This is a genomic window from Thauera sp. (genome assembly GCF_034003485.1).
Classification (GTDB): domain Bacteria; phylum Pseudomonadota; class Gammaproteobacteria; order Burkholderiales; family Rhodocyclaceae; genus Thauera.
This window is the reverse complement of record NZ_JAVEYL010000015.1, coordinates 1-102,350: the sequence shown is the minus strand read 5'-3', so window position 1 is coordinate 102,350 and position 102,350 is coordinate 1. Positions and strand designations below refer to the sequence as shown.

Genomic DNA, 102,350 nt, shown 5'->3' with positions numbered 1-102,350 from the left:
ACCCGCCGCGGCCTGGCCGGCCACGCAGTTGCTCGAGGTCACGAACGGATAGGTGCCGTGGTCGATGTCGAGCAGCGTGCCCTGCGCGCCCTCGAACAGCAGCGAGCCGCCCGACTTGTTGATCGCGTACAGTTCGGCCGAGACGTCCGCCACCATCGGCAGCAGTTCTTCGGCGTCGGCCATGGCCTGGTCGAACACCGTCTGGAAATCCACCGCCTCGGCGCCGAAGTGCTCGGTGAGCACGAAATTGTGGTATTCGAGGTTGGCCTTGAGCTTGGCGGCGAAACGCTCGGGATCGAACAGGTCGTATACGCGCAACGCGCGGCGGGCGACCTTGTCCTCGTAGGTGGGGCCGATGCCCTTCCCGGTGGTACCGATCTTGTCTCCGGCCGACTTGGCCGCCTCGCGCGCACGGTCGAGCGCGGCGTGGTAGCCGAGGATCAGCGGGCAGCCCGGGCTGATGCGCAGTCGGTCGCGCACCTTGATGCCGCCCTCCTCCAGCGTGCGAATCTCGGAGAGCAGGTGATGCGCGTCGAGCACCACGCCGTTGCCGATGAAACAGGCCACGCCTTCACGCACGATGCCCGAGGGCACGAGGTTGAGCTTGTATTCGGTCTGACCGATCACCAGCGTGTGACCCGCGTTGTGGCCGCCCTGGAAGCGCACGACGCCCTTCGCATGGTCGGTCAGCCAGTCGACGATCTTGCCCTTGCCTTCGTCACCCCACTGGGTGCCGACGACGACGACGTTCTTTGCCATTTTCTTACTCTCCCTGTAACGGCACGACCGACCAGCGATCGCCCCGCTTCACCAGTTGCCGGTCGCAGCCGGCTTCGTTCCAAGTTCCGTCATGGCCGGGCAGTGCAGTGACGACGATCTCGCCACGCGCGCGCAGCAGTGCAACTTCTTCAGCCAGCGCCGCATCTTCGACCGCTGGTGCGAGCACCGCACCCGCCATGACGGTCGAAGCAGGCAGGCGCCATACCAGCTCGCGCAGGTCGAGGCTGAAGCCCACGGCCGGCCGGGCACGACCGAAGGCTTGGCCGACGCGGTCATACCGCCCGCCGAGGGCGAGCGCAGCCGGCGAATCGGCGCCGTAGGCGGCGAATACGACGCCGCTGTGATAGTGGTAGCCGCGCAAGTCGGCCAGGTCGAAGCTCACCGGCAGGTCGGCGAGCGCCACAGCCAACTGGCGCAGTTCGTCCAGCAACGCAGTGATCTCAGCGTCCTGCGGCAGGCGCTCGGCGGCCTCGTCGAGCACCTGCGGCCCACCGTAAAGTTCGGGTAGCGCGAGCAAGGCACTACGCGCCGGCTCGGCGACGTCGGCCAGCACGCGACGCAGCTCGGGCACATCCTTCGCCTGCAGCAGGCCGAAGAGCTCCTCCTCGCGCCCCGGCACCAGGCCGGCACGCGCAGCCAACGCATGGAAGATGCCGACATGGCCGATATCGATCCGCGAAGCCGGCACCTCGGCCAGGCGCAGCACCTCGGCGAGCAGGCGCAGGATCTCGACGTCGGCCTCGATGCCGGCATGGCCGTAGAGTTCGGCGCCGAGTTGCAAGGGCTCGCGGGTGGCGGTGAGCGTCGAAGGCAGGGTGTGAAGCACACTGCCGCAGTAGCACAAGCGCGAAACCCCCTGGCGATTGAGCAGATGGGCGTCGATGCGGGTGACCTGCGGCGTCATGTCGGCGCGCACCCCCATCGTGCGTCCCGAGAGCTGATCCACCAGTGTGAATGTGCGCAGTGCAAGGTCGCGACCAGCGCCGGTCGTCAGCGAGTCGAGATACTCGAGCAGTGGCGGCATCACCAACTGATAGCCGCGCACACGGAAGGCATCTAGCAGCCGGCGCCGGAGCGCTTCGAGCTGATGGGCATCGGACGGCAGCGCGTCCTGGATGTGATCGGGCAGTACCCAGCGCATGAGCAAGTCAGAGGAAAATGAAAAGCAGGATGACCCCGACCATCATGGAGGTCAGTCCGATGAAGCGGATCTGACCGTCAGCCATGCTGGCGAGGCGCAAAAAAGTTTCGCGCCAGGCCGCTGGCGCGATGAAGGGTAGCAGGCCTTCGATGATCAACATCAGTGCGAAGGCCGTGAGTAGCGAACTTCCCATGAAGGAGTCAGTTGCGCGGCGCGCCTGCGGAATCCTTCATGAAGCGGAAGAAGTCGGAACTCGGATCGACCACCATCACGTCATCCTTGCCCGAGAAGCTCGAGCGATAGGCCTCGAGGCTGCGGTAGAAGGAATAGAAGTCCGGGCTCTTGCCATAGGCGTCGGCGTAGATCGCGGTTGCTTTCGCGTCACCCTCACCCATGGCCTCCTGGGCCGAACGGTAAGCCTCGGCGATGATGACCTCGCGCTGGCGATCCGCGTCCGCGCGAATGCGCTCGGCCTCGGCAGCGCCCAGCGAGCGCAGTTCGTTCGCCACCCGCTTGCGCTCGGCTTCCATGCGTCGATAGACCGACTCCGACACTTCGTTGGGCAGATCGACGCGCTTGAGGCGTACGTCGACGATCTGTGCGCCGATGGTGCGGGCATCGCGGTCTGCACGCTCGCGCATCTGCTCCATGATGGCGTCGCGTTCACCGGACACCACGTCATGCATCGTGCGCCGGCCGAATTCCTCACGCAGACCGGCATTGACCGTCTGCGTCAGTCGGGTGCGCGCGCGCGCCTCGTCGCCGGCGACCGACTCGTAGTAAAGGCGCGGGTCGATGATGCGCCACTTCACGAAGTGGTCGACCAGGACGTTCTTCTTCTCGGACGTGATGAAACGCTCGGGCTCGGGCGTGTCCATGGTCAGGATGCGCTTTTCGAAGTAGCGGACGTTCTGGATGAAGGGCAGCTTGACGTTGAGGCCAGGTTCGGAGATGACCTCCTTGACCTCGCCAAGCTGGAACACGATCGCATACTGACGCTGATCGACAGTGAACAGCGACATCGAGGCAATCACGACGATCAGCAGCAGCGTGCCGCCAATCAGGGACATCTTGTCACGCATCAACGTTCTCCCCGCTCACGGCTTCTCATCAATTCCCGGTTCCGCGGGTCCAGCGACGGCATCGGCGCATTCGCACTCAAGCCGGCGGCGGACTGCGAATCGGGCGCAACCGCAGCGGATGCGGCCGATCTGTTTCCCGCCTGCTGCATCAGCTTGTCGAGCGGCAGCATCAGCAGATTGCCGTTGCCCGTCGAGTCGATCATCACCTTGGAGGTATTGGACATCACCTGCTGCATGGTCTCGATGTAGAGGCGCTCGCGTGTGACTTCGGGTGCCCGACTGTACTCGGCGAACACCTGGTTGAAGCGACTTGCCTCACCCTCCGAGTTGGCGACCACGCGGTCGCGGTAGGCGTTGGCCTCTTCGACCAGTCGCGAAGCGGTACCACGGGCGCGCGGCACGACGTCGTTGGCGTAGGCCTCGCCCTCATTCTTCTGCCGTTCGCGGTCCTGTCCAGCCTTCACCGCGTCGTCGAACGCCGCCTGTACCTGCTCGGGCGGCTGGGCATTCTGCATCGTCACACGGCTGATCTGGATGCCAGTCTCGTAACGGTCGAGGATTCGCTGCATCAACTCTTGCGCAGTGGCGGCAATCTCTTCACGGCCCTCGTACAGCACGAAGTCCATCCGGCTCTTGCCGACGATCTCGCGCATCGCGGTCTCGGCCGCCTGGCCGACCGACTCATCCGGGAACCGGTTGTTGAAGACGTAATTCTCCGGACTGTTGAGGATGTACTGCACCGCGAACTGGATGTTGATGATGTTCTCGTCGTCGGTAAGCATCAGCGACTCACGCAGGACCTTGTTGCGCTCGGCGCCGCGATAGCCGACTTCCACGGTCCGTACACCGGTCAGGTCGACGATCTCGTGGGACTCGATCGGTGCCGGCAGGCGCCAGCGCAGGCCCGGCTCGGTGGTCCCGATGAACTCGCCGAGGCGCAGCACCACACCGCGCTGGTTGGCGTCCACCGTGTAGAAGCCGCTCGCCAGCCAGACGACGATGACCAGCACCAGCAGCACGCCAATGCCCCCGCCGAACTGCTTGGACGAGAAACTGGGCAACTGCGGCGATCCGCCACCACCGCCGCCTCCGTTGCCGCGTCCGCCGCGCTTGCCACCGAACATGCCGGTCAGGCGCTGATTGAAATCACGCCAGACCTCCTCGAGGTCGGGAGGTCCCTGGTTGGCGCCGCGATTACGGTTGCCACGCGGATCATCGTTGCGGTTGTCGTCGCCGCGATTACCATCGCTGCGATTACCGTCGTTGGGGTCGCCATCGTTGCTGCCCTGGCCACCCCACCGTGGGTCATTGAGTGACATGAGAATGCCTGTTATCACGTTTGTTCTGGTCGTTCGTCCGTCGTACCGGCAGAGCGGTCCGCGTTGTCACCAAAGGTCTGCTGCGCCACTTCGGCGATTGCATCGCGAAGCAGGTCCAGACCTTCCCCCGTTCGGGCGCTCAAAAAAACGCGCCTGATCTTATCACAGTCGCCTCGCTCGACCGCCGCGGCGGCCAGGGTGAGGTCGATCTTGTTCCACACCAGGATCTGCGGCACGTCAGCCGCGCCGATCTCGGCAAGAACCTGGTTCACCGCTGCGATCTGGGCATCGCGGTCCTCGCTGGCCGAGTCCACTACATGAAGCAGCAGGTCGGCCTGCGCGGTCTCCTCTAGTGTCGCCTGGAAAGCCGCGACCAGCGCATGTGGCAGGTCGCGGATGAAGCCCACGGTGTCCGAGAGCACCACGCTTGCACCGCCCACGTAGAGACGGCGCGAGGTGGTGTCGAGCGTGGCGAAGAGTTGGTCGGCCGCATAGGCGCCCGCCTTCGTCAGCGCATTGAACAACGTCGACTTGCCCGCATTGGTGTAACCGACGAGAGAGACCGACAATACATCCCGACGTTCCCTTGCCCGGCGACGAACCTTGCGTTGCTTTTCGATCTGGGCCAGACGCATCTTGAGCATCTTGACCCGATTGCCAAGCAGGCGACGGTCGGTTTCGAGCTGCTTTTCGCCCGGACCACGCAGGCCGATGCCGCCCTTCTGGCGCTCGAGGTGGGTCCAGCCCCGCACCAGGCGGGTCGCCAGGTGCTCGAGCTGGGCGAGTTCCACCTGCAGCTTGCCTTCGTGGCTGCGCGCGCGCTGGGCAAAGATGTCGAGGATCAGCGCCGTGCGGTCGATCACCATGCACTGCAGTTCGCGCTCGAGGTTGCGCTGCTGGCCTGGCGACAGCGCGTGATTGAAGATCACGATATCGGCGCCATGCGCGCGCAAGGCCTCTCCGATCTCCTGAACCTTGCCGCTACCGGCAAAAAGTTTGGAGTCGGGCGCGGCACGCTTGCCATGCACGACGGCTTCGACGCTGGCGCCGGCACTGAGTGCAAGCAGCTTGAGCTCCGACAGGCGTTCGTCGATCGCACCCTGACCGAGGTCGAGCTGAACGAGAACTGCACGCTCTCCGGAGGCGGGGCGCTCAAACATGGGCGCCCCCGGTGACCGCCCCGCTCCAGCGCGTAACGTTGGTCAACGGCCTCAGGTGCTGCCCTCTTCCTGCTGGATGACGACAGGACGCGCAGGCACGACGGTCGAGATCGCGTGCTTGTAGACCATCTGCGTCACGGTGTTCTTGAGGAGCACGACGTACTGGTCGAAAGATTCCACCTGGCCCTGCAGCTTGATGCCATTGACCAGGTAGATCGACACGGGGATGTGTTCGCGACGCAGGGTGTTGAGGAAGGGGTCTTGTAGAAGTTGCCCTTTATTGCTCATTGATGAACCTCTTTATTTTGTGTTTATAAGAACGGTGTGGACTTTATTGGTGCACTGCGCAATGACAGTATGCAATGAAATCCGGGTGTGGAAACGGGTTCTCGGTCGTAAAAGTTTTCAGCTCCGCGCCGCGTACGGATTGTGCGTGGTGCGGAACTGGATGCGCAAGGGTGTTCCCTGGAGCTTGAACGCCTCCATGAAGCAGCGCTCGAGGTAACGCACGTACGACTGCGGGATGTCGTCCAGGGCGTTGCCGTGGATGACGATCACCGGCGGGTTCATGCCGCCCTGGTGGGCGTAGCGCATCTTAGGCCGTGCCATGCCGTGGCGTGGCGGCGCCTGGCGAACCACCGCCTGCTGCAGGGCGCGCGTCAGGCGGGGCGTGGCCAGATCGGCGGTGGCCGCGGCGTAAGCCGAGTCGACCGACTTCAGCAAGCCGTTGATGCCCTCGGCCTTCAGCGCCGAGATCTGGTGGAAACGCGCGAACGACAGGAAGGCCAGCTTGCGTGCGATGTCGCCCTTCAGCCGCTCGCGCCGATAGTCGTCGACTGCGTCCCACTTGTTGATACCCACCACCAGCGCCCGACCGGCCTCGAGGGCGAAGCCGGCGATGTGGGCATCCTGGTCGGAAATATCCTGCGCCGCGTCGAGCACCAGAACGACCACGTTGCATTCCTGGATCGCCTGCAGAGTCTTGATGACGGAAAACTTCTCGACCGCTTCGAAGACCTTGCCACGCCGACGCAGGCCGGCGGTGTCGATCAGCGTGTAGCGCCGTCCGGCGCGCTCGAAGGGGATCGCGATCGCGTCGCGCGTGGTGCCCGGCAGGTCGAAGGCGATCACGCGCTCTTCGCCAAGCAGGGTATTGACCAGCGTGGACTTGCCAACGTTCGGCCGGCCGACGATCGCCACGCGGGGACCTTCGTCCTCGCGCGCCTCCTTCTCCTCGTCGAGCGGGAACGGAGCGAGCACGATGTCGATGAGCTGCTTCACCCCGTCGCCATGCGCGGCGGAGACGGGCAGCGGGTCACCGAGGCCGAGCGCGTGGAAGTCTGCGGCAACCATCGCCCGATCCAGCCCCTCGGCCTTATTGACGACAAGATGCACCGGACGGCCCGCACGACGCAGGCGCGCGGCGATGTTCTCATCGTGCGGCGTGCGCCCGGCACGACCGTCGACCAGAAACAGCAGCACGTCGGCCTCGGCGATCGCCTGTTCGGCCTGGCGCGCCATCTCGTGCATGATGCCGTCCTTGGCCACCGGGTCGAAGCCGGCGGTATCGACGACGAGATAGTCGCGATCGCCCCCGCGACCGATACCGTAATGGCGGTCGCGCGTGAGGCCGGGCTGGTCGGCGACGAGGGCGTCGCGCGTGCGCGTCAGGCGGTTGAACAGGGTCGATTTGCCGACGTTGGGCCGGCCAACCAGAACGATGGTGGGTTTCACTTGCTGATGTGCCTCAGCGCACTTCGTACGCGGTAATGTCGCCGTCCATGTCCTGGACGACGAAGCCCCGTCCGAACGGGACAGGGTCGGCAGCGATTGCCTCGCTGCCTGCGCGGTCACGGGCGGCAAACGCGCCGGTTTCGCGGTTAAGGAGATGGACGTAGCCCTCGACGTCGCCGACCACGACGTGGTCGCCCACGATCAGCGGACGCGACACCTGACGACGGGCGAGCGCGTCCTGCTTCCACACGCTCGCGCCGCTGTAGGCGTCGAGCGCCTGCACTGCGTCACGGTCGTCGGTGATCATGGCGAAGCGCGCGTCACGGTCCATGCCCACGCTGCTGGAAAAATCTCTCGCCCAGATGGCGTTGCCGTTGGAGGTATCGAAGCAGGCGGCACGGCCCTGATAGGCCACCGCACACACCTCGCGCCGGCCGACGACTGGCGCGCCGGCGATATCGGCCACGCGCTCGAGTTCGGTAGACCCGCGCGGCACGGCGACGTTCAGTTCTGTGATCGCGCCCCCGTTCGCGAGGTTGATCACGGCCAGCTTGCCGCCGGGGAATCCGGCCAGCACCACGGGCCCTTCGATGACCACACTGGCGAAACTGCGCAGGGCCAGCGGGGGGTTGTTGCGCTGATACACCCAGCGCCGGCTGCCGTCGCGCGCATCGAGCGCGATCAGCCGATTGTCGGAGGCACGCACGATCACGAATTCGAGGCTGACCGCCGGCGGTGCGAGCACTTCCGCACCCACCTCGGCACGCCAGCGTTCGCTGCCGGTCGCGGCATCGAGAGCAATCACCGCGCCGTCGGTGGCGGCAACCACTGCCAGTCGGCCGTCAGTGCCAACACCTGCCGAAAGGTCGGTGTCGGTATCGGTGCGCCACACCTGGCGCCCGCCTTCGAAGCGGGCGACTTCGCCGTCATGACCGGCCGCGTAAACGGCGTCACTCCACACCGCCGGCTGGAAGCGATATGGGCCGGCGTCGCCGATGTTGGCGCGCCAGGCGCTGGCGAGCTGGGCCGACGGCGTGAAATCCACCAGCTTTGCAGGTTTGGCCGCGGAACTGGAGAACGGATTCAACGACGAGCACGCCGACGTCAGCAACACGGCGGCGACGAGCGCAACGAGGCGCAGCGAGTACGGTTTCATCGATCAGGCTCCGAGGGATTCGAGTTTCACGCGCACAACCTCGCGCAGGGTGACGGCTTCCTCGCCTTCGGCGCTGAGGCTGTCGATCGCCGCCTGCCAGGCCGCGCGCGCCTCTGCCTTCTTGCCCTGCGCGGCGAGCACATCGCCGCGCAGATCGTCGAAACGCGCCTTGTAGGAGGCAGTGGGCGCAGCCTGCAGGCGCGCCAGCGCGGCATCGTGTTCGCCTTGCTGCAGCAGCACGGCCGCCAGGCGCAGACGCGCGAGATCACGCAGCGCGGCATCCTTGCCCTTGTCGGCCGCCCACTCGAGCTGCGCGCGGGCATTGGCGAGGTCGCCAGTCTCGAACTGCAGCGCAGCCGACAGCAGCGCGCCGAGCTGGGCGCTGACGCTGCCGGCGTGTTCGCCGATCAGCCGGCCCGCCGCGTCGCGCGCCTTCTGCGCGTCCTGCTGCTCGGCGGCCTGCTGCACCGCGTAGTACAGCACGCCGGCCTCGCCCGCGTTGCGATTCTGGTACCAGCCCCAAGCCTGCCAGCCCACCGAGGCGAGCGCTGCCACCACCGCCAGGGTGACGACGAGGTTGCCGTACTGGGCCCACCACGCCTTGAGTTCGGATATCTGTTCCTGCTCTTCGAGATCGTAGACCGCCATCATCAAGCCTCTAGTTCGGGTTGTTCGGAATACAGCACACCGGCCATCGCCTCGGGCAGCGCATCGAGCGTGACGCGCTGCTGGGCGCCACCGGCACGCAACGGCTTGAGGCCGACCTCACCGGCCGCGGCCTCGTCCTCGCCGATCACGATCGCCACCGGCGCCTCGCTGGCGTCCGCCTTTTTCATCTGCGACTTGAAGCTGCCGCCGCCACAATGCATCAGCACCGCGAAGCCGTGCTCGCGCAGCGACTCGGCCGCACGCATGCCCAGGCGCTGGGCGGCTTCGCCCACGCTCACCACGTAGGCATCCGGCGTGGAACGCTCGGCCTCGCCACCGCACTCCTTCCACAGCAGCAGCAGGCGCTCGATGCCGATCGCAAAACCTGCGGCCGGCTGCGGCTTGCCGCCGAGCTGCTCGAACAGGCCGTCGTAGCGCCCACCGGCGCAGATCGTGCCCTGCGCGCCCAGCCGCGTGGTGACCCACTCGAACACCGTGCGGTTGTAGTAGTCCAGGCCACGCACCAGGCGATGGTTGATGCGATACGGAATGCCGGCATCCTTGAGGAAGACCTGCACCGCATGGAAGTGCGCCTTCGACTCCTCGCCGAGGTAGTCCGCCAGCTTGGGCGCCGCGTCGACGATCGCCTGCAACTCGGGGTTCTTGGTGTCGAGGATGCGCAGCGGGTTGGTGTGCAGCCGGCGCTTGCCGTCCTCGTCGAGCTTGTCCTGATGCTGCTCGAGGTAGGCGATCAGCGCGGCGCGGTGCTCGCCACGCTCCTCGGGCGAGCCGAGCGAGTTGATCTCGAGCGCGACGTCTTCCAGGCCGAGGTCCTCCCACAGGCGCGCACACATCAGGATCAACTCGGCATCGGTATCAGCGCCGGCAAAGCCGAGGGCCTCGACGCCGATCTGGTGGAACTGGCGGTAGCGGCCCTTCTGCGGGCGCTCGTGGCGGAACATCGGGCCGTAGTAATACAGCCGCTGCGGTCCGCCGGACGGGATCAGGCTGTGCTGGATCGCCGCGCGCACGCACGACGCCGTGCCTTCCGGGCGCAGCGTGAGGTGCTCGCCGTTCAAGGCGTCCTCGAAGGAATACATCTCCTTCTCGACGATGTCGGTGACCTCGCCGATCGCGCGCTTGAACAGCGGCGTCGGCTCGACCAGCGGCATGCGGATCGGGCGGTAGCCGTAGCTCTGCAGCCAGTCGCGCACGATGTCTTCGAAGTACTCCCAGGTTTCGGCGTCGGCGGGCAGGATGTCGTTCATCCCGCGCACGGCCTGCAAGGTCTGGCTCATGTGTGTCTTGTCTTTGCGTTGTTGCGTCGATGCGCTGTTGTCATGGTCGGTCACGCAGGCTGGCAGGCCTCAGCCGCCCTTCTTGACGTACCTGGTGGCGACGTAGTTGTCCACGAGCGCCTTGAACTCGGCGGCGATGTTGTCGCCACGCAGGGTGACGACCTTCTCGCCGTCGACAAACACCGGCGCCGCCGGGGTCTCGCCGGTGCCCGGCAGCGAGATGCCGATGTTGGCGTGCTTGCTCTCGCCCGGGCCATTGACCACGCAGCCCATCACCGCGAGCGTCATGTTCTCGACGCCGTCGTAATGCTCGCGCCACACCGGCATCTGCGCGCGCACGTACTCCTGGATGCCGGAGGCGAGTTCCTGGAAGAAGGTGCTGGTGGTGCGCCCGCAGCCCGGGCAGGCGGTGACCATCGGCGTAAACGCGCGCAGGCCCATGGTCTGCAGGATCTCCTGCGCGACCACGACCTCCTGCGTGCGGCTACCGCCCGGCTCGGGGGTGAGCGAGATGCGGATGGTGTCGCCGATGCCTTCCTGCAGCAGCACGGCGAGCGCGGCGGTGGAGCCGACGATGCCCTTGCTGCCCATGCCGGCCTCGGTGAGACCCAGGTGCAGCGCGTAATCGCTGCGGCGCGCGAGGTCGCGATACACCGCGATCAGGTCCTGCACGCTCGAGACCTTGGCCGAGAGGATGATGCGGTCGCGCCCGAGGCCGTATTCCTCGGCCTTGGCGGCGGACTCGAGCGCGGACACGACCAGCGCCTCGCGCATCACCGCGCCGGCGTCGCGCGGATCGGAACGCTTGGCGTTGGCATCCATGATGCGCGCCAGCACCGCCTGGTCGAGGCTGCCCCAGTTGACGCCGATTCGCACCGGCTTGTCGAAACGACAGGCGAGTTCGACGATTGCGGCGAACTGCGGATCGCGCTTGGCGCCCGCACCGACGTTACCCGGGTTGATGCGCAGCTTGGCGAGCGCCTCGGCGCAGGCGGGGAAGTCGGTGAGCAGCTTGTGGCCGTTGTAGTGGAAGTCGCCGACCAGCGGCACGTCCATGTTGAGCGCCAGCAGGCGGTCGCGGATCTTCGGCACCGCAGCCGCCGCGGCCTCGTTGTTCACCGTGATGCGCACGATCTCGGAGCCGGCGCGCGCCAGCTCGGCGACCTGCATCGCGGTGCCGAGCACGTCGGCGGTGTCGGTGTTGGTCATCGACTGCACGACGACCGGCGCTTCACCGCCGATCTTCACCTTGCCAACGAGAACCTGGCGGGTGCGGTGGCGGGCGAGCGGAAAGGCGTCGATCGGGGAGGCGTCGTGTTGCAGGGTCATGGATTCTTTCATCAGCGAAGCGTCAGGCGGGCAACGGAGCCGCGGACGTGGGCGGCGAGATCGACCAGCTTGCCGTCCTGTTCGAGGGTGACGTTTGCCGCGTTGCCGACCACCAGCGTAAAGGGCGCCGTACCCTGCACGCTACGGGTGCTCCCTGCACGGTTGGTACCGGAGTAAAGGATGGTGCCGCTCGCGTCGCGCACCTCGACCCAGGAGTCGGCACCGAAGCGAAAGCTCAATTGCCCAGATCCGGCCGGACTTGCCGCCGGCGCATCAGGCGCACCGGGCGAAGCCGCCTCGGCCACGGACACCGGCGATGCCGCAGCGGTGTCGGCAGCAGGCGGGGCTGCGGCTTCATCTGCGGGCGCGATGTCGGTTGCGGTGTCGGTTGCGGTGTCGGTTGCGGTGTCGGGCACGGCCGTTCTGGCCTCCTCGCTTGCCACCGCATCGCCTGACGGCACCGGACCCGGCGCGCCCTCCGCCGGCTCGACGACAAGCGGCTGCGGCGGCGTCAGAGGGATGGCGGACTGCGGCTCGATCGTCTGGGAAGGCGCCGGAGCAAAGGCCGGCGCCGGCTCCAAAACGGTCTCTGCGGAAGGCGAAGTCCCGGTCCGGAACCAGTCGAAATACCAGCCCACTGCCAGCAGGACCATCAACACCAGAACGACGAGGCCCGCCGGAAAACTTCCGCGCCGGCGGCTACCACCCGCCGGCAGGTCACCATCGGCATTGCGGATCGGCGACAGGTCGGGCGACCCCTCCCCAGCCAGACGCTGCACAGCGTCAAGGAGCGGCGCCGCATCGAGCCCGACATAGCGCGCGTAGTTGCGCATGAACCCGCGCAGGAAAGCCATACCCGGAAGGGCATCGAAATCGTCGCGCTCGAGCGCATCGACCTGGCGGGGACTCAGCTTGAGCGCAAAGGCGACTTCATGCACCGATTCGCCACGCGCCTCGCGGGCACGGCGCAACTGCGCGCCCGGCGACGACGGCGCTGCAGCCACGCCAGCAAGGTTTTCGGACGACATGCTGCTCACTCGAAATTCCCTTCATTGAACAATTTGAATTCCTCCGACTCGACGAACCGGGACTGCAACTGCGAAGCGTAGCTCGCCTCGGCATCATGGTTGCCCAGACGGCGCTCGGCCCGCAGCCCCAGCCACACCGAGGCTGCACTCGAATTGTGTTGCTGGTGCAGGCGGATAAGGTGGTTGCGGGCCTGGTCATAGCGACCGTTCCGATAGGCGATGTCGGCGAGCTGGTAAAGGGCCTGCCCGTTGGCAGAGTCGGCCTGCACCGCGCGCAGGAATTGCACCTCGGCCGCCGCATCGTCCTTGAGTCGTAGATAGCACAAGCCCGCATTGGTCAGCGGGCGGCTTGGATAGCGGTAATAAGGGTTGCGTGCGGCAAGCGCAAGCCTGTCCAGGCCCTGCTGTTCCTGGCCCTGGGTGCACAGGAACCAGCCATAGCTGTTGTTGAAGTCGGGATCGCCCGGCGCCTCACGCAGCGCACGCTCGAAATTTTCGCGCGCAGCGGCGTTCTCCTCGATCAGCATGAACGCCAGCGCCAACAGATGGTAGGCCGGCGCGTAGTTGGGGCTGTCGTTGAGCGCGATCTTGGCCTCGTCCAGCGCGACGTCGTAGCGACCGACCTCGAAATAGGCCATGCCCAGGTCCACATGCACACGCGCACGCGAATCGGCGGGCGTCGCCGGCGTGATGTCGGACATCGGCCGGCTGACCGTGGTCGATGCGCCGGACGTGCTCGCCGGGTTGGTCGCGCAGCCGGCAAGCACGGCCGCGGCTGCGAGCGTGACCAAGGTCAGTTTCAGCTTCATGAGCGTTTCTCCGTGACCCGGCGCAGATGCACGGTGCGGCGGGTCTTGTCCTGGACCTGACCTGCGAGCTGGCCGCAGGCCGCATCGACATCGTCGCCGCGCGTCTTGCGCGTGGTGGTGACGATGCCGGCGTCAATCAGGATACCGGCAAAACGGCGGATGCGTTCTGCCGGGGAACGCAGGAAGCCGGAATTCGGGAACGGGTTGAAGGGAATGAGGTTGAACTTGCACGGCGTGTCGCGCACCAGCGCGACGAGCTCGCGCGCATGGGCGTCGCTGTCGTTCACCCCGTCGAGCATGACGTACTCGAAGGTCACGAAATCGCGCGGCGCACGCTCGAGATAACGCCGGCAGGCGGCCATCAGCTCGGCGAGCGGATACTTCTGGTTGATCGGCACCAGGCGGTCGCGCAGGGTGTCGTTGGAGGCATGCAGCGACACCGCAAGCGCCACCGGGCACTCGTCGCGCAGGCGATCCATCGCCGGCACGATGCCCGAGGTCGACACCGTGACGCGACGGCGCGACAAGCCGTAGGCGTGATCGTCGAGCATCAGGCGCAGCGCGGTGACCACGTTGTCGAAATTCGCGAGCGGCTCACCCATGCCCATCATCACCACGTTGCTGATGATGCGGCCATTGTCCTTTTCGCCGGCCTCGAGGTCCTGCGCTTCATCGCGGGCCGCGCCCAGCAGTTTGTTGGCCAGCCACAGTTGACCGATGATCTCCGCCGCACTCAGGTTGCGGTTGAAGCCCTGCTTGCCGGTCGAGCAGAACGCGCAGTCGAGGGCGCAGCCCGCCTGCGAGGACACGCACAAGGTGCCGCGGTTGGTTTCAGGGATGAACACGGTCTCGACCGCGTTGGCGTTGCCCACGTCGAGCAGCCACTTGCGCGTGCCGTCGGCCGAGATCGAGTCGCGCACCGGCACCGGCGGGCGGATCACGGCGAGTTCCTTCAGCTTGGCGCGCAGGGACTTGGCGACGTCGGTCATCGCGTCGAAGTCGTCGCAGCCCTCGTGATGCATCCAGCGCATCACCTGGCGGGCGCGGAACGGCTTCTCGCCCAGCCCGGCGAACCAGGCGACGAGGCCGTCGACGTCGAAGTCGAGCAGATTGACCGGATTGCTTGTGCTCATGCCTGAAACTTCACTCATCCAAAGCGGAGATCCGTGCTGAAAACGGATCGACCGTAATGCAAACGGCCCGACCACGCCGCGCGCGGTGCGCGAGCACCGCGAAGCGTGCGCGACGGGCCGCTGGAACGGACCGCTCAGCGCGAATAAACGTTCATGCCCGGGAAGAAGAAGGCGATTTCCACGGCAGCGGTTTCGGCGGCGTCGGAGCCGTGCACAGCGTTGGCGTCGATCGACTCGGCGAAGTCGGCGCGGATGGTGCCCTTGTCGGCCTTCTTCGGGTCGGTGGCGCCCATCAGCTCACGGTTCTTGGCGATGGCGTTCTCGCCTTCCAGGCACTGGATCATCACCGGGCCGGAGGTCATGAACGACACGAGGTCCTTGAAGAAGGGACGCTCCTTGTGCACGGCGTAGAACTCGCCGGCTTCACGCTCGGACAGGTGCGCCATCCTGGCGGCGATGACCTTGAGGCCGGCGCCTTCGAAGCGGGCGTAGATCTGGCCGATCACGTTCTTGGCGACGGCGTCGGGCTTGATGATGGACAGGGTGCGTTCGATTGCCATGGATAACTCCGGGACTGCGCTTGTGCAAAGCGTAAGGTTAGGAAAAAAGCGCGAAATTTTAACAGGTTTCGCGTGCCCCCGACGCGCTCGCAGCGGGCGCGAATGTAAGCCTGCGCAAGCAGCGAGGCCCAAAAGACAATCCCCGCCCGGCGTTGCCGCCTTGCGGGGATTGCATCGATGCGGCTGGCGCAGCCGCGCCATGCGGCCTGCCCCAGCGCTTACATCATGCCCAGCGCCCTCGGCAGGAAGGTCGAGATGCTCGGGATGTAGGTGATCAGCATCAGGAACACCAGCATCGTGTACAGCCACGGCATCACCGCCTTGCTCATCTCGGTGAGGCCCGCCTTGGTGATGCCGCTCGCAACGAACAGGTTCAGGCCCACCGGCGGCGTGATCATGCCGATCTCCATGTTCACCACGATCATCACGCCGAAGTGGATCGGATCGATGCCGAGCGCCACAGCCACCGGGAACAGGATCGGCGCCAGGATCAGGATGATCGACGACGGCTCCATCAGCGCGCCGGCTACCAGCAGCAGGATGTTCACCACGATCAGGAAGCCGATCGGACCCATGCCGCTGGCCACGATGGCGTCCGCCATGCGCTGCGGGATCTGCTCGCTGGTGAGGATGAAGGAGAACAGCACCGCGCTGGCGATGATGAACAGCAGCATCGCGCTCATGTTGGCCGAATCCAGCAGCACACGCGGGATCTGCTTGAAGGTCAGGTCCTTGTACACGAACACCGCGATGAAGAACGCATACACCGCGCTCATCGCCGCTGCCTCGGTCGGCGTAAACATGCCCGAGTAGATGCCGCCCATCACCACCACGATCAGCATCAGGCCCCAGAACGCCTTGCGGAAAGCCTTAATGCGCTCGGTCCAGCTCACCGTCGGCAGCGTCGGGTAGTTGTTCTTGCGCGCCACGTACCAGGTGCACAAGCCCAGCATGAAGGCCAGCAGCAGGCCCGGAATGACGCCCGCCATGAACAGCGCGCCGACCGAGGAGTTGGTCGTGACCGAGTACATCACCATGACGATCGAGGGCGGGATCAGGATGCCCAGGCCGCCGGCCGAGGCCACCACGCCGGCGCCAAAGCGCAGCGGATAACCCTGCTTGACCATCGCCGGGATCAGGATGGAGCCGATCGCCACCACCGTCGCCGGGCTCGAGCCCGACACCGCGGCGAACAGCGCGCACGCCAGCACCGCCGACATGCCCAGGCCGCCGCGCAGGTGGCCGACCATGGAGGTGGCGAAGTTGATCATGCGTCGCGCCACCCCGCCGTGGGTCAGGAAGTTGCCGGCGAGGATGAAGAACGGGATCGCCATGATCTCGAACTTCTCGATGCCGGTGAACATCTTGAGCGCCACCGACTCGAGCGGCACGTCGGTGAAGATGAACATGAAGCTCAGCACCGTGAGGCCGAGCGCCACGCCTACCGGCATGCCGATCGCCATCAGGACGACGAGCAGACCGAAGATTGCAATCGTGTTGGTCATGATGTCGTCCCTCTCACTTGCCCGAGCCCGAACGCTTCGCGTCGGCCTCGCGGCGGGCATGTTCGATGTCTTCCGCGATCGAGAAGGCTTCGCCCTCGAGCAGCACGTTCTCGTCGTCTTCCTCGTCGAGGCCTTCGACGTGACCGTGATCGTGGGTGGGCAGCTCGCCGGTGCGCCTGAAGCTCACCATGACCTGCAGGAAGCGGTAGCACATCAGGAAGGAACCGAGCGGCACAGCGGAATACACGATCCAGGTCGGCCATTCGAGGTCAGGCGTGGTCGGGCCTTCGTAAAAGTCGCCGACGTCGCCACCGAAGAGCGTCAGCGTCTCGTAGGCCATGCCGTTCTCCCACACGAACAAGGCGCCGAAGATGCCGATGAGGCCAGTAAAGAGCACGCCACACAGCAGGCCGATCTGGATCAGCGCCGCACGCGAGGTGCCAGAGAGCTTGTTGATCAGGATGTCGACACCGACGTGGATGCCGGTGCGCACACCATAGGCAGCGCCGAACTTTGCCATCCACACGAAGAGGATGATGCAGAACTCCTGCGCCCAGCCGACGTTCATGTCGAGCAGCCAGTCCTGCAGTACGGGAATCTCGTAGCCGGACAGGTAGCGATGCACCACCGAGATGAAGATCACCACCGTCGCCACGGCCATCAGGCTCGCGATGATGATCTCCTCGAGGCGGTCGAGAAGCTTGTTCATGATTGTTTTCCCCCGAAAAAACGCCCGTCGGCTCTGCGTGGCCTGACGGGCGCTGCTGGGTATCGAGACGGGTGGCTTACAGCTTGGCGGGATCGAAACCGGTTTCCTTGTAGATCGACTGGATCAGCTCTGCGCCGATGCGTGATTCCATCTTCTTGTGCACCGGCATGAAGGCCTTCTTGAAGGCAGCCTTTTCCTCGGCGGTCGGTTCGTAGATCTCGGTCTTGCCCGACGCGCGCACGCCCGCGAGCGCCTTGTCGTTCTCTTCCTTGGCGATCTGGTTGGCGTAGACGGTGGACTCGACCATGGCCTTGTCGAGCTGGGTGCGCACTTCAGCCGGCAGGCCGTCCCAGAACTTCTTGTTGGTGATGACCGCGTAGCCGAGGTAGCCGTGTTCGGTCAGGGTCATGTGCTTCTGCACTTCATGCATCTTCTGGGTGAAGAGGTTGGAGTGCGGGTTCTCGGTGCCATCGACCACGCCGGTCTGCAGCGCCTGGTACACCTCGGAGAAGGCCATCACCTGCGGCAGCGACTTGACCTCGCGCATCTGCTCTTCGAGCACCTTGGACGACTGGATGCGCATCTTCTTGCCGCGCAGGTCCTCGGGCTTCTTGATCGGCGAATTGGCCGAGAACGACTTGAAGCCGTTGTCCCAGAAGGCCAGACCGCGGATACCCTTGGGCTCGAGCTTGGCGAGCAGTTGCTGGCCGACCGGGCCCTGGGTGATCTTGTTCAGCGCCTCATAGCCGTCGAAGATGTAGGGCAGATCGAAGACTTCGAATTCGCGCACGCCGAGCGGACCGAACTTTGCCAGGGAGGGGGCAAGCAACTGGACGGCGCCGAGTTGCAGCGCTTCCATCTCTTCCTTGTCCTTGTAAAGCGTGCTGTTCGCGTAAACCTCGACCTTGACCGCACCGTTGGTGTATTGCTCCGCCAGTTGCTTGAACTTCTCTGCGGCCTTGCCCTTGGGCGTGTCCTGGGCCACGACGTGGCTGAACTTGATCACGATCGGGTCCGCAGCAACCGCTGCAGCAGACAGGCCTACGGCAACCAGACCAACCAGAAGCGCACGAATCTTCATGAGAACATCTCCTCCGAGAGAACAGCATCAAGGCGTTGTTTTGTCGCCCGGACAGCGCCGGACTGGGCTGCGACACCGCGATAAGTTTCGTTGTGTCGCAGATCAGTATCCTTTGGGTGGAGACACGCTGCTATTGTGGATGTCCGCATCCGTGACATCCACAAGCGTGCGGTGCGCTCCATCGTCCCCGGCGGATGTCTCCACATCATGAACCAGGCCGAAATACCTTCGCTGCCACCCTCGCCGCGCATGAGCCGCAGGCGCTGGATCCAGCACCTGCCCTACCTGAGCCTGGCACTCTTCCTTGCCGCCATCGCGGCCCTGGTGTGGCTGACGCGCGAGTACGACGCCGACGAGCAGCGCACCACCCTGATCAACGATGTGCTGTGGATGGAGCAGAACCTGCGTTTTCACCTGGACCGCAACGAGATCCATCTGCAGGAGATCGGGCGCGAACTGTTTGCGGGCCGCCCACTCACCCCCGAAACCGAAGCCCGTCTCGCCAGCTTGCTGAACCAGGAACGCGGACTGGTGCAGATCCTGTGGCTGTCGGCCGAAGGCGGCGTGCTCGGCGCGATGCCACCCCGCGCCGCCACGACGGCCTCCGCGCCCGCAGACGCTCCCGCCACCGTCAGCGCAGCCACCTTCCAGCTCGCGCGCAGCGTCGGGCGCCCGGTGTACGGGCCGACCTACGCGGTCATGGGCAACCGCCACCATTTCGAGGTGCACGTGCCGATCTGGTCCGAGGACACCCCGCCCGGCGTCGTCGTGGGGGTGTATTCGCTGAGCGACCTCGTGGTGCGCGAACTGCCGTGGTGGTTCTCCGAGCGCTACCGCGTGGCCGTCCTCGACGGCGACGGGCACGAGCTCGCCGCCAAGTCCAAGGTCGCGCCGGTGTCTTCGAAGCTCGCCTATTCCATGCCGTTCGATCCTCCCGGTCATGGGCTGACGCTGCAGATCACCGCCTACAAGTCCGACACGCGCTGGATCCCGGTGCTGCTGGGCGCCTCGATCGTTCTGCTGGCCGGCATCATCGTGTGGAGCGTGATGCAGTTGCGCCGCCAGCTCGCTCGCCGCCAGCAGGCCGAGATCGCGTTGCGTGCCGAATCGGCGTTTCGCAAGGCGATGGAAGACTCGATGCTCACCGGCATGCGCGCACGCGACCTCGAAGGGCGGCTCACCTACGTCAACTCCGCGTTCTGCCGGATGACTGGCTTCGAGACGGATGAGCTCATCGGCCTCAAGCCCCCGATGCCCTACTGGGACCCCGACCACCTGGACGAGACCTTCGAGGTCCACCGCCAGATCATGTCCGGCGGCAGCGCGCCCGAAGGCACCGAAGTGCACCTGCGCCGCAAGAATGGAGAGGCGCTCGACGCCCTGGTGTTCGAAGCGCCGCTGATCGACGCCCGCGGCCAGCATGCCGGCTGGATGGGCTCCGTGCTCGACATCACCGAGCAGAAGCGGGCACGGGAGCAGGCCCGGCAGCAGGAAGAACGCCTGCAGCAGAGCTCGCGCCTGATCACCATGGGCGAGATGGCGTCCACCCTGGCCCACGAACTCAACCAGCCGCTGGCCGCGATCGCCAGCTACAACTCGGGCTGCATGAACCGCCTGCAGGACGAGCGGCCGATCGATCGCGGCGAGCTGCTCGACATCCACGAGCGCATCGCCCGCCAGGCCCGACGCGCCGGCGAGATCATCAGACGCGTGCATGATTTCGTGCGCCGCTCCGAACCCAAGCGCGAGCCGCTCGAGCTCAACGCGGTGATCCGAGATGCGATTGGCCTGATCGAGGCGGACGCACGCAAGCGCCAGATGGACATACGCGTCAAGCTCACCGATCCGATGCCGCAGATCGAGGCTGATGCGGTGATGATCGAGCAGATCGTGGTGAATCTGGTACGCAACGCAATGGATGCGATGCGCGACCTGCCCCCCTCCACGCGTGTCGTCGAAGTGCGCTCTGCACGTGAAGGCCGCTTCGCCACCGTGTCGATTTCCGACCGCGGCGCGGGCATCCCGGCCGAGATCGCAGCACGTCTGTTCGAGCCCTTCTTCACCACAAAGCCCGAAGGCATGGGCATGGGCCTGAACATCTGCCGCTCGATCGCCGAGCTCCACCATGGCCGTCTGGGCTTCGAAGTCAGAGCGGGCGGCGGTACCATCTTCACCCTGTCGCTTCCGCTGGACTCCCCCGCATGAACCCTGCCTGCACCCATATCGTCGACGACGACGAAGCCATCCGCGACGCGCTCGAGTGGCTATTCAAGACGCGCGGCGTGAGCTGCCGCACGTGGCCATCGGGCGAGCGCTTCCTCGACGTCTGGCAGCCCGACTGGCGCGGCTGCATCGTGCTCGACATCCGCATGCAGGGCATGAGCGGCCTGGAATGCTTCGACACCCTGCTCGCGCGCGGCTGCCAGCTGCCGGTGATCTTCATCACCGGCCACGGCGACGTGCCGATGGCGGTCTCGGCGCTCAAGAAGGGCGCCTTCCATTTCATCGAGAAACCCTTCAACGACCACGACCTGGTCGATCTGGTGGAAAAGGCGCTTGCCGCCGACCACGATCGCCAGCGTGTCGCCGCCAGCCGCGAAACAATCGAGGCCCGGCTCGCCACGCTCACCCAGCGCGAGCGCGAGGTGATGGAGTTGATCCTGGAGGGCAAGTACAACAAGGTGATCGCCGACGAGCTGTCGATCTCGATGCGCACGGTCGAGGCGCACCGCTCACGCATCTTCGACAAGATGGACGTGCGCTCGGCGGTCGAACTGGCCCAGCTGCTGACCGTACTGCGCACCTGAGGCGGCAGGCCGCGCGCTGTCAGTCGCCGCCCTCGCCCACCCCATGCAGCCAGCGCGGCAGCACGCCGTCTTCATGGGGTGGGCAGGCAAATGCCACACTCACCCCGATCCCGCCGACCCAGGCCGGCTCGCCATCCACCCACAACACCGGCAGCCGGTCGCGCAACCAGGCCGGAATCCCGGCCTCCTGGCACAGCTTGCGAAACGCGCGCCGCGGCCGGGCAGCGTCCAGACGCAGACGCATGCCGGGTGTGCGCAGCCCGAGCCGAACTTCGGTCGCAGCGTCGAGCGCCGTACGGCTCAATCCGGCGCCCGTCGCAGCGTCGAAACACACCCGTGCACCGCCCCAGGCCAGCACCGCTTCGCCGCACCAGCGCTGCCCGACGGGCACCGCCGCTGCCGCGGGTTCCAGCCACACATCATCCCGATAGGCGCAGCACGCCCACTCGCCCAGGGCCAGGCGCAGGGGATGATCCATGGGACACGCGCGCAACTGGCGCAGCGCTTCGTCGAGCTTCGCACGAGACGGCGCCGGCGCTGCACGCCGCTGCAGCAGCCAGCGCATCAGGTTGGCCTGGCGCGCGGGGCTGAGCGCGAGCAGCCCGCGCCGGCTCAGGACCGCGCCCCCGCACGCCGCGGCATCACCGGCGGCAAGCTCGCCGAGCAGATCGTCAGCATCGGCAAAGTGCGCCGCCGCGCGCGCGAGCGCTGGCACCGCAGCGGGAAACAGCAGCTCGGCCACCGGCAGCAGGCGGTGGCGGATCGCGTTGCGGGTGAAATGGAGCGCGGCGTTGCTCTCGTCCTCGACCCAATCGAGCCGCGCGCGCCGCGCCCAGTCCTCGATGTGCGCACGACGTAGCTCGAGCAGCGGCCGCAGGCGGCCCGGCCGAACACCCGAGGCCGCGCTCGCCACCCGCATCGCCGCTGCGCCGCGCACACCGGTACCCCGCAAGAGGCGGAACAGCAGGGTTTCGGCCTGGTCGTCCTGATGGTGGCCGAACGCCAGCCAGTCACAGGCCACCGTGTCGAGCGCCGCGTGACGCGCCGCGCGCGCGGCCGCCTCGACACCGTCCGGGTGAAGGCGATCAACCTCGACATGGAAAACCTGCAACGGAACGCCGGCCCGGGCGCAGCGCGCCGCACAGGCCTCGGCCCAGTCGCCGGCATGCGGACTCAGGCCGTGATGAACGTGCGCGGCAGACAGGCGATAACCGAAGCGCGGCTGCAGGCGATGCAGCACCTCGAACAGCACGACCGAGTCGACACCCCCCGACAACGCGCAGCACAGGCGCATGTCGGCCACGACGCCCGCCGCAGCCAGTACGACGGCAATCCGCTCGATCAGTTCGTCAGGGTGTCTCATGCGCGGCGCGCTCCGGGGCGGGAACTCGCATCGCCCTTACGCCGCGCGGGCGGACTCGGCCAACCCGCAGTGGCGTCCGCGTCAGGCCGCCTTTTCCTTGTAGCGCCCGTAGCTCATCAGCTTCTCGTAGCGCTGGGCGACGAGCTCGGACGGCGTCAGCACCTCGAGCTCGCGCAGGGCGTCGGCCAGCGCACGCTTGAGCGACGCCGCCATCGCGCGATAGTCACGGTGCGCGCCGCCGATCGGCTCGTTCACGACCTTGTCGATGAGGTTGAGCGACTTCAGCCGCGTCGCGGTGATGCCCATGGTCTCGGCGGCATCGGCCGCCTTCTCCGCGCTCTTCCACAGGATGGACGCGCACCCCTCGGGCGAGATCACCGAGTAGGTGGAGTACTGCAGCATCAGCACCTGGTCGGCCACCGCGATCGCGAGCGCGCCACCCGAGCCGCCTTCGCCGATGATGGTGCTGATGATCGGGGTCCTGAGCTCGGCCATCAGGTAGATGCTGTGACCGATTGCCTCGGACTGGCCGCGCTCTTCGGCGCCGATGCCGGGGTAGGCGCCCGGGGTGTCGACGAAGGTGAACACCGGCAGCGCGAACTTCTCGGCCAGCTTCATCAGCCGCATCGCCTTGCGATAGCCCTCGGGACGCGGCATGCCGAAGTTGCGTACGATCTTTTCCTTGGTGTCACGCCCCTTCTGGTGGCCGATGACGACGCAGGCCTGGCCATTGAAGCGCGCCAACCCACCGACGATGGCCTTGTCGTCGGCGTAGTTGCGGTCGCCGTGCAGTTCCTGGAAGTCGGTGAAGATCAGGCTTGCGTAGTCGAGCGTGTAGGGACGCTGGGGATGGCGCGCCACATGGGCAATCTGCCAGGGGCTGAGCTTGGCGTAAAGATCCTTGGTGAGCGACTGGCTCTTGGCCTCCAGCCGCTTGATCTCGTCGGAGATGTCGACCGCTGGATCGTCCTGCACGAAACGCAACTGGTCGATTTTTTCCTCGAGTTCGGAGATCGCCGTTTCGAAATCAAGAAAGGTGGTTTTCATCCCGGCCTGTCCAAGTCAAAAAATGTCCGCCATTGTAACGCCAGCGCGGCAGCGGCGCGCGCCGCATGTGCTGCACTGCCGCAGCGACGGCCCCGCAATGACAACGGGGCAGCGCCTTGCGGCGACCGCCCCGTGTCCACGAAACCCCGCCGCAGCGGGGGGTGCTTCAGTCGTTGTTCGCGAAACCCAGCAGGTGCAGCAGGCTGGTGAAGAGGTTGAAGATCGCCACGAACAGCGACACCGTGGCCATGATGTAGTTGGTCTCACCGCCGTGGATGATGTTGCTGGTCTCGAACAGGATGAGGCCAGACATCAGCAGCACGAAGGCGGCCGACACGGTCAGCGACAGCGCAGGGATCTCGAAGAAGATCGCGCCCAGGCCGGCCAGGAAGGCGACGAGGATACCGACGATCAGGAAACCGCCCATGAAGGAGAAGTCCTTCTTGGTCGTCACCGCGTAAGCCGACAGGCCGAGGAAGATCGCCGCGGTGCCTGCCATCGCCTGCATCACGATGCTGGCGCCGTTGGGCAGCGACAGATACGCGGAGATGATCGGCCCGAGCGTGAAGCCCATGAAGCCGGTAAGCGCGAACACGAACACGACGCCCAGACTGCTGTTGCGGAACTTGCTGGTTGCGAACAACAGGCCGAAGTAGCCGAGCAGCGTCACGATGATGCCCAGGCGCGGCGCGCCCATCGCCATCGACAGGCCGGCGGTCAGCGCCGAGAACGCCAGCGTCAGCGACAGCAGCATGTAGGTGTTGCGGATGACCTTGTTGGTCGATAGCACCGACGGTTCGGTGCGGGTCATGGTGGCGAAACGGTTTTCCATGTTCGGATATCCTCCAGTGGGGAATCGATGATTTGTTTTTAGAGCCGCCGCGCATCCCTGCGCGGCGTGGCCCGCTACCTGCAACAGCAGAAGCGCTCGTCAGGCCGACTGCAGGTCAGACTCAGGCCGGTACGACCGCAAGCGAGGCTGCCGTTGCGCGCACTGGACGCTGGTGGCGGCGAACCCGTTGTGCGAGAACACGTGCGACGCGGTCGGCCGCCTCATCGACAGCGGCACGCACCTCGAGTTGGTTGATCGCGAAAACCACGTCAGGCAGGTTGCGCAGCCGCAACTGCACCACACAACGCTTGTCGGTGCCACCCTTGGGGCCATTGACGTCCGCTACCTTCACACGCGCCCATTGGATATGGTCGCGGAAGCGACCAATCGCAAAACGCATCCGGCGAGCCACATACTCACGCAGCGCCGGGGGGGCTTCCACACCATCGCAATGCAGATCGATACGCATGTTCAGTCTCCTTCTGATGTTGGACAGGCACCGTCGAGCCCTCTGCCTCGACGCATACTACCTCTCAGACTGTTCGATAAAATCTCAGTTCCACAGAATTTATATCCTGTTTTTCCGAACAGTCAGCAGCTTCGCCCAAGGGATCCACCGTCATGCTCAACTACAAGCAGCTTCACCATTTCTGGACGGTCGCACGTGCCGGTGGGATCGTGCGCGGCGCGGAACGTTCCGGGCTGGCCCCCCAGACGCTCTCGGGCCAGATCGCCACGCTGGAAACCGATCTCGGCGTAAGCCTCTTCAAGCGCCAGGGGCGCGGCCTGGTCCTGACCGAAACCGGGCGCATGGTGCTGGACTACGCCGAGGAGATCTTTCGCCTGGGCAGCGAACTGGAAGCCGCACTGCAAAGCCGCGCGACCGGACGCGCGGTGCCGTTCCGGGTCGGCATCGCCGACGTCGTGCCCAAGGCCATCGCCTGGCTGCTGCTGGCACCGTCCATGGACCTTCCCGAGCCGATGCGGATCGTTTGCCGCGAGGGCAAGTTCGACGCCCTGCTCGGCGAACTGGCAATCCACAAGCTGGACGTGGTGCTCGCCGACAGCCCGCTTCCGCCGAACATGGATGTGCGCGGCTTCAGCCACGCGCTGGGAGAATCAACGATCGGCTTCTATGTGACGCCGACACTCGCCGGGACACTGCAGGGCGCCTTTCCCGCCAACCTGGACGGCGCTCCGCTGCTGCTCCCCGGCGTCGAAGCCAGCGTGCGCGGTCCCTTGCTGCGCTGGATCGAAGCGGCCGGCATGCGCCCGCGCATCGTCGGCGAATTCGACGACAGCGCGCTCATGCGTGCCTTCGCCGAAGCGGGCGCCGGCATCTTTCCGAGCGCATCGATGGTGGGCGAACAGCTGTGCAGGCAGGCGGGGATGGTCCACCTGGGCAACGCCGATGGCGTGACCGAAACCTACTACGCAATCTCGGTCGAGCGCAGGCTCACACACCCCGCGGTGCGCGCGATCAGCGAGGCCGCGACCGCAAAGCAGAAATTCGTGTGATTTGATTTTCGGCCACGGCCAATCCAGAATCGCGGGCCGAACGGTGACGGAAAACCACCGGCACATGCGGGCGGCGCATCCAACGCCGCCCCGAAGGGCAAGGAACGCAGAAGATGCGTTGTGAAACTTGATGGTGCCGGGAGGGGGACTCGAACCCCCACACCTTGCGGCGGCGGATTTTGAATCCGCTGCGTCTACCGATTCCGCCATCCCGGCACGAGCAGCGCATTATCCACGATCAGGCCACGACCCAGCAAGCTGCAACCACCCCCGACTTTGCTCCACCCGGATACGATGCCCCTCACCCTCAACGATTTCGACTACACACTACCGGCCGAACTCATCGCCCAGGCGCCACTGCCCGAGCGCAGCGCCAGCCGGCTTCTGGTCGTCACCCCTGACGCCGGCACTGCACCCGTGATGGCGGACGCCGTGTTCACCGGCCTGCCCGATCTCGTGCAGCCGGGGGATCTATTGGTCTTCAACGACACACGCGTCATCCACGCCCGCCTGCACGGCGTCAAGGACAGTGGCGGCCAGGTCGAGGTGCTTATCGAACGGGCGGTCGGCCCGCACGAGGCGCTCGCCCAGGTGCGCGCGAGCAAGTCTCCGAGATCAGGCGCCCGACTGCGCCTGGCAGACGCCTTCGACGTCGAGGTATTGGGCCGTGTTGGCGAGTTCTTCCACCTGCGTTTTCCGGCTGGCGAGGACCTGCTCGCGCTGCTCGAGCGTCACGGCAAGCTGCCGCTGCCGCCCTACATCCAGCGCGCCGCAGGCGAAGCCGACGAATCCCGTTACCAGACGGTCTACGCCCGCGAACTGGGCTCGGTGGCCGCGCCCACCGCGGGCCTGCACTTCGACCAGGCCCTGCTCGACCGTCTGGCCGAACGCGGCGCGAAATGCGCCTGGCTCACGCTGCACGTTGGCGCCGGCACCTTCCAGCCGGTGCGGGTGGACGACCTCGGTGAGCACCAGATGCACCGCGAGCGCTACGTCATCCCGCAGGAGACTGTGGACGCCATCGCCGCAGCCCGCGCCGCAGGTGGCCGCGTGATCGCAGTCGGCACCACCAGCATGCGGGCGCTCGAGGCCGCAGCGCAGGACGGCCCGCTCGAGGCCGGCAGCGGCGAAACCGAGATCTTCATCCTGCCCGGCTTCCACTTCCAGGTCGTGGATGCGCTGATCACCAACTTCCACCTGCCCAGATCCACGCTGATGATGCTGGTCTCCGCCTTCGCCGGCATGGACACGATCCGCCGCACCTACGCCCACGCCGTCGAACAGCGCTACCGCTTCTTCAGTTATGGCGACGCAATGTTCATCACCCGCAAGAACGACGCCGAAAACGACAAGCCAAACGATGCAATTTGAACTCCTCACCACCGACGGCGGTGCCCGCCGCGGTCGCCTGACCCTCGCCCACGGCGCGGTCGAAACCCCGGTTTTCATGCCGGTCGGCACCTACGGCACGGTCAAGGCGATGACGCCGGCGATGCTCGCCGACATCGGCGCGCAGATCTGCCTCGGCAACACTTTCCACCTTTGGCTGCGCCCCGGTCTGGACATCATCGCCGCCCACCAGGGCCTGCATCGCTTCATGGCTTGGGACAAGCCCATCCTCACCGACTCGGGCGGCTTCCAGGTGTTCAGCCTGGGCGCGCTGCGCAAGATCACCGAGGAAGGCGTCAAGTTCGCCAGCCCGATCGACGGCGCGAAGCTTTTCCTGACGCCCGAGATCTCGATGCAGATCCAGACCGTGCTGAATTCGGACATCGTGATGATCTTCGACGAATGCACGCCCTACCCCGCCACCCGCGACGAGGCCGCCAAGTCGATGCGCCTGTCGCAGCGCTGGGCCAAGCGCTCGCGCGAAGAGTTCGATCGGCTGGAGAACAGGAACGCGCTCTTCGGCATCGTCCAGGGCGGGATGTACGAGGACTTGCGCGACGAGTCACAGGCCGCGCTGGAGGAGATCGGCTTCCACGGCTTCGCCATCGGCGGCCTGTCGGTCGGCGAACCCAAGGAAGACATGGCGCGCATCCTCGCCCACACCGCGCCGCGGCTGCCGCAGGCCAAGCCGCGCTACCTCATGGGCGTAGGCACGCCGGAGGACATCGTCGAGGGCGTCGCCGCCGGCATCGACATGTTCGACTGCGTGATGCCCACGCGCAACGCCCGCAACGGCTGGCTATTCACCCGCTACGGCGACATCAAGATCAAGAACGCGGTGCACAAGGCCGACACCCGGCCGCTCGATGCGTCCTGTGACTGCTACACCTGCCGTAACTTCAGCCGTGCCTACTTGCACCATCTGCACCGCACCGGCGAAATCCTCGCCAGCATGCTCAACACGGTGCACAACCTGCGCTACTACCAGACCCTGACGTCCGAGCTGCGCGAGGCCATCGCCACCGGCACCTTCGCAGCCTACGTACAGCGCTTCCGCAGCGAGCGTGCCACCGGCACGAACTGAACCCACCGCCCTCGGCGGCGTCTCACCCAGCCGGGCATACCCCCGGCTACTGCTATAATCGAACGCTTTTTTCGCTAACCCGGAGTTACCAACGTGCTGATTTCCAATGCCTACGCCCAAGCAGCGGGCTCTTCCGACCCCACTGGCGGCCTGATGGGCCTGTTGCCCTTGATCCTGATGTTCGTGGTGCTGTGGTTCCTGATGATCCGCCCGCAGATGAAGCGTGCCAAGGAACACAAGGCCATGGTGGAAGCGCTGGCCAAGGGTGACGAAGTGGTGACGGGTGGCGGCATCGCCGGCCGCGTGACCGACGTCGGCGACAGCTTCGTTCAGGTCGAAGTCGCCCCCAACACCGTGGTCGCCGTGCAGAAGCAGGCCGTGGCCACCGTGCTGCCCAAGGGCACGTTGAAGGCACTGTAATCTCCGCAGTACCCCGCGGTACCCCCTACGCAGCACACTGGCGGCCTGTCCGCCAGTGTGCTGCGGGTTCGCTGCAGTCCGCCCTGACTCCGTCTCGTTCCGCCCGCAACTTCGCGGCTCGCAGTCAGCGCCCAGGCTTGCAGCAGGCTTTGCTCCATCCACTTTCCCGCCGACGATGAATCGCTACCCTCTCTGGAAGAACATCCTGATCGGCCTCGTGCTGCTCTGGGGACTGATCTACACCCTGCCCAATTTCTACGGCGAGGTGCCGGCGGTGCAGGTATCCAGCGCCAAGGCCACGCTCAAGCTCGACGCCGCCGCCGCGACCGACCGTATCGCCAGCGCACTCAAGGCCGCCGGCATCGAGAACACCGGCATCTTCTCCGACGCGACCAGCGTACGTGCCCGCTTCGCGGACACCGATACGCAGTTGCGCGCGAAGGACGCGATCGAGCAGGCCTTCAACCCGGATGCGTCTGACCCGTCCTACGTGGTGGCGCTCAACCTGCTGTCGGCGTCACCGAGCTGGCTGACCGCGATCCAGGCCCTGCCGATGTATCTCGGCCTCGACCTCCGTGGCGGCGTGCACTTCCTGCTCGAAGTCGACATGCCGGGCGCACTCACCAAGCGCCTGGACTCCACCACCGGCGACCTGCGCACCCTGATGCGCGACAAGAGTGTCCGCCACGCCGGCATCACCCGCGAAGGCAATACCGTGGTGATCCGCTTCCGCGACGAGGAGCAGCGTGAAGCCGGCCGCCGCGCCATCCAGGACAGTACCGCCGACCTTCAACTCGCCGATCGCAACGACGCTGCCGACGACTTCAAGCTGATCGCCACGCTCACCGCGCAGGCGCAGCAGACGATGCGCGACTTCGCGATCAAGCAGAACATCACCACCCTGCACAACCGCATCAACGAGCTCGGCGTCGCCGAGCCGGTGATCCAGCAGCAGGGCGCCGAACGCATCGTCGTGCAGTTGCCCGGCGTGCAGGACGTGGCCAAGGCCAAGGACATCCTCGGCCGTACCGCGACCCTGGAAGTGCGCATGGTGGACGACACCCCGGGCGCGATCGAGCAGGCGCTCGCCGGCAGCGTGCCCTTCGGCACCGAGCTCTACACCGAGCGCGGCGGCTCGCCGCTGCTCGTGCAAAAGCAGGTCGTGCTCACCGGCGACCGCCTCACCGACGCTCAGCCCGGCTTCGACGGGCAGACCAACGAGCCCGCGGTGCACCTCACGCTGGACGCCGCCGGCGCGCGCATATTCCGCGACGTCACGCGCGAGAGCGTCGGCAAGCGCATGGCCATCCTGCTGTTCGAGAAGGGCAAGGGCGAGGTCGTCACCGCACCGGTCATCCGCAGCGAAATCGGCGGCGGTCGCGTGCAGATCTCCGGCAGCATGAGCACGGTCGAGGCCAATGACGTCGCGCTGCTGCTGCGCGCCGGTTCGCTGGCCGCGCCGATGGAGATCATCGAGGAACGCACCGTCGGACCCAGCCTGGGCGCAGAAAACATCCAGAAGGGCTTCAACTCGACGCTGTGGGGCTTCCTCGCGATCGTCGTGTTCATGTGCGCGTACTACATGCTGTTCGGCCTGGTGTCGTCGATCGCGCTAGCCGCCAACCTGCTGCTGCTTGTGGCGCTGCTGTCGCTGCTGCAGGCGACGCTGACCCTGCCCGGCATCGCTGCGATGGCGCTGACCCTGGGCATGGCGATCGACGCCAATGTGCTGATCAACGAGCGCATCCGCGAGGAACTACGCAACGGCGCGAGCCCGCAGGCGGCAATCTCTGCCGGCTACGACCGTGCCTGGGACACCATCCTCGACTCCAACATCACGACGCTGATCGCCGGCATTGCCTTGCTGGTGTTCGGCTCCGGTCCGGTGCGCGGCTTCGCTGTGGTGCACTGCCTGGGCATCCTGACCTCGATGTTCAGCGCGATCCTGGTGTCGCGGATGCTGGTGAACTTCCTCTATGGCCGTCGTCGCAAGGTCGAAAGCCTGTCGATCGGCCAGGTGTGGAAGCCGGAAGGCAAGTAAGCGGACGAACGCACAGGAAACACGATCATGGAATTCTTCCGCATCAAGAAAGACATCCCCTTCATGCGCCACTCGCTGGTGTTCAACGTCATCTCGTTGATCACCTTCCTGCTGGCGGTGTTCTTCCTCACGACTCGCGGCCTTCACCTATCGGTCGAGTTCACCGGGGGCACCCTGGTCGAGGTCAGCTACGCGGAGGCGCCACAGCTCGAAAGGGTCCGCGAGGCGCTGGCAAGCAGTGGCTACCCGGACGCGCAGGTGCAGAATTTCGGTAGCGCACGCGACCTACTGATTCGCCTGCCCAACCGCGAAGACCTGGATACGTCGAGCGTGTCCGAAACGGTCATGAAAACGCTGCAGGAGGTCGGCGGCGCGGCACCCGAACTGCGGCGGGTAGAGTTCGTCGGCCCACAGGTGGGCAAGGAGCTCGCAACGGATGGCGCGATGGCGCTGCTGCTGGTGATCGTGGGCATCATGGTCTACTTGGCGATGCGCTTCGAGTGGCGCTTCGCAGTGTCGGCGATCATCGCCAACCTGCACGATGTGATCATCATCCTGGGCTTCTTCGCCTTCTTCCAGTGGGAATTCTCGCTGCCGGTGCTGGCGGCGGTGCTGGCGGTGCTGGGTTATTCGGTCAACGAGTCGGTGGTCGTGTTCGACCGCGTGCGCGAGACCTTCAGGAAGAAGCGCCACATGACGACGCCGCAGGTGCTGGACCACGCGATCACACGCACGATCTCGCGCACCGTGATCACCCACGGCAGCACGCAGGTAATGGTGCTGTCGATGCTGATCTTCGGCGGCGAGACGCTGTACTACTTCTCACTGGCGCTGACGATCGGCATCTGCTTCGGCATCTACTCGTCAGTGCTGGTGGCAAGCCCGCTGGTGATGTGGCTGGGCGTGTCGCGCGAGCAGTTCGTCAAGCCCAAGAAGGAGAAGGAAGAAGCGGTGGTCTGAGACCGCGGGCTTCCGGATCTGAAAAAGGCGCCGCTACGGCGCCTTTTTTCTTGTCCGCAGAAATCAGCTTCCCGGCAGTTCGCTCGTCCCCGCGACCTGATCGCAGCCGCGCAAGCCTCAGGCCGCGCGAAATCTCAAACTGCAAACACCTGCTTCACCCTGAGCGTTTCGCCACGCTCGGCAAGGCCGATCAGGCGGTCGATGTTGGGATGCTTGCCGGGGTTGCTGCGGGCGTCCTCGGTGTGCTCCGCGTAAAGCTCCAGGCCCTTCTTCGCCGCCTCGGGACTGATCGCGCCGTAAAGCTGGGCGAGGTGGTTATAGACAGAGAGCGAGCCCGCCTGGCCGGGCTTGTTCTCGATGGTGGCGACGACCACGTCGGCGGCGTCGATCAGGTTCAGCGCGGCGAGATGGGAGATGCCGGGCAGGGTTTTCAGGTTGTCGGCGAATGCCATGGGGGCTCCTTGTCGTGACGGCGCCACCGCGAGGGTGGCGCCGGGATCGTGCGAAACACGGGTTGCGCAGCAAGGGCCGGCTTGCGGGGCCGGCCCGGTCGGATAGGGATCAGATGCGGCGCGCGAGTTCAGCGGCCTTGCCGACGTAGCTCGCCGGCGTCATCGCCAGCAGGTGGTCGCGCGCCTCGGCGGGGATGGCCAGCGTGCGCACGAAGTCCTGCAGCGCCTCGCGGGTGATGCCCTTGCCGCGGGTCATCGCCTTCAACTGCTCGTAGGGGTTCTCGATGCCGTAGCGGCGCATCACCGTCTGCACCGGTTCGGCGAGCACCTCCCAGCAGTCGTCGAGGTCGGCCGCCAGGCGGGCGGGCTCGGCCTCGAGCTTGCCCAGGCCGCGCAGGCAGCTGTCGAGCGCGAGCACGGTGTGGCCGAAGCCCACGCCCATGTTGCGCAGCACGGTGGAGTCGGTGAGGTCGCGCTGCATGCGCGAGATCGGCAGCTTCTCGGAGAAGTGCTTGAGCACCGCGTTGGCGAGGCCGAAGTTGCCCTCGGCGTTTTCGAAGTCGATCGGGTTGACCTTGTGCGGCATGGTCGAGGAGCCGACCTCGCCTTCCTTCAACTTCTGCTTGAAGTAGCCGAGCGAGATGTACATCCAGATGTCGCGGCAGGCGTCGATCAACATGGTGTTGGCGCGCGCGATGGCGTCGAAGAGCTCGGCCATGGCGTCGTGCGGCTCGATCTGGATGGTGTATTCGTTGAAGGTGAGGCCGAGCGATTCGATGAAGCGGCGGTTGAACCCTTCCCAGTCGAACGCGGGCCAGGCCGACAGGTGGGCGTTGTAGTTGCCCACCGCACCGTTGAACTTGGCGCACATCGCGACGCCGGCGATGCTGGCGCGCACGCGCATCAGGCGCGCGGCGATGTTGGCCATCTCCTTGCCGAGCGTGGTCGGGCTGGCAGGCTGGCCGTGGGTGCGCGACAGCATCGGCAGGTCGGCGAGCGCGTGCGCCAGTTCACGGAAGCGCGCGATCACCGCGTCGAGCGCCGGCAGCAGCACGCGGTCGCGGCCTTCGGCCAGCATCAGCGCGTGCGAGGTGTTGTTGATGTCTTCCGAGGTGCACGCGAAGTGGATGAACTCGGACACCTTCATCACCTCGGCGTTGTGGCCGAGGCGCTTCTTGAGCCAGTACTCCATCGCCTTGACGTCGTGGTTGGTGATGGCTTCGATCGCCTTCACCGCCTCGCCGTCATCGGTGGAGAACTGCGCCACCACCGCATCGAGTTCGGCCACGGTGGCCGCCGAGAACGGGGCGATCTCCGCGAGCGCGGGCTCGGCGGCGAGCGCCTTCAGCCATTCGACCTCGACGCGCACGCGGTTGCGGATCAGCCCGTGCTCCGAGAAGTGCGCGCGCAGCCCGGCGACCTTGCCGTGGTAACGGCCATCGAGCGGAGACAGGGCGGTGAGCGGGGACGGTGCGGCGTTCGACATGGCGTGGGCTTCCGGAAAAAGCTGGTATTTTAACGCCTCCCCCCTTCGCTGACCGAGAACAAAAGACCGTGAACCCGTCCGAGCGCTATCAGATCGAAGTCACGGCGAGCGCGGAGTACGTCGCCGGGCAATCCCGACCGGAAGACGATCACTACGTGTTCGCGTATCACATCACCGTCCGCAACACCGGCTCGGTTGCCGCGCAGTTGCTTGCGCGTCACTGGGTGATCACCGACGGCAACAACAAGGTGCAGGAGGTGCACGGCCAGGGCGTGATCGGTGAGCAACCCGTGCTCGCGCCCGGAGAGCACTTCCGCTATACCAGCGGCTGCGTGCTGGCGACGCCGGTGGGCACCATGCATGGCACTTACCAGATGATCGCGGCCGACGAACATCGCTTCGAGGCCACGATTCCGCCGTTCATGCTCGCCATGCCGCGAGTGCTACACTGAATCGAAACCCCAGCACGCATTCCCCGGGCATGACCCGGCCTCCGGCGTGGTGACGAAAACCTGATCTGGAGGCAGATCCCTGTTTTTTCGGGCTGATTCCCATGGACATCGTTCATTGCTCGTTCTGCAAGCACGGCAATCCGGCCGACGCGAAGTTCTGCAACGCCTGCGGCTCATCGCTCGCGCTGCAACTCTGCGAGGCGTGCGGCGCGATCGACAATGTCTCGGCAGCCGTCTGCCACAAGTGCGGCCAGCCATTTGCGCCCCGTTCCGGCGTGGCCACGCCGGACGAAGGCGAGGCGCAGAGCGTGACGCCCGCGGCGCAGACGGAAAAACCCGCTCGTCCCAAGCGCAGCCCGTGGAAGCTTTTCGCGCTGCTCGCCCTGATCGTCGCTGGTGCGCTGGTGGTTTACCCCCGCGTCGCAGGGGACGAGGCTCAGTTGCCGGCGATCCACGCGCCCGTGGCAGTCGAGGCAGAGGCAGAGGCAGATTCACCGCCGCCCGATTCGCCCGCAGGGGACGCGACGGAAACGGCTCCGTCTGAAGCTGCCTCAGAAACCACCGACACAGCCCTGCCACCGACCGACGCCGCGCCTTCAGCGAGCGCCACGGAGCCGCTCGAGGACGCACCGGCGCCCCCGACCGAGGCACTGGACGCAGCGCAGGTGGAACCGCCCTCACCCACTGAGACGACGACAGAGTCCGCGCAGGATGAGTCGCCGGCACCCTCGGCCGCAACGCAGCCGACGCAGGCGCCCGCCGCGGACTCGGCAGAACCACCCGCACCCAACCCGCAGACCGCGCCTGCCGGATGCAGTCCGGCCATCGACGCCCTCGGGCTCTGCAAGTAAGGCTTCAGCTACCAAATGAGGGGAAACACCATGATCAGATCTGCCCTGGGCGTGCTCGCCTGCGCAAGTGCACTACTGCAGGCTGCCCCCGCGCTCGCCGCAGCCGAGTACAAGATCGTGACCGCGTCCGAGCGCGGCACCTACATCCAGATTGGCCGCGATCTTGCCAATTTCGTCGCCCCCGCCGCCGACATCACGCTCGAGACCCTGCCTTCGGCCGGCTCCGCCGAGAATGTGCGCCGGCTGCGGTTTGAGCCGGGGGTGAAGTTCGCGCTCGTCCAGTCGGATGTCTACCAGGCCTTCATCGATCAGGCCCGGGAAGGCAACGCCGAGGCAGCGCGGATGGTGAATCCGCTGCGCGTGATCATGCCGCTCTACAACGAAGAGATCTATTTCATCGTCCGCGCCGACGCGCCGCTCGAGCACGTCCATGAGATCAAGGACAGAAAGCTCAACATCGGCCCGCTCGGCAGCGGTACCGCCCTGTCGTCGACGACGCTGTACCGGCTGATGTTCGGCGCGCCGATCGCGGATGAGAACGCGAGCTACCTGAGCAACGAGGACGCGCTGGTGAAGCTCATCACCGACAAGACGCTCGACGTCGTCGTCGTCGTCGCCGGCCAGCCCGCCAAACTGCTGACCGAGATGAAGCCCGAGGTGCGCCAGTACATCAAGCTGCTGAAGCTCGACCCGGAGCATGAAAGCAGCCGTGCCGCGCTCGCCACATACTTCCCGGCAACCATCAGCGCCGCGAACTATCCCAACCTGTTAAGCGCGGACACCGCCGGCATCGCGGTGAAGGCGTTCCTGGTGACCTACAACTACACCGGCCCGGAAACCGTCCAGTATCTGCGCCAGTTCGCGCAGTCGCTGTGCCGCAACTTCCCGCGGCTTCAGTCGGACGGCCACCCCAAGTGGAAGGAGGTGGCACTCGCGCTACCCGCGCTGGGCAAGGGCTGGACCTATTCGACCGCCACCGAGCGCCACCTGCGCGCCTGCATCGAGCAGGGGCCGTCCGCGTTCACGGCGCCTAAGCGGGCGAACTGCACGCAGCAGGAGCGCGTACTCGGGCTGTGTAACTGAGCTCGCACCGCTGGGGGCATGGGCCGTCTCGGCGCCACATCGCGGATGAAGCCTGCGACGAGCGCACAGAAGAAAACAGCCCTGCGGTCGTCGTGATCCGCGGGGCTGCGTTACGGACGGCGGCGCTCAGCTCCGATAGTCGGCGTTGATCTTCACGTAGTCATACGAGAAATCGCAGGTCCACACCGTAGCCGCCGCGTCACCGCGCGCGAGGTCGATGCGCACCGTGAGTTCGGCGTGCTTCATGATCCGCGAACCAGCCTCCTCGACGTAGCTCGCGGCGCGCCCGCCCAGTTCGGCGACCAGCACGGTCTCGTCCGGATTGCCCAGCCACACGCGCAGTTTCGACACATCGAGGTCGTCGATGCCGGCGTAGCCGATCGCCGCCAGAATGCGGCCGAGGTTGGGGTCGGAGGCGAAGAAGGCGGTCTTGACCAGCGGCGAATGCGCCACTGCGTAGCCGACCTTGCGGCACTCGTCGCGATCCTTGCCCCCCTCCACCGCGATCGTCATGAACTTGGTCGCGCCCTCGCCGTCGCGCACGATGGCCTGCGCGAGCGCAACCGAGACCTCGACCACGGCGTCGCGCAGCAGCGTGTAGTCGGCGCTGGCCGCGTCGGTGATCTCGGCGTTGCCGGCGGCGGCGGTGGCGATGACGATGAAGGAGTCGTTGGTCGAGGTGTCGCCGTCCACGGTGATGCTGTTGAAGGACAGGTCGGCCGCCTCCCTGGCCAGGCCGTCGAGCAGCGCCTGCGAGACCGCAGCGTCGCAGGCGAGGAAGCCGAGCATGGTCGCCATGTTGGGTTTGATCATGCCGGCGCCCTTGCTGATCCCGGTCAACGTCACCGTCTTGCCGCCGATCTGCACCTGTTTCGACACCGCCTTGGCCAGGGTGTCGGTGGTCATGATCGCGTGCGCGGCATCGAACCAGCCATCGGCACGCAGGTCGGCCACCGCCTTCGGCAGGCCGGCGACCAGGCGATCGACCGGCAGCGGCTCGAGGATCACGCCGGTCGAGAACGGCAGCACCTGCTCCGTGCGCAGCCCCATCTGCTGCGCGAGCGCAGCGCAGGTGGCCTGCGCGTTGGCCAGGCCCGGCTCGCCCGTGCCGGCGTTGGCAACGCCAGTGTTGATCACCAGCGCGCGGATCGCGCCGCCGGGGATATGGGCCTTGCACAGTTGCACCGGCGCGGCGCAGAAACGGTTCTTGGTGAACACGCCGGCTACGCGGCTACCCGCAGCGAGTTCGATCACGGTGAGGTCGCGACGATTGACCTTGCGGATGCCGGCCTCGGCGACGCCGAGGCGCACGCCCTGCACGGGCTTCAGGTCTGCGGGATTCGGGGTGACGAGATTGACGGCCATGCGGTTCTCCGAAAGATGCACCATGCCGCGGGCAAGCGCCGACGCGGATCGCCGAGAGGCGAATTGATAGGGGCCGAATGATAGCGGATTCAACAGCTACTCATACCCCCAGCCCTCACCGCAATGAGCGGGCCTATACACATGTAACGAAACGTATACACCCTCGACGGCGACCACCAACGACACCTTTTTTCCTTTTACTCCAGTGCCTTAACCTCCTTCCACGACGATTGCACGGGGCGTCTGCGGGCCACTGTGTAACGAAGCTAGGCAGTTCCCGTTCGCTGCGAGACCGGATTCGGCCCTCGACAGCCCTGGCAAGCCCGGCAGCTATGGCATTTGCCTGCGATGGCCCGACAGTTGCTTTAGCCCCTGTGGGACAAGGCGTGGTGCCTTGCCTAATCCAATCAGCGGAGGAAGCGATGAAGCGGACCATGATCGCGAGCGCAATCGCGCTTGCATTCGGCTTTACGACGCCGGCAATGGCAAATCCGACCAACACCCTCGAAAACCGTAACGAGGACATCAGTCAAACCGCAACCGCCCAGTCCACCCTGGACGGCAAGGGCGCCTCGGCCAACGAGTATTCGAGCGCCACGTTCAACGACAACAGCACCGACACCCGCACGAACACAGTCTCGACCGACAACTCCGACAACAGCACCACCAACAAGACCTACTCGATCGACAGGTCCGACAACAGCAGCAGCACCAGTTCGGCCGCATTCGACAACTCGGATAGCAGCACGACGAACAGGACCTACTCGCTCGACCGATCCGACAACAGCACCACGACCAAGACCAAGACGGTCAGCAACGCCAACGACAACGGCGACAACCGCGACAACCGCGGCAGGGCCTTCGCCAGCGATTACGGCGCCGCAGCAAACAACAACTCCACCGCCTCCACCAGCGTCAGCGATGCCTGGAACTCCAGCAGTGCGGTGGCCATGTCAAAGCTCGAAGGTTCCGTCTCGAGGATCGGGGTGCATGGGCTCGGCAACAGCGCCTGGAACGTCGGCAGCGCCAATGGCGGTAACGGTGGCAAGGGCGGCGGTGGCGATGGCGGCAAGGCGGTTGGCGGCAATGCCTATGGCGCCAACGGCGCCGACGGCGGCAACGGCGGCATGGCCATGGGCGGCAAGGGCGGCGGCGGTGATGCGACCGCTGCGGCGCTCGGCGGTTCGGCCAAGGGCGGCTCCGCAGACTCGGGCAAGGCCTGGGGTGCGAATGGCGGCGAAGCCGATGCCAGGAACATGAGCCTGGCTGGCTCCGGCAAGGGCGCTGGCGCCGACGCAGGTGCGATCGCCATGTCCGACGCGGACGGCGGCAGGGCGTCGAGCCGGGCCGGTGGCAGTGGCGCCGATGCAGCATCGGGTGGTGAGGCCGGTTCCTGGGCAGAAGCCGCTTCTTCGACCGCCAATGCGCGTGGCCGTGGCAACGACACGGCGACCGCCAGCAACGCGGCCGACTCGACCGGCGGCACAGGCGGTGCAGGCGGCGCCGCCAGCTCCGCGGGCGGTACCAGTGGCGATGCAGCCGCCAACGGCGGCAGCAACACACAGACTGCCACGGCGATGGGCGGTGCCGGCACATCGGGTAGCGCTTCCGCGACCGGCAACGCCGCAGCCAACGGCGGCAACGGCGGCGCTGCCACCAGCGGCGACGCCGCCGCGGCCGACGGCACCGGCGGTACGGCAACCGCTTCCGCGACCAGCGGCAACGGCACCGGCGGCAACGCGACCGGCGGTAATGGTGGCGACGGCGGTGCGGGCGGAGCGGTTGCTGGTGGCGCCGCCACTGGCGGCGGCGGCACCGGTGGAACCGGCGGCGCGGGCGGCGCAGGCGGCAGCGTGGCGGTCAGCGCGGGCGAGTTCAACATGTCCAACTCGCTCAGCGGCAGCCTCGGCGGCGCAGCCGGCATCACCATCGTGTCCCAGAACACCGGGATCGGCGCCCTTGTGCAGCAGAGCGCAAACGTGCAGGCCAACCTGACCCTGCGCTAAGCCCATCGGGACGACGTCGGGCCTCCCAGCGGGGCCCGGCACCTGGCCCCACGGACACGACAGTTGCGATCAAGCCGCCGGGACAGGGCATGACGCCTTGCCTTGGCACAATCAGCGGAGGAAGAGATGAAACAGACCATGATCGCGAGCGCAATCGCGCTTGCATTCGGTTTTGCAACGCCCGCAATGGCAAACCCGACCAACACGCTGGGTGACGCCAACCTCACCACCAACCAAACGGCCACCGCCCAATCGACGCTGGATGGCAAGGGCGCCTCAGCCAACGAATACTCGACTGCGAACTACACCGACAGCAGCGCCGAAAACACGAACATGAACCTTTCGGTCAACAATTCCGACAACAGCAATTACACGCGGAACGTCACGGTCGACGAGTCGGACAACAGCACCACCAACAAGTCGCTCACGGTCGACAGGTCCGATAGCAGCAGCTACTCGCGCACGACCTCCATCGACGACTCCGACAACAGCACCACCACTCGGTCGAAGACGATCAGCAACGCCAACGGCAACGGTGACAACCGCGCCAACAGCGGCAGTGCATTCGCTCGCGATTATGGCGCTGCGGCGAACAACAACTCCACTGCGTCCACCAGCGTGAGTGACGCCTGGAACCGGACCAGCGCGGTGGCGCTGTCCAAGCTTGACGGGTCCGTCTCGCGGATCGGGGTGCATGGCCTCGGCAACAGCGCCTGGAATGTGGGCAGCGCGAGCGGCGGCAAGGGCGGCGCGGGCTTTGGTGGCGACGGGGGCAAGGCGGTCGGGGGCATGGCCGGTGGCGGTAACGGCGACGACGGCGGCAACGGCGGCATGGCCATGGGTGGCAAGGGCGACGGCGGCGAAGCCAGGACTGCGGCATATGGCGGGATGGCCAGGGGCGGCTCGGCCGACTCCGGAACCGCCTGGGGCGCGACCGGCGGCGAAGGCGATGCGACGAACCTGAGCAGCGCCTCGTCCGGCAAGGCCTACGGCGGCGATGCCGGCGCCATGGCCAAGGCGAGTGCAGACGCCTCCATGGCCTCCAGCAGCGCTGGCGGCAGCGGCGCGGACGGTGGCTCGGGCGGCGCCGCCGGCGCCTGGGCGACGGCGAGTGACGCACGCGCCCGTGCACGTGGCCGCGGCGACGACAGCGCGGACGCAAGCAACATGGCTAGCGCCGCAGGCGGCACGGGCGGTGCTGGCGGGGCGGCCGACTCGACCGGCGGCTCGTCCGGCGCTTCGAGTGCGAACGGCGGTAGCAACGACCAGATGGCTTCGGCCACCGGCGGAGCAGGCACCACCGGCGACGCATCAGCGGACGGCACGGCCAATGCCACCGGCGGAACCGGCGGCAATGCGACCACCGGCAACGCCACCGCTGGGGCAGGTAACGGCGGTGCAGCGAATGCCTCCGCGACAAGCGGTGACGGCACCGGCGGCAGCGCGACTGGCGGTGGTGGCGGCGCCGGCGGCGCGGGTGGCGCAGTCGCGGGTGGCGCAGTCGCGGGTGGCGCAGCCACGGGCGGCGACGCTGCGGGCGGCACCGGAGGCAATGGGGGTAACGGCGGCACCGTGATGGTGGATGCCGGCCAGTTCAACCTGTCCAACTCGCTGAGCGGCAGCCTCGACGGCGCGGCGGGGATCACGATCCTGTCCCAGAACAGCGGGATTGGCGCCCTGGTGCAGCAAAGCGCGAACGTGCAGGCCAACCTGACACTGCGGTAAGCCTGTCGTAGCGGCGCCGGCCCGATCAGTGGGGCCGGCGCCCGCTTCGCATCATCAAGGAGCGAGACAATGAAGCACGCACCATCAATGATCGCGCTAAGCGTCGCGCTGCTCGCCACATGCGGATCGTCTGGCATCGTGCGCGCGGCCGGCAACGAGGCCGGCGTCGCGTTGCTTGCATTCTCACAGGGTCCGAGCGTCGTCGATAACGCGGTCCTTGCCGAACAGCGCGGCGGCGCCGACGTGCATGAAGTACAACTCAGCAAGATCTGGGCGAACGGCAGCGTCAGCGAAGTTCAGGCCTACGATCTGGTCACCGGCAGCAACATCGTCTCGGAGGGCTCGCTGGCCAACGCCTCCGGCATGCCGATGCTGATTCAGAACTCCGGCAACGGCGTCCTGATCCAGAACGCAGTCATCCTCAACGTCGAGGTCCGCTAGCCGGGGTCACCGCAACCATGCCGAAGCGTTTGCTCCCGCCCGTTCTCATCTCCGCCGTGGTCGCGATCACAGCGCTCGGGGCCACGGCGGCCCTTGCCGACAGCCTGCGCATGATCGCACCGCTTGCCGGCACGCTGAACGTCCCGGTGGTCAGCATGAAGGAGGCGCGCTTCTCATCCACGCTGCGCCAGCAGTACGACTTCTCCTGCGGCTCGGCGGCGGTCGCGACGCTGCTGACCCATCACTATGGCCAGACGATGAGCGAGGCCGAGGTCTTCCAGGTGATGTTCGCGAATGGCAACCGCGACAAGATACGCGCCGATGGCTTCTCGATGCTCGACATGAAGCGCTACCTCGATGCACGCGGCTTCCCCACGATCGGCATCGAAGCCTCGCTCGACAAGTTGCTCGAAGCGAAGGTGCCGGCGATCACGCTCATCAACGAGAACGGCTATTCGCACTTCGTCGTCATCAAGGGGGTGCGTGCCGACGAGGTGGTGATCGGCGACCCCGCGACGGGCACCCGGGTGTTGGACCGGGCCCGATTCGAATCCTTCCGGGTCAACGACATCCTCCTGGTCGTCAATGAGCGGCTCGATCTGGCCCGTTTCAATCTCGCGACCGACTGGCGAGTCCGCCCCAAAGCGCCGCTTGCGGATCCGGGGAACCGCAACCTCGCAGATCTGCAGTTGTTGCGGCGCGCGAGCATCGTCGACTTCTGAACGGAGCCCGAAATCATGCCTGCTCTGCGAACGCTTCCGCTTGCGCTTCTGCTCAGCCTGACCTTGGCCGGCACCCCCGCAGGCGCCGGCGAGGGCGTCGGGCTCCCGGATGCTTTGCCTACACCTTCGGCTGATTACGCGGACAATAAGCTCGCCCTGTTCTCGGGCACCGCGCTCGACGACGCCACCCTCGACGCCCAGCGCGGTGGCTTCGCCACCCCCGGTGGGCTGCAGATGAGTTTCGGCATCGAGCGCGCCGTTTACGTAAATGGTGTGCTTGAAAGCACCACCCATCTCAGGCTGGAGGATCTCGGTCAGGTCGTTGCCACCCTGCCGCCCGGTACGACCCTGGCCGTCGTCCAGAACGGGGCGGGGAACAGCTTCGAGACCAGCCTACCGCCCGGCACCCTCGGCACCGTCGTTCAGAACTCCCTCGACGACCAGACCTTGCAGGTGTTCAGTACCATCGACATCACGGTAAACAGCGCTGAATTGCTAAGCGGCATACGGCTCGACATGTCGCTTCAGGATGCGCTGAACCGCTCTTCACTCGCTCGGTGAGGCGTCAGAGGGGCTGCAAGCGCAGGCCCCTCTAACGCCCCACCCGCGAAGCGATCGCGCGCCCCGCTTTGCGGGGCCCTGAACGATAGCTGCATTCGTCAGAGGGTGATGGGGACGCGCAGGGTCAATTGCACATCGGGGGTATCCCGCGTGACGCCGACCCCAACCGAAAGATTGAGCGTCCGCTTGTCATTTAGCCGGTAGGAATAACCGAGGAGCAAGGACCCGAGTTGCACACGAACCCCTTCGGCCTTGGATCCGTCATAGCGGAAGGTTGCATCGGTCTTGCCGACCGACAGGTGGTCGTAGCCAATACTGAACGAGGAGCGCTCGTTCAGGGCGAGCCCCATCCCAAAGTTGAAGCCGAGTACGCCGCCGGGCTGGATCTCGTCGTACGCATAGTTCCCAGGGTCGCTCACGTTGACCAGGTTAGGCGTCACCCCGCTACGCTTGAAGCTGTACTGATAGCTGATGCCGCCAAAGAACACGGCCGGATCCGACGGAATCAGCACGGTAAGACCGGGCGTGAGTGAATAGAAGCCCGAGCCGGTCGGCAATTCGTTCACATTGCCGGTCCGCGCATTCTCGACGGAAAGACTGGTCGCAACCTCGAACGGATCCTTGCCCGTACGCGTCTTGAACCGCAAGGAGGCGATGTAATAGGGTGAATCACCGCCGCCGTCATTGAGTTGGTAACGCCCGATCAGTTCGACGTCGCCAATGTCGTTCGCATCTTCCTTGAAGAACACGCTTCGGACTCGTTCAGGATCGGCAATCTCCCGCCCCCTCACGTCGTCCCAGCGGTACACGTAGGGCAACCGCGCCTCGAGCTCGAAGCGATTTGTGATGCCGCGCCGAAAGCTGAGGGTACCGGTCAAGGAATTCGACTTCACGTTGCGAACGTCGATGAGGCCGATAATGATCGCGGGAATGATCGTATAGCCGACCAGAGCAATCTTGTCCGACGACGAGTACTGATACTGCAGGGAAGGCTCGAAGATCGTCGTGCCCGGCTTGGTCAGCACCCCCGGCTGTTCGAAGATCGGCGCCACTTCAGGCGGGCGCTCCCGGGCTGCCGGGGCCTGCCCGACCGGCCGGCCGTCCTCGGCCTGCGCAATCGGACCAACACCGCCGGCTGCCGGCTGCCTGGGCGCCGCGACCTGCATACTCGCCGCTTGCCCGTTTCCTGCTTGGGCAGGCGCATTGCCCCGCCCTCTCGCTTCCAGGCGCACTGTCCGCCGCAGCTCGTCGAGCGCCGCACGCTGTGCGTCGAGTTCGCGCTGCAGGCTTTCAATTTTTCGGACCTGCGTCTCGAGTTGCTCGGCGACGTCGCCACCCGTCTCCTGGGCCAATCCAGAGCCTGCGCCCCCAGCGAGCAGGATGGCGGCGATCCCGGGCGCGAGCCGCGGACATTTGCATGATGAACGGCGCATTTGACCCCCTTCGACGTTGAAACTCGCTTTGACTGGAACCCGGCTAGAGCACGATCTTCAGGCGATCGATCATGCGGTAAAGCGTCACCCGCGATACCCCGAGCTGGCGGGCGGTCGCGGAAACGTTGTTGCGGCATTTCTTGAGGCTGGCTTCGATCAGTTCGCGCTCGACCGCCGTGCGCCGTTCGCCGAGCGTGCTGTCCACGCTGCCGACCACTTCGACCAGACCGAGATCGGCGGGCGTGAGAAGGCGGTTGTCGCTCATCACGAGTGCATGCTGAACCCGGTTGCGAAGCTCGCGAACATTGCCGGGCCAGGAGTGCGCCATCATCGCGTTCATCGCCGCGGAGCTGAATCCCCGTGCCTGCGCGCCCTTGCCACGACACTCCTCGAACACCTGCTGCGCCAGTGCAGGAAGATCCTCGACACGTTCACGGAGCGCGGGCACCTTGAGGCGGACGACATTCAGCCGGTAAAACAGATCCTCCCGGAATCGCCCGTCCGAAACCGCACGCGCCAGATCCACATGGGTGGCGGCGATGACCCGTACATCGACGTGCAGTCGTTCGGTGGAACCAACCCGGGTGATCGTCCTGTCCTGAAGCGCCCGCAGCAAACTGGCCTGCATCTCGAGCGGCAGGTCGCCAATCTCGTCGAGGAATAACACGCCACCACTCGCGGCCTCGACGTTTCCCACCTTGCGCTGGCTGGCGCCAGTGAACGCGCCACGCTCGTAGCCAAAGAGTTCGGAATGGATCAAGCCGGGTGAAATCGCGCCACAGTTCATCGCGATGAACGGGCCGTGGGCGCGCGCCGAATAGCGATGTATCGCGCGCGCGACGAGCTCCTTGCCGCTCCCCGACTCGCCGCCAATCAACACCGGCGCATCGACCGTGATGACCTTGTCGATCTGGCGGTAGAGCTGGCGCATCTTCGGACTGCTGCCGGTCATGCCGTAGGCGCCGAGGTCGCTGCACTGCCCCACCTCGCTCCGAAGCAGCGCTGCCTTGCCATGGGCGTGGCCAAGGGTGCAGCCGAGGCGGGCGCGGTCGAGCGGCAGCGAGTGGAAGTCATGGAAGTTTCTCAGCACTTCCGGGCTGAGCCGCTCTCCGCGCAAGAGGCCTTCCTCGAGCAGAGCGATCCACTCAACATCAGGGCGAGCCAGCAGTTGGTCGAGTTCTGCCGCGGGCCATGCGTGGGGCGAATCGAAGGCGACCAGACCAATGATCGCGGGATCCCGGCTCAAGGCCTTGAGCGCGGCATCGATCGTCGACACCATCTGAAATGCCCAGCCCGCCAATCCGAGCGCCTCAAGTTCGGCGAAGATGACGCCCGAACCGTCCAGCACCAAGCCGCGACGCTGCAACTTCACTCTTCCGACCTCCGGCGCGTCGCCTTCGGCCGCCCCTGCCCCTGTATCAGTCCTCTGCGCTTTCCCATTTGCACCCTCCTCCGCTGGACTGGCGCCAGCCACGCGCTCTTCGGCCTGAAGCCGTTCGCCCCAGGGAATCCGCACACGAGGCCTCCGGAAAGCCTTCGGACTCCGTTCCCAAGCTGCGAACAAGCATGCTAGACCACCCAGCCAATTGCCTTTTGGCGATAAGTAGCAAATAGCACGCCAAAAACACTAATCCATTGAATCAACGTCGATTTGATGGTTTATGAGGGTTGCGTAAGTACTGAAAGCGGGGGGGGGGTGTAAAAAAAACCGACAGCCTGCTGCAACGGGCCGACCACCGGGTCTCGGGTCCCTTGCGGCTGCGGGTGACGCTCTTGCCCGCGCCGCCCGCATGAAGGCCATCAGATAAGCCGCAGCAGCGCGAGAAGCGCGGCGTTCGAGGCAGATCCCGGCAGGGGGAAGAGGACCACCCGCCGCGGCACGCGGTGGCGCCGGGCTTCGCATCGCACGCGCGGGGGCGTGTCGCAAGACTTCAGTTCAGTTTGCCGTGGCAGTGCTTGTACTTCTTTCCCGAGCCGCAGGGGCAAGGATCGTTGCGACCGACCTTCGGCCCGGCACTCGCCGGTGCCTGCGCACCACCTTCGGCCCCCTCCGCGTTGCCGAGCGCCTCGTCATAGCCGGCGTGCTGATACTTGACGTTCTCGACCTGCTGCGGCATTTCGGCCTCCTCGAGCTGCGACTCGGTGCGCACCTGCACGGTCATCAGCACCTTGGTGACGTCGGCGCGCACGGTGTCGAGCAGGGTTTCGAAGAGTTCGAAGGCCTCGCGCTTGTATTCCTGCTTCGGGTTCTTCTGCGCATAGCCGCGCAGGTGGATGCCCTGGCGCAGGTGGTCGAGCGCGGCGAGGTGCTCGCGCCAGTGGGTGTCGAGGCTCTGCAGCATGACATTGCGCTCGAACTGGTGCCAGGCAGTCGGATCGACGATGGCGGTCTTGGCGGCGTAGGCCTCCTCGCCGGCCTGCACGATGCGCGCAAGGATCGCGTCGTCGTCCAGGCTCGGCTCGGCCTTGAGCCATTCGCCCACCGGCACCTTGAGCTGGCATTCGGCCAGCAGCGCCTGCTCGAGCGCGGGAATCTCCCACTGCTCCTCGACGCTCTCGGCCGGCACGTAGCGGCGGAAGATGTCGTGCAGCACGCCCTGGCGCATGGCGCGGATGGTGTCGGTGATGTCATCGGTCTCGAGCAGTTCGTTGCGCTGCTGGTAGATGACCTTGCGCTGGTCGTTGGCGACGTCGTCGTACTCGAGGAGCTGCTTGCGGATGTCGAAGTTGCGCTGCTCGACCTTGCGCTGCGCCGACTCGAGCGAGCGCGTGACCATCGCATGCTCGATCGCCTCGCCCTCGGGCATCTTCAGGCGGACCATGATCGCGTTCAGGCGCTCGCCGGCGAAGATCTTCATCAGCGGATCTTCCAGCGACAGGTAGAAGCGGCTCGAACCCGCATCACCCTGGCGACCGGAGCGGCCGCGCAACTGGTTGTCGATGCGGCGCGATTCGTGACGCTCGGTGCCGATAATGTGCAGGCCGCCAGCGGCGATCACCTGGTCATGCACCTTTTGCCATTCGGCACGCAGCGTGGTGATCTTCGCTTCCTTTTCCGCGTCGGACAGGGTCTCGTCCTCGCGCACCAGAGCGACCGGCTTCTCGATGTTGCCGCCGAGCACGATGTCGGTACCGCGGCCGGCCATGTTGGTGGCGATCGTGACCATACCCGGACGACCGGCCTGGGCGACGATCTGCGCTTCGCTCTCATGCTGCTTGGCATTAAGCACCTGATGCTCGATCTTCGCCTTCGTCAGCACTGACGAGAGCAGTTCGTTGGTCTCGATCGAGGTCGTGCCCACCAGCACCGGCTGACCGCGCTCGACGCAGGCACGGATGTCCTCGACGACCGCGTCCCACTTCTCGTTCGCGGTGCGATAGACCTTGTCGTTGCCGTCCTTGCGCTGCATCGGCCGGTTGGTCGGGATGACCACCGTCTCGAGGCTGTAGATCGAGTGGAACTCGAAGGCCTCGGTGTCGGCGGTGCCGGTCATGCCGGCGAGCTTGCCGTACATGCGGAAGTAGTTCTGGAAGGTGATCGAGGCCAGGGTCTGGTTCTCGGCCTGGATGCGCACGCCTTCCTTGGCCTCGACCGCCTGATGCAGGCCGTCGGACCAGCGCCGGCCGGGCATCAGGCGGCCGGTGAATTCGTCGACGATGACGACCTCGCCGTTCTGCACCACGTACTGCTGGTCCTTGTGGTACAGCGCATGGGCGCGCAGCGCGGCGTAGAGGTGATGTACCAGCAGGATGTTGGCCGGATCGTACAAGCCACCACCCTCGGCGAGCAGCCCCATGCGCACGAGGATCTGCTCTGCGGTCTCGTGCCCCTGCTCGGTCAGCAGCACCTGGTGCGCCTTGAGGTCGACCGTGTAGTCGCCCGCATCGAGCACCTCGTCCTTGTCGTCGAGGCCACCTTCCTGCTTCTTCAGCATCGGCGCGACCTGGTTCATCTTCAGGTAGAGCTCGGTGTGATCCTCGGCCTGGCCGGAGATGATCAGCGGCGTGCGCGCCTCGTCGATCAGGATGGAGTCGACCTCGTCCACGATCGCGAAGTTGAGCACGCGCTGCACGCGCTCACTGACCGCGTAGACCATGTTGTCGCGCAGGTAGTCGAAGCCGAACTCGTTGTTGGTGCCGTAGGTGATGTCGGCAGCGTAGGCGGCCTGCTTCTGCTCGTGCGTCATGCGCGACATGTTGCAGCCGGTGGTCATCCCCAGGAAGCCGTAGATGCGGCCCATCCACTCGGCGTCACGGCTGGCGAGGTAGTCGTTCACCGTGATGACGTGCACACCTTTGCCCGACAGCGCATTGAGGTAGGCGGGCAGCGTGGCGACCAGGGTCTTGCCCTCGCCGGTGCGCATCTCGGCGATCTTGCCGTTGTGCAGCACCATGCCACCGACGAGCTGGACGTCGAAGTGACGCATGCCGTGCACCCGCTTGCCGGCCTCACGCACGACCGCGAAGGCTTCGGGCAGCAGGGCGTCGAGCGTTTCGCCGCTGGCCAGGCGCTCCTTGAATTCGGCGGTCTTGCCGCGCAGCGCCTCGTCGGACAGCGCAGAGACCTCGCCCTCGAGGGCGTTGATCTTGCGCACGGCGTTCATGTACTGGCGGACGAGGCGGTCGTTGCGACTACCGAAGAGTTTCTTGAGCAGGCCGGAGATCATGTTTTGGGTTCGACGTCGATTCGGCAAAGGCGAGAGTTTATCATGGCGCACCCACCCGCCTCATGACGCTTCGCACACCCACCTGATGACCCGGCTGCTCCATCGCTTTCTCGGCAGCGGCGACGCCCTCGCCCGCCTGCAGGACCACGCCGCACGCCTGCGCCGCCTGCAGGGCGCGCTCGACGCCGCATTGCCGCCACAGATGAAGGGGCAGTGCCAGGTCGCGAACCTGAAGGAGGGCACGCTGGTGGTGAGCGCCCAGGGTGGCGCCGCGGCCGTCCGGCTGCGCCAGATGCTTCCGACCCTGGTGGAGCATTTCGCACGCGCCGGACATGCCGTACAGACGATCAAGGTGAAGGTCGCCACCCCGGAGCAGGTGGAATGGCGACGCCCGCCGACCGAGCGCCATATCTCGTCCGAAGCCAAGGCGGGGCTGAGCGCGTTCGCGAGCAGCCTGCCGGAGGATTCGCCACTGCGTGCGTCGCTCGAGCGTCTTGTTCAGCGCGGGAAGGATTGAAGCGCGCAACGCCTTTCGCACAGCGCCGGTGATCGGCGCGCGCTCGGCGCGGCGCCGAGGGAGTTCTTCACGCGATCGGAGCCAGGACACGTTCGATGGCAAACAGCGCCAGGAACACGAACAGCATGACCACCGTCGCGCGAAAGGCCTTCCACGCCCAGGTTTTGTAGCGCGGGTTGCCGGTCAGCGACCACAGGATCACGGAGCCGCCGATCGCCAGCACGGCGAACAGGAGCAGAAAGCGCATGATCAGCATCGGGCGATGCTCCCGGCACGCCAGGGGCCATCAGCCGATCGACAATCGCCAAAGAAAGTGCAACGAGGGTCGTGCGAGCGCTTCATGGGCTTCAGGCGAAGGCAGGCGTCAGCGGCGCGAACTGGTGCGACACGGCGGCCGGCGTGGAAGCATCCTGATCGAAGGTCACGATTTCCCAGGCTTCCTTGTCTTCGAGCAGCACACGCAGGATCTGGTTGTTGAGCCCGTGCCCGGCCTTGTGCGCCGAATACGCTGCCAGCAGCGGATGGCCACACAGGTAGAGGTCACCGATGGCGTCGAGCACCTTGTGCTTCACGAACTCGTCGGCATAGCGCAGGCCCTCGACGTTGAGCACGCGGTACTCGTCCATCACGATCGCGTTTTCGAGGCTGCCGCCGAGCGCCAGGCCGTTGGCCTGCATGAACTCCACGTCCTGCATGAAACCGAAGGTGCGCGCGCGCGCCACATCGCGCACGTAGGACTGCTCGGCAAAGTCGATCGTGACCTGGGTCGAGGTGTTGTCGATCGCCGGATGATTGAACACGATCGAGAACGACAGCTTGAAACCATCGTGGGGCTCGAGCTTCACCCACTTGTCGCCTTCGACGTATTCGACCGGTTTCTTGACGCGCAGGAATTTCTTGGCGGCCTTCTGCTCCTCGATACCGACGGACTGGAGCAGGAAGACGAAGGGCGCCGAGCTGCCGTCGAGGATCGGGATCTCGGGCGCATCGACGTCGACGTGGAGGTTGTCGATGCCCAGCCCGGCGAGCGCCGACATCAAGTGTTCGACGGTGCCGACCTTGTGTCCGCCCTTCTCGAGGCCTGAGCACATGCGCGTGTCGCACACGGCATAGGGGTCGGCCGGCAGGGTCAGCGGCGGGTCGAGATCGACGCGATGAAAGACGATACCGGTGTCGGGCGCTGCGGGACGCAGGGTCAGGGTCACCTTGCGGCCGCCGTGCAGACCGACACCCGTGGCCTTGACGATGGACTTCAGGGTGCGCTGCCTGATCATGTTCTTTTCCTTTTCAGATCAGTCATTTTAGCACGCGACCCAGAGCCGGCCGGGCTATCGGCGCGATGCACGCCGGCTGTTGCGCAAGCGAATGTTGCAAAGCAGCAACCACAATGAAAAACCCGCCCGCAGACCGGAGGCGACAGTCTGCGAGCGGGTTTCGAACGACGCGATCAGTCGGCCTGGCGACGCAGGAAGGCGGGGATGTCGTAGGTGCCGACACCGCTGGTGCTCATCGCCTCGACCGTCGAGCGGCGGCCACTGCGCATGACTGCCGGCACGTCCAGGTTGTTCATGTCGACGCTGCCACCACCCATCGACGGCCCGTAGGTACCGGTGCCCTGCACCACCTGCATCACCGGCTGGCGGGCGGCACGCGGCGCACCCAGGCCAGTGGCGACGACGGTGATTCGGATGCGGTCTTCCATGGTGTCGTCGAACACGGTGCCGTACTTGACGAAGGCTTCCGGCGCGGCAAAGGCCTGCACCGTCTTCACCGCGTCGCGCACCTCGGCCATCTTCAGCGATTTGCTCGCGGTGATGTTGACCAGCACGCAGCGCGCGCCCGACAGCTCGGTGCCTTCGAGCAGCGGCGACACCGCAGCCTGCTCGGCGGCGATGCGGGCGCGGTCGAGGCCGGCGGCTTCGGCCGAACCCATCATCGCGCGCCCCATCTCGGCCATCGCGGTGCGCACGTCCTGGAAGTCGACGTTGACCAGGCCGGGCACGTTGATGATTTCGGCGATGCCACCCACGGCCGAACGCAGCACGTTGTCGGCCGAGCGGAAACACTCCTCGAAGCCGGCGTCGTCGCCATAGACATCGAGCAGCTTGTCGTTGAGCACGACGATCAGCGAATCGACGTGACGGGTGAGTTCCTCGACGCCGCTCTCGGCGACGCGGATGCGGTTCTCGAAATCGAACGGCTTGGTGACCACGGCCACGGTCAGGATGCCCATTTCCTTGGCGATCTCGGCCACGACCGGCGCGGCGCCAGTGCCCGTGCCGCCCCCCATGCCGCCGGTGATGAAGACCATGTGCGCGCCCTCGAGCGCAGCGGAGATGGCCTCACGCGTTTCCTGCGCGGCAGCGCGACCCGCCTCGGGCTTGGAGCCAGCGCCCAGACCGGTGTCGCCCAACTGCACCTTGACCGGGGCCAGGCAGCGCTTGAGCGCCTGCGCATCGGTGTTGGCGGAGATGAAATGCACCCCCTTCACGCCCTCGCGGATCATGTGATCGACCGCGTTGCCCCCGGCACCACCGACTCCGACCACCTTGATCACGGTGCCCGACGGTTCCTTCTCAACGATTTCAAACATTTGCCTCGCCTCCTGATTTGACGGCCCTGCTCAACACCGAACGCCGGCCAGCCTGCATCTAGTATCAGACAAGCAGTCTACTACTAAATAAGCTGAGATAAACCGGCAATCATCCAAATTGATTGCACCTGAAGAACGCGGTCAGAAATTGCGTTCGAACCACGCCTTCATGCGCCCGAAAACCTGCTTCACGGTGCGCGTGTCGCGCGCCTGAAGCCCCCTGCGCCGCTGTGCGGCACCTTCCATCACCAAGCCCATCGCGGTCGAATAGCGCGGCTGGCAGACCACGTCGGCCAGGCCGCCATCGTACTGCGGGGCACCGACGCGCGCCGGCATGTGGAACACGTCCTCGGCAAGCTCGGCCATGCCACACATCACCGCGGAGCCGCCAGTCAGCACGATGCCCGAGGACAGCAGCTCCTCGTAGCCGCTGCGGCGCAGCTCGGCCTGCACCAGCTCGAAGAGCTCGGACACGCGCGGCTCGATCACGTCGGCGAGCGCCTGGCGCGACAGCTTGCGCGGCGGTCGGTCGCCCACGCCGGGCACCTCGATCATCTCTTCCGGATCGGCCATCTGATGCATGGCGACACCGTGGCGGATCTTGATCTCCTCGGCCTCCGAGGTCGGGGTGCGCAGCGCCATCGCGATGTCGTTGGTGATCTGGTCGCCAGCGACCGGGATCACCGCGGTGTGGCGGATCGCGCCCTGGGTGAACACCGCGATGTCGGTAGTTCCGCCGCCGATATCGACCATGCACACGCCGAGTTCCTTCTCGTCCTCGGTCAGCACGGCATGGCTGGAAGCGAGCGGCTGCAGGCTCAGGTCCATGACCTCGAGGCCGCAGCGACGCACGCACTTGATCACGTTCTGCGCCGCCGACACCGCGCCGGTGACGATGTGCACCTTTACTTCGAGACGCACGCCGCTCATGCCGATCGGCTCACGTACGCCACCCTGACCATCGATGATGAATTCCTGGGTGAGGATGTGCAGGATCTGCTGCTCGGCCGGGATCGGCATCGCACGCGCGACCTCGATCACGCGCTCGACGTCCATCGGCGAGACCTCCTTCTCCTTGATCGCGACCGTGCCGCTGGAGTTGAAGCTCTTGATGTGGCTGCCGGCGATGCCGGTATAGACCTCGTGGATCTTGCAGTCGGCCATCATCTCGACCTCCTGCACCACGCGCGAGATCGCATCGACCGTGGCTTCGATGTTCACCACGACGCCGCGCTTGAGACCGTTGGTCGGCTGAGTGCCGAGGCCGACGACGTTGAGCCGTCCGTCGGGCTTGACCTCGGCCACCATGCAGGTGACCTTGGCGGTGCCAATATCCAGTCCGACGATCAGTTCGTTGTATTGCTTGCTCATTGCTTGCCTTTCCTGCCTGCAGGGGCCACGGTCTGCTGCAGCACCGAGGCATCGGCCGGGGTCAGCGCGAATCCACCCGGATAGCGCAGATCCGCGACCCTGATTTCGATATCGATTTCCTTGTGCACGCCCGGCCACACCGCGATGAAGCGCTGTAGCCGCTCGACGAGCGGGGATTTGTCCTGTTCACGACCGAGCACGATCGTCATGCCATTGTCGAGCTGAAGCTGCCAGGCCTCGCGTGCCGACAGCGCGAGGCCGACGAGGCGCACACCCAGCGGCTGCAACATCGACGAGAACTCGCGGTAACGCGCGAGCAGCCAGCCCGACGAACCCTGGGGGCCGTCGAATTGCGGCAGGTCGGCATTCGTGGCGGCAACGAAGACCTCGCCCTGGCGGTTCACCAGGCGCGCGTCGCCGCTCTCCGACACCGTCCAGTAGGCCACCGCGTCATGCTCCTCGATGCGCAGTTCGAGCGCGTCCGGCCAGCGCCGGCGCACCTCGGCCTTGCGCACCCACGGCAGCTTCTCGAAGGTCTCCTTGACCGCCTGCAGATCGACCGTGAAGAAGTTGCCTTGCACCGCCAGACGCGCAGCGTAGTCGAGCTGCTCCTCGGTCACCTGCGCCGGATTGGTCACGACGACGAGCTCCCGCAAAGGGAACAGCGGCCGCGACAGGAACCACACCACCAGCGCCCAGCCGAGCGCCACCGCGGCACACAGCGTAAGCAGATCCGACAGCAGATTGAGCAATGCTGGCCGGTGCCACAGGCCGCGCTCTTCACCGGCGCGCGGCCGCCCGCCCGCTGCCGCACGTGCGGAGCGGATCGAAGCGGGACGCGCGCGCACTTCAGCCAAGGCGGGCTCCATCCAGAATACGCAGGCACAGCGTGGTGAAATCGAGTCCGGCCACGCGCGCGGACATCGGCACCAGCGAGTGCCCGGTCATGCCAGGCGAGGTGTTCATCTCGAGCAGGTAAGGACGGCCGTCTGCGGTCAGGATCAGGTCGGCCCGCCCCCAGCCCCGACAGCCGAGCACGCGCGCCGACTTCAAGATCAGCGCCTGCAGCGTGGCCTCCAGCTCAGCCGGCAAGCCGCAGGGGCAGTCGTAGCGGGTGTCGTCGGTGAAGTACTTGTGCTGGTAATCGTAGTTGCCATCGGGCGCGACGATGCGCACCAGCGGCAGCGCGCGGTCTTCCAGGAAGGGCGCGGTCAGTTCTTCGCCGGCGATGAATTCTTCGGCGATCACGAGGCTGTCGAAGCGCGCGGCGAGTTCCCAGGCCGCCTGCAACTGGCCGGCCTCGGTCACCTTGGTGGCGCCCATGCTCGAGCCTTCATGCGCCGGCTTGACGAAGATCGGCAGACCGAGCTCGGCCGCGACCGCGGCCCAGTCGGTGTCGGCCTCGAGGATCGCGTAGCGCGGAGTGGGCAGGCCGCTGGCCAGCCACACCATCTTGGTGCGCCATTTGTCCATCGACAGCGCGGACGCCATCACGCCGCTACCGGTGTAGGGGATGCCCATCAGTTCCAGGGCGCCCTGCACCGTGCCGTCCTCGCCACCGCGGCCGTGCAGGGCAATGAACACGCGGTCGAAACCTTCTTCCTTCAACGTGTGCAGGTCGCGCTCGGCCGGATCGAAGGCATGCGCATCCACGCCGGCCGCCTGCAGCGCTGCGAGCACCGCCTTGCCCGACATCAGGGACACCTCGCGTTCGGCGGACGAACCACCGAACAGCACCGCAACCTTTCCGAAACGCGCGTTCACACTGCTTCCTCGATGCTCGCGAGCTTGCCCGGCACCGCGCCGATGCTGCCCGCACCCATGGTGATCACCACGTCGCCATCGCGCGCGGCAGAAAGAATCATTCTCGGCATGTCGGCGATATCCTCGACGAACACCGGCTCCACCGTCCCCGCGACGCGGATCGCCCGTGCCAGCGAGCGGCCGTCGGCGGCCACGATCGGCGTCTCGCCGGCGGCATACACCTCGGCGAGCAGCAGCCCATCGACTGTGGACAGCACCTTGACGAAGTCCTCGAAGCAATCGCGGGTGCGGGTATAGCGATGCGGCTGGAAGGCGAGCACCAGGCGGCGGTCGGGGAAGGCCCCGCGCGCCGCGGCGATGGTCGCCGCCATCTCCACAGGATGGTGGCCATAGTCGTCCACCAGCGTGAAGCTGCCGGCCTCGTCGCCGTCCTGGTCGAGCAGCGCCACCTCGCCGTAGCGCTGGAAGCGCCGGCCCACGCCGTTGAACTCGGCGAGCGCCTTGACGATCGCCGCATCAGGCACCTGCACCTCGGTCGCCACGGCGATCGCCGCCAGCGCGTTGAGCACGTTGTGCATGCCCGGCAGGTTGAGCTCGATCGCCAGCCGGGAGGTCGTGCCATTGACGCGGACGCAGTCGAACAACATGCGACCACCGTCGGCGCGCACGTTCTCGGCGCGGATGTTGGCGCTCTCGGACACACCGTAGCGCACGATCTGCTTCGACACCTGCGGGATGATCTCGCGCACGTTGGCATCGTCCGCGCACAGCACCGCCACGCCATAAAAGGGCAGGCGCTGCAGGAAGTCGACGAAGGCCTGTTTCACGCGGCCAAAGTCGTGACCGTAGGTCTCCATGTGGTCGGCGTCGATGTTTGTCACCACCGAGATCACGGGGTTGAGCAGCAGGAAGGACGCGTCGGACTCGTCGGCTTCGGCCACCAGGTAGTCGCCCGTACCCAGACGCGCGTTGGCGCCCGCGGCGTTCAGGCGACCGCCGATCACGAAAGTGGGGTCGATGCCGGCTTCGGCGAGGATGCTGGCCACAAGCGACGTGGTGGTGGTCTTGCCGTGGGTGCCGGCGATGGCGATGCCGTGCTTGAAGCGCATCAGTTCGGCGAGCATCTGCGCACGCGGCACGACCGGAATGTGACGCTCACGCGCGGCGACCACCTCGGGGTTGTCGGCTTTCACTGCGGTCGACACCACGACCACGTCGGCGTCGGCCGTATTCTCCGCGGCATGGCCGCGCACGACATTCGCGCCCATCTTCTGCAGGCGCCGGGTGGCGGCGTTCTCGCCGAGGTCGGACCCGGTGACCCGGTAGCCCTGGTTGACGAGCACCTCGGCGATGCCGCTCATGCCCGAACCGCCGATGCCGACGAAGTGGATGTTCCTGACCTTGTGTTTCATTTCGCGTCTCCGCCAGCCAGTTCGGCGCACACATGCGCCACCGCGACCGCGGCGAGCGGCTTGGCGAGCGCGCGGGCGTGCTCGGCCATGTTCAGCAAGCGGCCACGATCGAGGCTGGAAAGAATGCCCGCCAGACGGTCGGGCGAGAGTTCGGTTTGCGGCAGCAGGTAGGCCCCCCCGCGATCGGCAAGGAAACGGGCATTGCCGGTCTGGTGATCATCCACCGCGTGCGGGAAGGGGACGAGCAGGCTGGCAACGCCGGCTGCGGCGAGTTCGGCCACCGTCAGCGCGCCGGCGCGGCAGATCACCAGATCGGCGTCCGCGTACGCAGCGGCCATGTCGTCGATGAAGGGGCGCAACTCGCCCTCGACCTGCACGCGCGCATAGGCCGCGCGCAGGGCCTCGATCTGGCGCTCGCCGGCCTGGTGCACCACGATCGGACGCGCCTCGGGGTCGAGTCGGGCGAGCGCCTGCGGCACGGCTTCGTTGAGTGCCGCGGCGCCCAGGCTGCCGCCCACGACCAGCACGCGCAGCGGGCCGCTGCGGCCGGTGTAGCGTTCGGCCGGCGGCAGCACCGCGGTGATGTCGGCACGAACCGGATTGCCCAGCCATTCAGCGTTGTCCAGCACTGCCGGAAAACCACTCAGCACCCGGTCGGCCACGCGCGCGAGAACGCGGTTGGCGAGGCCGGCCACCGAATTCTGCTCGTGAAGGACCAGCGGGCGCCCCAGCAAGGACGCCATCATGCCGCCGGGAAAAGTGATGTAGCCACCCATGCCGAGCACCACGTCGGGCTTGACCCGGCGCAGCGCGCGCAGCGCCTGCCAGAAACCGGAAAGCAGGCTTACCGGCAGTAGCAGCTTGCGCAACAGGCCCTTGCCGCGCAGTGCGCCGAAGCGCACCCAGGCGGTCTCGTACCCCCGTTGCGGCACGATCCGCGCCTCCATGCCGTCAGGGTTGCCCATCCACACGATGCGCCAGCCCTGTGCGCGCAGCTCCTCGGCCACCGCGATGCCGGGGAAGATGTGTCCGCCGGTGCCGCCAGCCATGACCATGAGCGTCTTCATGTCCGGCCCCCGCGCATCAACTGGCGGTTTTCCCAGTCGATCCGGAGCAGGATGCCGATCGCCACGCAGTTGGCCACGATGCCCGAGCCGCCGAAGCTCATCAACGGCAGGGTGAGGCCCTTGGTCGGCAGCAGGCCCATGTTCACGCCCATGTTGATGAAGGACTGCACGCCGATCCACAAGCCGATGCCCTGGGCGACCAGGCCGGAAAAATAGCGCTCGAGCTTGATCGCCTCGCGCCCGATCATGAAGGCGCGCTGCACGATGAGGGCGAACAGGATGACCACCACCATCACGCCCACGAACCCGAGCTCCTCGGCAATCACCGCGAGCAGGAAGTCGGTGTGGGCCTCGGGCAGGTAGAAGAGCTTCTCCACGCTGCCACCCAGCCCGACGCCAAACCACTCCCCGCGACCGAAGGCGATCAGCGAGTGCGAGAGCTGGTAGCCCTTGCCGAAGGCGTCCTGCCAGGGGTCCATGAAACCGAAGATGCGGTCCCGACGATAAGGCGAGGTCCAGATCAGCAGCACGAAGCCGATCAGCGCGACCACTGCGAGCAGGATGAACACGCGCACATTGACGCCGCCGAGAAAGAGCACGCCGAAGGCGATCGTGGTGATGACGACGAAGGCGCCGAAGTCCGGCTCGCGCAGCAGCAGGAAGCCCACGAGCAGGATCACCGACATCATCGGCACGAAACCCTTCATGAAACTACCCATGACGTCGAGCTTGCGCACCGTGTAGTCGGCGGCATAGAGCGCGGCGAAGATCTTCATCAGCTCGGAGGGCTGCAGGTTGACCGGTCCGAGCGACAGCCAGCGTTGCGCACCATTTACCTCGCGCCCGACGCCCGGAATCAGCACCACGATCAGCAGGACGACACCCGCGACGAACAGCACTGGCGCCAGTTGCTGCCAGCGCGCCATCGAGAACTGGAAGCTCACCAGCCCGAGGCCGATGCCGATCGCCAGAAACACGGCGTGGCGCATCAGGAAGTAGTGCGACTGGTAATTGGTGAAACGGCTGCCTTCGGCGATCGCGATCGAGGCCGAATAGACCATGACCAGGCCAAGGAGCAGCAACCCCACGACCGACCAGATCAGGATGAGGTCGAGCTCGCGCGCGGGTGCGGACTGGCGGGCCAGGCGTTCGCCCGCCGCGCGCGCCGGGTCGGGCTTGCGCTCGGCGCGATGCAGGAATCCGGAGATGGTGCTGGCGAACTTCATCGCGGCGTGACCCCCGGCAAGCAGCGCGCCGCCGCAATGAAGACCTCGGCGCGGTGCGCGTAGTTACGGAACATGTCGAGGCTTGCGCAGGCCGGCGACAGCAGCACTGCATCGCCCGCCTGGGCGAGCGCGTTGGCGCGCAGCACCGCGGCATCGAGGTCGGCGGCATGTTCGAGCGCCACGCCGCAGCCGGCGACCGCGTGCTCGATGCGCCGGGCGTCGCGCCCGATCAGCACCACGGCGCGGGTCTTGTTCGCGAACACGGGAGCCAGCGGGGAGAAGTCCTGGCCCTTGCCGTCGCCACCGGCGATCAGCACCACCGGGCAATCCATGCCGGCCAAAGCCGCCACCGTGGCACCGACGTTGGTGCCCTTGGAGTCGTCGTAGAAGCGCACGCCGTCGGCACGCTCGGCGATCAGCTCGACCCGGTGCGGCAGACCGCGGAAGGCAAGCAGGCCGTTGATCAGGCGCCGTGGTTCGATGTCGAGCCCGCCCTCGCACAAGGCCAGCGCCGCCAGCGCGTTGGCGGCGTTGTGGCGCCCGGCGAGCGGCAGGTCGGCGAGCGCGAGCAGGCGTTCGTCGCCGCGCATCAGCCAGGCCTGGCCGTCGAGATCGGCGAGCCCGTAATCGTTCGCCGCGGTGGGCACCGAGGTGCCGAAACGGATCACACGACGTCCGGCCTGCGCCATGGCGATCACGCACGCGTCATCGCGATTCAGTACCTGCACGCCCTGGCCCTGGAAGATCGCCGCCTTGGTTGCGGCGTAGGCGTCGAGGTCGGCGTAGCGGTCGAGGTGGTCGTCGGTGACGTTGAGCACGGTCGCCGCCTCGGGCGTCAGCCCGTGCATGGTCTCGATCTGGAAGCTCGACAGCTCGAGCACCCAGCACGCCGGCAGATCGGCGCCGATCTCGAGGCGCCCCATCAGCACGTCGAGCGCTGCAGGGCTGATGTTGCCGGCGGCCACCGCATCAATGCCCGCCGACTGCGCCAGCGCAGCGGTGAGCGCGGTGGTGGTTGTCTTGCCGTTGGTGCCGGTGATGGCGAGGACGCGCGTCTGCGCGCGCACACCGAGCTCGTCCAGCGCCTGCGCGAGCAGGCTCATCTCGCCGGTGACCGGCAGGCCGCGCTGGTGGGCCTCGGCGGCTACACCGACGCGCGGGTCGAGCCCGGGGCTCAGTGCCACCAGCTCGATCCCGTCGAGTACCTCGGCGCCGAACTCGCCGGTGACGATCTCGGCCAGCGGTGCGTCCTCGCGCAGCGCGTCCAGCCCGGGCGGGGTGGCGCGGCTGTCGGCCACGCGCACGCGCGCCCCGCGCAGCGCGCACCAGCGCGCCATCGCGAGACCCGATTCGCCCAGCCCGAGGACGAGAACGTGTTTGCCCGTAAGTTCGCTCATCGCAGTTTCAGCGTCGACAGCCCGAACAGCACCAGCATGATGGTGATGATCCAGAACCGGACCACGACCTGGGTCTCCTTCCAGCCGCTCAGTTCATAGTGGTGATGCAGCGGCGCCATGCGGAAGATGCGTTTGCCGCCGGAGGCCTTGAAATACAGCACCTGCAACATCACCGACAGGGTCTCGGCCACGAACAGGCCGCCCATGATGAAGAGCACGATCTCCTGGCGCACGATCACCGCGATGGTGCCGAGCGCGGCGCCGAGCGCGAGCGCACCGACGTCGCCCATGAAGACTTCCGCCGGATAGGCGTTGAACCACAGGAAGCCAAGGCCCGCGCCGCAGATCGCGCCGCAGAACACCGCGAGCTCGCCCGCGCCCGCCACATAGGGCACACCGAGGTAATTCGAGAATCCGACGTGGCCGGCGACATAGGCGAAGATTGCCAGCGCCCCCGCCACCATCACCGTGGGCATGATCGCCAGGCCGTCGAGGCCGTCGGTCAGGTTCACCGCATGACTGGTGCCGTTGATCACGAAATAGGTCAGCGCGATGAAGCCGAAGATGCCCAGCGGATACGTCACCGCCTTGAAGAAGGGCACGATAAGCTCGGTCTCGGCCGGCGTGCTCGCGGTGAGGCCGAGATAGATCGCCGCGGCGAACGCGATCGCCGAGGTCCACAGGTATTTCCACCGGCTCGCCAGCCCCTTCGGGTCGCGGTGCACCACCTTGCGCCAGTCATCCACCCAGCCCACGGCGCCGAATCCGAGGGTGACGAACAAGGTCACCCACACGTAGTCGTTCTTCAGGTCGCCCCAAAGCAGGATGGTGATGCCGATCGAGATCAGGATCAGCGCGCCACCCATGGTCGGCGTGCCCGCCTTGGTCAGGTGCGACTTGGGGCCGTCGTCGCGAACGGCCTGGCCGATCTTCTTCGCGGCCAGCCAGCGGATGACGCCGGGGCCGGCGATCAGCGAGATCGCCAGCGCGGTGAGGGCGGCGAGCACCGTCCGCAGCGTGATGTAGCCGAAGACGTTGAAGCCACGAATATCCTGGCTGAGCCAGAGAGCAAGTTCCAACAGCATGTCAGGAGCCGGTTTCCTTTGAAGGGGCGGAATTGTGCATTGCCGCAAGCGCGTCCGCCACTCTTTCCATACGCATGAAACGCGAGCCTTTCACGAGCACCACCGAATCTGCATCCAGCCGCGGCGCGAGCGCCTTGACCAGGGCCTCGGGCGAGCCGAAATGGTGCCCGCCCTCGCCGAAGTTGTGCGCCGCTACCGGACTCATTTCGCCGAGCGCGAACAAGCCGTCGACACCCTTGCTCTTGGCGTAACCACCGATCTCGTCATGGACCTGGGCACTGGTCTCGCCGACCTCACCCATGTCACCCAGCACCAGCCAGGTGTGGCCAGGCATCGACGCAAGCACGTCGATGCCGGCGCGCACCGAATCCGGATTGGCGTTGTACGAGTCGTCGAGCACGAGCGCGCCGTTCGGCCCCTCGCGCCGCTGCAGGCGACCGCGGGTGCCGGCGAACTCGGCCAGCCCTTCGGCCACCGCATCGAACGCTACCCCGGCGGCCAGACAGGCCGCGGCCGCTGCAACCGCATTGCGGGCGTTGTGCAGACCCGGCACCTGCAGGGCGAATTCGACCGCCCCGTCGGGGGTGTCGAGTTCGAGCCGCGAACCGAGGCCGCGCAGGGTACACCGGCCGCGCACATCGGCCTCGCGGTCGATACCGAATGTCACAATCCGGCGCGCGGCGTTGAGCTCGCACCAGTACTCGGCGTGCACGTCGTCGGCATTGACCACCGCCACGCCCTCGCTGCCCAGCCCCTGGTAGATCGCGCCCTTTTCCTGCGCGACCTCATCTACGCTGCCCATGCCCTGCAGGTGCGCGCGTTGGGCGTTGTTCACAACCGCGACCGTGGGCTGCGCGAGCCCGGTCAGGTAGGCGATCTCGCCCGGATGGTTCATGCCCATCTCGATCACCGCCGCGCGATGGAAATCCCGCAACTCGAGCAGGGTCAGCGGCAGGCCGATGTCGTTGTTCAGATTACCGCGCGTGGCCAGTACCGACTCCTCGCCGAAACCGTCCCGACGCGACTGCGCACGCAGGATCGCCGCGCACATCTCCTTGACCGTCGTCTTGCCGTTGCTGCCGGTGACGCCGATCACCGGGACGGCAAAACGCGCGCGCCAGGCCGCAGCCAGCGTCCCGAGCGCCAGCCGGGTGTCGTCCACGACCAGCAGCGGCAGCGCCGCATCGGTGCGCGCCGCGGCCCAGGCCGAATCGACCATGGCCGCCGCTGCGCCTGCCTGGGCCGCTGCGCCAACGAAGTCATGACCGTCGAAACGCTCGCCGCGGAGCGCGACGAAGAGTTGCCCGGGCGCCAGTGCGCGGCTGTCTGTGCCCACGCTCTCGAAGCGGGCCAGCGCGGTGAAGTGCGCCCCGTGCGCAGCCAGCGCGCGCGCGGCATCGTGCAGCGTCATCATTGCGTCTTCCCCCGCGTCTGCCAGCCACGCAGGGCCAGTCGAGCCTGTTCAAGGTCGGAGAACGGCAGGCGCTGACCGAGGATCTCCTGGTAGGGCTCATGCCCCTTGCCGGCAATCAGCACCACATCGTCCGGCCCCGCTTCCCCGATCGCGCGCGCGATCGCCTGCGCGCGGTCGACGATCTGCTCGGCCACCGGGCCAGCGCCGGCTGCGATCGCCTCGATGATGTGCAGGGGATCTTCCGAGCGCGGATTGTCGCTGGTGATGACCACTCGATCGGCGAGCGAACGGGCAATCTCTCCCATCATCGGACGCTTTCCCGGGTCCCGATCGCCACCACAGCCGAATACGCAGACGAGGCGACCACCACGGGTATGCACCGTGGCACGCAGCGCCTCGAGGACCTTGGCGAGCGCGTCCGGAGAGTGCGCGTAATCGACCACGACCAGCGGCTCGCACACGCCGCCCACGAGCTGCATGCGCCCGAGGGGCGGTACGAGACGCGACAGCACCGGCGCCAGGCTGTCGAACTCGACGCCGCGGGCGAGCAGCGCCGCGGCCACGGCGATCAGGTTCGACACGTTGAACGGGGCCACCATGCGCACGTTTACGTCCGCTTCGCGTCCCTCCCAGACCAGGTTGAAACGCAATCCGGCAGGCGCAGCCTGCAGTCGGTCGGCGTGCAGTACGCGCGCGCCCGGCACGGCGCTGAGGTTGGCGCCATGCAGCGTGCACGCGATCACCTCGTGCCCCTGGGCGACGAGGCGGCGGGCAAGCCCCAGCCCGAACGCATCGTCGATGTTGATGACGCTGGTCCGCACCTCGGGACGTGAAAACAGGCGCGCCTTGGCCTCCGCGTAAGCGTCCATGGTGCCGTGGTAGTCGAGGTGATCGCGACTGAGGTTGGTGAACACCGCAACGTCGAACTGCGCCCCGTTCACCCGGCCCTGATCGAGCCCGATCGACGACACCTCCATCGCCGCCCCTGTGGCGCCGGCCGCGCGAAAACGCGCGAACCAGCGCTGCAGATCGAGTGCATCCGGCGTGGTGTTGATGCCTTCCTCGAGCGCATCCGGAAACCCGCAGCCGAGGGTGCCGACAATGCCGCAGCGCTCGCCGAGTTCGTCGAGGGCTCGCGCCAGCATCTGGGTGACGGTGGTCTTGCCGTTGGTGCCTGTGACCCCGGCCAGCCAGAGCGTCTCGGAGGGGCGATGATGGATCTCGTGGGCCAGGTGGCCTGCGAGGTCGCGCAGTTGCGTCACGCCCAGGCCAGGAACACCGTACGCGGCGGGCATGAACCCGTCGCCGCTCTCCCACAGCAACGCAGCCGCGCCGCGACCCGCGGCGTCCGCAAGAAAGCGCCGCCCGTCGGTGCGCTGCCCGGGCCAGGCCGCGAACACGCAGGCCGTGCCCACCTTGCGCGAATCGGCAGTGATGTCCTCCACCACCACGCCCTGGGCGCGCAGGCGCTCGAGGATCGACAGGGCCTGCGCCGAGCTCACATGTTCTCCCTGCCGACCGCACCGGCCGCGGCCTCGTCCGCCGTACGACGAGCAAGCTGGAGCGGTGTAAGCGGCACGTCCGGGGCCACCCCGAGGGTGCGCAATGTGCCCTCGGTGATGCGCGAGAACACCGGCGCCGCCACAGTGCCGCCGAAGTACTGGCCGGCGGTGGGTTCGTCGATCATCACGGCCACGACGATGCGCGGATTGGTGGCTGGCGCAAAACCGACGAAGGACGACACATATTTGCGCGCGTAGCGCCCGCCTTCGAGCTTGTGTGCCGTACCCGTCTTGCCCGCCACGGTGTAACCCGGAACCTGCGCGCGCGGCGCCGTCCCCCCGGGGCCCGCCGCCATCGCCAGGATGGTGCGCATGTGTTGTGCGGTGCTCTCGGAAAACACTCGACGACCGGGCGACGGCACACCATCGACACGCGTCAGCGACAGCGGCACCAGCTCCCCATTTCGCGCGAACACCATATAGGCGCGCGCCATCTGGATCAGGCTCACGGAGATGCCGTGACCGTAGGACATCGTCGCCTGCTCGATCGGCCTCCAGCTCTTGGCAGGACGTAGCCGTCCCGAGGTCTCGCCCGGGAAACCAAGGTTGAGCGGCGTACCAAAACCGAGCTGATCGAACAGATGCCACATCTCGTCAGGGCTGAACTGCTGCGCCATCTTGACCGTGCCGATGTTGGACGACTTCTGCACGATCTCGGCGAGACTCATCGTGCCGTGACGCTTGGTATCCGAGATGGTCGCCGTGCCAATGGTCATGCGCCCGTTGCCGGTGTCGATCTGGCTATCCACCCTGAGCTTGCCGCGGTCGAGCGCCAGCGCCGCGATGAAGGGTTTCATCACCGAGCCCGGCTCGAAGGCGTCTGTGAACACACGATTACGCAACTGAGCACCGCTGAGGTTGCTGCGGTTATTGGGGTTGAAGGTGGGCGCATTGGCCAGCGCCAGGACCTCACCGCTACGCACATCGAGCACCACCACGGCGCCAGCTTGGGCCCTGTGCTGATGCATCGCGTCGCGCAACGCCGACCAGGCCAGGTACTGGACCTTGCCGTCGATCGACAGCGCCACGTCCTCGCCGTCGCGCGGCGGCCGGATGGCCTCAACGTCTTCGACGATCTGGCCGCGGCGGTCCTTGATCACCCGCCGTGCCCCGGAGCGACCCGCCAGACGCTTTTCGAATGCGAGTTCGATGCCTTCCTGTCCCTTGTCCTCGACATCGGTGAAACCCAGGATATGAGCCATCACCTCGCCACCCGGGTAATAGCGGCGGTACTCCTGCTGCTGGTGAACACCGGGCAGGCGCAGATCTGCCACCTGCTGGGCGACCTCGGGCGGCACCTGGCGCTTCAGATAGGCAAAGTCGCGCCCGGTAGCGAGCTTGCTGTTGAGCTCCTTGACGTCCATCTCGAGCAGGCGGGCGAGCTCTCGGGCTTGCGCTGGCTCGAGCTGCACATCGGGAGGAATCGCCCACACCGAGCGCACCGGTGTGCTCACCGCGAGAATGTCGCCCTGGCGGTCGGTGATGCGACCACGGGTCGCAGGCACTTCGAGTGTGCGTGCATAGCGCGACTCGCCCTTGGCCTGCAGGAAGTCGTGATTCACCCCTTGCAGATAGAGTGCCCGCCCGGCCAGGGCAAGCGAGCAACCCATCAGGCCGAGCATGACCAGACGCGAACGCCAGGCCGGCAGCTCACGCTTGAGCAGCGGGTTGTGATTGAACGTGACGGTACGCTGTTTCTTCATGATTGCGGCTCCACCACGAGCACCTGCCCCTCGGGCGGCAGACGCATCCCGAGCTTTTCCCGTGCCATTTTTTCGACCCGGCCATGGGTGGCCCAGGTGCTTTGTTCGAGTTGCAACTGACCCCATTCAACCTCGAGCGCCTGCGCCCGCACCTGCTCGCGTTCAAATTCTGCATACAGTCGGCGCGCCTGATGCTGCGCGGCAACGACGCCCAGCGCACTGGCCACCACAAGCGCCACGAGCACTGCATCGGCGCGGATCATGCCGGCGCCTCCGTGCGCTCTGCGACGCGCATCACCGCGCTGCGCGCGCGCGGATTGGCCGAGACCTCGATCTCACCCGGACGCACCGCCTTGCCGACGAGGCTCAGGCGCGGCGCGGGCAGATCCGCCGCCCTGATCGGCAGCCGGCGCGGCAGCACCGGCGGACGCGACTCGTCACGCATGAAACGCTTCACGATGCGGTCCTCGAGCGAGTGAAAGCTGATCACCGCCAGCCGCCCGCCCGGGCGCAGGTGCGCCACGCAGGCCGGCAACACGCGGGTCAGCTCCTCGAGCTCCTGATTGATGAAAATCCGAAGAGCCTGGAAGGAGCGTGTCGCCGGGTGCTGCCCCGGCTCGCGTGTGCGGACCGCTTTCTCCACGATCGCGGCAAGTTGTCCAGTGGTTGCGACAACCCCCCCTGTCCGAGCAGCTGCAATCGCCTTTGCAATCGCATGAGCAAACCGTTCCTCTCCATAATCCCTGAGTACCTCCGTGATCTCGCCGACGGACGCGTCCGCGAGCCAATCCGCCACGGTCTGCCCGCGGCTCGTGTCCATGCGCATGTCGAGGGGCGCATCGAAGCGAAAGCTCATGCCCCGCGCGCCATCGTCCAGTTGGGGTGAAGACACCCCGAGATCCAGCAAAACACCGTCCACCGTCGCCACGCCCAGTTGCGCGAGTTCCTCGTCGAGCGCGCTGAATGCCGAATACACCAGCGTCAGGCGCGGATCGTTCAGGGCCTGACCCGCCGCGATCGCCGCCGGATCGCGATCGAACGCGATCAGCCGCCCCGCCGGACCGAGCCGCTCGAGCACCGCCCGGCTGTGGCCACCGCGCCCGAACGTGCCGTCGACGTAGATACCGTCGGCACGAATCGCGAGCGCGTCGACTGCCTCGCCGAGCAGGACGCTGATGTGTGACTGAACGGCACTCACAGCGCCAGACTCTCGAATCCAGGCGGCAACCCGGAGCTGACCAGGTTGAGCATCGCCTCCTGCTGCTTCTCCCAGCCCTCGTCGGACCACAGCTCGAAATGCGTACCCTGCCCCACCAGCCAGACCTGCTTGTCGAGCTTGGCGAACTTGCGCAGCGAGGGCGCGACCAGCACCCGGCCGGCCGCATCGAGCGCTTCGTCCTGCGCAAAGCCGACCAACAGGCGCTTGAGCATGGCCGACTGCGGGTCGAAACTGGGCCTGGCGAGCACCTGGTCGCGAATCGGGATCCAGGCTGGAACGGGATAGACGAGGCAGCAGCCGTGGGGATGCGCGGTCAGCACCACCTGACCGTTGTCGACGGCCAGGGCGTCACGATGCCGGGCAGGAATCGCAAGGCGACCCTTCGCATCGAGATTGAGCGCTGCGGCTCCCTGGAACATCGTCCCCCCTGACGGCACCGGAAAAGCATCCGAATGACACTTTTCCCCACTTTTTTCCACTTAAACCCACTTTAGTGGAAAGGCAATGACCGGTCAAGGCAGGTCGAGCGGAATCCCGTTGTTACACAATGACTTATGTCACAACGCATCCAGGCGGATAAATCCTGGAAAATCAATGGCAATGGGGCCCTCGGCTCACGCGACGCGTGAACTCGGGCCCGGCTGAAGCCGAAGTGGGAGAAGGTGGGGAAGCGCGCCCATTCCTGGACGAAAATCACGCCATGGGTGTGAAGAATTGAAGCGCCGCTGCGCGGGCAGACACCCGCGAGGGCAAAACTACGAGGATGGTGGGGAAGTTCGCCGATAAGCCGGGTTCTGTCGAACGCCGCCAGCAAGCCAGCGACATCGGGCAGTCATTCCTCTGGGCGACACGTTACCGTGAAGCTCTAGCAGCCTACCCGGGAGCGACGCGAGCCACGCCAATGCTCCCCTATTTGGCCTTGCCCCGAATGGGGTTTACCGTGCCAGTCCTGTTGCCAGTCCTGCGGTGAGCTCTTACCTCACCGTTTCACCCTTACCTGTGCCCACTTACGCGGGCCATCGGCGGTCTGCTCTCTGTTGCACTTTCCGTCGCCTCACGACGCCCGGCCGTTAGCCGGCATCCTGCTCTGCGGGGCCCGGACTTTCCTCCACGCACGACATGGTGCGCAGCGACTGCCTGGCGAACTTCCCGCCGAGGATTATACGCAGGTCGCCGCCGCCCCGTCCGGCTCAGTTTGCCGCAGGCGCCGGCACGAAGGCGGGCGCACCGTCCTTGAGCACGAAACTCCCGAGCAACTTGCCCGGCGGCTGGCTGCCGGGGTTGTCCCAGTCCTGCAGGCGACACTCCTCGGTGCCGGCGAGATACCAGCGGCTACCCTGGTGCAGCGCCCACAGGCTGTCGCCGGCCTCGTAGACCTTCATCTCGACGAGCTCAGTCGAGCTCGGGTGAATGCGGATGCGTTTCTGGCACGCCGGCAGCCGGGACACGACCACCGCCTGCCGCAGCTCGTCGTCCCATACGAAATTCTGCTCGCGCACCAGGATCAGCGCATGCTGGCTGCCGTCGATCATGTACGAGGTCGCGCTGTTCTCGCAGCCGGCCAGCACGGTCAACAGGCCGACGGCGGCGAGCACACGCAACGTGCGTCCGCGGCGCTTCATGAGCGCTCTCCGGCGCCGACCAGCTTCCAGCCGACCTGCTCGCCCGCGCGCAGCGGAACAAGCGGGTCGCCACCAAGATAAGGGTAGCTGGCCGGCACACTCCAGGACTCGCGCCGCAGGGTAATGGTGTCGATGTTCGGGGCCAGGCCGTAGAAGGTCGGACCGTTCAGGCTGGCGAAAGCTTCCAGGCGCTCGAGCGCGCCCGCCGCATCGAACACCTCGGCATACAGCTCGATCCCCGCGTGCGCCGTATAGCAGCCGGCACACCCACAGGCATTTTCCTTGGTGCTCTGCGCGTGGGGCGCGGAATCGGTACCGAGGAAGAAGCGCGGATTGCCCGAGGTGACCGCCGAGACCAGCGCCTCGCGATGGGATTCACGCTTGAGCACCGGCAGGCAGTAATGATGCGGACGGATGCCGCCGGCGAAGATCGCATTACGGTTGAGCAGCAGGTGGTGAGCCGTCACCGTGGCGGCGACGTTGGCACCCGCCGCCCGCACGAACTGCGCGGCCTCGGCAGTGGTGATGTGCTCGAACACCACCTTCAGCCCCGGGAAACGCCGCACCAGCGGCGAGAGCGTGCGTTCGATGAACACGCGCTCGCGATCGAAGACGTCGACATCGGCCCCGGTGGCCTCGCCATGCACGCACAGCACCATGCCGAGCTTTTCCATGCGCTCGAGCACCGGATAGACCTTGTCGATCGCCGTGACGCCGGCATCGGAGTTGGTCGTGGCACCTGCCGGGTAGAGCTTGCACGCGACGATGTGGCCGCTGACCTTGGCGCGATCGATCTCGTCCGCGGACAGGTTGTCGGTCAGATACAGGCTCATCAGGGGCTGAAAACCGGTGCCCTGCGCAGCGGCGAGGATCCTCTCGCGATAGGCCAGCGCCTGTGCGGTCGTGGTGACCGGCGGCTTGAGGTTGGGCATGATCAGCGCGCGACCGAAACGCGCGGCGGTATGCGGCACGACAGCCTCGAGCGCGGCATCGTCGCGCACGTGCAGGTGCCAGTCGTCCGGACGGACAAGGGTAATCGTTTGCATGGAACGGATCCTCGTTGAGACCTCGGATTATAGGCGCTCCAGCTCGCATCCGACCGCCATATGACCCACCTCGCCGTGCATCCGTCACACCATGATCAATCCTCGCGCCGGCGCACCAGCGCCTGCGCATAGAGCGCCTTGCGCGGGGCTCCGGTGATCTCGGCCGCCAGGCTGGCCGCGGTCTTGACCGGCAACTCCGCGAGCAACAGGTCGAGCACGCGCAAGGCCTCTGCATCGAGCCCCTCGCTGGCCGGCGCGCCGGCAAGCACCAGCACGAACTCGCCCCGCATCCGGTTGGCATCGGCGGCAAACCAGGCGGCCGTGTCGGCCAGCGGCATGCGCACGATCTGCTCGTGCAGCTTGGTCATCTCGCGCGCAATCAGGATCTCGCGCTCGCCACCGAAAATCTCGGCCATGTCCGCGACGCACTCGAGGATGCGATGCGGCGCCTCGTAGAAGACCATCGCATCCCGCTCGTCGCGCAGCGCCGACAGCGCCGACCGCCGCGCCCCGCTCTTGGCGGACAGAAAACCGACGAAACGGAAGCCCCCCTCGGCAAAGCCGGACACCGACAACGCGGCCACCGCGGCGCACGGCCCGGGCAGCGGCACGACCGCATATCCCGCCTCGCGTACCCGGGCAACCAGGCGCGCACCCGGATCGGATACCGCCGGCGTGCCCGCATCGGTGATCAGCGCCACCTGGCGGCCGCCGGCAAGATGATCGATGAGCTGCCCGGCGGCCGCCTGCTCGTTGTGCTGGTGCACCGCCATCATGCGCACCTTGAGCCCATAGGCATCGAGCAGGCGCTGGCTGTGGCGGGTATCTTCGGCTGCGACCACATCCACCGCGCCGAGCACGGCGAGCGCGCGCAGCGTCATGTCATGCAGATTCCCGAGCGGCGTCGCCACCACATACAATGACGGCGTACTTGAAAGCGGACGATCGGGCAGGGAGACGGTGGTAGGCATGGATGATTTCGACTTTGCGGCACGACGCCGCGCTGCACGGGATACGAGCCGCGGGCGAGCGGCCGGGGAGCAGGCCGCAGGCGCGCCCTCCGGCGACGGGAACGACAGTATCGGCGCACGCCGGACGCCGGCGCAAGCACGCGGCGCAGCGGCGGAGGCTATGGCCGCCGAGCATCTTGCCGCGCGCGGACTGCGCATCGTCGCCCGCAACGTGCGCTGCCGCGGCGGCGAAGTCGACCTCATCTGCCTCGACCGCAACCATGTGGTCTTCGTCGAGGTCCGCCTGCGCACCAGCGCCCGCTTCGGCGGCGCCGCCGAGAGCATCACCGCCGCCAAGCGTCGGCGTGTGCTGATCGCCGCGCAATGGTGGCTCGGTGGCGCCGGACGACGCTTCGCGGGCGCAGCCTGCCGCTTCGACGCCGTGCTGCTCGATGCCCTCGACCCAGCCCGGGTCACCTGGCTGGCCGGCGCCTTCGATGCCGGCTGAACCCGCATGCTAGACTCTGCCGCCCTGCAGACGACCTCCTCCGCATGAACCTCATCGACCGCATCTCGCATCAGTTCGAAGACAACATGCGCACCGCGCTCGAAGCACTCGAACTGCTTGCCGCACCGATTGCCGGCGCCGTCGAACTCATCACCGCCAGCCTGCTCGACAACGGCAAGGTGCTGGTGTGCGGCGGCAGCGGCTCGGCGGGCGACGCGCGACGCTTCGCAGCGCAACTGGTCAACGGTTTCGAGCTCGAGCGGCCGGCACTCGCGGCGATGGCGCTCAGCGCCGACACTTCGACCCTGGCTCCGGCATCCGCGGAGCTTGACCCTCAGGCCGCCTTCGCCCGCCAGATAGCGGTCTTCGGCCATCCGGGCGATATCCTCGTCACGCTCTCGGCCAACTCCGGCTCGGCCCGCATACTGGGGGCGATTGAGGCCGCTCATGAACGCGACATGCGGGTGATCGCCCTCACCGGCGCCGATGGCGGACGAATTGCCGAAGCCCTCGACCCGGCCGACATCCTGCTCTGCGCCCCCGCCGATCGCACTGCAAGAATCCAGGAATTGCACTTGCTCATCCTGCATTGCCTGTGCGACGGTATCGACTGTCTGTTACTCGGAGTGGAAGACTGATGAACACATTGCGCCACACCCCCAACCCCGCAGACCATGTGGAAACCCGTCTGAAGTCCCGCCGCGCTTTGCTCCTCGGCCTTGGTTCGGCGACGCTGCTACCGCTGCTGCAGGGCTGCTTCCCGGTCGTCGCCACCGGCGTCGGCGCAGGCGCGGCAATGGTCTCGGACCGCCGCACCAGCGGCACCTATGTGGAGGACGAGGGCATCGAGTGGAAGGTGTCGAGCCGCATCCGCGAACGCTTCGGCAACAGCGCCCACATCAACGTCACCTCCTACAACCGCAACGTCCTGCTCACCGGCGAAGCGCCCAACGAGACCGTGCGCGCGGAACTCGACGCCATCGTCGCCGGCGTCGAGCATGTACGCGGCGTCATCAACGAAGTCGTGGTCGGCCCCAACTCCGCCCTGACCGCGCGCGCCAACGACACGCTCATCACCTCGAACGTGAAGGCCCGCTTCGTCGACGCACAGCGCTTCTCGGCGCACAGCGTCAAGGTCGTCACCGAAGCCAACGTGGTCTTCCTCATGGGCATCGTCACTCGCGCCGAAGCCGACGCCGCGGCCGAGGTCGCCCGCACCAGCCAAGGCGTGCGCAAGGTGGTGCGCGTGTTCGAATACATCAGCGACGAGGAAGCGCGCCGGCTCGACAATCCGACCGGCGCACGCCGCTAGCAAGGCCGCTCGCCGTTATCCGCAGCGGCCGCGCTCGTCGCGGCCGCTCGTCGCCTCCCGCGGCCCTGCGGTCCGAGGCAAATCCAGAGGCGCTCAGCGCCTCGCGAGCGCGTCCAGCAGCTTCTGGTGCACGCCGCCGAAGCCGCCGTTACTCATCACCAGAACGTGGTCGCCCGGCCGGGCCGCGGCGGCAACGTCCGCCACCAGCGCCTCGAGCGCATCGTAGGTCCGAGCGCGCGCACCCAGCGGCGCCAGCGCCTCGGCCGCATCCCAGCCCAGGCCCGCCCCATAGCAGAACACCGCATCCGCTTCGGCAAGGCTGGCGGGCAGCTGCGCCTTCATCACCCCGAGCTTCATCGTGTTCGAGCGCGGCTCGAGCACAGCCAGGATCCGCCCCTGCGGCTCACGCCGACGCAGGCCGCCGACAGTGAGCGTGATCGCCGTCGGATGGTGGGCGAAGTCGTCGTAAACGCTGATGCCATTGACCACGCCGCGCAGTTCGAGTCGGCGCTTGATGCCGCGAAACCGCGCCAGGCTGGCAATCGACTGCGCTGGCGTGACCCCGACATGGCGCGCAGCCGCGATCGCGGCCAGCGCGTTCTCGCGGTTGTGGCTGCCGGCGAGCGGCATCTCGGCGCGCCCCTGCTCCACCGCGCCGAGGCTGAACACCGCCTCGGCCTCCGACGCCCCGGTCTCCACCGACCATTGCGCCGCGTCGTTGAACCACTCCAGCTCCGACCAGCATCCACGCTCGATGACGCGCTTCAGGCTGTCTTCGCGGGCGTTGGCGACGATGCGCCCGCTCGCTGGAATCGTGCGCACCAGATGATGGAACTGGGTCTCGATCGCTGCCAGGTCGGCAAAGATGTCGGCGTGGTCGAATTCCAGATTGTTGAGGATCGCGGTACGCGGTCGGTAATGCACGAACTTCGAGCGCTTGTCGCAGAAGGCGGTGTCGTACTCGTCGGCCTCGATGACGAAGAAGGGCGACTCGGTCAGCCGCGCCGACACACCGAAGTTCTGCGGTACGCCGCCGACCAGGAAGCCGGGGTTGAGACCGGCGTCCTCGAGCATCCAGGCCAGCAACGAGGTCGTGGTCGTCTTGCCATGCGTGCCGGCCACCGCCAGCACCCAGCGCCCGGCCAGCACGTGCTCGGCCAGCCACTGCGGCCCGGACACGTAGGGCAGGCCGCGATCCAGGACCACCTCGAGCAACGGATTGCCGCGCGACACCGCATTTCCGACCACGAACATGTCCGGCGCCAGGTCCACCTGCGACGCGTCGTAGCCTTCGATCAGCCCCACCCCCTGCTCCTCGAGCTGGGTGCTCATCGGCGGATAGACGTTGGCGTCGCAGCCGGTGACCTTGTGGCCTGCCGCGCGCGCCAGCAGTGCAACGCCGCCCATGAAGGTGCCGCAGATACCCAGGATGTGAATGTGCATGAGGAACTCGAACTCCGGGGGGCCGTCATCCGCATGAAACCGGCCCGTGTAGAATGGACCGGCATTCTACCCGAGCCTCATCATGCCCTCACACGCTCACGTTTCCCGCAGCGGCGGCCTTCGGCGCGAGATCGCCGCACTGGCGGCGCGCATGATGGCCGAGGACGGCATCAGCGACTTCGGCTTCGCCAAGCGCAAGGCCGCCAAGCAGCTCGGCGCCACCGACGCCGACTCACTGCCGAACAACTCCGAGATCGAAGCCGAGCTGCGTGCCTGGCAGGCGCTTTACCAGGACGACGAGCAGGCCGAGCGCCTGCTCGAGATGCGCACCGCAGCGGTGGACGTCATGCACATGCTCGACACCTTCCGCCCCTACCTCACCGGCGGCGCGCTCGACGGCACCGCCGGGCGCTATTCGGAACTCGAGATCGAGATCTTTCCCGACAGCACCAAGGACGTGGAGATCTTCTTCCTGAACCAGGACTTCCCCTATGAGCACCGTGAGCCGCGCCGCCCGGCACCGCATGCGCCCGAGGCCATCCTGAGCTTCGACTGGGACGAGGTGCCGGTGAAGATTTCCGTCTACCCGTCGGCCGCAGAGCGAACACCGCGCCGTGGCCAGGATCGCGCACGCCTGGCACAGGTCGAGGCGCTGCTGGCAGGCTCCTCGATGACGGACAAGCCCGACCAGCACGCCTGATCGCTGCCGCACGGGGCGCGGCACCGCAGCGGCATCTCGCAGCGCAAGCCGCCTCTAGCCCTGAACCGCCACCCTGCGCCGGCCGCTGCGGGCACACGCTTCTGCCCGCTTTTCCGCCGCTTGCAGCCTGCCGACGTCCGGCGCAAAATCCGCGCAGTGCAACTCCGGCGCGGCAGGCGTCGGCTACTGCTCCGCATCGTCAAAAGTGGACAAAATGCAGCGAAATGCGGCAAACTTGTTGAGATGAAGCGCTCAAAAAGTCTGCCTCCCGCCACGCTCGGAATGTCCGGGTACGCTGCAGTCGGGCTTCGGGAGCCACGCCGAGATGCCTGGAGAGCTTCCTTTTCCAGCGCTGCAAAGCGGTCGCCCGCGCACCCAGACCCCTCGCAACGACACGCATCGACGGCCCGCTGCGGATGTTCGCCCGCTGCCTCGATGAGCGCCTGTCAGCGCGGCCGGCCAGACCGGTCCGTGCATGACGGCAAGACCAACGCACACTGATCACCCTCGGCCGCCCGTATCGATTCGATACCGCGGTCACGTCCGGAGAAAAACATGGATCTGCGCAAGCTCAAGAAACTCATCGACCTCGTCCAGGAATCGGGCATTTCCGAACTGGAGGTCACCGAAGGCGAGGAAAAGGTCCGGATCGCCAAGCACGCGGCAGCCGCGCCGGCCACCTACTACGCCCCGCCCGCCGCCCCGGCGGCCGCGCCGGCACCAACGGTTGCCGTCGCGGCAGGCGCCAGCGCGCTGCCCGACGGCCACATCGTCAAGTCGCCCATGGTCGGCACCTTCTACCGCGCCGGCGCGCCCGGCGCGAAGCCACTGGTCGAGGTGGGCCAGACCGTCGCCGAAGGCGACCGCCTGTGCATCATCGAGGCGATGAAGCTCATGAACGAGATCGAGACCGACGCCAGCGGCGTCATCAAGGCCATCCTGGTCGAGAACGGCGAGCCGGTCGAATACGGCCAACCCCTCTTCGTCATCGACTGAGCGCGCCCATGTTCGAGAAGATCCTGATCGCGAACCGCGGGGAAATCGCCCTGCGCATCCTGCGGGCCTGCCGGGAACTCGGCATCAAGACCGTCGCCGTGCACTCCACCGCCGACACCGAGGCCAAGTACGTGCGCCTGGCCGATGAGTCGGTCTGCATCGGTCCCCCACCCTCCGCGCAGAGCTACCTCAACGTACCCGCCATCATCTCGGCTGCCGAAGTCACCGACGCCGAGGCGATCCACCCCGGCTACGGCTTCCTGTCCGAGAACGCTGACTTTGCCGAGCGCGTCGAACAGTCCGGCTTCGTCTTCATCGGTCCACGTTCCGACACCATCCGCCTGATGGGCGACAAGGTCTCGGCCAAGGACGCCATGAAGGCCGCCGGCGTGCCCTGCGTGCCGGGCTCGGAAGGCGCCCTGCCCGAAGACCCCAAGGAGATCGTCAAGATCGCCCGCGCCGTCGGCTACCCGGTGATCATCAAGGCTGCCGGCGGCGGTGGCGGACGCGGCATGCGCGTGGTGCACACCGAGGCCGCCCTGCTCAACGCCGTGACCACCACCCGCGCCGAGGCCCAGGCCGCCTTCAGCAACCCGGTGGTGTACATGGAGAAGTTCCTCGAGAACCCGCGCCACGTCGAGATCCAGGTGCTGGCCGACCAGCACGGCAACGCGGTTTACCTGGGCGAGCGCGACTGCTCGATGCAGCGTCGCCACCAGAAGGTCATCGAGGAAGCTCCCGCCCCAGGCATCGATCGCAAGGCGATCGCCAAGGTCGGCGAGCGCTGCGCCGAGGCTTGCCGCAAGATCGGCTATCGCGGTGCAGGCACCTTCGAGTTCCTGTTCGAAAACGGCGAGTTCTATTTCATCGAGATGAACACCCGCCTGCAGGTGGAGCACCCGGTGACCGAGTTCATCACCGGGGTCGACCTCGTCCAGGCGCAGATCCGCGTCGCCGCCGGCGAGAAGCTGTGGTTCCGCCAACGCGACATCGAGTTCCGCGGCCATGCAATCGAGTGCCGGATCAACGCCGAGGACCCCTTCAAGTTCACCCCGTCGCCAGGGCGGATCACCAACTGGCACACCCCGGGCGGCCCCGGCATCCGTGTCGACTCGCACGTCTACAACGGCTACACCGTGCCGCCGCATTACGACTCGATGATCGGCAAGCTGATCGCCTATGGCGACACCCGCGAGCAGGCGATCCGCCGCATGCGCATCGCGCTGTCCGAGATGATGGTCGAGGGTATCAAGACCAACATCCCGCTACACCAGACGCTGATGCTGGACCCGCGCTTCATCGAGGGCGGCACCAGCATCCATTATCTGGAGCACAAGCTCGCCGACCGTAGCGAAGTTCAGAACTGAGCGCGCCATGTGGATCTCGGTGACCCTGCATGCCGACGCCGAAAAGGCCGAGGCGCTATCTGACGCGCTGATGGAAGCCGGCGCATTGTCGGTATCCATCGAGGATGCCGATGCCGGCACCGATGCGGAGAAGCCCCAGTTCGGGGAACCCGGCCACCTGCCGACGAGCCTGTGGGACCACAGCCGCGTGATCGCGCTGTTCGACGGTGAAACCGGCCGTCCCGAGCTCGAGGCCGCGCTCGCCGAGGCGAGTCACGCCGCGGGGCTCGAGTCCGTACCGGCTTTTTCGACGGAGGAGGTGGCCGAGCAGAACTGGGTGCAACTCACGCAGAGCCAGTTCGACCCGATCCGCATCACCGACCGTCTGTGGATCGTCCCCTCCTGGCACGAAGCCCCCGACGCCAATGCAATCAACATCGAACTGGATCCGGGCATGGCCTTCGGCACCGGCTCGCATCCGACGACCCGACTGTGCCTGGAGTGGCTGTGTGAAGCCGTCGCCCCGGGATGCAGCGTGCTCGACTACGGCTGCGGCTCGGGCATCCTCGGCATTGCCGCGGCCAAGCTCGGCGCCGGTGACGTGCTCGGCATCGACATCGACGACAAGGCAGTCGAGGCCGCCCACGACAACGCGGCGCGCAACCACGCAGCCATGCGCCTGCAGCACTCGGCCGTACCGGTGGGCGACACCTTCGCGATCGTCGTCGCCAACATCCTCACCAATCCGCTTTGCGTGCTGGCGCCGGCGATTGCCGCGCGCGTGGCACCCGGCGGACGCGTGGCACTTTCGGGCGTCCTCGAAACCCAGGCTGAACTGGTGATCGAAGCCTGGCGCCCCTTCATCGCGCTCGAAATCGGCGCGAGCCTCGACGGCTGGGTCCGCCTGGAAGGCCGCCGCCCCGGACCATGATGCTCACCCGCTGCCCCGCCTGCCAGACGGTATTCCGGCTGCGGCCCGAGCAGCTTCACGCCCGGCGGGGCGAGGTCCGCTGCGGGCACTGCTTCCATCCGTTCAATGCGATCGAGCACGCACTCGAGCAGCCTGCAGCCGAAGCCCCTGCCGCACCGGCAGCCGATTTCTTCACCCTCGAGGACAAGCCTGCGCCGACACCTGCCAGGCCGTCATCGGCGTCCATGCTCGATTTCGGCATTCCCGAGCCAGAACCAGAACCCGAGCCGCCATTCGCAGGGCAGCCCTACCCCGCGGCGTGGAAGGTCGACGAAGAGGCTGCACACCAAGCAGTCGCTCCCCAGGCCGCAGACCCCAAGCCCGAAAGCGCATCGACGCCGGCCGCCGGGCCCGTGCCGCGTCCGCTAGCCGCGGCATGGGCCACGTACGAGCCCACGACGCACGCGCCTGCCGAGACCGCACTGCCGCGAGCCTTCCCCGGCGTGCTGCGCAGCGGACGGCGCCCAGCCCCGCCCGCGGCCCCCGCCGAACCCGCCGAACCAGCAGACAACGCCAAGGCATCGCACGACGCGACCACGGACACAAGGCATCCATCCTCGGCCCCGGAGGACGACCCGGGACAACAGGATCGCGCGCATGAGGCAGCACCAGAAGCGCTCGACACCACAAGTCACGAACACGATCTCGCGCGCCTGGATGCCACCTACGGCCGACCACTGCGCAAAGCCCATCCCGTCCTGCGAGCCCTGGCCGGGATGCTCGTCCTCGCACTGGCCGCGCTCCTCGGTGTGCAGACGGCCTACCTCTACAGGACGGAAATTGCCCGCGAGTTGCCCGGCCTGCGGCCACTACTGACGCAGGCCTGCGCACGCGCCGGATGCACGATCCCCTATCCACAGAATGCCGAACGCATCGCGATCGAAGCCTCCGACCTGCAGGCCGAGCCCGGCAAACCTGGCCACTACCTGCTGCACGCCACTCTGAACAACCGCGCCGAATACCCGCAGCGCTGGCCGCACCTCGAACTGACGCTGACCGATGCGGGCGACAACCCGATTTCGCGACGGGTGCTGGCGCCGGCAGACTGGTTGAATGCACACGAGACCGCAGAGGCCTTCCCCGCACGAAACGCCATCGAGTTGCGGATCCCCTTCGAGATCCCGGGCCTGGCGCCGACCGGCTATCGCGTCTACGCCTTCTATCCGTGAGCGCAAGCGGGGCCCGCATGAGCCCCGCCGGCAGACATCCAGTGCGACGAGTCCGCTCAGCGCGAGACGCGCGTCGTTCCGCCGTCGCGCAACACCCTCACGCGCTCACCCGGGCGCAAACCTTCGCCCTCATCCGCTTGCACCACAGCGAGGAACTGGCCATTGTCGAGGCGCACGGTCACTTCGACGCCCGGCGTGCGCGTCGCGCCCTCTTCCACAGCCGAACCTGCCAGGCCGCCAGCCACCGCTCCGATCACCGTCGCCACCGCCTGGCCGCGACCACCGCCGATCGTGCTGCCTGCGATGCCGCCCACAGCCGCACCGGCAACCGAGCCTATCGGCGTCTTGGTGCCTTCGAGTTGCACGCTGCGCACCGATTCGATGGTGCCGAACTGCACCGTCATCGCCCGCCGCGCCTCGGTGCGCGAATACGTCCCGCCCCCAAGACCCTGAGCGCAGCCCCCCAGCACCAGCACTGCAACGGCCGCAACCGCCATCGCACGCAGCTTGACGCCCCGCGACTTCATCCCATTCTCGATCACCAGAGTTCCTCCCTGAAAGCCTCGCGGTAGCGGGACGCAATGTCCATCCGCGACGGTTGATGATTCTGCCCACCGCGATGGGCAATCTTGATCGCCCCCATCACGGCAGCCAGTTGCGCGCTCCTGCGCATGTCCCAGCCATTGACAATGCCGTGCAGCAGGCCCGCCCGATAGGCGTCACCGCAGCCGGTCGGATCGACCACGGCATCTGCCTGTACGGCCGGCACCTCGAACACTTCGCCCCGCCAATGCACGCGCGAACCTTCCGCGCCCAGCGTCACCACCAACGCCTCGACCTCGCGCGCTAGTTCTTCCTCGCTGCGCCCAGTCTTGTCGCACATGAGGCGAGCCTCGTAATCATTGACCGTGCAGTAGCGCGCCTGTTGCAGGCAATTCAGTAACGCTTCGCTACCGAGGATGGGCAGCGCCTGGCCCGGGTCGAACACGAAGGGCACGCCCGCCTCGGCAAAACCCGCAGCGTGGCGCAGCATGCCGTCGGCGCCATCGGGCGAAACGATGCCCAGCTTCGCGCCCGCAGCCGTGCGCACGTCGTTGAGGTGAGAATGGAACATCGCCCCCGGATGAAAGGCGGTGATCTGGTTGTCGTCGAGGTCGGTGGTGATGAAGGCCTGGGCGGTGAGGGTGCCGGGCACCTCGCGCACGAAATCCTCGCGCAGGCCCAGTGCCCGGATGCGCGCACGATAGGGTTCGGCGTCCTCGCCCACGGTCGCCACGATCAGCGGATCGCTGCCCAGTAGCTTGAGGCTGTAGGCGATGTTGCCGGCACAGCCGCCGAACTCCCGGCGCAGATCCGGCACCAGGAAGGACACGTTCAGGATGTGGATCTGCTCGGGCAGGATGTGGTTCTTGAAGCGGTCGTGAAAGACCATGATCGAGTCGTAGGCGACCGATCCGCAGACGAGGATGGACATGAGGGGCGCGTCATCGGGAAGTGATCGAGACCCCGATTATACGCAGCGCCGAGAGGCCACCGGCGGTGCCCCAGATCCTTCGGCTCCTCCTTTCAGCCCTCCGCCGCGAGGGCGCCGCGCAGCTTGACCGCCATCTCCTCGAGGGCCTCGCGCGGAGGGTTCTTCACCGGCCAGGCCAGTTCCATGCCGTCGCCTTCCCAGCGCGGCAGCACGTGGATGTGGAAATGGAACACGGTCTGCGCGCCGGCCTTCTCGTTGGCCTGCAACAGGGTCACGCCCTCGCAGGCGAAGGCCTGCTTGGCCGCACGGGCCATGCGCGCCGCAGTGCGGAACACCGCGCCGGCGAGCTCGTCTTCCAGCGCATAGACGTTGGCGCGGTGCGGCTTGACCAGCACCAGCATGTGCCCCGGATTCACGGACTGGATGTCCATGATCGCCAGCGTGTGCTCGTCTTCGAAGACCTTCGCTGCGGGCAGTTCGCCGCGGGCGATGCGGCAGAACACGCAGTTGTCGGCGCTGTGGGTATCGGTCATGCGGGTCAGTCTCCTCGAGTGGTTCGTCCTGGTTCGCCAGTTGCCTGCCAACTGTCCGTCACTCGATCGTAACCAGCGCGTCACTGCGTCGCAACGCCAGCTTTCGAGAATGGCCCGACCCGAACAGGACGGAAGAAGACCATGCTCCAGCACATCCAGCCACGCCAGGACGGCGCCGCGCGCAAGGCCCGCAACCTGCACGTCGGGCTCGCCACCTGCGAGACCGAGATCCTCGAAGCCCAGAAGCTGCGCTATCGCGTCTTCGCCGACGAGATGGGCGCCCGCCTCGCCACCCGCACGCCGGGCGTCGATCGCGACATCTATGATCCCTTCTGCGAGCACCTGATCGTGCGCGACGAGGATGCCGGCCGCATTGTCGGCACCTATCGCATCCTCTCTCCGGCAGCCGCGCGCAAGGTCGGCGGCTACTACTCCGAGAACGAATTCGACCTCACCCGCCTGCAGCACCTGCGCGGGCGCATGGTCGAGATCGGCCGCTCCTGTATCGACGCCGACTACCGCAGCGGCGCGGTGATCGCCCTGCTGTGGTCGGGGCTGGCGCGCTACATGCAGGAAAACGGCTACGACTACCTGATCGGCTGCGCCTCGGTGAGCATGGCCGACGGCGGTCACACCGCCGCCAGTCTGTATAATCGCCTGCGCGAAAAGCACCTTGCGCCGCTGGAATACCACGTCTTTCCGCGCTATCCGCTGCCCATCGGCAGCCTGCGCAGCGACCTCGAAACCGAAGCGCCACCGCTGATCAAGGGTTATCTTCGCGCCGGTGCGTGGATCTGCGGCGAGCCCGCGTGGGATCCCGATTTCAACACCGCGGACCTGCCCATCCTGCTGTCGATCAACAAGGTGGATGAACGCTACGCCCGCCACTTCATGGGACGCCAGAACTGAACCACGCCGCCCGCCCCGCCCGCCCGAGCGCCCCCGACATGCCAGCATGCGATATCGCCGCACCCCGCGCCGCTGACCGGACCGCGGCAGGCGCGACTGCAGACGTGCCCCCCATCGCAGTGGAGCGCGCGCTGCAGCACGGCGTCACGCCCCGCGCTTTGCGCGCCTGGCGCTACCTGCGGCTGGCGCTCCACCTCGCCTTCGGCGTGCTGACCATCGCGCTGAGCCACCCGCTCACCCGCCACTCGACGCATCTGGCCCTGCGCCGACGCTGGTCGCAGGGGCTGCTGCGGATACTCGGCATTGAACTCGATGCCCGCGGCGCGCCGGTCGCCCCCGGTTGCATGCTGGTCGCCAACCACATCTCGTGGGTGGATATCTTCGTCATCAACGCGCTCGCTCCTGCGGCCTTCGTGTCCAAGGCGGAAGTGCGCAACTGGCCGGTGATCGGCTGGCTCGCCGCAAAGAACGACACCATCTTCCTGCGCCGAGGCAGCCGCGGCCACGCGCGCATCATCAACGCGGAGACCGCCGCGCTGCTCGACACCGGCTGCAATGTGGCGATCTTCCCGGAAGGCACGACCACCGATGGCAGCCACTTGCTGCACTTTCACGCCGCGCTGCTGCAGCCCGCAATCGCCTGCGGCCATCCGGTGCAGACCCTTGCATTGCAATACCTCACGCCCGAGGGCCGCTTCACCCGCGCGCCCGCCTACGACGGCGACCTGACCCTCGGCCGGTGCGTGGCAAACATCATCGCTGCACGCCGCACCATCGCGCGCCTCACCGTGGCCGCGCCGATCGCCACCGCGGACGGGCTCGAGCGCCGTGCGCTGGCTGCACAGGTACGCGCGGAGATCGCCTGCACCATCGGGGTGCCGGATGTCGCAGCGGGCACGGTGCAGCAGGACGCCGCCGCCATGCCCCGGGCATGAAGGCGGCGCCCCGCCTGAGGCGCAACGAGCCGATGGACGCCGTTCCCGGGGCAAAGGCTGGCGCCTAGCCCGGCACCTGGAACACGGCACCGTCCTCGATGCAGATCGCAGTGAGCTTTCCGCCCCACACGCAACCCGAGTCGAGCGCGATCAAACCCGGCTCGCGATAGAACCCCAACGCCGACCAGTGACCACAGACGATGGTGTGCGTGCGACTGAAGCGGTCGGGCACGCTGAACCAGGGCAGCATGCCTGGTGGCGCCTTGTCCGGTGCGCCCTTGGCGCGCAGGTCCATGCGACCATCGGTGCTGCAGAAGCGCAAGCGGGTAAGCGCATTCACGATCACGCGCAGACGATCCCACCCCTTCAGTCCGTCGGACCAGCGCTCGGGACGATTGCCCGCCAGGCTCAGCAGGAAGTCTCGCGCCCGTGCGCCCCCCAGCACCACACTCACCTCATTGGCAAGCGCCTGCGCCCGCGTGACCGTCCACCCGGGCAACAGACCCGCATGCACCAGCACATGCTCGCCATGCACCTTGAGCAGCGGCAGGCAGGCCAGCCAGTCGATCAGTTCGTCGCGATCCGGCGCCTCGAGCACCTGGAACAGCGTGTCATCGCTGTCGCGGCGCTTGAAGCCCGCCGCCACCATCAGCAGATAGAGGTCGTGATTGCCCAGCACGATGCTCGCCGCATCGCCCAGGTCACGCAGGAAGCGCAGCACGCGCAGCGACTCCGGCCCGCGATTGACGAGATCACCGACGATCCACAGGCGGTCGGCTGCAGGGTCGAACGCGACCTTGTCCAGCATCTTCGCGAGCGGGGCGTAACAGCCCTGGATGTCTCCGATTGCGTAGGTGGCCATTGATACCTGCAGTCAGCGCCGGATCAGACCTTGTAGTAGTCGCGATACCACGCGACGAAGCGCCCAACCCCGTCGCGCACGCTGGTCGCCGGCGCGAACCTGGTCCACGCGTTGAGCGCCGCGGTGTCGGCATAGGTCGCCGGCACGTCGCCGTCCTGCAGCGGCAGGAAGTTCTTCTCGGCGCTCATGCCGAGCGCGTCCTCGATCGCGGCCACGAAAGCCATCAGTTCGACCGGGTCGTGGTTGCCGATGTTGAACACGCGGTACGGCGCGTTGCTCGTGCCCGGGTTCGGCTGCAGCGCATCGAAGGTGGCGTCCGGCTCGGCGACATGGTCCAGCGTGCGGATCACGCCCTCGACGATGTCGTCGACATAGGTGAAGTCGCGCTTCATGCGGCCGTGGTTGAACACGTCGATCGGCCGCCCTTCGAGGATGGCCTTGGTGAACAGGAACAGCGCCATGTCCGGGCGTCCCCAGGGGCCATACACCGTGAAGAAGCGCAGTCCGGTGGTCGGCAGGCCGTAGAGATGGCTGTAGGTGTGCGCCATCAGCTCGTTGGCCTTCTTGGTCGCCGCATAGATGCTGACCGGGTGATCGACGCTGTCTTGCTCCGAGAACGGCATCTTCGTGTTGCCGCCGTACACGCTCGAGCTCGACGCGTACACAAGATGCTGCACCTTCGAATGCCGGCAGCCCTCGAGGATGTTCATGAAGCCGACCACGTTGCTGTCGATATAGGCGTGCGGGTTCTGCAGCGAATAGCGCACACCGGCCTGGGCGGCGAGGTGGATCACGCGGTCGAACTTCTCGGCGGCGAACAGCGCCTCCATGCCGGCGCGGTCGGCCACGTCCATCTTGACGAACCGGAAAGCCGCATGCGGCGTCAGGCGCGCCAGCCGCGCCTCCTTGAGCGTGGGGTCGTAGTAGTCGTTGAGGTTGTCGAGGCCGACGACTTCGTCGCCGCGGGCGAGGAGGCGCAGAGAGGCATGCATGCCGATGAAGCCGGCGGCACCGGTGACGAGGATTTTCATGGAGGGGCGAACCGTAAGGAAATCGTTCGGGATTATCGCATGCACACCGGCATCAGGCGTGTGACGGGTTTCTTGCAGCGGCAATGCAGCGGCCAGCCAACACGTACGCCCGACATCCTTGCTTATACTTGCACCGTCGCGACTCGCCCCGACTAGATGCTGACCCGCCTGCCCTACACCCTGCTGTGGATTCTCGCCCTGCCCCTGGTGCTGCTTCGTCTGCTGTGGCGGGCGCGCCGCCAGCCCGCCTACCTGCGCCACGTCGGCGAGCGCTTCGGGCGCTACCGCGTGCGCGCCCCGCTGGCGGTGATCTGGGTGCATGCCGTGTCGGTGGGCGAGACGCGCGCGGCCGAACCGCTGGTGCGCGCCCTGCTCGAGCGCTGGCCGGAGCACAGCGTGCTGCTCACCCACATGACCCCCACCGGGCGCGACACCGCACGCACCCTGTTCAAGGACGAGCCGCGCGTGCTGCGCGCCTACCTGCCCTACGACGTCGGCTGCTTCGTCCATGCCTTCCTGCGCCACTTTCGGCCGATGTTCGGCGTGATCATGGAAACCGAGCTGTGGCCCAACCTGCTCGCCGCCTGCCGACGCCGCCGCATCCCGGTGATGCTCGCCAACGCGCGCCTGTCGGAGCGCTCCGCCCGCCGCTACGCCCGGCTGCCGGCGCTCACCGAGCTCACCATGAAGGCGCTCGCCGCGATCGGCGCGCAGACCGCAGCCGACGCCGCGCGCCTGAGCCAGCTCGGCGCACGGCGCGTCACGGTGACCGGCAACATCAAGTTCGACATCACCCCGCCCGCCGGGATGCTCGCCCTCGGTCAGACCCTGCGCGAACGCATCGGCGACCGACCCGTGGTGCTTGCGGCGAGCACGCGCGAGGGCGAGGAAGCCGTGCTGGTGGACGCCTTCGTGCGCCATGCGCCGGCCGCTGCGCTCCTCCTGCTGGTGCCGCGCCACCCCCAGCGTTTCGACACGGTCGCGGCCGAACTCGCGGTGCGCAAGCTGGCCGCGCAACGCCGCAGCGCGGACGAGGCGATCGCCCCTCACACGCGGGTACTGCTCGGTGACTCGATGGGGGAAATGTTCGCCTACTACGCGGCGGCCGACGTCGCGCTGATCGGCGGCAGCTGGCTGCCCTTCGGCGGCCAGAACCTGATCGAGGCCTGCGCGGTCGGCACGCCGGTGGTGGTCGGCCCCCACACCTTCAACTTCCAGGCGGTCGCAGAGGATGCGGTGCGGGCAGGCGCCGCGCTGCGTGCCGGGGACGCCGATGCCGGCATGCAGACCGCGCTGGCGCTGCTCGCCGACGATGAGGCGCGAACCCGTCTTGCCGCTGCAGGGCGCGCATTCGCCACCACCCATCAGGGCGCGACGGCGCGCACGATCACGCTACTGCAGGATCTACAGACAGCCGCACGCGGGAAATGACTGCCGGCCTTGGGGAAAATGCCCGCTGGCGAGCTGGGGTCGAAGCGACACTGTTCGCGGGCAAGCCCGCTCACTGCACCAGCAAGGCGTTGATCGCCGCGACGTCATCCTCGCCCAGCGTACCGGCCGCCGCCTTCAGACGCAGTTGGGCGAGCAGGGTGTCGTAGCGCGCGCGCGCCAGTTGCTGCAGGGTGTCGGCGAGCTGGGTCTGGGCGTTGAGCACGTCGATGTTGATGCGCACCCCGACCTCGTAACCGAGCTTGTTGGCCTCGAGCGCGGACAGCGAGGACACGCGCGCCGCCTCGAGCGCCTTGACCTGCGCCATGCCACTGGTGACCCCCAGCCACGACTGGCGCGCAGCCAGTGCGGCGCTGCGGCGGGCATCTTCCAGGTCGGCGTCGGCCTTCATGCGCAGCGCGGCGGCCTCGCGCGACACCGAAGACACGCGCCCGCCGGCGTACAGAGGCAGATTCAGTTGCAGGCCGATCGTGGTCGCCTCCGAGCGGTCGGTGCTCGGCTGCGGGCGATTGTTAACGCCATGGCTGGCAACGATGTCGACCGTGGGCAGGTGGCCCGCGCGCGCGCGCTCGACCTCGCGCGCGGCAATCTCGCGCGCCAGTTGCTGCGCCTGCACGCCGAAACTGCCGGACTCCGCCGCGGCGACCCAGTCGGCGATGTTCTCGGGCTGCGGGCGTTGCAGGCCCACACCCTCACGCAGGCTGGCAAGCGGTTCCGGCTGCTTGCCGATGACCTGGGCCAGCGTCTGGCGCGCAACCTCCAGCTGGTTCTGGGCGGCGATCTCCTGCGCCGAGGCGAGGTCGAAGCGCGACTGCGCCTCATGCACATCTGTGATGGTGACGGTGCCGACCTCGAAGCTGGTCTTGGCGAGTTCGAGCTGTTCGGCAGCCGCCATGCGCAACTGCGTCACCGCGTCGAGCGCGTCCTGCGCGTTGAGCACGTTGAAGTAGGCTTCGGCCACACGCAACACGAGGTCCTGGCGGGCAATGCCGAACTGGGTCGCGGCCAGCGCGGTCTGCAGCTCGCCCTGCTTGAACTGCACCCAGTTCTGCCAGCGGAACAGCGGCTGGGTGAGCTGAACGCCGTAGCCGTTGCTGTTGTAGGTGTAGTCGTTACTGACACCACCCTTGAGCTTCAGGTCGGCGTCGTTCCAGGTCGTGTCCGCGCCCAGCCCGATCTGCGGCAACAGCCCCGCACGTGCCTGGACCACCTTCTCCTGCCCGGCCTCGTACTGCGCACGCGCAGCGGAGAATTTCGCGTCGTTGGCGAGCGCATCGCGATACACCTGCATCAGGTCGGCGGCGAGTGCACCACCGGAAAAAATGCCTGCGATGCAGACTGCCAGGATTCGCTTCATCGTGTTCTCCGCTGTTGAGGTGCGCCGCACTCAGTACTGCGCCATCCTCGGGTCGACCTGCGCCGCCCAGCCGGCAACGCCGCCTGCCAGGTTGATGACACTGGAGAAACCCTGACGTTCGAGGAACATGCACACCTGCGCGCTGCGCCCGCCGTGGTGGCAGATCACCACCGTCTCGCGATCGCGGTCGAGCTCGGGAAAGCGGGCCGGCACGCTGCCCATCGGCATCGCCACCGAACCCTCGATCAGGCAGATTTCCAGCTCCCAGGGCTCGCGCACATCGAGCAGCAAGGGTGCCGGCTGTTGCGCATCGTTCAGGCGCTGGGCGAGTTGGGCGGGGCTGATCTGGCGCATGGCGTTACTCAAAAGCTGAAACCGTCGCGCTGCGGTGCATCCTTGAGCATCGGCACCACGGTCTCGAAGATGTCTTCGGTGCGGAAACGGCCTTCGGCTTCGCAGGTGACCAGGCGCGCCTTCATGACCGGCGCCTCGCCGACGAAGGCGAACAGGCGACCGCCGACCTTGAGCTGCTCGAGCAGCGCCTGCGGCACGAAGGGCAGGCCGCCGGACACCACGATGACGTCGTAGGGTGCGCGCTCGGCCCAGCCACCGATGCCGTCGCCCTGCACGACCACGACATTCTCGACGCCGTTGCGTGCCAGGTTGGCGCTCGCCAGCTTCACCAGCTCGGGCTCGATCTCGATCGTGCGCACCCACTCGGTGCGCGCGGCCAGCAGCGCGGCAAAGTAGCCTGAACCCGTACCCACCTCGAGCACCGAGTCGGACTTGCCCAGGCGCAGCGCCTGCAGCACCTTGCCCTCGATCACAGGCTTCAGCATGACCTGGCCGCAGCCGATCGGGATTTCCACCTCGGTGAAAGCCAGCTCGCGATATGCAGCGGGAACGAATTCCTCGCGCTTGACCGTCATCAGGAGGTTGAGCACGTCCTGATCCAGCACCTCCCAGGGGCGGATCTGCTGCTCGACCATGTTGAAGCGCGCTTGTTCGAAATTCATCAGGGACTCCCGGCGAAATATTAGCACACGCTAATGGATAGCGTTATCCAAAAAGGCAAAACCGCATCATTCTAGCGCAGATGCTGCGCCGCAATCCGCGGCCGTTGGGTCGGGGTTACGGTGGAGCACAGGCGACTCAGCCCCCTCTCTTGCGCCCCCGGCCGCCCTGAGGGCGCGCATCACCTTTGCGCGCTGCCGCCTTCTGTCCTGCACCCCGGCTCGCCACCCCGCGCCCGCCATCGGCCTGCTCGAGCCACAGCAGCGCCTGGGCATGGGCAACGACGCCCTCCAGGTACGAGGGCGCGATATCGCGCATGCGCATCAGCGCCTGCAGCACCAGGAAATGCGAATTGAGCGGGCCGGCATTGTCCGGCGCCTGGGCAAGCGCACGCGACAGTTGCTGCTCCAGGCTCAACCGCGACCAGGTACTGCGGAAGTGGTGCAGGGCCTTGAGTTCGGTGCTCGGCGCGGCGCCCGCCCCGGCCACGGCGCTGGCAGAGGACGCCACCGGGACGGCGGCGTGGCTTGCCACATGGGCCAGCAGATCGGCCAGTGATCCGCGCTCGGGCCGCGCCGGCGCGGTCGCGCGCGCCTCGCCCCCTGCGCGCCCGAAGCGTTCGCGCAACGCCGCCAGCCGGCGCTCGATCTTGCGCATCAGGACCGTTTGCGCAGCCCCCTCGCAACCGTCGAGCCGGCGCAACATTGCTTCGATGACGCGAAAGCCCACCGGGTCGAAAAGCGCTGCGCCGTGTGCGCGCAGCGCCTCGACACGAACGCGCAGGTCCTTCCCCGGCGTCCCGCCAGGCGACGACGCGCCGGGCAGCAGCGCCTCACTCATCCTTCGCAGCCGCCCTCGGTGCGACCTTGGGCACCGGCGCCATCTCCACCCGCCGGTTGCGCGAACGGCCGTCGGCGTCGTCGTTGGAGGCGACCGGCTGCTCCGAACCGAACGCCGCGGCAAAGACCGACGATGACGGCATACCCTCCTCGATCAGGGCCCGGGTCACCGTCAGCGCGCGCTGGGCCGACAGATCCCAGTTGTCGGCAAAGCGGCGGTTGGTGTCGAGCACCGGGCGGTCGTCGGTGAAGCCGCTCACCATCAGCATCTCGTCGCGCGTACCGAGGTAGGCTGCGAGCGGCGGCGCCAGGCTTTGCAGCACCTGGCGGCCCTCGGGCTGCAGTTCGGCTGAGTTGAGCGCGAACAGCACGCTGCCGCTGATGCCGATGCGCCCGTCATTGAGCGTGATCCGCCCGCTGGCCAGCGGCACCGCCAGCGCCTTCTCCAGCGCCTCGCGCCGCTGTTGCTCCACGCGCCGTTTCTGCACCTCGGCCTCGAGCGTGGTCGCCAGCTCGAGCTGCACGCCGAGCACGCCGACCAGGATCAGCACGAAGGCGCCGAGCAGCCCCGACATCAGATCGCCGAACACGCCCCAGGCCGGCGCCGCCTGCTCGATGCTGCCGTCGTCGCCGTGAATCTCGCCCATCGTCAGCCCTCGCTGGCGCCGGCGGCCTGCCGGGCGGGGATCTGCTGCAGATCCCCGACGATCTGCTGTTGCGACATCAGGCTCAGGTCGATGAGTTCGCGCGCCTGCGCCACGTAGTAGGCCAGTTGCTCGTCGCTGCGCGTCATCGCCTTCTCCAGCGCGCCCTCGATGCGTTCCAGGCTGGCCATGAGCTTGTCGTTGGACTCGCTGAACAGTTGCACCGCAAGCCCGAAGCCTTCGGCCAGGCTGGCGACCTCGACCGCGCCGCCGGCGACCTCGCCTGCGGTGTCGGCCAGGCGCGTGGCCTCGGCGTCCATGCGCTGCTCGAAGCCGGCCGCCGCGCGCTGCAGCGCCGACGCCGAGGACGCCACCAGCGCATCGATGGCCTGGCGCTGCTCGGTCGAGGCATGATTGATCGCGTCCAGCAGGCCGCGCAGCGTTTCCATGATGCGGTTGCGTTCGTCCAGCGCTGCGTTGTCACGCGCGATGCTGGCGGACAGGGCCTGGCGCAGCTCGCCGATCACCTCAGCCGCCGCGCGCGGCGCCTCGGCGGCGGTCTGCATCAGCACGCTGGCTTGTTCGATGCTGCGGCTGGCCTGTTCGTGGGTAGAGGCGGCGAGCACGCGGACGGTTTCGCCCAGACGGTCCACGATCGCCTGCTGGCCGCTACCAACGGCCTCGATCGTGCGGCTCACCTGCTCCTGCGCACTCGTTTCCAGCGCGCGTGCGGCTTCGTCGAGGCGGTCGACGATCGCTTCCTGGCGGCTGCCCACGCGCTCCCCCACCTGCCGCCATTCGCCGTACAGCGTGGCGGCCATCGCCTGCAGCGCATCGGACTGAGCGGCGTGGCGGGACGCGTCGCGGGTGGCGAGCTCGGCCTGCAGCGCCGACAGGGTCGCGCCCACCTGATCGACGAGCGCCGCGGAGCGCTGGGCGAAGGTTTCGGTGAAGGCCTGCAGCGCGCCCTGGAGTTCGGTCATCACCGCTTCGCTGGCGCGCGCCTGGCTGTCCAGCGCGCGCGTCAAGGTGTCGGCCACGGTCGTGACGGCCGCATCCAGGCGCTGCGACGCACCGTCGAGCTGGGCCTGCACGCCATCGGCGACGCGCTCTTGCAGCGTCGTGGTCTCGCGCGCGATGCCGGCCATGGTCTCGGCGACCAGCGGCTGCATGGTCTGCCCGGCCACGCGGGCGCTTGCGGTCAGGCTGTCCTTGAGCGAGACATCGACCGCGGCGGCGAGCGCCGAATAGCTGCCGCGCGCATCGTCGTAAAAACGCTGCTGCTCGCTCGCCATGCGCTCGTGCAGCTCGCGGTGCTGGCGCTCCATCTGCGACATCATCGCCTGCAGGGTCTCGACCAACGCGGGCATCGTACGCGCCTGGTCCCGCACGGCCTGGAAGGCTTCCTGACGCTGCTGCGCTCCCGAGAATCCGCGCAGTTCGCGAGCGACACGGCTGTCCAGCACCTGCGAGACCTGCAGGCGCGCACGCCGGCACAACGCCGAGATCAGCCCCAGCATGGCCGAGGCCGCCACGCCTGCGACCGAGGTGCCGAAGGCCACGCCCAGCCCCTTCACCGGCGCGGCGAGCGAGGAACGGATGGTCTGCAGATCGGTGGTGGCCTCGAGCGCGATCACCGCGCCATTGAGCGTCATCACCATGCCGAGGAAGGTGCCGAGCATGCCCAGCAGCACCAGCAGGCCGACCAGGTAAGGCGTGAGCGCCGGCCCGGGCAGGCCGATGCGCTCGCCTTCGAGGCGCAGGCGCACCGCATTGTGCAACGCGGGCGGCAGGCCGCGCAGCCACGCGGAGGCATCGGCCATTTCGGCCGGAATCGTGTCCAGCGCGCGCTGCAGCGCCGAGGTGGCGCGGTCGAAACGCAGCAGTTCGAGCGCGCCCGTCACGTACACCAGGCCGATCAGCGCGGTCATGCCCAGGGCCAGCGGGCTCAGCCCCACATAGCCGACGCCCACCCACACCACCACGGCCAGCCCCAGCAGGAAGGCCACCACGCTAACGCTTCTGTTCATTGAATTTCCGTCGATTCCTTATCCAGAGCCGCCACCAGCCCCGCCACCGGCATCAGCCGCAGGTCGAGCTCGGCGAGCAGCACGCGCTGCAGCTCGGCGCAAAAACGGGCGAGCCAGCCGCCCGATTGCATCCACTGCGCGGGGTCGTCGGGCTGCGCCGCCTCACGTCCGCGCTGGTGCGTCTCGAACAGGTGCGCGAAGCGCCTGCCCAACAGCACCGGCACGGTCGCGAGCAGGCTGGCCTCACGCGCCGCGAATGCCTGCTCCATTACCGCGTCCAGCGCGGCGAGTTGCTTGAACGCTGCCGACTGTGCCGACAGGGCAGCACGCACACTCGCCCGCAGCGGCCCTACGGCCGTGGCCATGGCACGCTGGTGGGCGAGGTAGTAGCGATGAAAAGGGGCAAAGTCTGCGGCCGACTCGGGCGCAGCATTCGGCAGCGGCGTCGGCAGCCCCAGATTCGCCCCGCCCGGCTGCGCCGTGCCCGCAGCGGCGACCGCAGCGGCCAGATCGCCGCGCACCTGCGCCAGTTGTGCACGCAGTGCGGCAGCGGGCGGCGCCCTGGGCGGGGAATTCCCCGCAGCCGAATTCAGTGCCGAATAAAGCGCCAGCGCATCCTTGAGATCCAGCCACTCGCCGAGGCGTTCGGCAAAGGTCTGCTTCGCATCCGCGACGTCCGCCACCGCCAGCTCAGCCAGTATCCGCACCAGCCCGGCACTATCGAAACGCGTCCACGACACGGCCTGCCTCATCCCCTGCTTGATCCCCTGGCCAGGCGCCCTTCAGGCAAAAAAGCGCAAAAAAGGCCGAAGGCTACACCAAAGCGGCCGCTTGCGTCGGGCCGCTGGCGGCATTCAGGCATCGCCCGGCTTCACCCGATACCACGCCGCATACAGGGCGGGCAAAAAGAGCATGGTGAGCACGGTCGCCACCGTCAGCCCACCCATGATCGCCACCGCCATCGGCCCGAAGAAGGTGCTGCGCGACAGCGGCACCATGGCGAGGATCGCCGCCGCGGCGGTGAGCATGATCGGCCGGAAGCGCCGCACCGCCGACTCGACGATCGCCTCCCACTGCGTACGCCCGGCCTCGATGTCCTGGAGGATCTGGTCCACCAGGATCACCGCGTTGCGCATGATCATGCCCGACAGCGCGATCGTGCCGAGCAGGGCGACGAAGCCGAAGGGCTTGCCGAAGGCGAGCAGGAAGGCGGTGACGCCGATCATGCCCAGCGGCGCGGTCAGCACCACCATGATCGTGCGCGAGAAGCTCTTCAACTGCAGCATCAGCACGGTCAGCACGGTGAGGATGAAGACCGGCATGCCGGCGCCCACCGAGGTGCTGCCCTTGGCGCTCTCCTCCACCGAACCGCCGACCTCGAGCCGATACCCGAGCGGCAGTGCCGCGCCGACGCGGCCCATGTCGGCGCCAAGCTGGCCGACCACCACCGCGGGCTGGGTGCCGTCGTAAAGCGAGGCACGCACGGTGACGGTGGGGATGCGGTTGCGCCGCCAGATCACACCCGGCTCGAAGTCGTGCTCGATGCGCACCACCTGCGCCAACGGAACGCTGCGCCCGCCCGCCACCGGCAGCGCCAGATCGGCGAGCAGCGACAGATGCACGCGCTCGGACTCGGCGCCGCGCAGCACCACCGAGATGGTCTCGGTGCCCTCGCGGAACTGCGTCACCGTCATGCCCTGCAGCGAGGTCGCGAGCAGGCTGGAGATGTCCTGGGACGACACCCCGAGCAGGCGCGCCTTGTCCTGGTCGATCGCCAGGCGCACCACCTTGGACGGCTCCTCCCAATCCAGATGCACGTTCGACAGGTGCGGATTGCCACGCATCGCCTCGGCCACGGCGTGCGCCTGACGGCGCAGCTCGTCGAAGTCCGGCCCGCTCACCCGGTACTGCACCGGGAATCCCACCGGCGGGCCGTTCTCGAGCCGATTGACGATGCCGCGCAAGGGCCAGGGCTCGTCCGCGAACAAGTGGATCAGCTTCGTACGCAGCGCCTCGCGCTCGGCCAGGCCGGTGGTGAGGATCACGATCTGGGCGAAATTGGTCTGCGCCAGTTGCTGGTCGAGCGGCAGGTAGAAGCGCGGGCTGCCGCTGCCCACCCAGGCCACAAAATTCTCGATGCCGTCCTGCTCCGCGAGGAAGGTCTCCAGGCGCCTGACCGCGGCCTCGGTGGCCTGGTGCGACACCCCTTCGGCAAGGCGCAGGTCGACCAGCAGCTCGGGCCGCGTCGAATCGGGGAAGAACTGCTGCGGCACGAAGCGCGCGAACACGAACAGCGAGCCGACGAAGATCGCCACCGTGAGCACGATCACCAGCCAGCGAAAGCGCACGCAGGCATTCACCACGGCGCGCAGGCGGTTGTAGAAGGGCGTGTGGTAGATCGCGAACTCGTCGTGCTGCTCGTGGGCGTGGAGGTCGCGCTCCGCCATGCGCCGCCCGAGCGCCGGCCACACCCGGCCGGCCAGGCGCGCCAGCGCCGAGGGCTTGCCTGCGCGCTTGCTGAAATCCGGCAGCAGGTAGTAGCCGAGATAGGGCACGAAGATCACCGCCGCGATCCACGACACCAGCAGCGCGGTCACCGTGACCTGGAAGATCGAGCGGGTGAACTCGCCCACCGAGGATGCCGCCAGCGCCACCGGCAGGAAGCCCGCGGCCGTCACCAGCGTGCCGGAGAGCATCGGCATCGCGGTCGAGGTCCACGCGTAGCTCGCCGCGCGCACCCGGCCCCAGCCCTGCTCCATCTTGCTCGCCATCATCTCGACCGCGATGATCGCGTCGTCCACCAGCAGGCCGAGCGCGATGATCAGCGCGCCGAGCGAGATCTTGTGCAGGCCGATGTCGAGCAGATGCATGAACATGAAGGTGATCGCCAGCACCACCGGGATGATCACCAGCACCACGACGCCGGTGCGAAAACCCAGCGACAGCAGGCTCACCGCCATCACGATCAGCACCGCCTCGGCCAGCACGTAGACGAATTCATTGACCGCCCGCGTCACCGCGCGCGGCTGGTCGGCCACACGCTCGAAGCGGATGCCGAGCGGCAACTGGGCGACGATTTTGTCCACCGCCTCGTCCAGATGGCGGCCGAGCGCGACGATGTCGCCGCCGGCACGCATCGACACGCCGATGCCGAGCGCCTCCTGCCCCATGTAGCGCAGGCGCTCGGCGGGCGGGTCGGCGTAGCCGCGGCGCACCTCGGCCACGTCGCCCAGGCGGAAGCTGCGTCCGCCGGCGCGGATCACGGTGGCGCGGATGGCGTCGAGGTCCTCGAACTGGCCGCTCGGGCGCAGCCAGATGCGCTCGTCGGCGGTCTCGAAGAAGCCGCTGCCGGTCTCGGCGTTCTGCTCGGCCAGCGCGCCGACGATGTCGTCCAGGCGCAGGCCGAAGGTGGCGAGCTTGGTGTTGGAGAGCTCGATGAACACGCGCTGCGGCTGCTCGGCGAAGAAGCTGACCTTGGCCACGTCCTTCACCCGCAACAGCTCGCTGCGGATGGCCTCGGCGTGGCGCTTGAGCTCGGCATGGCTCACGCCCTCGCCGACCAGCGCGAACAGGTTGCCGTAGGTGTCGCCGAATTCGTCGTTGAAGTAGGGACCGCGCACGCCGGTGGGGAAGGTGTGGGCGATGTCGCCGATTTTCTTGCGCGCCTGGTACCAGATGTCGGGGATGTCGCGCGAACGAGTGCTGTCCTTGACCAGGAAGAACACCAGCGCCTCGCCCGGCTTGGAATAGCTGCGGATCACGTCGGCCTGGGCGATCTCCTGCAGCTTCTTCTCGATGCGGTCGGTGACCTGCTGCTCGACCTCGCGCGCGCTCGCGCCCGGCCATTCGGCGCGCACCACCATGACCTTGAAGGTGAAGGGCGGATCCTCGGACTGGCCGAGACGGGTGTAGGAGAAGATCCCGATCAGCGTGCTGACGATCAGGAAGTACAGCACCAGCGAGCGGTGGGTCAGCCCCCACTCGGAGAGGTTGAAGCGGCCGCAGCCGAACACATCCTCGTCGTGGTGGCTCATCGCTTGACGTCCAGCAGCACGGGCGCGCCCTCCTCGAGCGCTCGCACGGTCTCGCCCTCCACCAGGGTGTGCACCCCGGCGACCACGAGTCGCGCCCCGGCCGGCAGATCGGCCCGCAACAGGGCACCGTCCTCGCGCCAGGCAAGGATATCGACCGCGACCGGACGCACGCGGTCGCCCTCGCCGACCACCCACACCGTGCCGCCATCGGGCTTGCCGGGCACGCGGGTGACCGCGGCCAGCGGCAGCAGCACGCCATCGCCGTCGGCATCGGCCACGGTGAACATCACGCTCGCCGTGGCCCCGAGCGGCAAGCCGGCGTCGGCCCCCTGCACCGCCACGCGCAGCGCATAGGTGCGGGTGGCGGTGTCGGCGGCGGGTGCCACTTCACGCACGGTAGCCGCGTATTCGCGCCCGGGCGCAGCCCAGGTGCGCACCCGCGCCGCCATGCCGGCGTGCAGCTGCCCGGCGCGGCCCTCGGGCACATGGATCAGCACCTCGCGCTCGTCGGGGCGGGCAAGGCGGAACACCGGCTGCCCGACGCCGACCACCTGCCCCGGCTCGGCGAGCACGGCGGTGACGACCCCGGCTGCGGGGGCCTCGAGGCGGGTGTAGCCGGCCTGGTTGGATGCAGTCTCGGCCTGCGCGCGCGCCTGGCGCAGCCGCGCCTCGGCCGCCTGCAGCGCGGTGCGCCGGGTGTCGAGCACCGACGAGGACACGAACTTGCGCGCCGCCAGCTCCTGTGCGCGCCCGTATTCGGTGCGCGCCAGCGCCAGATCGGCTTCGGCCGCCGCCAGCGCCGCCTGCGCCGCGCTTGCGGCAAGGCGGGCATCGGCGGGGTCGAGCAGCGCCAGCAGCGCGCCCGCGGCCACCTCTGCGCCGACGTCTGCCTTGCGCTCGACGAGCTTGCCGCCCACCCGAAAACCCACGTCGGCCTCGATGCGCGCCTTCACCTCACCCGCGTAGAGCTGCACCGCGGGGGCCGCCGCAGCACCATCGAGGGTGCGCACCAGCACGGCGCGCGGCGGCGGGGATTCGGGCGCGGGGGCGGAACAGGACGCGAGCAGGCAGGCGCCGGCGGTCACGGTCAGCAGGGTACGGATGCGCATCGGGATTCTCTGCAAGGAGCGCGCGCGCCGGTTTCAGCCGGGCGTGCGGTGTCGCGAAACGAGACCCGTAGTGTAGCGCTTCGGCCTTGTGACCAAGGTCACGAGGCCGCGCTCAGCGCGACTCGAGTAGCAGGCGACCGTTGGCCGGCTGGATCGGCCGCCCATTGCGCGGATACAGGCGCGCGAAGACGGCCAACTGATCGTCGGCGATCGGCAGCGGCTGCTTCATGACCACCCACAGCACGTCCTCGGTACAGGGCGGCGTCGGCAGCGAGCCGGTGTAGAGGAAGTGCCCGGGATCGGCCGGCACGAACTGCGCCAGGTCGATCACCGCATCGGGCGAGAACTCGCGGCCGCGATCGAGCGGCAGGTTGTTCCACAGCGTCTGCAGCACCGGATGGGCCTCGCCGCCCGCGGCCAGCAGCAAGGACAGGATCGCCTGCTTGCCCTCCGCGCTGCGGTGTTCGAGATAGATCGCCATGTCGTGCGCCATGCCGCCGACGCGGTCCTGCGATGGACGATGCAGGGTGAAGCGCTCGAGCGCATAACGCACCCCGCGCACGGTAATGCCCATGCCCTCGCCGACGTCGACCTGCAGCGTGTTGCCGGTGTCGCGGATGCGGAAGCCACTGCGGCGATAGTCGAACTGCACCGGCGCGAGATCGACCGCGATGCCTTCGCGCAGGTCGATCGGCGACTGGCGCGTGCCTTCGGCGCAGATGCGCCATTCCGGGCGCAGCTTGCTCCAGTTCTGCGGGCCGGTCTCGCCGTCGTAGCTCCAGCCTGCGGACGTCGCCGGCAGCGGGGTGACGCGGATGCCGCTGGCTTCGAGCGGCGAGGTGGGTTGCGCGCTCGGCTGCGAGGCGACTGGCGAGGGAGTCCGCGACGTCACCCGCGATGACGACTTGCTGCCTTGCTCCGCGCGGGCTTGCTGGCGTGCGGCACGAGGGCGCGCCTGCGCCGCCGGCGGCGCGCTGGCCACACGCTGGGGCCGCACGGGGGCGGCAGCGGGCTCGGGGATCGGGCGTGGCGCGGCAGGCGCCGACTTGCTTGCAGCGGGCTGCGCGGTCGCGGCGTCCGCCTCGGCCTTGGCCGCGATGCCGGGCAAGGGCGGCAGGATGGATTTGCGCGGCGTGGACGCCTGAGCGCTCGCCGGCGCCCCGCCGGGGAGGAACTTGGCGGGAATCTCCACATTCGTCTCGAACGGCGGCTCGGCCGCCTGAGCGGTGGGCTGCGCGGGCAGCGGCGTCTCGCCGGCGCGGATCAGCTCGGGGGGCGCGGCGGGCTCGGGGCGGGCGGCAGCCAGCGGCGGCGCCTGCGCTGGTGCAGCTCCAGCCCCAGCAACGGCCGGTGCGGCGGCCAGCTTCGCGGCTTCGCTCGCCAGCTTCTGCAGATCGGCAGCCGAAGGCGGGTTGCACACCTCGCGCCACATGCGCTCATCCACAGAATTGCGCGCCACGGTAAGCGGCGTCTGGTCAGGCAAGGACTCCTCGCGCACGATGTTGTCGTCCGCATCGACATAGACGCGCTTGACCGTGACGAAGGTCCGGTTGCGACAGTCGTAACGGTTGAGCGCCTTGATCATCGCGTAACCCGACGCCTTCGCCTCCTCGGAGGTCAACACCACCCTGCCCCAGGAAATCTTGGTCCCGGCATCCGACGACAGGATGCTGCCGCGGTCGATCTCGACGCGACGATTGCGGTCGCTGAGCACCAGTTGCCAGTCGGCAGCGAGCGCCGCCCCCGCGGTGTGGGCGAGCAGCAAGGCAGCGAGAAGCGGACGGAGCGGGCTCATGGGCATCGGATCATCATGGGTTACAGCATGCTAATCGACCTCTGCGCACAAATCTTGAGCACCTTGCCACGGCAGAGTGCATACAGTATCTTCCAGCGTTCTCGTTGGGGGTGCCCGCCGCGCACGGGCTGAGAAACACCCTTGGAACCTGATCCGGCTCGCACCGGCGTAGGGAAACGTAAATCATGAGCTCGTCCGCATCCTCCGCTGCCCGCACCGGCAGCGCGTCCGCCGCATCTTCCGCCACGGCCTCACGCATCCCGAACGTCGTCTCCATCGCTGGCGTCGACCCGTCTGGCGGCGCGGGCGTATTCGCAGACCTCAAGACCTTCTCCGCGCTCGGCGCCTACGGCTGCGGCGTGGTCGCTGCGCTCACCGCGCAGAACACCCAGGCGGTCACCGGCGTGCACGTGCCGCCCACCGAGTTCCTGCGCCTGCAGATCGACACCCTGTTCGCCGACGTGCACCTGCACGCCACCAAGATCGGCATGCTCGGCAGCGCCGAGGTCACCGCCACCGTGGCCGAACGTCTGGCGCACTGGCAGGCGGCCAAGGTGGTGCTCGACCCGGTGATGGTGGCCAAGAGCGGCGACAGCCTGCTGGCAAAGAGCGCGATCTCGATGATGCGCGAGGCGCTCTTCCCGCAGGCCTTCCTGATCACCCCCAACCTGCCCGAAGCCGGCGTGCTGCTCGAGCAGCGCGCGCCCGACACGGTCAAGGAGATGTACCGCGCCGCCGAGCGCCTGCGCGAGCTCCTGCCGCTGTCCTCCGAGCGCTGGGTGCTGTTGAAGGGCGGCCATCTGCCCGGCAACGACCTGGTCGACCTGCTCTTCGACGGCGACCGCATGGTCGAGCTGACCGCGCCGCGCATCGACACCAAGAACACCCACGGCACCGGGTGCACGCTCAGCTCCGCAGTCGCCGCCCTGCTGCCGCAGGCCGAGGGCCAGTTCCGCCCGGTCGAGACCGCGGTGCGCCACGCCCGCCAGTGGCTGCTGGGCGCGATCGCGCATTCGGGCGAGCTCGCGGTCGGCAGCGGCCACGGGCCGGTGCATCACTTCCACGCCTTGTGGAAGCGGTGACCCAAGACGCTATGGAGACCGTCCCCGCGGGAGCGGGCTTGCCCGCGAACAGCACCCGACCGATAGCCCCTTTCGCGGGCAAGCCCGCTCCCACGGCGCCTTGACGGCACCAGCAGCCCTCCGGCACGAACCGAACACCAGACCAAAACCCCATACCCTTCCCCGGGAGACAGCATGAACGCCAACGAAAAATTCATCGCCGCCAAGGCCCACGTCGACGAGGCCGCAATCGCCCCGCTGCCCAACTCGCGCAAGATCCACGTCGAGGGCTCGCGCGCCGACATCCGCGTGCCGATGCGCGAGATCTCGCAGGCCGACACCCCGGCCTCCTTCGGCGCCGAGAAGAACCCGCCGATCTTCGTGTACGACTGTTCCGGCCCCTACTCCGACCCGGCGGCGCAGATCGACATCCGCTCCGGCCTGCCCGCGCTGCGCCAGCAGTGGATCGAGGAGCGCGGCGACACCGAGCAACTGCCCGGCCTGTCGTCCGAATTCGGTCGCCAGCGTGCCGCCGACCGCGCCCTGGACGAGCTGCGCTTTCCCGGCCTGCACCGCAAGCCGCGGCGCGCCAAGGCCGGCGCAAATGTCAGCCAGATGCACTACGCCCGCCGCGGCATCATCACCCCCGAGATGGAGTTCGTCGCCATCCGCGAGAACCTCAACCGCGAGCAGTACATCGCCTCGCTGCGCGCCAACGGCGGCCTCAAGGGCCAGAAGATGGCCGACATGATGTTGCGCCAGCACCCTGGGCAGAACTTCGGCGCGAGCCTGCCGGCCACGATCACCCCCGAGTTCGTGCGCGACGAGATCGCCCGCGGCCGCGCCATCATCCCCAACAACATCAACCACCCCGAGAGCGAGCCGATGATCATCGGCCGCAACTTCCTCACCAAGATCAACGCCAACATCGGCAACTCGGCGGTCACCTCCTCGATCGCCGAGGAAGTCGACAAGATGACCTGGTCGATCCGCTGGGGCGGCGACACGGTGATGGACCTGTCGACCGGCAAGAACATCCACGAGACCCGCGAGTGGATCATCCGCAACAGCCCGGTGCCGATCGGCACGGTGCCGATCTACCAGGCGCTGGAGAAGGTCGACGGCAAGGCCGAGGACCTGACCTGGGAGATCTTCCGCGACACCCTGATCGAACAGGCCGAGCAGGGCGTGGACTACTTCACCATCCACGCCGGCGTGCTGCTGCGCTACGTGCCGATGACCGCCAACCGCATGACCGGCATCGTCTCGCGCGGCGGCTCGATCATGGCCAAGTGGTGCCTGGCGCATCACAAGGAGAGCTTCCTCTACACCCACTTCGAAGACATCTGCGAAATCATGAAGGCCTACGACGTGGCCTTCAGCCTGGGCGACGGCCTGCGCCCGGGCTCGATCTACGATGCCAACGACGAGGCCCAGCTCGGCGAGCTCAGGACCCTGGGCGAGCTCACCGACATCGCCTGGAAGCACGACGTGCAGGTCATGATCGAGGGCCCCGGCCACGTGCCGCTGCAGCTCATCAAGGAGAACATGGACCTGCAGCTCGAGTGGTGCAAGGAAGCGCCCTTCTACACCCTGGGGCCGCTGACCACCGACATCGCGCCGGGCTACGACCACATCACCAGCGGCATCGGCGCGGCCACCATCGGCTGGTACGGCACCGCGATGCTGTGCTACGTGACGCCCA

General features: G+C 67.0%; 95 protein-coding genes, 1 tRNA gene, 1 other RNA gene and 1 riboswitch. Of the genes, 30 read left to right on the top strand and 67 right to left on the bottom strand.

What is annotated here, in order from left to right; translation table 11 throughout:
• From RBT54_RS10585 to RBT54_RS10495, 19 genes are all read right to left on the bottom strand, one after another.
• Positions 1-759, bottom strand: a 759-nt coding sequence (locus tag RBT54_RS10585) for an adenylosuccinate synthetase (RefSeq protein ID WP_320366946.1), incomplete at its 3' end; no start/stop codon positions are given.
• A 4-nt stretch (positions 760-763) separates the two neighbouring features.
• On the bottom strand, positions 764-1,921 hold the full coding sequence (locus RBT54_RS10580) for an ATP phosphoribosyltransferase regulatory subunit (RefSeq protein WP_320366944.1): 1,158 nt from the start codon (positions 1,919-1,921) through the stop codon (positions 764-766).
• A 7-nt stretch (positions 1,922-1,928) separates the two neighbouring features.
• Positions 1,929-2,114 (bottom strand): DUF2065 domain-containing protein, encoded by a 186-nt coding sequence (locus RBT54_RS10575; protein ID WP_320366942.1) that lies wholly within the window; start codon positions 2,112-2,114, stop codon positions 1,929-1,931.
• Positions 2,115-2,121: 7 nt separating this feature from the next.
• A complete protein-coding gene (gene hflC / locus RBT54_RS10570; RefSeq protein WP_320366940.1) occupies positions 2,122-3,003 on the bottom strand; it encodes a protease modulator HflC in 882 nt (293 codons plus the stop codon).
• Positions 3,003-4,322: an FtsH protease activity modulator HflK gene (gene hflK, locus RBT54_RS10565; RefSeq protein WP_320366938.1), complete on the bottom strand. Its 1,320-nt coding sequence runs from the start codon at positions 4,320-4,322 to the stop codon at positions 3,003-3,005. The genes hflC and hflK overlap by 1 nt, the downstream gene beginning before the upstream one ends.
• A 14-nt stretch (positions 4,323-4,336) precedes the next feature.
• Positions 4,337-5,482: a GTPase HflX gene (gene hflX, locus RBT54_RS10560; RefSeq protein ID WP_320366936.1), complete on the bottom strand. Its 1,146-nt coding sequence runs from the start codon at positions 5,480-5,482 to the stop codon at positions 4,337-4,339.
• Positions 5,483-5,533: 51 nt separating this feature from the next.
• Positions 5,534-5,770: an RNA chaperone Hfq gene (hfq, locus tag RBT54_RS10555; RefSeq protein ID WP_320366934.1), complete on the bottom strand. Its 237-nt coding sequence runs from the start codon at positions 5,768-5,770 to the stop codon at positions 5,534-5,536.
• A gap of 117 nt (positions 5,771-5,887) precedes the next feature.
• Positions 5,888-7,216 (bottom strand): ribosome biogenesis GTPase Der, encoded by a 1,329-nt coding sequence (gene der, locus RBT54_RS10550; protein ID WP_320366932.1) that lies wholly within the window; start codon positions 7,214-7,216, stop codon positions 5,888-5,890.
• Between the two features lie 13 nt (positions 7,217-7,229).
• Entirely contained in the window at positions 7,230-8,372 is a 1,143-nt protein-coding gene (bamB, locus tag RBT54_RS10545) for an outer membrane protein assembly factor BamB (RefSeq protein ID WP_320366930.1), read from the bottom strand.
• Between the two features lie 3 nt (positions 8,373-8,375).
• On the bottom strand, positions 8,376-9,020 hold the full coding sequence (locus RBT54_RS10540; protein ID WP_320366928.1) for a tetratricopeptide repeat protein: 645 nt from the start codon (positions 9,018-9,020) through the stop codon (positions 8,376-8,378).
• Positions 9,021-9,022: 2 nt separating this feature from the next.
• Positions 9,023-10,318, bottom strand: coding sequence for a histidine--tRNA ligase (hisS, locus tag RBT54_RS10535; RefSeq protein WP_320366926.1), 1,296 nt, complete (start codon positions 10,316-10,318; stop codon positions 9,023-9,025).
• Between the two features lie 69 nt (positions 10,319-10,387).
• Positions 10,388-11,647, bottom strand: a complete 1,260-nt coding sequence (gene ispG / locus RBT54_RS10530; RefSeq protein WP_320366924.1) for a flavodoxin-dependent (E)-4-hydroxy-3-methylbut-2-enyl-diphosphate synthase — start codon at positions 11,645-11,647, stop codon at positions 10,388-10,390.
• An 11-nt stretch (positions 11,648-11,658) separates the two neighbouring features.
• Positions 11,659-12,675 carry a helix-turn-helix domain-containing protein gene (locus tag RBT54_RS10525; RefSeq protein WP_320366922.1) on the bottom strand — a complete coding sequence of 339 codons (1,017 nt, stop codon included), beginning with the start codon at positions 12,673-12,675 and terminating at the stop codon, positions 11,659-11,661.
• Between the two features lie 5 nt (positions 12,676-12,680).
• The gene (gene pilW / locus RBT54_RS10520) at positions 12,681-13,484 is read right to left on the bottom strand and encodes a type IV pilus biogenesis/stability protein PilW (protein ID WP_320366920.1); all 804 of its coding nucleotides are present in this window, start codon (positions 13,482-13,484) and stop codon (positions 12,681-12,683) included.
• Positions 13,481-14,617 carry a 23S rRNA (adenine(2503)-C(2))-methyltransferase RlmN gene (gene rlmN, locus RBT54_RS10515; protein WP_320366918.1) on the bottom strand — a complete coding sequence of 379 codons (1,137 nt, stop codon included), beginning with the start codon at positions 14,615-14,617 and terminating at the stop codon, positions 13,481-13,483. The genes pilW and rlmN overlap by 4 nt, the downstream gene beginning before the upstream one ends.
• Before the next feature lie 134 nt (positions 14,618-14,751).
• Positions 14,752-15,177, bottom strand: coding sequence for a nucleoside-diphosphate kinase (ndk, locus tag RBT54_RS10510; protein ID WP_320366916.1), 426 nt, complete (start codon positions 15,175-15,177; stop codon positions 14,752-14,754).
• A gap of 218 nt (positions 15,178-15,395) precedes the next feature.
• Positions 15,396-16,682, bottom strand: coding sequence for a TRAP transporter large permease subunit (locus tag RBT54_RS10505; protein WP_320366914.1), 1,287 nt, complete (start codon positions 16,680-16,682; stop codon positions 15,396-15,398).
• 13 nt (positions 16,683-16,695) lie between these two features.
• Positions 16,696-17,391, bottom strand: coding sequence for a TRAP transporter small permease (locus RBT54_RS10500; protein ID WP_320366912.1), 696 nt, complete (start codon positions 17,389-17,391; stop codon positions 16,696-16,698).
• Positions 17,392-17,467: 76 nt separating this feature from the next.
• Entirely contained in the window at positions 17,468-18,472 is a 1,005-nt protein-coding gene (locus tag RBT54_RS10495; protein WP_320366910.1) for a TRAP transporter substrate-binding protein, read from the bottom strand.
• A gap of 207 nt (positions 18,473-18,679) precedes the next feature.
• Here RBT54_RS10495 and RBT54_RS10490 point away from each other — a divergent pair, with 207 nt between their 5' ends.
• A complete protein-coding gene (locus RBT54_RS10490) occupies positions 18,680-20,677 on the top strand; it encodes a PAS domain S-box protein (RefSeq protein ID WP_320366908.1) in 1,998 nt (665 codons plus the stop codon).
• Positions 20,674-21,279, top strand: a complete 606-nt coding sequence (locus RBT54_RS10485) for a response regulator transcription factor (protein WP_320366906.1) — start codon at positions 20,674-20,676, stop codon at positions 21,277-21,279. Before RBT54_RS10490 ends, RBT54_RS10485 begins: the two co-directional genes overlap by 4 nt.
• Before the next feature lie 19 nt (positions 21,280-21,298).
• On the opposite strand, the gene tilS is transcribed toward RBT54_RS10485, so the two are convergent.
• The 4 genes from tilS to RBT54_RS10465 form a co-directional block, all read right to left on the bottom strand.
• Positions 21,299-22,642, bottom strand: coding sequence for a tRNA lysidine(34) synthetase TilS (gene tilS, locus RBT54_RS10480; protein ID WP_320366904.1), 1,344 nt, complete (start codon positions 22,640-22,642; stop codon positions 21,299-21,301).
• 81 nt (positions 22,643-22,723) lie between these two features.
• On the bottom strand, positions 22,724-23,689 hold the full coding sequence (locus RBT54_RS10475) for an acetyl-CoA carboxylase carboxyltransferase subunit alpha (protein WP_320366902.1): 966 nt from the start codon (positions 23,687-23,689) through the stop codon (positions 22,724-22,726).
• A gap of 166 nt (positions 23,690-23,855) precedes the next feature.
• Positions 23,856-24,521 carry a Bax inhibitor-1/YccA family protein gene (locus RBT54_RS10470; RefSeq protein WP_320366898.1) on the bottom strand — a complete coding sequence of 222 codons (666 nt, stop codon included), beginning with the start codon at positions 24,519-24,521 and terminating at the stop codon, positions 23,856-23,858.
• A 121-nt stretch (positions 24,522-24,642) separates the two neighbouring features.
• The gene (locus RBT54_RS10465; protein WP_320366897.1) at positions 24,643-24,990 is read right to left on the bottom strand and encodes an HPF/RaiA family ribosome-associated protein; all 348 of its coding nucleotides are present in this window, start codon (positions 24,988-24,990) and stop codon (positions 24,643-24,645) included.
• Positions 24,991-25,142: 152 nt separating this feature from the next.
• Here RBT54_RS10465 and nhaR point away from each other — a divergent pair, with 152 nt between their 5' ends.
• Entirely contained in the window at positions 25,143-26,039 is an 897-nt protein-coding gene (gene nhaR / locus RBT54_RS10460; RefSeq protein ID WP_320366896.1) for a transcriptional activator NhaR, read from the top strand.
• A gap of 131 nt (positions 26,040-26,170) precedes the next feature.
• Here nhaR and RBT54_RS10455 read toward each other — a convergent pair.
• Positions 26,171-26,255: transfer RNA gene (locus tag RBT54_RS10455), tRNA-Leu, on the bottom strand.
• A gap of 78 nt (positions 26,256-26,333) precedes the next feature.
• On the opposite strand from RBT54_RS10455, the gene queA reads away from it, so the two are divergent.
• The 5 genes from queA to secF all read left to right on the top strand — a co-directional run bounded on the left by queA (position 26,334) and on the right by secF (position 31,933).
• A complete protein-coding gene (gene queA / locus RBT54_RS10450) occupies positions 26,334-27,410 on the top strand; it encodes a tRNA preQ1(34) S-adenosylmethionine ribosyltransferase-isomerase QueA (protein WP_320366894.1) in 1,077 nt (358 codons plus the stop codon).
• Entirely contained in the window at positions 27,400-28,512 is a 1,113-nt protein-coding gene (gene tgt / locus RBT54_RS10445) for a tRNA guanosine(34) transglycosylase Tgt (protein WP_320366892.1), read from the top strand. Before queA ends, tgt begins: the two co-directional genes overlap by 11 nt.
• A gap of 93 nt (positions 28,513-28,605) precedes the next feature.
• Positions 28,606-28,932: a preprotein translocase subunit YajC gene (gene yajC / locus RBT54_RS10440; RefSeq protein WP_320366890.1), complete on the top strand. Its 327-nt coding sequence runs from the start codon at positions 28,606-28,608 to the stop codon at positions 28,930-28,932.
• A gap of 175 nt (positions 28,933-29,107) precedes the next feature.
• Positions 29,108-30,973 (top strand): protein translocase subunit SecD, encoded by a 1,866-nt coding sequence (gene secD / locus RBT54_RS10435; RefSeq protein ID WP_320366889.1) that lies wholly within the window; start codon positions 29,108-29,110, stop codon positions 30,971-30,973.
• 27 nt (positions 30,974-31,000) lie between these two features.
• Positions 31,001-31,933, top strand: a complete 933-nt coding sequence (gene secF / locus RBT54_RS10430) for a protein translocase subunit SecF (RefSeq protein WP_320366888.1) — start codon at positions 31,001-31,003, stop codon at positions 31,931-31,933.
• A gap of 134 nt (positions 31,934-32,067) precedes the next feature.
• On the opposite strand, the gene RBT54_RS10425 is transcribed toward secF, so the two are convergent.
• A complete protein-coding gene (locus tag RBT54_RS10425; protein ID WP_320366886.1) occupies positions 32,068-32,385 on the bottom strand; it encodes a DUF2322 family protein in 318 nt (105 codons plus the stop codon).
• Between the two features lie 109 nt (positions 32,386-32,494).
• Positions 32,495-33,871, bottom strand: a complete 1,377-nt coding sequence (purB, locus tag RBT54_RS10420; protein WP_320366884.1) for an adenylosuccinate lyase — start codon at positions 33,869-33,871, stop codon at positions 32,495-32,497.
• Between the two features lie 68 nt (positions 33,872-33,939).
• Between purB and apaG the strand changes: the two genes are divergently transcribed.
• From apaG to RBT54_RS10405, 3 genes are all read left to right on the top strand, one after another.
• Entirely contained in the window at positions 33,940-34,323 is a 384-nt protein-coding gene (apaG, locus tag RBT54_RS10415) for a Co2+/Mg2+ efflux protein ApaG (protein WP_320366882.1), read from the top strand.
• A 101-nt stretch (positions 34,324-34,424) separates the two neighbouring features.
• Positions 34,425-35,174, top strand: a complete 750-nt coding sequence (locus RBT54_RS10410; RefSeq protein ID WP_320366881.1) for a double zinc ribbon domain-containing protein — start codon at positions 34,425-34,427, stop codon at positions 35,172-35,174.
• 30 nt (positions 35,175-35,204) lie between these two features.
• Positions 35,205-36,257 carry a TAXI family TRAP transporter solute-binding subunit gene (locus tag RBT54_RS10405; RefSeq protein WP_320366879.1) on the top strand — a complete coding sequence of 351 codons (1,053 nt, stop codon included), beginning with the start codon at positions 35,205-35,207 and terminating at the stop codon, positions 36,255-36,257.
• 126 nt (positions 36,258-36,383) lie between these two features.
• Here RBT54_RS10405 and argJ read toward each other — a convergent pair whose 3' ends face one another.
• Entirely contained in the window at positions 36,384-37,622 is a 1,239-nt protein-coding gene (gene argJ, locus RBT54_RS10400; protein WP_320366877.1) for a bifunctional glutamate N-acetyltransferase/amino-acid acetyltransferase ArgJ, read from the bottom strand.
• Positions 37,623-37,954: 332 nt separating this feature from the next.
• Here argJ and RBT54_RS10395 point away from each other — a divergent pair, with 332 nt between their 5' ends.
• The 5 genes from RBT54_RS10395 (at position 37,955) to RBT54_RS10375 (ending at position 43,077) form a co-directional block, all read left to right on the top strand.
• Positions 37,955-39,628 (top strand): hypothetical protein, encoded by a 1,674-nt coding sequence (locus RBT54_RS10395; protein ID WP_320366875.1) that lies wholly within the window; start codon positions 37,955-37,957, stop codon positions 39,626-39,628.
• 126 nt (positions 39,629-39,754) lie between these two features.
• A complete protein-coding gene (locus RBT54_RS10390) occupies positions 39,755-41,353 on the top strand; it encodes a hypothetical protein (protein ID WP_320366873.1) in 1,599 nt (532 codons plus the stop codon).
• Positions 41,354-41,422: 69 nt separating this feature from the next.
• Entirely contained in the window at positions 41,423-41,794 is a 372-nt protein-coding gene (locus tag RBT54_RS10385; RefSeq protein WP_320366871.1) for a hypothetical protein, read from the top strand.
• Between the two features lie 17 nt (positions 41,795-41,811).
• Entirely contained in the window at positions 41,812-42,516 is a 705-nt protein-coding gene (locus tag RBT54_RS10380) for a C39 family peptidase (protein ID WP_320366869.1), read from the top strand.
• A 15-nt stretch (positions 42,517-42,531) separates the two neighbouring features.
• Positions 42,532-43,077: a hypothetical protein gene (locus RBT54_RS10375; RefSeq protein ID WP_320366867.1), complete on the top strand. Its 546-nt coding sequence runs from the start codon at positions 42,532-42,534 to the stop codon at positions 43,075-43,077.
• Between the two features lie 98 nt (positions 43,078-43,175).
• Here the strand turns inward: RBT54_RS10375 and RBT54_RS10370 are convergent, their stop codons facing one another.
• The 3 genes from RBT54_RS10370 to secA form a co-directional block, all read right to left on the bottom strand.
• Entirely contained in the window at positions 43,176-44,429 is a 1,254-nt protein-coding gene (locus tag RBT54_RS10370; protein WP_320366865.1) for an acetate kinase, read from the bottom strand.
• Between the two features lie 124 nt (positions 44,430-44,553).
• Entirely contained in the window at positions 44,554-45,882 is a 1,329-nt protein-coding gene (locus RBT54_RS10365; protein ID WP_320366863.1) for a sigma-54 dependent transcriptional regulator, read from the bottom strand.
• A 559-nt stretch (positions 45,883-46,441) separates the two neighbouring features.
• The gene (gene secA / locus RBT54_RS10360) at positions 46,442-49,177 is read right to left on the bottom strand and encodes a preprotein translocase subunit SecA (RefSeq protein WP_320366861.1); all 2,736 of its coding nucleotides are present in this window, start codon (positions 49,175-49,177) and stop codon (positions 46,442-46,444) included.
• A gap of 85 nt (positions 49,178-49,262) precedes the next feature.
• Between secA and RBT54_RS10355 the strand changes: the two genes are divergently transcribed.
• Positions 49,263-49,694, top strand: a complete 432-nt coding sequence (locus RBT54_RS10355; RefSeq protein WP_320366859.1) for a DUF721 domain-containing protein — start codon at positions 49,263-49,265, stop codon at positions 49,692-49,694.
• Positions 49,695-49,761: 67 nt separating this feature from the next.
• On the opposite strand, the gene RBT54_RS10350 is transcribed toward RBT54_RS10355, so the two are convergent.
• The 21 genes from RBT54_RS10350 to rsmI form a co-directional block, all read right to left on the bottom strand.
• Entirely contained in the window at positions 49,762-49,950 is a 189-nt protein-coding gene (locus tag RBT54_RS10350) for a hypothetical protein (RefSeq protein ID WP_320366857.1), read from the bottom strand.
• Positions 49,951-50,041: 91 nt separating this feature from the next.
• Entirely contained in the window at positions 50,042-50,968 is a 927-nt protein-coding gene (lpxC, locus tag RBT54_RS10345; protein ID WP_320366855.1) for a UDP-3-O-acyl-N-acetylglucosamine deacetylase, read from the bottom strand.
• Between the two features lie 173 nt (positions 50,969-51,141).
• Positions 51,142-52,287: a cell division protein FtsZ gene (ftsZ, locus tag RBT54_RS10340; RefSeq protein WP_320366853.1), complete on the bottom strand. Its 1,146-nt coding sequence runs from the start codon at positions 52,285-52,287 to the stop codon at positions 51,142-51,144.
• A gap of 141 nt (positions 52,288-52,428) precedes the next feature.
• Positions 52,429-53,658, bottom strand: a complete 1,230-nt coding sequence (ftsA, locus tag RBT54_RS10335; protein ID WP_320366851.1) for a cell division protein FtsA — start codon at positions 53,656-53,658, stop codon at positions 52,429-52,431.
• Positions 53,655-54,515 carry a cell division protein FtsQ/DivIB gene (locus tag RBT54_RS10330; protein WP_320366849.1) on the bottom strand — a complete coding sequence of 287 codons (861 nt, stop codon included), beginning with the start codon at positions 54,513-54,515 and terminating at the stop codon, positions 53,655-53,657. Before RBT54_RS10330 ends, ftsA begins: the two co-directional genes overlap by 4 nt.
• The gene (locus tag RBT54_RS10325) at positions 54,508-55,422 is read right to left on the bottom strand and encodes a D-alanine--D-alanine ligase (RefSeq protein ID WP_320366847.1); all 915 of its coding nucleotides are present in this window, start codon (positions 55,420-55,422) and stop codon (positions 54,508-54,510) included. The genes RBT54_RS10330 and RBT54_RS10325 overlap by 8 nt, the downstream gene beginning before the upstream one ends.
• Positions 55,419-56,834, bottom strand: coding sequence for a UDP-N-acetylmuramate--L-alanine ligase (gene murC / locus RBT54_RS10320; protein WP_320366845.1), 1,416 nt, complete (start codon positions 56,832-56,834; stop codon positions 55,419-55,421). The genes RBT54_RS10325 and murC overlap by 4 nt, the downstream gene beginning before the upstream one ends.
• Positions 56,831-57,901 carry an undecaprenyldiphospho-muramoylpentapeptide beta-N-acetylglucosaminyltransferase gene (gene murG / locus RBT54_RS10315; protein WP_320366843.1) on the bottom strand — a complete coding sequence of 357 codons (1,071 nt, stop codon included), beginning with the start codon at positions 57,899-57,901 and terminating at the stop codon, positions 56,831-56,833. The genes murC and murG overlap by 4 nt, the downstream gene beginning before the upstream one ends.
• Positions 57,898-59,127 carry a putative lipid II flippase FtsW gene (gene ftsW, locus RBT54_RS10310; protein WP_320366841.1) on the bottom strand — a complete coding sequence of 410 codons (1,230 nt, stop codon included), beginning with the start codon at positions 59,125-59,127 and terminating at the stop codon, positions 57,898-57,900. The genes murG and ftsW overlap by 4 nt, the downstream gene beginning before the upstream one ends.
• Complete coding sequence (gene murD, locus RBT54_RS10305; protein WP_320366839.1) at positions 59,124-60,524, bottom strand: UDP-N-acetylmuramoyl-L-alanine--D-glutamate ligase; 1,401 nt, start codon at positions 60,522-60,524, stop codon at positions 59,124-59,126. The genes ftsW and murD overlap by 4 nt, the downstream gene beginning before the upstream one ends.
• Complete coding sequence (gene mraY / locus RBT54_RS10300; protein ID WP_320366837.1) at positions 60,521-61,609, bottom strand: phospho-N-acetylmuramoyl-pentapeptide-transferase; 1,089 nt, start codon at positions 61,607-61,609, stop codon at positions 60,521-60,523. Before mraY ends, murD begins: the two co-directional genes overlap by 4 nt.
• Position 61,610: 1 nt before the next feature.
• Positions 61,611-63,023: a UDP-N-acetylmuramoyl-tripeptide--D-alanyl-D-alanine ligase gene (locus RBT54_RS10295; protein ID WP_320366835.1), complete on the bottom strand. Its 1,413-nt coding sequence runs from the start codon at positions 63,021-63,023 to the stop codon at positions 61,611-61,613.
• Entirely contained in the window at positions 63,020-64,525 is a 1,506-nt protein-coding gene (locus RBT54_RS10290) for a UDP-N-acetylmuramoyl-L-alanyl-D-glutamate--2,6-diaminopimelate ligase (protein ID WP_320366833.1), read from the bottom strand. The genes RBT54_RS10295 and RBT54_RS10290 overlap by 4 nt, the downstream gene beginning before the upstream one ends.
• Positions 64,522-66,288, bottom strand: a complete 1,767-nt coding sequence (locus RBT54_RS10285) for a penicillin-binding protein 2 (protein WP_320366831.1) — start codon at positions 66,286-66,288, stop codon at positions 64,522-64,524. Before RBT54_RS10285 ends, RBT54_RS10290 begins: the two co-directional genes overlap by 4 nt.
• Positions 66,285-66,551 carry a cell division protein FtsL gene (gene ftsL / locus RBT54_RS10280; RefSeq protein ID WP_320366830.1) on the bottom strand — a complete coding sequence of 89 codons (267 nt, stop codon included), beginning with the start codon at positions 66,549-66,551 and terminating at the stop codon, positions 66,285-66,287. Before ftsL ends, RBT54_RS10285 begins: the two co-directional genes overlap by 4 nt.
• On the bottom strand, positions 66,548-67,486 hold the full coding sequence (rsmH, locus tag RBT54_RS10275) for a 16S rRNA (cytosine(1402)-N(4))-methyltransferase RsmH (protein ID WP_320366828.1): 939 nt from the start codon (positions 67,484-67,486) through the stop codon (positions 66,548-66,550). The genes ftsL and rsmH overlap by 4 nt, the downstream gene beginning before the upstream one ends.
• Positions 67,483-67,926, bottom strand: coding sequence for a division/cell wall cluster transcriptional repressor MraZ (gene mraZ / locus RBT54_RS10270; protein ID WP_320366826.1), 444 nt, complete (start codon positions 67,924-67,926; stop codon positions 67,483-67,485). Before mraZ ends, rsmH begins: the two co-directional genes overlap by 4 nt.
• 348 nt (positions 67,927-68,274) lie before the next feature.
• Positions 68,275-68,656: RNase P RNA component class A (gene rnpB, locus RBT54_RS10265), an RNA gene on the bottom strand.
• A 41-nt stretch (positions 68,657-68,697) separates the two neighbouring features.
• Positions 68,698-69,129, bottom strand: a complete 432-nt coding sequence (locus tag RBT54_RS10260) for a hypothetical protein (RefSeq protein ID WP_320366824.1) — start codon at positions 69,127-69,129, stop codon at positions 68,698-68,700.
• Positions 69,126-70,175, bottom strand: coding sequence for a dihydroorotase (gene pyrC / locus RBT54_RS10255; RefSeq protein ID WP_320366822.1), 1,050 nt, complete (start codon positions 70,173-70,175; stop codon positions 69,126-69,128). The genes RBT54_RS10260 and pyrC overlap by 4 nt, the downstream gene beginning before the upstream one ends.
• Before the next feature lie 95 nt (positions 70,176-70,270).
• On the bottom strand, positions 70,271-71,146 hold the full coding sequence (rsmI, locus tag RBT54_RS10250) for a 16S rRNA (cytidine(1402)-2'-O)-methyltransferase (protein WP_320366820.1): 876 nt from the start codon (positions 71,144-71,146) through the stop codon (positions 70,271-70,273).
• On the opposite strand from rsmI, the gene RBT54_RS10245 reads away from it, so the two are divergent.
• Genes RBT54_RS10245 through RBT54_RS10235 form a run of 3 tightly spaced genes read left to right on the top strand, consistent with a single transcriptional unit; the run spans position 71,145 to position 72,945 of the window.
• A complete protein-coding gene (locus RBT54_RS10245) occupies positions 71,145-71,633 on the top strand; it encodes a YraN family protein (RefSeq protein WP_413788440.1) in 489 nt (162 codons plus the stop codon). The two genes, rsmI and RBT54_RS10245, sit on opposite strands and share 2 nt — an antisense overlap.
• 44 nt (positions 71,634-71,677) lie before the next feature.
• Entirely contained in the window at positions 71,678-72,271 is a 594-nt protein-coding gene (locus tag RBT54_RS10240) for an SIS domain-containing protein (protein WP_320366816.1), read from the top strand.
• Positions 72,271-72,945: a BON domain-containing protein gene (locus RBT54_RS10235; RefSeq protein WP_320366814.1), complete on the top strand. Its 675-nt coding sequence runs from the start codon at positions 72,271-72,273 to the stop codon at positions 72,943-72,945. Before RBT54_RS10240 ends, RBT54_RS10235 begins: the two co-directional genes overlap by 1 nt.
• Before the next feature lie 93 nt (positions 72,946-73,038).
• Here the strand turns inward: RBT54_RS10235 and mpl are convergent, their stop codons facing one another.
• Entirely contained in the window at positions 73,039-74,388 is a 1,350-nt protein-coding gene (gene mpl / locus RBT54_RS10230; protein WP_320366812.1) for a UDP-N-acetylmuramate:L-alanyl-gamma-D-glutamyl-meso-diaminopimelate ligase, read from the bottom strand.
• An 82-nt stretch (positions 74,389-74,470) separates the two neighbouring features.
• On the opposite strand from mpl, the gene RBT54_RS10225 reads away from it, so the two are divergent.
• The 5 genes from RBT54_RS10225 (at position 74,471) to RBT54_RS10205 (ending at position 79,569) form a co-directional block, all read left to right on the top strand.
• On the top strand, positions 74,471-75,088 hold the full coding sequence (locus RBT54_RS10225; protein WP_320366810.1) for a hypothetical protein: 618 nt from the start codon (positions 74,471-74,473) through the stop codon (positions 75,086-75,088).
• 555 nt (positions 75,089-75,643) lie between these two features.
• A complete protein-coding gene (accB, locus tag RBT54_RS10220; protein WP_320366808.1) occupies positions 75,644-76,084 on the top strand; it encodes an acetyl-CoA carboxylase biotin carboxyl carrier protein in 441 nt (146 codons plus the stop codon).
• A gap of 8 nt (positions 76,085-76,092) precedes the next feature.
• Positions 76,093-77,451, top strand: a complete 1,359-nt coding sequence (accC, locus tag RBT54_RS10215) for an acetyl-CoA carboxylase biotin carboxylase subunit (RefSeq protein WP_320366806.1) — start codon at positions 76,093-76,095, stop codon at positions 77,449-77,451.
• A gap of 7 nt (positions 77,452-77,458) precedes the next feature.
• Positions 77,459-78,361, top strand: coding sequence for a 50S ribosomal protein L11 methyltransferase (prmA, locus tag RBT54_RS10210; RefSeq protein ID WP_320366804.1), 903 nt, complete (start codon positions 77,459-77,461; stop codon positions 78,359-78,361).
• Positions 78,358-79,569, top strand: coding sequence for a DUF3426 domain-containing protein (locus tag RBT54_RS10205; protein ID WP_320366802.1), 1,212 nt, complete (start codon positions 78,358-78,360; stop codon positions 79,567-79,569). The genes prmA and RBT54_RS10205 overlap by 4 nt, the downstream gene beginning before the upstream one ends.
• Before the next feature lie 56 nt (positions 79,570-79,625).
• On the opposite strand, the gene RBT54_RS10200 is transcribed toward RBT54_RS10205, so the two are convergent.
• The 3 genes from RBT54_RS10200 to RBT54_RS10190 form a co-directional block, all read right to left on the bottom strand.
• Entirely contained in the window at positions 79,626-80,096 is a 471-nt protein-coding gene (locus RBT54_RS10200) for a glycine zipper 2TM domain-containing protein (protein WP_320366947.1), read from the bottom strand.
• 11 nt (positions 80,097-80,107) lie between these two features.
• Complete coding sequence (locus RBT54_RS10195) at positions 80,108-81,043, bottom strand: carbohydrate kinase family protein (RefSeq protein WP_320366800.1); 936 nt, start codon at positions 81,041-81,043, stop codon at positions 80,108-80,110.
• Between the two features lie 92 nt (positions 81,044-81,135).
• A complete protein-coding gene (locus RBT54_RS10190; protein ID WP_320366798.1) occupies positions 81,136-81,576 on the bottom strand; it encodes an HIT family protein in 441 nt (146 codons plus the stop codon).
• A 141-nt stretch (positions 81,577-81,717) separates the two neighbouring features.
• On the opposite strand from RBT54_RS10190, the gene RBT54_RS10185 reads away from it, so the two are divergent.
• The gene (locus RBT54_RS10185; RefSeq protein WP_320366796.1) at positions 81,718-82,485 is read left to right on the top strand and encodes a GNAT family N-acetyltransferase; all 768 of its coding nucleotides are present in this window, start codon (positions 81,718-81,720) and stop codon (positions 82,483-82,485) included.
• 104 nt (positions 82,486-82,589) lie between these two features.
• Positions 82,590-83,420, top strand: a complete 831-nt coding sequence (locus tag RBT54_RS10180; RefSeq protein ID WP_320366794.1) for a lysophospholipid acyltransferase family protein — start codon at positions 82,590-82,592, stop codon at positions 83,418-83,420.
• Between the two features lie 64 nt (positions 83,421-83,484).
• Here the strand turns inward: RBT54_RS10180 and RBT54_RS10175 are convergent, their stop codons facing one another.
• Both RBT54_RS10175 and RBT54_RS10170 read right to left on the bottom strand, forming a co-directional pair.
• A complete protein-coding gene (locus RBT54_RS10175; RefSeq protein WP_320366792.1) occupies positions 83,485-84,282 on the bottom strand; it encodes a symmetrical bis(5'-nucleosyl)-tetraphosphatase in 798 nt (265 codons plus the stop codon).
• A gap of 23 nt (positions 84,283-84,305) precedes the next feature.
• Positions 84,306-85,313, bottom strand: coding sequence for an NAD-dependent epimerase (locus RBT54_RS10170; protein WP_320366790.1), 1,008 nt, complete (start codon positions 85,311-85,313; stop codon positions 84,306-84,308).
• A gap of 156 nt (positions 85,314-85,469) precedes the next feature.
• On the opposite strand from RBT54_RS10170, the gene waaA reads away from it, so the two are divergent.
• A complete protein-coding gene (waaA, locus tag RBT54_RS10165) occupies positions 85,470-86,744 on the top strand; it encodes a lipid IV(A) 3-deoxy-D-manno-octulosonic acid transferase (RefSeq protein WP_320366788.1) in 1,275 nt (424 codons plus the stop codon).
• Positions 86,745-86,814: 70 nt separating this feature from the next.
• On the opposite strand, the gene RBT54_RS10160 is transcribed toward waaA, so the two are convergent.
• From RBT54_RS10160 to RBT54_RS10115, 10 genes are all read right to left on the bottom strand, one after another.
• Positions 86,815-88,119, bottom strand: a complete 1,305-nt coding sequence (locus tag RBT54_RS10160) for a TolC family outer membrane protein (RefSeq protein ID WP_320366786.1) — start codon at positions 88,117-88,119, stop codon at positions 86,815-86,817.
• A gap of 30 nt (positions 88,120-88,149) precedes the next feature.
• Positions 88,150-88,473, bottom strand: a complete 324-nt coding sequence (locus tag RBT54_RS10155; protein WP_320366784.1) for a rhodanese-like domain-containing protein — start codon at positions 88,471-88,473, stop codon at positions 88,150-88,152.
• Positions 88,474-88,481: 8 nt separating this feature from the next.
• On the bottom strand, positions 88,482-89,135 hold the full coding sequence (locus tag RBT54_RS10150; RefSeq protein ID WP_320366782.1) for a protein-L-isoaspartate O-methyltransferase: 654 nt from the start codon (positions 89,133-89,135) through the stop codon (positions 88,482-88,484).
• A 136-nt stretch (positions 89,136-89,271) separates the two neighbouring features.
• Positions 89,272-89,973, bottom strand: a complete 702-nt coding sequence (locus RBT54_RS10145; RefSeq protein WP_320366780.1) for a DUF2894 domain-containing protein — start codon at positions 89,971-89,973, stop codon at positions 89,272-89,274.
• Positions 89,966-90,619 carry an OmpA family protein gene (locus RBT54_RS10140; RefSeq protein ID WP_320366778.1) on the bottom strand — a complete coding sequence of 218 codons (654 nt, stop codon included), beginning with the start codon at positions 90,617-90,619 and terminating at the stop codon, positions 89,966-89,968. The genes RBT54_RS10145 and RBT54_RS10140 overlap by 8 nt, the downstream gene beginning before the upstream one ends.
• A 2-nt stretch (positions 90,620-90,621) precedes the next feature.
• Positions 90,622-92,646 carry a DUF802 domain-containing protein gene (locus RBT54_RS10135; protein WP_320366776.1) on the bottom strand — a complete coding sequence of 675 codons (2,025 nt, stop codon included), beginning with the start codon at positions 92,644-92,646 and terminating at the stop codon, positions 90,622-90,624.
• Positions 92,643-93,398, bottom strand: coding sequence for a DUF3348 domain-containing protein (locus RBT54_RS10130; RefSeq protein WP_320366774.1), 756 nt, complete (start codon positions 93,396-93,398; stop codon positions 92,643-92,645). The genes RBT54_RS10135 and RBT54_RS10130 overlap by 4 nt, the downstream gene beginning before the upstream one ends.
• 102 nt (positions 93,399-93,500) lie before the next feature.
• Positions 93,501-96,680: an efflux RND transporter permease subunit gene (locus RBT54_RS10125; RefSeq protein ID WP_320366772.1), complete on the bottom strand. Its 3,180-nt coding sequence runs from the start codon at positions 96,678-96,680 to the stop codon at positions 93,501-93,503.
• Positions 96,677-97,789 (bottom strand): efflux RND transporter periplasmic adaptor subunit, encoded by a 1,113-nt coding sequence (locus RBT54_RS10120; protein WP_320366770.1) that lies wholly within the window; start codon positions 97,787-97,789, stop codon positions 96,677-96,679. Before RBT54_RS10120 ends, RBT54_RS10125 begins: the two co-directional genes overlap by 4 nt.
• A 112-nt stretch (positions 97,790-97,901) precedes the next feature.
• Positions 97,902-99,584: a carbonic anhydrase gene (locus tag RBT54_RS10115; protein WP_320366768.1), complete on the bottom strand. Its 1,683-nt coding sequence runs from the start codon at positions 99,582-99,584 to the stop codon at positions 97,902-97,904.
• Positions 99,585-99,680: 96 nt separating this feature from the next.
• A riboswitch (TPP riboswitch) is annotated at positions 99,681-99,776 on the top strand.
• Here RBT54_RS10115 and thiD point away from each other — a divergent pair.
• Positions 99,770-100,666 carry a bifunctional hydroxymethylpyrimidine kinase/phosphomethylpyrimidine kinase gene (gene thiD / locus RBT54_RS10110; RefSeq protein ID WP_320366766.1) on the top strand — a complete coding sequence of 299 codons (897 nt, stop codon included), beginning with the start codon at positions 99,770-99,772 and terminating at the stop codon, positions 100,664-100,666. It overlaps the preceding riboswitch by 7 nt.
• A 174-nt stretch (positions 100,667-100,840) precedes the next feature.
• On the top strand, positions 100,841-102,350 hold a 1,510-nt coding region (thiC, locus tag RBT54_RS10105; protein WP_320366764.1), incomplete at its 3' end, for a phosphomethylpyrimidine synthase ThiC.

Excerpts from the sequence above, each read along its gene's own strand:
- RBT54_RS10580 (WP_320366944.1), bottom strand. The coding sequence starts at position 1,921 with ATGCGCTGGGTACTGCCCGATCACATCCAGGACGCGCTGCCGTCCGAT.
- RBT54_RS10575 (WP_320366942.1), bottom strand. The coding sequence starts at position 2,114 with ATGGGAAGTTCGCTACTCACGGCCTTCGCACTGATGTTGATCATCGAA.
- hflC (WP_320366940.1), bottom strand. The coding sequence starts at position 3,003 with ATGCGTGACAAGATGTCCCTGATTGGCGGCACGCTGCTGCTGATCGTC.
- hflK (WP_320366938.1), bottom strand. The coding sequence starts at position 4,322 with ATGTCACTCAATGACCCACGGTGGGGTGGCCAGGGCAGCAACGATGGC.
- hflX (WP_320366936.1), bottom strand. The coding sequence starts at position 5,482 with ATGTTTGAGCGCCCCGCCTCCGGAGAGCGTGCAGTTCTCGTTCAGCTC.
- hfq (WP_320366934.1), bottom strand. The coding sequence starts at position 5,770 with ATGAGCAATAAAGGGCAACTTCTACAAGACCCCTTCCTCAACACCCTG.
- bamB (WP_320366930.1), bottom strand. The coding sequence starts at position 8,372 with ATGAAACCGTACTCGCTGCGCCTCGTTGCGCTCGTCGCCGCCGTGTTG.
- RBT54_RS10540 (WP_320366928.1), bottom strand. The coding sequence starts at position 9,020 with ATGGCGGTCTACGATCTCGAAGAGCAGGAACAGATATCCGAACTCAAG.
- hisS (WP_320366926.1), bottom strand. The coding sequence starts at position 10,318 with ATGAGCCAGACCTTGCAGGCCGTGCGCGGGATGAACGACATCCTGCCC.
- ispG (WP_320366924.1), bottom strand. The coding sequence starts at position 11,647 with ATGACCCTGCAACACGACGCCTCCCCGATCGACGCCTTTCCGCTCGCC.
- RBT54_RS10525 (WP_320366922.1), bottom strand. The coding sequence starts at position 12,675 with ATGTCGTCCGAAAACCTTGCTGGCGTGGCTGCAGCGCCGTCGTCGCCG.
- pilW (WP_320366920.1), bottom strand. The coding sequence starts at position 13,484 with ATGAAGCTGAAACTGACCTTGGTCACGCTCGCAGCCGCGGCCGTGCTT.
- rlmN (WP_320366918.1), bottom strand. The coding sequence starts at position 14,617 with ATGAGCACAAGCAATCCGGTCAATCTGCTCGACTTCGACGTCGACGGC.
- ndk (WP_320366916.1), bottom strand. The coding sequence starts at position 15,177 with ATGGCAATCGAACGCACCCTGTCCATCATCAAGCCCGACGCCGTCGCC.
- RBT54_RS10505 (WP_320366914.1), bottom strand. The coding sequence starts at position 16,682 with ATGACCAACACGATTGCAATCTTCGGTCTGCTCGTCGTCCTGATGGCG.
- RBT54_RS10500 (WP_320366912.1), bottom strand. The coding sequence starts at position 17,391 with ATGAACAAGCTTCTCGACCGCCTCGAGGAGATCATCATCGCGAGCCTG.
- RBT54_RS10495 (WP_320366910.1), bottom strand. The coding sequence starts at position 18,472 with ATGAAGATTCGTGCGCTTCTGGTTGGTCTGGTTGCCGTAGGCCTGTCT.
- RBT54_RS10490 (WP_320366908.1), top strand. The coding sequence starts at position 18,680 with ATGAACCAGGCCGAAATACCTTCGCTGCCACCCTCGCCGCGCATGAGC.
- RBT54_RS10485 (WP_320366906.1), top strand. The coding sequence starts at position 20,674 with ATGAACCCTGCCTGCACCCATATCGTCGACGACGACGAAGCCATCCGC.
- tilS (WP_320366904.1), bottom strand. The coding sequence starts at position 22,642 with ATGAGACACCCTGACGAACTGATCGAGCGGATTGCCGTCGTACTGGCT.
- RBT54_RS10475 (WP_320366902.1), bottom strand. The coding sequence starts at position 23,689 with ATGAAAACCACCTTTCTTGATTTCGAAACGGCGATCTCCGAACTCGAG.
- RBT54_RS10470 (WP_320366898.1), bottom strand. The coding sequence starts at position 24,521 with ATGGAAAACCGTTTCGCCACCATGACCCGCACCGAACCGTCGGTGCTA.
- RBT54_RS10465 (WP_320366897.1), bottom strand. The coding sequence starts at position 24,990 with ATGCGTATCGATCTGCATTGCGATGGTGTGGAAGCCCCCCCGGCGCTG.
- nhaR (WP_320366896.1), top strand. The coding sequence starts at position 25,143 with ATGCTCAACTACAAGCAGCTTCACCATTTCTGGACGGTCGCACGTGCC.
- queA (WP_320366894.1), top strand. The coding sequence starts at position 26,334 with ATGCCCCTCACCCTCAACGATTTCGACTACACACTACCGGCCGAACTC.
- tgt (WP_320366892.1), top strand. The coding sequence starts at position 27,400 with ATGCAATTTGAACTCCTCACCACCGACGGCGGTGCCCGCCGCGGTCGC.
- secD (WP_320366889.1), top strand. The coding sequence starts at position 29,108 with ATGAATCGCTACCCTCTCTGGAAGAACATCCTGATCGGCCTCGTGCTG.
- secF (WP_320366888.1), top strand. The coding sequence starts at position 31,001 with ATGGAATTCTTCCGCATCAAGAAAGACATCCCCTTCATGCGCCACTCG.
- RBT54_RS10425 (WP_320366886.1), bottom strand. The coding sequence starts at position 32,385 with ATGGCATTCGCCGACAACCTGAAAACCCTGCCCGGCATCTCCCATCTC.
- purB (WP_320366884.1), bottom strand. The coding sequence starts at position 33,871 with ATGTCGAACGCCGCACCGTCCCCGCTCACCGCCCTGTCTCCGCTCGAT.
- RBT54_RS10410 (WP_320366881.1), top strand. The coding sequence starts at position 34,425 with ATGGACATCGTTCATTGCTCGTTCTGCAAGCACGGCAATCCGGCCGAC.
- RBT54_RS10405 (WP_320366879.1), top strand. The coding sequence starts at position 35,205 with ATGATCAGATCTGCCCTGGGCGTGCTCGCCTGCGCAAGTGCACTACTG.
- argJ (WP_320366877.1), bottom strand. The coding sequence starts at position 37,622 with ATGGCCGTCAATCTCGTCACCCCGAATCCCGCAGACCTGAAGCCCGTG.
- RBT54_RS10395 (WP_320366875.1), top strand. The coding sequence starts at position 37,955 with ATGGCATTTGCCTGCGATGGCCCGACAGTTGCTTTAGCCCCTGTGGGA.
- RBT54_RS10390 (WP_320366873.1), top strand. The coding sequence starts at position 39,755 with ATGAAACAGACCATGATCGCGAGCGCAATCGCGCTTGCATTCGGTTTT.
- RBT54_RS10385 (WP_320366871.1), top strand. The coding sequence starts at position 41,423 with ATGAAGCACGCACCATCAATGATCGCGCTAAGCGTCGCGCTGCTCGCC.
- RBT54_RS10380 (WP_320366869.1), top strand. The coding sequence starts at position 41,812 with ATGCCGAAGCGTTTGCTCCCGCCCGTTCTCATCTCCGCCGTGGTCGCG.
- RBT54_RS10375 (WP_320366867.1), top strand. The coding sequence starts at position 42,532 with ATGCCTGCTCTGCGAACGCTTCCGCTTGCGCTTCTGCTCAGCCTGACC.
- secA (WP_320366861.1), bottom strand. The coding sequence starts at position 49,177 with ATGATCTCCGGCCTGCTCAAGAAACTCTTCGGTAGTCGCAACGACCGC.
- RBT54_RS10355 (WP_320366859.1), top strand. The coding sequence starts at position 49,263 with ATGACCCGGCTGCTCCATCGCTTTCTCGGCAGCGGCGACGCCCTCGCC.
- RBT54_RS10350 (WP_320366857.1), bottom strand. The coding sequence starts at position 49,950 with ATGCTGATCATGCGCTTTCTGCTCCTGTTCGCCGTGCTGGCGATCGGC.
- lpxC (WP_320366855.1), bottom strand. The coding sequence starts at position 50,968 with ATGATCAGGCAGCGCACCCTGAAGTCCATCGTCAAGGCCACGGGTGTC.
- ftsZ (WP_320366853.1), bottom strand. The coding sequence starts at position 52,287 with ATGTTTGAAATCGTTGAGAAGGAACCGTCGGGCACCGTGATCAAGGTG.
- ftsA (WP_320366851.1), bottom strand. The coding sequence starts at position 53,658 with ATGAGCAAGCAATACAACGAACTGATCGTCGGACTGGATATTGGCACC.
- murC (WP_320366845.1), bottom strand. The coding sequence starts at position 56,834 with ATGAAACACAAGGTCAGGAACATCCACTTCGTCGGCATCGGCGGTTCG.
- murG (WP_320366843.1), bottom strand. The coding sequence starts at position 57,901 with ATGAAGACGCTCATGGTCATGGCTGGCGGCACCGGCGGACACATCTTC.
- ftsW (WP_320366841.1), bottom strand. The coding sequence starts at position 59,127 with ATGAAGTTCGCCAGCACCATCTCCGGATTCCTGCATCGCGCCGAGCGC.
- murD (WP_320366839.1), bottom strand. The coding sequence starts at position 60,524 with ATGAGCGAACTTACGGGCAAACACGTTCTCGTCCTCGGGCTGGGCGAA.
- mraY (WP_320366837.1), bottom strand. The coding sequence starts at position 61,609 with ATGCTGTTGGAACTTGCTCTCTGGCTCAGCCAGGATATTCGTGGCTTC.
- RBT54_RS10295 (WP_320366835.1), bottom strand. The coding sequence starts at position 63,023 with ATGATGACGCTGCACGATGCCGCGCGCGCGCTGGCTGCGCACGGGGCG.
- RBT54_RS10285 (WP_320366831.1), bottom strand. The coding sequence starts at position 66,288 with ATGAAGAAACAGCGTACCGTCACGTTCAATCACAACCCGCTGCTCAAG.
- ftsL (WP_320366830.1), bottom strand. The coding sequence starts at position 66,551 with ATGATCCGCGCCGATGCAGTGCTCGTGGCGCTTGTGGTGGCCAGTGCG.
- mraZ (WP_320366826.1), bottom strand. The coding sequence starts at position 67,926 with ATGTTCCAGGGAGCCGCAGCGCTCAATCTCGATGCGAAGGGTCGCCTT.
- RBT54_RS10260 (WP_320366824.1), bottom strand. The coding sequence starts at position 69,129 with ATGAAGCGCCGCGGACGCACGTTGCGTGTGCTCGCCGCCGTCGGCCTG.
- pyrC (WP_320366822.1), bottom strand. The coding sequence starts at position 70,175 with ATGCAAACGATTACCCTTGTCCGTCCGGACGACTGGCACCTGCACGTG.
- RBT54_RS10245 (WP_413788440.1), top strand. The coding sequence starts at position 71,145 with ATGGATGATTTCGACTTTGCGGCACGACGCCGCGCTGCACGGGATACG.
- rsmI (WP_320366820.1), bottom strand. The coding sequence starts at position 71,146 with ATGCCTACCACCGTCTCCCTGCCCGATCGTCCGCTTTCAAGTACGCCG.
- RBT54_RS10240 (WP_320366816.1), top strand. The coding sequence starts at position 71,678 with ATGAACCTCATCGACCGCATCTCGCATCAGTTCGAAGACAACATGCGC.
- RBT54_RS10235 (WP_320366814.1), top strand. The coding sequence starts at position 72,271 with ATGAACACATTGCGCCACACCCCCAACCCCGCAGACCATGTGGAAACC.
- mpl (WP_320366812.1), bottom strand. The coding sequence starts at position 74,388 with ATGCACATTCACATCCTGGGTATCTGCGGCACCTTCATGGGCGGCGTT.
- RBT54_RS10225 (WP_320366810.1), top strand. The coding sequence starts at position 74,471 with ATGCCCTCACACGCTCACGTTTCCCGCAGCGGCGGCCTTCGGCGCGAG.
- accB (WP_320366808.1), top strand. The coding sequence starts at position 75,644 with ATGGATCTGCGCAAGCTCAAGAAACTCATCGACCTCGTCCAGGAATCG.
- accC (WP_320366806.1), top strand. The coding sequence starts at position 76,093 with ATGTTCGAGAAGATCCTGATCGCGAACCGCGGGGAAATCGCCCTGCGC.
- prmA (WP_320366804.1), top strand. The coding sequence starts at position 77,459 with ATGTGGATCTCGGTGACCCTGCATGCCGACGCCGAAAAGGCCGAGGCG.
- RBT54_RS10205 (WP_320366802.1), top strand. The coding sequence starts at position 78,358 with ATGATGCTCACCCGCTGCCCCGCCTGCCAGACGGTATTCCGGCTGCGG.
- RBT54_RS10200 (WP_320366947.1), bottom strand. The coding sequence starts at position 80,096 with ATGAAGTCGCGGGGCGTCAAGCTGCGTGCGATGGCGGTTGCGGCCGTT.
- RBT54_RS10195 (WP_320366800.1), bottom strand. The coding sequence starts at position 81,043 with ATGTCCATCCTCGTCTGCGGATCGGTCGCCTACGACTCGATCATGGTC.
- RBT54_RS10190 (WP_320366798.1), bottom strand. The coding sequence starts at position 81,576 with ATGACCGATACCCACAGCGCCGACAACTGCGTGTTCTGCCGCATCGCC.
- RBT54_RS10185 (WP_320366796.1), top strand. The coding sequence starts at position 81,718 with ATGCTCCAGCACATCCAGCCACGCCAGGACGGCGCCGCGCGCAAGGCC.
- RBT54_RS10175 (WP_320366792.1), bottom strand. The coding sequence starts at position 84,282 with ATGGCCACCTACGCAATCGGAGACATCCAGGGCTGTTACGCCCCGCTC.
- RBT54_RS10170 (WP_320366790.1), bottom strand. The coding sequence starts at position 85,313 with ATGAAAATCCTCGTCACCGGTGCCGCCGGCTTCATCGGCATGCATGCC.
- waaA (WP_320366788.1), top strand. The coding sequence starts at position 85,470 with ATGCTGACCCGCCTGCCCTACACCCTGCTGTGGATTCTCGCCCTGCCC.
- RBT54_RS10160 (WP_320366786.1), bottom strand. The coding sequence starts at position 88,119 with ATGAAGCGAATCCTGGCAGTCTGCATCGCAGGCATTTTTTCCGGTGGT.
- RBT54_RS10155 (WP_320366784.1), bottom strand. The coding sequence starts at position 88,473 with ATGCGCCAGATCAGCCCCGCCCAACTCGCCCAGCGCCTGAACGATGCG.
- RBT54_RS10150 (WP_320366782.1), bottom strand. The coding sequence starts at position 89,135 with ATGAATTTCGAACAAGCGCGCTTCAACATGGTCGAGCAGCAGATCCGC.
- RBT54_RS10145 (WP_320366780.1), bottom strand. The coding sequence starts at position 89,973 with ATGAGTGAGGCGCTGCTGCCCGGCGCGTCGTCGCCTGGCGGGACGCCG.
- RBT54_RS10140 (WP_320366778.1), bottom strand. The coding sequence starts at position 90,619 with ATGGGCGAGATTCACGGCGACGACGGCAGCATCGAGCAGGCGGCGCCG.
- RBT54_RS10135 (WP_320366776.1), bottom strand. The coding sequence starts at position 92,646 with ATGAACAGAAGCGTTAGCGTGGTGGCCTTCCTGCTGGGGCTGGCCGTG.
- RBT54_RS10130 (WP_320366774.1), bottom strand. The coding sequence starts at position 93,398 with ATGAGGCAGGCCGTGTCGTGGACGCGTTTCGATAGTGCCGGGCTGGTG.
- RBT54_RS10125 (WP_320366772.1), bottom strand. The coding sequence starts at position 96,680 with ATGAGCCACCACGACGAGGATGTGTTCGGCTGCGGCCGCTTCAACCTC.
- RBT54_RS10120 (WP_320366770.1), bottom strand. The coding sequence starts at position 97,789 with ATGCGCATCCGTACCCTGCTGACCGTGACCGCCGGCGCCTGCCTGCTC.
- RBT54_RS10115 (WP_320366768.1), bottom strand. The coding sequence starts at position 99,584 with ATGAGCCCGCTCCGTCCGCTTCTCGCTGCCTTGCTGCTCGCCCACACC.
- thiD (WP_320366766.1), top strand. The coding sequence starts at position 99,770 with ATGAGCTCGTCCGCATCCTCCGCTGCCCGCACCGGCAGCGCGTCCGCC.